Genomic DNA, 115,343 nt, shown 5'->3' with positions numbered 1-115,343 from the left:
TGTTCTCTTGAGAAAACCTTGTCTGGCGATTGAGCTAAATAATAGAGCAGCTCATATTCTTTTGGTGTTAAATTAATTTCTTGTTGGTTTACACTTACACGATGGGCATCGTTATCAATTGATAACGGACCAAAAACAAGCAAATCTTTTGTTTGCGTATCTGTTTGAACAAATTGAGTTGCAGAAGCTCGTCTTAGCATTGCTTTTACTCGCAACACAACTTCCCGTGGGCTAAACGGTTTAACGATATAATCATCTGCACCAACTTCAAATCCTTGTACCCGATTTGCTTCTTCTCCCTTTGCTGTTAGCATCATAACCGGAGTAGATTTTGATAGTCGTAGCTGTTGGCACATTTCGATTCCATCCATACCAGGCATCATTACATCAAGTAAAATTAAATCATAGTCCACTTCAAGTGCTTTAGCGAGAGCCTCTTCACCGTTTGTTGCTTCATCTATTTGATAGTCTTCTCTTTCTAGATACATTTTTAACAATCGTCGAATACGATCTTCATCATCTACAACTAAAATACTTGGTTGATAATCCATTATAGACCTCCTCTATACCTATCTTTATTCATTATGAACATGCTGGAGCTGTTTTAGTATACGATCCTCTTTAGTCTACCATGGTTGAAAAACAAATCGCCAATCTTGAAGCGCAATTTTCCACAAAAAAAAGAATTGCTACAAATCATTTGTAACAATTCCGTCATCATTCGTTTCCTTACGAAGCGTAGGAATGTAACCCAGCAATAACTAAGTTAACAAAAACGAGGTTGAACATAATAATAGCGAATCCAATAACGCATAGCCAAGCGGATTTTTCTCCGTGCCAGCCTTTGTTTAAGCGTAAGTGAAGATAGGCGGCATAGAACAAAAACGTAATTAATGCCCATACTTCTTTTGGATCCCAACCCCAAAAACGTGACCATGCAATTTGTGCCCAGATCATAGCAAAGATTAATCCTCCGAGAGCGAAGACAGGGAATCCAATTGCAATAGCGCGATAGCTAAATTCATCTAATGTTAAAGGATTTGTTACTTTTAATAGCGGTTGTATGGCTAAACTAATCCGTTTACGAATAAGAAGACGAATCACCCAGTACAGAACGGCACCAATGGCAAACGCCCAAATTAATGTGTTAAAATCACTTGCTTCAATATTGCCCGGTACAGCAAAGAATGGATCCATTCCATTTTCTGTCTGACTTTCCCATTGATTTGGTCCTACAATCGGTGGTACTTCATATACCATCGTTGCCTCTTGTTCATTTTCATCTATATAGCTAAACGTTACTTCATAATCTGCTGCCGCAAAGCCGTGGGCAACAAGAGAATGAGCAACTACACATAGTAGCCCGTACATCATAAGCTCAATAATACGTGGCTTCCAACTTTTTTGCTTTAAATCAAGGGTGCGAATTAAATAGGCTAATCCCGCTGCAAAACCAATTGCAAGCAAGCCTTGTCCAATTGCGGTTGTAATAATATGTAACTTTAACATGAGTGGCATTTGCAGTGATGGCACAAGTGGTGCAACAGCTGTTGAGAAGGTTGACGCATACACAATGAGAAGCATCACTGTTGGCATCGTAAACAACCCTACCACATCGGCACGAGCTGGATAAATAAAATAAATAATACAAAACGCAAGGGAAATGGCAATAGCTAGCGCTGTCATGTATTCGAACATATTGCTCACAGGTGCATGACCAGAAACCGACCATCTAGCAAAAAAGTAGCCAAGGGAAAGCGCTAAACCAAGTAAAGAAAACACCAAACCCCATTTGCTTGCTTTTGTTTGCTTCTGCTCTTGTTCTTTACGTTGTTTTGCTAATGATAAGGCAAATAAAACCGTTGCCGTTAAAAAAGCAAAAAAAGCAAATAGCAATAAATTAAAACTTAGATTAAGCATGTTTATCTCCTTTTTGCCCCGAAACGTCCGCTGAACCATCTGATTCCTTTTGTTCTTCTTGATCCATCGGAGTTAACAAGTTCGTATCTTCAAGACTTTCACTTAGTTCTTTTTGAAAAGAAAGCCAGTTACGATTCGTATGACCTGCAATCCATACTTTTCCATCTGTTTGCTGAATCCAAACACGTCGATGTGCCCAATAGGAGCCTTGAACAAGACCAATAATAAAAATGCTACCACCTGCAATTAATAGAGGTAATGTTTGATCTTTTCGTACCGTTAAAATACTAACATTCGCTAATTCCACATCAACAAATGTCATTTTGTACTCGTTTTCCTGCAATGGCTCTAAGTTTTGCTGAATTCCAACAACACTTGTCTCTCCTTCAGGCGTGTCTGGTGTTATCATTTCAAATATGAAATACGGATTATCCGGAATATTGTTACGGGTTGACGGCTCATTATTTGAGTTCATATAAAAATTAGGGAAATAGTTTACTAGCCGTACTTCATAGCCGTCGCCTAAATCATAGGTTCCTTCTGGATTAATAAGGTTAATCGTTAACTCGCCAAACGTTTCATTTGTTTCTTTTTGTTCCAATGTAAACGTCATTTCATGCAGTTCATTTTCACGATAGTCGGTTTGATAAAGAGAAAAGGAATCAAACTTTAGCGGATCGTTTACAAAGATGTTTTTTTCATCTACTTTTTCAATTGAATCATCCCCAAGAATTCCCGATCTCTTGTATAACACTGCGTCGGTCATAAATGATTCTGTGACAAGTCCATTACTGTTGGCGAATGCATCTTGGAAACGATCATCTTCAGGGTCATAATAGTCAATTGAAAAGCCACGGTTTTCCACGAGATACTCCGACGCCTCCGGAACAGGCGCACGCTCTCCTTCACGAATCCACATCGTCGTATCCACATACATACCTGGTAAATAGCGCATTAAGCAACCAGCTAAAAATAAAATTAAGCCTACATGATTGACATAAGGGCCCCAACGAGCGAACCGATTTTTCTCAGCTAATAAATTGCCATTTTCTTCGCGTATAGTATAACGCTTCTTCTTTAACGCTACAGTCACTTTTTCTAAATCGTCTGAGGTTGATGCTGACGCTTTTGTTGCAGCAAACAGACGTTGACGTGTCATAAAATGAGCGTGACGTGTTACTCGCTGAGCTTTTAATGCTTTGTATAACGGAATGCCCCGGTCAAAACTAGCCACAACAATGGAAACCGCTAAAGCAACGATTAAAGCTATGTACCACCAAGAACTGTAAAGTTCGTTTAATCCTAGATTATAATAAAGTAAACCAATCGATCCATATTCTCGCTCATAAAAGGTCGCAGCATCTTCTATACCAGGACGGAGATTTTCCTGAGGAAACAACGTCCCTACTGCTGAAGCTACAAGTAGAATGATAATAATCCATATACCGACTTTTACTGATGAAAAAAAAGCCCAAATCTGATCCAGTATCGTTCGTCTTTGTTTTTTAGAACGGATGGCTGCCCCTTCATAGCGCATGTTAACACCTTCGGATTTGGCCTCGTCTGTTAGAGGTTTTCCGCAAGCTGCACACATGTCTGTTCCTTCTTTATGAATATGACCGCATTCACACGTTTTAAGTTTGTCTTTCATTTTTTCACCCCCGTCTTACCCCTCGGGTACTACCTTTTCAAAAAACTCCCTTACCATTACCTCTGTCATTTCACCTTGATAATAGTGTTGAACTTCACCATGTTCATCAATGACCAGTGTTGCTGGCAAAGGTCGAATACCATAAGCTCTTGTAACCTCTTGTCTTCTGTCAATAGCAATGGGAAACGATAACTTATGGCGAGATACAAATGTATCGACTGTTAACTCAGACTCGTCCACATTGATGGCAATCATTTCAACGTCACCTTTATAGTCTTTATATACATTTTCAATATGAGGCATTTCTCGTTCACATGGTTCACAATAAGTGGCCCAAAAATTAACAAAGACCCCTTTTCCTTCTTGCTGTGCCATTTCAAAGCGATTATCGTCTAAATCCCGCAAAGCAAAGTTTTCAGCTTGATCTCCTGCGCGAACGACCCCATCGTTTGATTGAGAATTGGCATAAAACGTATAGCCAACTGCACCCGCAATGATTAGTAAAATCATTAGTCGAGTGATTGAACGCTTTTTTTTACTCAACGGATGCGCCCCCCTTTCCATTTGTGAACGTTTTCGTACAGTTCTATTATAACGTGGGACAGAAATGAATTAACATTTTTTTATGACGGTTTCGTGACAGCCATTTCTTTTAATTGTTTGACTTCCATTGGTTTAATGACGCGATAGTCACCTGAATTTAAGTTACCTAATGTTAAAAAACCAAACCGTTCTCGCTTTAACTTTTCTACTTGGTAACCGAGGGCTTCCATCATTCTACGAACTTGTCGATTCTTTCCTTCATGAATAATGATACGGATAATCGCGGTGTTTTTTTTGCGATCACTTGATAGCATTTTGACTTTTGCAGGAGCTGTTACCCCGTCTTCTAACTTTATGCCAGTTTCAAGCTGTTTTAACTCTTTTCGATCAGGTATGCCCTTAACTTTCACAACATATTCTTTTTCAATTTTAAATTTTGGGTGCATTAATAAATTGGCAAATTCGCCGTCATTTGTTAATAACAATAACCCTGATGTGTCATAATCCAAACGACCAACAGGGTAGATACGCTGGGATACATCAATTAAATCCGTTACCTTTTTTCGTCCTTTCTCATCGTTTGATGTGGAGATAACACCAGTGGGTTTATAAAGTAAATAATAAACAGGCTCTTCTTTGTCCAAGGGAACACCGTCTACTTCAACTCGATCTTTATTTGGATTTACTTTCACACCTAATTCTGTCACCTTTTTGCCGTTCACTTGTACACGACCAGCCGTAATATACTCTTCTGCTTTTCGTCTTGATGCCACGCCTGCTTGAGCGATAACTTTCTGTAATCGTTCCATCTTTCTCACCTCTTGCATCATCATAACGACTTTTCTTTACTGTTACAAGTAGCTCGTAAAAGAATACGCCTTCAAAAAACAAAAAACGCGTTAGATAGAAGCCTCCTTGCAAGCTTCCTTCAAACGCGTTTCATCTAAATATTACGATCCAAAAATAAGGCTGACAATAAAAATAGCGGCAATAATGCCTACTAAATCTGCAAGTAAACCTACTTTTAACGCATCACCCATCTTTTTAATCCCTACTGCTCCAAAATAGACCGTGAGAATATAAAAAGTCGTATCTGTACTTCCTTGTAAGGTCGCTGCTAGTCGCCCAATGTAAGAGTCAGGTCCATGTACAGCGGTTAAGTCCGTCATTAACCCAAGTGCACCTGTACCAGAAATGGGTCTTAACAACGCTAAAGGAACAATATCAGCAGGAACGCCAAACCAAGACAGGAATGGCGCCATCCCTGAAACGAGGGCTTCCATTGCGCCTGAAGCACGAAATACGTAAATAGCAACGAGCATACCCACTAGGTAAGGAATAATGGAAACAGACATTCCAAAGCCTTCTTTTGCACCTGAAACAAACGTCTCGTATGTAGGAACTCTTCGAAGTGTAGCAATAAGAATAACCGCACCGATAAGTACAGGGATCATCCAAACCGATAGCGCCGTTAACCATTCCATTTAAGAGGACCGCCCCTTTCGGCTACGTAAGTAATAGAAGAAACGATCGATACAAATTGCACCAATCATAGCGCACCCTGAAGCAAAGATGGTTGTACTAACGATATCCGTAGGCGCTTCAGATTCATACGACATCCGAATGGAGATGACGGTCGTAGGAACAAGAGTTAAACATGCCGTATTAAGAGCCAAGAGCGTAATCATTGAACGACTCGCTTCGTCCTTCCCTCCGTTCAATCGTTTCAATTCTTCCATCGCTTTTATCCCCATCGGTGTAGCTGCATTCCCTAATCCAAATACATTAGCAGTTAAATTGGACAAAATGTAGCCCATTGCTGGATGATCCTTTGGTACTTCTGGAAAGACTCTTCGGGCAAGCGGATGGACGAGTTTGGCTAATTGCTTTAAAATACCTGCTGTTTCGGCTACTTTCATTAATCCTAGCCAGAAAGTTAGGACGCTTATTAATCCGATACAAATCGCAACCGCTTCTTTTGCACCTGTAAAAACCCCTTCGGTTACTTCGCTCATCGTTCCATTTATCGCTGCATACACTAAGCCAATGAGTAACATTCCTGCCCAAATATAGTTAATCACGTAGAACCAGCTCCAATAACAACCGTAAACAGTTGTCGAATGGTTTGCCAAAACGAACGCTTTTCTTCTTTCTCCCCTTCTTCATAATAAAGAGGGGTACTTTCTAGTTCTTCTCCATTCGCCACAAACTTCATTTTCCCTACAGGATGTTGAAGTTCTTCATTTGTAAACCCTTCTTTAGGAGGAGCTTTTAGTTCAAGTTTAGGCTTTATCGTCGTTTTTTCATTTTCACTTAACGGGTAAACCAGTGGATGTTTTACAGTGAGATGATCTTCATAAAATGCATCTGCCCTTACATTAAGCGGCCCAGCTTCGATTAAAGTGTGTAGCTTAAATTGCGTAAAACCCCAGTTAAATAAGTTCATGTGATCGTCCCAATCGTTTGGATCGTTGAGAGTAACCGTAATTAAGTTCAGTCCGTCTTTACTGGCTGTAGAAACAAGAGTACGTTTTGCAAGCTTCGTATAACCTGTTTTTCCTCCTGTAGAATAATCATATTTCTCTGTTAACAATCGATTCTTATTATGAAATACACGTACATGTTCACCTTGAGAGCGGTATTTTTTTGTAGATGAAATCGTTTGAAACGTTTCATTTGTCATTGCATACTGGGTTAATATGGCCATATCATATGCGCTAGACAAATGGTCGTCGTGCGTATCTAATCCATGGGGATTACGAAATAACGTATTAGACATGCCAATTTCTTTTGCTTTTTCATTCATTAAATAAACAAATCCATCTACACTGCCACCAACGTGCTCAGCAATCGCAATTGCTGCATCATTTCCACTTCTCATCATTAACCCGTAAACTAAATCCTCTAGCTTCATTTTTTCTCCTGAAACTAAATAGAGAGAAGATCCTTCTGTCCCTTCTGCATGCTTTGAAACAAGAACAGTCTCATCTAATTTGCCTGATTCAATCGCCAAAATCGCCGTCATGATTTTTGTGATACTAGCTATTTTTAATGACTGGTGTTCATTTTTACCATAAAGGACACGTCCTGACTCTTGCTCCATTAAGATTGCAGCCTGTCCAGATATAGGAAATGACACTTGCTCTTTTCCATACATACTGTCTATCGGTAAGTAAAGTAAAAAGCACCAAATAAGTAAACATACCGTTCCTTTTTTTATCATGAGTCCGCTCAACTCCCGCACAGTTTATATAGAAATTTATGCGGCCAAGCCTTATTTATGACTAGCATCTTTCTACTTATGTTCACCACAATAAGTGTTGTAAGAACAAGCCACAATCTTACATATTTCAAACCGGACTTGCGTCCTCTAAGTCCTATATTATAGTCAAACGAAAAAAAGGCATGACCCTGCTACGAATCTGTTCAAAACTGGATTCAAATTTCAAGAAATAGCTTACTTTTCTGCGAGTACTGTATACATACTTTGAGGTCGTTGTCCGGTCAAAAATCATCCTAAACCACTAGGTCACTTTTAAATCGTTTATCAAATAAAGGAAGAAGTAACAAAAATGTACATTCAACCTGATTTAGCAAAGTTCTTTATGAAGATTTTTGTTCGTTGTATGAGTTTTGTAGTCGTTTTCGGTCTAGGTTTCGCTTTTTGTTTGTTAATCATCATCTAATCAGATAGACCGTGTAATTTTTTACACGGTTTATTCAATCAACCTTCGATGCGAAGGAGCAAAACCAGACGATGTTCGTTAAGCATCTCTTTATATTATTAAGCGCTTTAATAAGTTTAAACATTCTGAATGTCGAAATATATCTATTCCTATTTTTTACTCCCTTTGCTATTGTTAATAAGCCGAAATTTGGCAATAAAACTTAATATAGGGAGTTATTATCTTCAATAAAAAAGACGAAATTATTGCTTTCGGTTTTATCGCTTTCTCTCGTTTTTAGTTCCATTTCACCTCACCTTGCATCTGCACAAGAAAAAGCGGCTGTAAACAATGATTCAGAGGAACAACCTTTTGAATTGGAAGAAGAAGGCTTAGAAGAAGTGGAACTACAAGAACCGAAAGAAGATGGGGTTTATGACCCAGTTGTTTTTGAATCTGAAGGTACAACATACGAAATGATTACACAAGAAACAGATACACACGTTATTAATCGCATTCCCACAGATCAAGGTTATCAAGAATTTGTTTGAGAAAAAAATTCAACGCATATATCTGTAACAAGTGATCATTTAACCAAACAAGAAATTACTAAATTAGAGGGCAGTAAATGAACTCGGAAAACAAATTCATGATAATTTTGTAACCAGTGATGTATATGTCCCACCAGCCATATATAGTAAAAGTGGGGCGGCTCCTGAAGTAGGAATTCAAGCGCAGACGGGTAGATGGGTTTGGAGCGGTTGGCAAAATATAACCGTAACTGTTAACGGAAAAGTTACATTACAAGCAGTAGCTGTGGCAATAACTTCATTTATTCCAAAAGCAGGTCCATTAGCCGCAGGATTTGCTACTGTTTGGATTCAATATAATATAAAGGTAGGGTATTTTAAACGCTCAATCGGTACACGTGCCGACACAGACGCAAGATACCGATGGCAGCAAGCAAATGAAAATCAATTTTTATAAAGACTCTGCCCGTAAAAATCTTCTATCAGCAAGACAAACAAAAGCAGAGAGACTGTACAATCACTGGTATAAAGCTGAGGGAATCAATTGACAAAACAACAACATAGAAAAATGCACCTTATCGGTTACTTAATCTTTCTGGTCTTATTAGCTATCTGTTATTTCGCTGTAGAACCTGAAAACTTCTTCGTATTATCGTTAATTTTGATTGGCGGTCTTGCGATTGTTGTCATTTCGTGTATCGAGCAACGGCATGTTCACCACAACACACTCTCTTTTTTAGATTTCTAAATTTTTTTAAACAATATAGTTTTTAAAACTAAATTAAATAGATTATTGATTTTGTCTGCTATATAATGAAGGAAACTGTACTATAAAAAGTCATGTCAAGGAGGGCAATAGTATTGGAAGAAACTTTTTCAGTTTTGACTATTTTTCTTATGTTTATAAGTCCATTCATCTATATGTATTTAGGAAAAAAAATATTAGCTCTAATAAATGGTGCCGTACTTATTGGTTTTCTATTCTCATGGTACAGTGTGATGGGCAATATAGGAAGAAGTGCAACACTTAACTGGGAAACAATAGTATGGATGGCATTAATCTATATCCTAAGTATTTTTCTTATCATATCTATTTCCTTACTAGTAAACAGATGGTTCTCTCTTTCAAAAAGCTTTTCAGTCCCATCTATCACTGCAATATTATTAATTCTTGTCGTAATCTTTTCTTTTAACTTAGACATCTACGAGTTGATTTTCGCGACAGTCATTTATTTAGTACCGACATATGTTATCTTTAGTCTACTAGTGGGACTCTTTAAATACGAATATTCAAGCAGAGAAGACCTTTAATTAGGTCTTCTCTTTGTTTTTAATTCTTAACACCACTAACGGCATGTGTTAAATATGCCGTATCAACAATCTGCCATGGTGGAAGACTTACTTTAGTTAAAGGATGTCCTCCTAAATTTCTATTAGCTCCATAATAATAAGCTTGCCATACAGTTTTTGTACAGTATTGTTTTGTTCTCGCTCCATGTAGTCCTGTGGCTAAAGTATAAGTTGCCGAACTTACATAGTTATTGTACATAGTACGTGCTTGTTTACCTGCATCTAGTCCAAACAGTTAACCCATTTGAACTAGCCTATGTCTATTTTTTCATCCTTTTGGTTTAAAAATTAGAGCAGCAATAAAACCGAAAATGATGGCCGCCGAAATACCGGCACTCGTTATTTCAAAAATACCTGTGATAATACCAATTAAACCAACTTGATTCGCCTCTTCCATTGCACCTTGAACAAGGGAATTACCAAAACTTGTGATCGGCACAGTTGCTCCTGCTCCTGCAAAATCAACTAACGGTTCATATAGACCAAAACCTGCTAGAACAGCTCCACTAACAACTAAAGTGGACATAGTATGAGCTGGCGTTAATTTGACGACATCCATTAACAACTGACCAATGACACAAATAACTCCTCCAACAAGAAACGCCCACAAAAAAATCATAATGCGCCTCCTTTTGGTGATTCAATAACAACAGCATGAGCAATACATGGAATGGTTTCTTTTTGCTGGAACGATAGTGGTGATAAAAGTGCGCCGGTAGCAACGACGAGCAAGCGGCGGATCTCTCCTGACTTCACTTTATTTAGTAAATGTCCATACGTCACAACTGCAGAACAACCTGGCCCACTTGCCCCGGCTAATACAGGCTGATCCTCTTTGTAGAGCATTAACCCACAATCTTGAAAGCGATCGTGCCCTAATTCATAGCCTTTTTGTTTGAGCAAGTCCCGGCAAATCGGCAGTCCGATTTGACCTAAATCACCTGTGACAATAAGATCATAATCATCTGGACCCCGGTGGAACTCTTTGAAATGAGTCTCAATCGTGTCGGCTGCTGCGGGCGCCATTGCTCCACCCATATTAAATGGATCAGAGATACCCATATCAATCACTTTTCCCATCGTCGCCCCAGTCACTCGTGGACCATCACCTGTTTTAGCCACAAGCGCTGCACCTGCAGCCGTTGCTGTCCATTGAGCTGTTGGTGGTTTTTGACCCCCGTATTCAGTTGGGTAACGAAATTGTTTTTCCGTTGCTGCATTATGGCTCGATGCGACACTTACGACATGATGAGCACCACTTCCATTAATTAGAAATGAGCCTAGCGCAAGCCCTTCCATCGAGGTGGAACAAGCTCCAAACATACCTAAATAAGGAATGGCTAATGATCGACCTGCAAAGCTAGACGGGGTTAATTGATTCACTAAATCCCCGGCTAATAGAAAATTTACATCTTCTTTTTTAACAGATGCTTTCTTTAATGCTGTTGTAACAGCGCCTTCTACAAGAATCGTCTGCGCTTTTTCAAATGATTTTTCGCCAATCCACAGTTCATCATGTACCAAATCAAATGCCTCTGGAATAGCGCCGTTCCCCTCGAATGGACCACCAACCGTTCCAGTAGAAATAATGACAGGCTGGTTATCAAATCGCCAACTTTGTTTTCCAACTAACATTAGATCACCCCCGCATTAATAAGAAGGGTTTTTATTAATGAAATAACGAATGCAGCTACCGTTCCAAAAACAATAACGGAACCAGCTAACTTAAACATGTTGCCACCAACGCCGAGAACATAACCTTCTGTTCGATGCTCAATGGCTGCGGACGCAACCGAATTGGCAAACCCTGTAACAGGCACAGCGGTTCCAGCACCTGCAACTTGGGCAATACGATCGTAAAATCCAAGACCGGTAATCAAAGTCGCAATAAAAATTAATGTGGCAACAGTCGGATTACTAGCGCTTTTCTCTGTAAAATCAAAGAATGTGTAATAAAATACTTGTAAACACTGCCCAATGACACAAACGGCACCGCCAACGAAAAATGCGATGATACAGTTCTTTAATACGGGCCTTTTTTTCTCGTATTTTTTTGCTACCTTTTGATACTGTTCTTGCTCTGGTGATTGCTTTTTCTTAGCCACTCATTTCCCTCCTTACTCTTTTAAATGTTCTTCAATCCGTTTTAACTGTTTTTTTACTTCTGATTTCGCTAAATGATCGGTTTTAATCGCTTCCTCTGCTTTAGCTAATTCCTTATAAATTTTTTTATCTGTTGAAATATGGATAGTCGCATTCGGATAGAGTGCTTTAACAGAATCAAATGCTTTTTTACGTACTTTTTTCAAATGGAAACGATCCTTCTGTTTTATGTGAAGTGCCATAATCATATCTTCTTCGTGTTGAATGCCTCGCACACTTACAACTTCGTCCATTTTCAGCAATTCTTCCTTTACACGATCAGATTCTGCTTGTTCTTTACCAGCAGAAGACTGCAGCATAAATGCTTTCCCTTGCTCATCTTCATAAGCTGTACAAGCTGTAAGTAGCGTAATAAGTATAATGGCTAGTGTTTTTTTAAACATGTCATCACCTCCAAGTATTCAAGCTTTTCGCTTATTAGGGTGTATCAGTTGCATTTATTTACACATGAAATTATTGACAATTGTTTCATGGAATAGCAGCCAGACTAGGTAAGACACTAACAGTAGAAAGGATGTTACTAACATAGGGTGAGAGCATCATGCAAAGCTATATATCATTAACAACCGAACTGATTGTAGGTTTTTTCGCACTATTAGTGTTATCTAAAGTTCTCGGTAAAAATCAAATTACTCAGCTAACACCGTTTGATTTCATTTCCGCACTGGTCATTGGCGAGCTATTAGGAAACGCCATTTATGATGACGACATCCACCTTGTCTATGTGCTTTACGCGATTTTTATTTGGGGTTCCCTCATCTATTCCATTGAAATGATTACGCAAAAGTTTCGATTTACAAGAGGTCTGCTTGAGGGGTCTCCTTCCATTATTATCGCAAAGGGTCGTATTCAATTTGATGAGCTACGCAAAAACAAATTAGATTTAAATCAGCTTCAACACTTATTAAGAGAGAAGGGCGTTTTTTCAATTCGAGAAGTTCAATATGGGATCTTAGAAACAAATGGAACGGTCAATATCCAGCTTAAACATGCCTTCCGTTCACCATCTAACCAAGAGATGGCGATTAAGGGTGTTGATCAAAGCTTACCTATTCCTCTCATTATGGACGGTGAAATTATTTATGAAGGGCTTAAAAAAATCAAAAAAAACGAAAGCTGGCTACATGAGCAAATTCAAAAGAGAGGCTTTCCTTCTCATAAAACAATCTTTTATGCAGAGTGGCTAGACGATCACTCCATTTACATGCAGAACTATACACCATAAATTCAGCTGAAACTTTTGATTGAAAAAGTCGTATTAAGGGTAGTAACGAGAATATAATTGTGTTCATCTCCTTTCTTTGTATACAATAGAAATAAGATGACAGAAATAAGGAGGAAACAACGATGGCAATGAGAGATGTATTAAATAATGTTTATTCTTTAGGGGTTGGAGCGGCATCTGCTAGTAAAGAGCAAATCGAAAGAACGGTAAACGAACTTGTTCAACGAGGAGAGGTAAAACGTTCAGAATCGAATCAGCTTGTTGACGACTTAATGGAAAAAGGTAGAAAAGCGCAAAAAGAAGTGGAATCAATGATTACTGAGCGGGTAAAACAGTACCTAGTTTCCATGGATATTCCTACTCAAGCAGAGGTGGATGCACTGAAAGCGAGAGTCGCTATTCTTGAGAAGACCCTGGACAAACAAAATCAAGTGCACTCAAATGATGATTAAATAGCAAGAGAGGACCGTACCAATGCTAAAAAAAAGAATGCGGTATCTATCAAGGTATCAAGATATTATTACAGCTCTTTATCACTATGGCTTTGGTCAAATTGTCCGGGATATGGGTTTGCTTGAAAGACGTAAACCGAAACGTTCAAAGAAAAAGAAAGACACTGACCTCTCTGTAGCGAAGCGAATTCGTTTATTGTTAGAGGAGCTCGGTCCAACTTTTATCAAGCTTGGTCAACTCGCAAGTACACGTGCTGACCTTTTCCCTCAGCACGTGTTAAATGAATTAGAAGCATTACAAGATAATGTGCCGAGTTTTCCTTATGAAGACGCAAAAGAGATTCTTGAGCAAGAGTTGGACACTCCCATTGAACAATTATTTCGCTCTTTTAACAAAGAGCCTTTAGCAGCAGCGTCTATTGGGCAAGTACATGAAGCGGAGCTGCCAACAGGAGAAAGCGTCGTTGTCAAAATTCGTCGCCCTCATATACAACGTATTATTGAAACAGACTTGGCTATTTTAGAAGACTTGCTTCTACTAGCTGAGGAACGGGTTACGTGGGTAAAAAAATTCCGTCTCATTGACTTGTTTCACGAATTTGCTAATGCGTTAAAAGAGGAGATTAATTATAAAAACGAAGCGCAAAATGCTGAGCGTTTAAAACGTCAATCTAAAAATCAACCAACCATGTACTTTCCTGTCATTTATTCGGCTTATTCATCTATGAAAGTGCTCACTATGTCAAAGGTTGAAGGAACGAAAATTACTGAAGCTACATATGAAAAAGGCTATGACCAAGAACTTGTTGCTGAGCGATTTGCCACTGGTATGTTTGAACAAATTTTCGCTCATGGATTCTTTCACGGTGACCCTCATCCAGGTAATATCTTTGTCACTAAAAACAATGATATTATCTTAATTGATTTTGGTATGGTCGGTCGATTATCAGATGACATGCGTCATAGCCTTGCGCTACTCGTTCAAGGATTAAAGAGTAGACATACAGATCGAGTGATGAAAGCATTATTTGCAATGGATATTGTTCATGAAGGAGTCGATCAAGCGCGCCTCCATGACGACTTAGATTATCTTCGCTTAAAGTACTATGATGTACCGATGGCGGAGATCTCTATCGGAGAAGCTGTTCAAGATTTATTCGCCGTCGCTAACCAGCATGATTGTTTAATTCCTCCAGACTTGACGATGCTAGGAAAAGCGCTATTGGCAGTCGAATCAATTGTTTCCCATATTGCTCCCTCCATTGCGATTATCGATATTGTGGAACCTTTCGGGAGAATGTTAATTAAGGAGCGTTACGATCCGAGACGATTTGCACGTAAAATGCAAAAAGAGTCACAGGAGAGCTTTGAAACCATTCGCCTTCTTCCAAAAGACTTAAGTCAGACATTAAAAGAAATTCGAGACGGGAAGTTAAAAGTTTCCATCTCAATCGGGGAAATAAAAGATTTAATAAAAAAAGTTGACCGCATCAGCAACAAGCTTGCTTTTTCGGTTGTATTATTGTCTTTTAGTATTATTATGACCGGGGTTATTATTGGAGGATCATTAACAGCTGAACCAACTATATTGTTACAAATTCCTGCAATTGAAGTTGGTTTAACGATTACATCACTTATGTTCCTTTGGATTATTTGGGCCATCTTTCGATCTGGTCGTTTTTAGATACAAAGAGAAAGTAGAAGGTTGATACTATGGTTATTGAATTTGCAATGCCAACTTATTTATTTGCAGCACTGCTTGTTGTCAATATTTTATTTGCGGTCATTCTTATCTTTATTGAACGAAAAGATGCACAAGCAACGTGGGCTTGGCTACTTATTTTGTTTTTTATTCCTCTTGTTGGCTTCATCATTTATATTTTACTCGGTCAAACGTTGACAAGAAGAAAGATTTTTCAATGGGAAGGGATTAAAAAAGTCGGTCTCGATCACCTTATTGAACAACAAAAAAAAGACGTACTTGATGCCAATTTTCGTTTTAAAAGTAATACAGTGGATGAAAACCGTGACCTCATCTATATGCATTTAATGAACAATGATGCTATTTTAACAAAAGAAAATCACATCGACATTTTCACTGATGGAGAAAAAAAGTTCAATCAACTGCTTACGGATATACGTAACGCAAAAACGTTTATTCACATTCAATATTATATTTTTCGGTACGATGGCATCGGTAAAGAGATTATTGATGCCCTTACAGAGAAAGCGAAAGAAGGCGTAAGAGTAAGGCTTTTGTATGACGATCTAGGATCTCGATCCATGCGAAAAAAATACTTAAAAGCGTTTCGTGAAGCGGGTGGAGAAGTTGGGGTATTCTTTCCTTCAAGATTTACTATCGTAAACTTACGATTAAATTTTCGGAACCACCGCAAGCTTGTGAACATTGATGGTGTATGTGGTTATGTAGGTGGGTTTAATGTCGGTGACGAATATTTAGGGAAGAAGAAAAAATTTGGCTACTGGCGTGATACCCACTTAAGAATTGAAGGGCCTGCACTTGCAGCGATTCAAACAAGATTTATATTAGATTGGAATCAGGCAGCAAAGGAATATCATATTTCCTATCACAGTCGCTATTTTCCTGATATCCCTCCGAATGGTCAATCAGCGATGCAAATTGTATCAAGTGGACCTGATTCTGAGTTTGAACAAATTAAAAATGGTTACTTAAAAATGATTATGGATGCTAAGAAATCGATCATTATTCAAACACCATACTTTATTCCTGATAAGACGCTACTTGATGCCCTTCAAGTGGCAGCCCAAACTGGAATTGAAGTCAAAATTATGATCCCGAACAAACCGGATCATATGTTTGTTTATTGGGCAACAACATCACACATTGGTGAAATGTTAAAAGTCGGTGCTAAAATTTATATTTATGAAAATGGTTTTATTCATAACAAGGTGCTTGTTGTAGACGAACGGGTTAGTTCTGTTGGAACCGCGAATATTGATCAACGTAGTTTCAAACTAAATTTCGAAGTAAACGCCTTTATATATGATTCTTCTATCGCTAGACAGCTCATCCGTGATTTCGCTGAAGATGTAAATGTGTCCACACTTGTTACAACAGAACTCTATGAAGCTCGAGGGAAACGTGTGCGGTTTAAGGAATCGATCTCTCGTCTGCTTTCGCCCATTTTATAGGTAAAGCCCCTGTAAACTCGCTTGGATATGTTAACTAAAGCAAATCGGCTCTCCAACGTCACTATTGAGACGTTGGAGAGCTTCTTCTGAAGCTAACCTTATGCTTTTTTCCACTTCAGTTCCTTTGCTTTTCTAAACCTCTCCTCAACAGCTTTCCAATTAACGACCTTCCACCAATCACTTATATACGCTTCTCGTTTATTTTGGTGCTTTAAGTAGTAAGCATGTTCCCAAACGTCGAGCACAAGAAGTGGAATTTGATCTTGTTGAGATAATTGCTGGTGCTTTTCAGCCTGTAAAATCTCTAGCTGTTGGCCACGAGGTGCCCATACTAGCATGGCCCAGCCGCTCCCCTCGACTTTAGCCGCAGCAGCTGTAAAGTGTTTTTGCATCTTCTCAAATGATCCAAATGAAGCCTCTATCGCCTCTAATAGTGTTCCAGCTGGCTTTCCACCACCATTCGGTGCCATCACTTCCCAAAATAATGTATGCAAGTAATGCCCTGCACCATGAAAAGCAAGCTCTCTCTCCCAATGTTTAACTAACTCGTATTGATCGGTGTCTCTCGCTTTGACTAGTTCCAATTCAGCTTTATTTAAGCCATCTACATAGCTTTTATGATGAATTTGATGATGCAGACGCATTGTTTCCTCATCAATATAGGGCTCTAATCCATTATAAGGGTACGGCAATGGTGGTAATACATGATTTCCTGAGCGATGACGAAGCGTCACAGGGCGTTGTTCATTCATCTCTTGCCAGACTTCATATACAACAGCAGCCGCTTGATCGACAGATGGGTCATTTCCTACTATGGCTTCGTGTAGCTGTGCTCTCGCATGATAAAACTGCTCAAGCAATTCCCTATTCGTTCGATTCACTAACTCCTGCTGTTGCTCTCCCCAAAGATGGTCTAAATGGTCACACCACTGTCGGACAGCTTGTAAATGTGTATCCACACGTCTTCACCTACCTTTTCACTAAAACGATATGCGCAATAGCTCGTTCCTGTGATCATTGCCTATCCTTTTATAAAAAAAGATGAGTCCCTTCTAAAGAGACTCATCCTGACTATCGTTTATTCATCTTCTAAATGATGGAGCTGTTCAAAGAAGAGATCGGTATCTTCTTCTACACGATCACTTGTCAAATCTAGTTCTGCTAGACTAGGTAAATCTTCTAATGATTCTAAATTAAAATGATCAAGAAAATAACGTGTTGTCCCAAAAAGAATTGCTCGTCCTGTACCGGATACACGACCTTGTTCTTCGATTAATAATTTTGACAGAAGGGATTGAATCGCTTTATCCGATTTAACGCCTCGAATGTCATCGATCTCAATTCTCGTAATGGGTTGCTTGTATGCGATAATCGCCAACGTTTCGAGGGCAGCGCGTGATAATCCCCCTTGAATAGGTGAGGCTGCTAACTTTTTATACAAATCAGCATGCTCCACTTTTGTAGTCAAACGGTAACGATTTCCAAGTCTTGCCAAACGAATACCGCGGTTTGTTTGGTTCATATCTTGCTTAAGTTGCTCTAAACAAGCAAGAATATCTTCTTCTTCTGATTCTATAAGGCTTTTTAATTCTGCTAAAGAAATTCCTTCGTCTCCAACAACAAACAAAAGACCTTCGACTTTTGCCAATAATTCAGCGTTCATGCTTGTCTCCGTCCCGTAAAAAAATCGTAATTTCATCAAAGCTTTGATCTTGAACACAATAGATGGTAGATGTTTTAATTAACTCTAGTATAGCTAAAAACGACACAATTGTTGATGAGCGATCATCCTGTTCAACTAAATCTGAAAAACGTGTCGGACCAGACATCTCATCTAGTTTATCCAGTAACTCAACAATACGCTGTTCAACAGACTGCTCTTCTGTATGTACCACTTTCGTTTTAGGACGATTCCACGCATTTCGTTGAAGCATCTTTTGAAATGCTCCAAGCATATCAACAAGAGTAACATGCTGAATTTGCAGCTGTCTCTCTTCTTCGTCTGTTAGAAAGTGATCTAATTCTTCTGGTTTTCTCGTATGTAAAGAATGGCGTACTTCTTCTTGATCTTTTAAATGTTTCGCTGCTTCTTTATATGTCTTATATTCAATAAGCTGTTCAACAAGCTCGTCTCTAGGATCCTCTTCTACCCATTGCTCGCTTTCATCAAATAGCTCTTCTGGCTTTGGAAGTAGCATTTGACTTTTGATTTGTAACAACGTCGCCGCCATTACGAGATATTCACTAGCAATGTCTAACTCAAGCTCTTGCATCGTGTGAATAAACTCTAAATACTGATCTGTAATGGTTGCGACTGGGATATCGTAAATATCCACCTCAGCCTGTGAGATTAGATGCAACAATAGATCGAGGGGGCCTTCAAATAATGGCGTCTTTACGTTATAAATCGTCATGTCTATTCTCACCAATCATTTTATGTTAAGTATACCATAATCAATTTTTTGTACCTTTTCAAGAATAAACTCGAAAGGAGTCGAATGTTCGTGTATCCACCTCATTATATAGCATTTCTTACCTATTTTCATGTTGAACGTGACTATTTTGAATGTCATGAAGTCTTAGAGTTAGAATGGAAAAAACAAGCCGATCCAGATCGTTTATCTCCATGGGTGATCCTCATACAAATTGCAGTCGGCCTTTATCATGAAAGACGCGGAAACGAAAAAGGAGCAAGAATTCTCTATAGTCGAGTTGAAAACCGCTTAAGGGAGCGCTGTTTTCACCTTGAAGACTTAGGTATAAATGAGAAGCAAGTACAGCAAGACATGCACGAACGCTCTCATTCAGTTGGTCAAGCAACGTTTACTGATTATGACTTACCACTTTGTGATCCTTTCTTAATAGCCATCATCCAGCAAGCAAAACGTTCTAAACAAACCTCTGTCCTTACATACGAACAACTCGTTCATAAACACCGTTATCATCATAACAAAAAGGAAAAAAGGAAGAAACCAAACTAGGTTCTCTTCCTAACTTTTCATTTTATGTCACTAGTGGGCTCACTTTTTTTAGAAATATAAAAATAAACCATCCCTACAAAGACACTACCACCAACGATGTTTCCTAACGTCACAGGAATAAGATTAGCAACATAGCCTGATAGAGAAATCGCCTCAACACCAGGGTTGTGTAGGAGCGCTAAGTGAAATAAGCCCATGTTGGCGACACTATGTTCATAACCAGATGCAAAAAATGCAAAAATAATCATAAACACAACAAACAACTTCGCCATCTCGTTCTTTAAACGCATTGGTGTCCAAATCGCTAAACAAACGAGCCAGTTACAAAAAATGCCTCTAAAAAACAATTCAAGCGAATCGGTCGTCATTTTTTTCTCAGTTACATATAGTAAGTAATGCCCTTCTGTCATTCCCGAAAAAATACCGGTCATATAGACAAGCCAGGCTATAAACAATGCCCCAACAAGATTGCCGCCATACGTCCATAGCCAATTCCACAACGTATCTTTTAACGTTGTCTTCTTTTGAAGCGTTGATACGGTGTAATAAAGAATGCTGCCTGTGAATAAATCAGAGCCTGCGTAAATAACGAGCAACAGCGCAATTCCAAAAGCAAACCCCATTACAAGGGGTGTTAATGCAGGAAGAATTTGAACAATCGGGTCTCCAATAATATAGACTAAAACAACTGCTACTGTAACATAGCCTCCTGCCAGCATGGCCGATAAGAAAAAAGCTAGTTTACTATGTGCCAGCAACGCTTTTTTCTTTATAGCTAATGTGATAAGTTCATTTAATGTTTCTTTGTAAATCGTTCTCCCCTACTTTCTCTTAGTTGACCATTTTTTATTGTAGCGTAGGATTATCCTTAATGAGAACGAGAATATGACAATTTTCGCAATCCATTTAATGGAAAATACTCTTTCCAGATTACCTGCAAAGAGTATAGATGAAATCATTTATTTTGAAAATTGCTTTGCTAAATTTACCATCTCAATTGCCACAGTCGCTGCTTCCCAACCTTTGTTCCCTGCCTTCGTGCCTGCTCGTTCTACTGCTTGCTCAATGGAATCCGTAGTCAAAACGCCGAAAATAACCGGGATACCACTCGTCATATTTAACTGAGCGACCCCTTTTGACACTTCTCCACATACATAGTCAAAATGAGGGGTTGAGCCTCGAATAACCGTTCCGAGTGTGACAATTGCATCATACTTTCCTGAATCCGCCATTTGTTTCGCGGCAAATGGAATTTCGAATGCACCTGGAACCCAAGCAACATCAACGTCACTTTCTTGAGCGCCGTGTCGAATAAATGCATCTTGCGCACCACTTAATAATTTACTTGTAATAAATTCATTAAAACGTCCTACTACAATTCCAATCTTTAAATCTGTTGCCACTAAATGACCTTCAAATACTTTTCCCATTTGTTTACTCCTCCTATAAATGAAGCATATGCCCTAATTTGTCTTTTTTCGTCTTTAAATAGCGTTCATTTTCAGCAAAGCCTGCCAGTTGAAGTGGTACTCGCTCTACAATTGTTAGATCGTAGCCTTGCAAGCCTGCAATTTTCCGCGGATTATTCGTCAGTAACTTTAATTGTGTCACACCTAAATCCTTTAAGATTTGCGCTCCAACACCATAATCCCTTAAGTCTGCTGGGAATCCTAGTTTTTCATTTGCTTCAACGGTATCAAACCCTTTTTCTTGGAGTTCGTAAGCTTTGAGCTTGTTAATAAGTCCAATACCTCGCCCTTCTTGTCTCATGTACAAAAGAATGCCTTTCCCAGCCTCTTCGATTTGTTTAAGAGCTGCGTGAAGCTGTGGCCCACAGTCACAACGCTTTGAACCAAAGACATCCCCTGTTAAACATTCTGAATGGACACGTACTAACACAGGTTCTTCGTTCGTTATATCGCCTTTAACTAGCGCAATGCTTTCTTTGTTATCTAACGTGTTTGTATAAGCAACTGCTCGAAACGTTCCAAATTCAGTTGGTAAGGAAAGATCTGCTTCACGTTTAATAACAGACTCTTGTTTACGACGATACGCAATTAAATCTTTGATCGTTACAAGTGGAAGCTTGTGTTTTCGAGCAATCTCTTTAAGCTGGGGGACACGTGCCATCGTGCCATCATCATTCATAATTTCACAAATGACTCCAACTGGCTCAGCACCGCTAATTCTAGCAAAGTCAACTGCCGCTTCCGTGTGTCCTGCTCGTCTTAAAACACCTCCGTCTTTTGCAACAAGTGGAAAGATATGGCCAGGGCGTTTAAAATGAGCTGCAGTAGCCTCTCGATTGACAAGAGCTTGTACTGTATACGCACGCTCTTGTGCAGAAATGCCCGTTGTTGTTGCAACATGATCAACACTGACAGTAAAAGCAGTCCCATGAGAATCGGTATTTTGGCTGACCATCTGTTCTAGCTGCAGTCGCTGTGCTTTTTCTTGAGAGATTGGTGTGCAAATGAGCCCGCGCCCATAGGTTGCCATAAAATTAATGGTTTCTGAAGTGGTATGCTCCCCAAGAGCGACAAAATCACCTTCATTTTCACGATCCTCATCATCACAGACGATAATAATTCCGCCAGCTTTTAACGTCTCAATGGCTTCCTCTATTGTATGAAACATAAGCACTCTCCTCTTTACATATACCCATTCTGTTGTAGCAGTTCAGCCAAATTATGCTTAGGAGCAGATTCGTCAGATACCGTTACTAATCGCTCAACATATTTTCCAATCAAATCACATTCAATATTTACTTCATCGCCAATTGCTACTGTTCCCATAATGGTTTCATCCAGTGTGTGCGGAATAATCGAAATCGTAAAATGACTGTCTTTAAGACCAAATACCGTTAAGCTCGTGCCGTCAACCGCCACTGAACCTTTTTGAACGATATATTTTAAAATACGTTTAGGTGCTTGAATATCAAAGTAAACGGCGTTATCCACTTGCTTTCTACGAACAACGGTTCCTTTTCCATCAATATGACCAGAAACCATGTGCCCGCCAAATCGGGATAGCGGCGACATGGCTCGCTCTAGATTAACCGGTGTAGACGTACGTAATTGACTTAACGTAGTCCCTTGAAACGTCTCTGGCATAACATCAACAGAGAATTCCTGGTCGTTAAATGCAGTGACTGTCAGACATACACCATTAACAGCAATACTATCCCCTAACGACACATCTTCAAGAACCTTTACCCCTTTAATACTCAATTTCATTCCTTGATTTTGTTTTTTTATTTCTGTAATCGTTCCTTTTTCTTCAATAATACCAGTGAACATTAAACCCCTCCTCCATACAAAAAACCCCCAAAGCTTTTACTTCGGGGGTTCACTAAATAAAACGACACTCATTGCTTAGGATTACAAAAAATCCCATACACAAATAAACGTCCATTCGACTGTATTCTCGTTAAACTTCTCCCATCCAGACTTTCACTGTCGGCTCTGGAGTTTCACCAGATCCACCGTATAAAAAATACGGGTCACGGACTAAAAGGCTTAGCCTTATCACCGCCGGTAGGGAATTTCACCCTGCCCCGAAGTTAAGTATATTTAGTTGTCTTGTTATCATAGTTCATTGCAGTCTCTTAAATGCTTATATATCAGTAGTTTAAGCGGCTTTTCTATCTGTTTTTCGTTGCTTCTGTACACTGCGACCTATCACAATATACGGTAGTTTCCTGCCGAGAAGCCTACCAATTTTCCTACTACAGAGCTATCAGTTCATTGATCGCTAACTCGATTTGATCATAGCATCGGTCAAATAAAAATGCAAGGCATACGTTGTTAGAAGCTATACTTATTTGAAAAATATGGTTTATTCGTTCGATTTCGTTGCTTTTCTTATAAAGATAGGTCAAAATAAGAGAGTAAACGATTTCATTCTTGTGGGGTGAATAGATAAAAATGACTGAACAGATCATGTTTTCAAAAAAAGAAAATGGAGTTGGAATTGCGACACTTTCTAGAGAAAAAGCACTACATTCGTTAACATTTGACATGATTTCAGCGCTCTATACACAACTGAAGCGGTGGGAAACTGATGAGAACGTACGTGTCATTCTTTTAGAGAGCAGAGGAACTAAAGCATTCTGTGCTGGGGGTGATATTAAGGCCCTCTATCAAGCAAAGAACAATAAACAAGCATTTGATCAAGCAACAGCCTTTTTTACCCTTGAATATGAATTGGATCTCTACATAGCGAACTACCCTAAACCAATTGTAGTCCTTATGGATGGCATTGTAATGGGAGGCGGAGTAGGCTTATCATATGGAGCAAGTCACCGTATTGTTACAGAGCGTACAAAATGGGCAATGCCTGAAGTAAATATTAGCTTTTTTCCTGATGTTGGTGCCTGTTATTTTCTTAGCCAAACACCAGATTATACAGGACGATATGCTGCATTAACAGGGTCTGTCTTAACTGCCTCTGACGCGATTTCCATTGGTTGCGCAGACTATTATATAGAAAGTGACACACTAGAAACATGTAAACAAGAACTCGTAACCCACCATTGGGACGACTATGAAGAAGTCACTTCTCAAAGCGTGCATTTATTTTTGCAGTCGTTTATTCAAGAACCGACACAAAGTGAGCTTATGATGAACAAAGATGACATCCATAAACATTTTTCTTTTAAAACGATTGAAGACATTTTAACGTCGCTCCATAATGATTCAAGTCGATTCGCTCAAGATACGTACACATTATTGGAGAGTAAATCGCCGTTGTCTCTAAAAGTAACCCTTGCGCATTTGAAGCAATCAAAAGCGTCTTCACTTGAGGAAACGTTTGAAACCGATAAAACCTTGGCTAAGCATTTTCTTCAGTGTGACGATTTCTATGAAGGGGTGTATTCGATCTTAATTGATAAATCTCATAAACCAGTTTATTCGTATGAGACCGTCGCTGAAGTCCCTGATGAGCTTGCGCTTTCGTTTTTCCGCGAACATTAAAAAACCAGGATGGGCTATCTCCATCCTGGTTTTTTAGTGCTAGCCTTCAAAATACTCTTTATAGAAACCAGCCATTTTGCCAGTGTTATCAATGACAAAATAAAACTCGTCGGTTTCGTTCTTTAACTCATACTGCTTTCCTACTGTTAATACTTCATTTACAACATATTTCTTTGCATCTGTATGAACACAAGTTAACATCCGAAGTGTCGGTGTTTCAGTCCATTGCTGGTGTATCATGACTTCATTCCTCCTCTACCTCGTTTATTGTACAAGAAAGAAGGCTAGCATGCTAGCCTTCTTTCCATTACCCTTCTAATAACAATTGTTCTGGGTCTTCGATCATATCTTTAACTTTTACTAAGAAACTAACTGCTTCTTTTCCATCAACGATTCGATGGTCGTATGAAAGGGCAAGATACATCATCGGACGATTTTCAAAACGTTCATTATCGATGGCTACCGGTCTCATTTGGATTTTGTGCATACCTAAAATACCAACTTGAGGAGCATTTAAAATAGGCGTTGACCAAAGTGATCCAAAGACTCCACCGTTTGTAATCGTAAATGTACCACCCTGCATATCGTTTAGCTGCAGTTTATTATCACGCGCTTTCTTACCTAAATCACCAATGCCACGCTCAATTCCTGCAAAACCTAATCGATCTGCATCTCTTAATACAGGAACAACTAAACCAGTATCCGTTGAAACGGCAATACCGATATCATAGTATTTTTTAATGAGGAGCTCATCTCCTTGAATTTCCGCATTAAGCAATGGAAATTCTTTTAAAGCACCAACAACAGCTTTTGTGAAAAAGCTCATAAATCCTAGCTTCACACCGTTTTTGTCTAAAAACGCATCTTTACGACGTTTACGTAAATCCATAACGGCTGTCATATCGACTTCGTTAAATGTTGTTAACATTGCAGACGTTTGCTGTACTTCTACTAAACGTTTAGCAATCGTTTGACGACGACGAGACATTTTCTCACGCTCAGTCGGCTTCGTTGGATCGTCCGCTGATTGCGTTAGTGCCGGCTTCTGTGGAGATGCCGCTTTTGATTGCGCTGGTTTGTCTTGGTGCGCTTCTACATCCTGTCGACGAATTTTACCTGTAGGATCTGTTGGTGTAATGGCATCAAGGGAAATGCCTTTTTCACGTGCTAACTTACGCGCAGCAGGTGAAGCCAAAGGACGATTGGTTGTCGATTGTGCTTCTTCCTCTTGCTTAGCAGGCTCTTGTGACTTCGTGTCTGCCTGCTTTTCAGTAGCCGGTTGCTTTTCTTTTGTGTCTTCACTCGTTGACGAGCTGCCTCCAGCTTGGCCACCTTCATCAATAATAGCGATGACTTCACCAATTTCTACTGTGTCGCCTGGCTCCCGTTTAAATTCTTTTATAACGCCGGATGTTTCTACCGGGATTTCAGCATTTACTTTATCTGTTTCAAGTTCAGCAATAAACTCACCTTGTTCAACGTAATCGCCTACTTCTTTTAACCATTGTGAAATGGTTCCTTCTGTAATCGATTCACCTAGCTCTGGTACTTTAATTTCAGTCAATGTAAAATGCCTCCTTAGTTTTTGCGCGTCACCGATTCTGTGATGATTCGTTTTTGTTCCACTTTATGAGCGTTTGATACGCCTTCCGCTGGACTTGAGCGGAATGTACGTCCAATGTAACTTAACGGGACATCTTTCGGTAAAATTTCTAAGATTCGTGGCTCCATAAAGGACCACGCTCCCATGTTTTTCGGCTCCTCTTGCACCCATTTTACTTCTTCTAAATTAGGAAACTCTTTTAATAGTTCACGAATGGCTCGACGTGGGAACGGATACAGTTCCTCTACTCGAATGATATGGAGCCAGCTCCAATCCTCGTCGTGCTTTTTAATATGATCTTGCAGTTCAATCGCCAATTTTCCACTTGTTAAGATAATTCGCTTCACTGCTTGACGATCTTTTCCTAAAATCGGTTCTTCTAAAATAGGCTTAAACTCGCCATCCGCAAATTCGACTGTTGTGGAAGCAATGTTTTGATTTCGCAATAAACTTTTCGGCGTCATAATAATAAGAGGACGGACTGTATTTTTCTGCAAAATTTTTGCTTGTCGTCGCAAAATGTGGAAATATTGGGCTGCCGACGTACAATTAGCAATCGTCCAGTTATTTTCAGCTGCAGAATTCAAGAAACGTTCTACACGCCCACTTGAGTGCTCTGGTCCAGCTCCTTCATAGCCGTGCGGTAAAAGAACAACTAATCCAGATTTCTGGCCCCATTTTGCCCGTCCAGCAGATACCCACTGGTCAAACATTACTTGTGCACCGTTGACAAAATCACCGAACTGAGCTTCCCACAGAACTAACGTTTCTTTCGAAAAGACATTGTAACCGTATTCAAAGCCTACACATGCCTGCTCAGATAACGGACTATTGTAAACCGCAAAGGAAGCATTTGCGTCATCAAACGATTGGAGCGGTGTGTACGTTTCGTTCGTTTCACGATCATGTAAGACAAGATGACGGTGAGCGAACGTACCTCGCTCCGTGTCTTGACCGCTTAAACGAATTGGTGTACCGTCGTGAATGATAGACGCAAAAGCTAACACTTCCGCTAATCCCCAGTCAACACTACCGTCTCCATCAAACGCATTCGCACGTCTTTGCAGGATTTTCTTTAGTTTTTCGTTTGGATTAAAGCTTTCCGGCCAATCAAGTAGCTGTTCATTAAAAGATTGTAGTTTGTCTTTTTCTACATTCGTTTTTACTTTGGGTAAGCCGTCTACAATAAAATCAGGTGGACTTAATTCGTAGTTTCGCTCGGCTTTATCAGCATTGACCTTGTTGTATTCTTCAAGTAAATAATCATACATATCTGTATCGAGTTTCTTTACTTCGTCTTTCGTTAACACATTCTCTGCTTGTAGTTGTTCAGCATACAAGGCTCTTGCGGTAGGGTGTTTACGAATTATAGTATAAAGCTCCGGTTGTGTAACCGCTGGTTCGTCTCCCTCATTATGGCCGAAGCGACGATAACCAATTAAATCGACTAGGAAATCCTTCTTAAACTCTCTACGGTATTCAACAGCGAACTGGATTGCTTTCACACACGCTTCAGGATCATCTGCATTCACGTGGAGAATAGGGATTTCAAAACCTTTTGCAGGATCACTTGCGTATGTAGTAGAGCGAGAATCGTACGCTTCTGTTGTATAACCTATATTGTTGTTTGCAATAATATGAAGGGAACCACCAACTTGATACCCATTTAAACGACTTAAATTTAACGTTTCAGTGACAATTCCTTGTCCAGGAAAAGCTGCATCTCCGTGTATTAAGATGGAGTATGCACGACGTGTATCTTGTGTCGGTTCACCACGCTTACTACGATCCTCTTGAGCTGCGCGAGCATACCCTTCGACAATCGGTGAAACAAACTCTAAGTGACTTGGATTATTCGCTAGTGAAACGATTGTTTCAGAACGCTCATCATCGACTATTTGGCGATCAGCACCTAAATGGTATTTTACATCGCCTGTCCAGCCCGAATAAGTTTCACCAAGCCCTTCAGATGGCGCGATTAATTTGTTTGGCGCTTGCAAGAATTCAGCAAAAATGGCTTTAAACGGTTTTCCTAAAGTGTGTGCAAGCACATTTAAGCGACCACGGTGTGCCATACCAATCATGACATGGTCGGTTTTTTCTTTGCGGACTTCATTAATCGCCATATCTAACATTGGCACCAATGAGTCTACCCCTTCAATGGAAAAACGCTTTTGCCCTACAAACGTACGGTGAATAAATTTTTCGAAGCCTTCTACGGATGTTAATCGCTCTAGTAAGCTCCGTTTTTCCTCTGTAGACAAAGCATCTGCAAACGTTCCTGATTCCACCTTGTCTCTTAACCACTTTCGCTCTGTTTCGTCTTGTACATGACCAAACTCACATGCCATTGTTTTGGAATAAACATTACGTAAATGTTCGATAGCTTGCAAACCGTTTTTGACATGCGATGGAGCTTGTGGACAAATATAGTCCACTGGTACATTCTTAAGTTGTTCTTCAGTAACATTAAAGCGTTCATAACTAATAAGGTCATCATTTTTATGAGTTTTCCATATTGGTTGAATGTCCGATGCTAAGTGACCTTTGGCACGAATAAAATCTGCCAGCTTCACAGCACCGACAACGGCGTTTATCATGTCCGAGCCTATTTCTTGATTCACACGATCTTTAGTGAAACTAACAGATTCTTCTAAAGAAGGTGGTCCCCATTTTTCAAAATGTGCTCTTGTTTCTTCATCTACGGAATTTGGGTCTTCCGTATATTGCTCATACAGCTCTATTACAACTCCGAGGTTCGGACCATAAAATCCTTGCCAAGGTTTTTCCGGGCTGTTTTCCTTGCTGGACATGTGTGATAGACCTCCTAAAACAATAGTTTGCATCACAAAAGCGCAAACGTCTATTTTCAAGCGCTTACAGAAATATAGTACCATTTCCTACTGGTTTACTCAAAACATTCGCATTGGATTATTTTATTGCGCCAGTAAAAAACGGTCACCTAAATTTTAGCGCTTTTGCGCAATAAAATCTAGCCTTTTTAACGATGATTCTTGCAATTTCGCCAAAAAGCGCTTTCTTTTTTATTGAAAATGAAGAATTTCGAAGCAAAAGCATACTCACTCCTCAAAAACAGTCGGTGAAGCGGTCCCGAAAAAACATACTTTTTAGCGACTGCAGTAAAACAAGCCCTCCCTTTATTTTCAAGAAAAGAGCGTGTGTGTAATTCTAAAAAATTGAACATACTAACGACCTAGTTGTGGATACTACTTATCGAGGTGATCAGATGTACGAATTCGAGCTTCACTCTGTCCATAGCACTATTCCCTGTTATGTCATTAATGATAATGAATCAAACCGATATGCGATACGTACGTTCGACACAAGTGGAGCGGTGTTTGACTCAACACACGCTCTCCTACAATGGGTGAAGCAAGAGTGGAAGGCGGAGGACTTTATTGACAAACAGGCTTTTCAAACGATGTTGTCTGAACTTACTTCTTCTTTAACCGAATCAAATACCAACCACCTTCTTTAATTAATGCCCGTTCTTCGACGACTTTTACGTTCGCTTGTTTTGCCATATAGGCGACTTCTTTCCTTGTAGGCAAAGGGTGCATCTCATTATGAGCCGTCATAAAGCTATTAAACGCACTGGCAAAGCGTTTGCCATGCTTTCCATCTGCAAGTGGTGTGATGAGGATCATTTCTCCTTTTTTTCTCAACACATCCGTTGCTTTTTTAATAAGAGCAAGCCTTTCTACAACTGTGAAATAATACAAAATATTATTTAACATGACGGTGTGATAGCCTTTTCTAAAACGCATTTCTTTAAAATCTCCTTGATCGATGCTGACGTTTTCGAATGAATTCTCCTCATTCGCTCGTCGGCAAACATCTTGATCAATTTCAACACCGTGAAATTGAATCGTTGGAAACTGCTTTGCCAACGTCATCATATAGCCACCTAAGCCACATCCTACGTCCAGAACCGTCTTGCTTTTTTGCTTTTTTAAGAGGGATGCGACTTTTGGAAGTGTAACGGCTTCCAGAAGTTTTGACGTTTCTGCTACCATGCTTGCGACAGGTGTTGACATAGTTTCTTCTTGTCGAACAAGTTCTTTTTTATAGTTTAGTAACGTGGGAATGTGCAGTTCAAACATTTCCTCCAGTAAGATTCCGACTGATCGTTCACTTTCTTTTGTTAGATACGTGACCATTTCTCGTTTACTTTGTATCTTTTTTTTGCTCTTTTTCTTCAAATGACCAACGGCTATACCTACTTCAACCCATCGGCTAAGCAACACTTCATCTAAGTCGTACTTATTTGCTATGTTTTCAACTGTCTCTGGCTTTTTAAAGTATTGAAATAAGTTTAAGCTGTAGCCTAGGTGAGCATGCCAAGTCATAAGAAAGGGTTCGGTTTGCTTCATCCATTTTCGTGCATGCCACATTCTTCTTAAATGAATATTTTCCACTTCTCTCACCTCATCTGTTGTCTCCAAGGGTAATCGTCGTCTAGTCCGTATTGATACTGCTCCATTTGGTTTTCAACCCTTGTGGTTTTACTACGCTTTACTAATGTGACACTATCTTTAACTGAAAACGGCCAAAAACCGAGCCCTGATATGTTAAACAAATATTTTGCTAATAATGTTTCATTATTTAAAAGTTGTTTTAACGCAAAGGTTCGACTTCTTTGCCACGCTTTCCCTTCTTTTCCATACGCTAGTCCACCTAAATGAGAGAGGTTCATAATCGCCTTCACTCTTTTTCTATGAACAGATTCATAATGGGTTAAAAATTCATTGCCCTTTCGTTTTTCATATAAGTCAATTAATAATTCACCTAGACAATCAGCACCTTGAATCGCTAAGTTCATGCCTTCACCTGCCATTGGATGGACACTATGAGCTGCATCCCCAATTAACGCAATGTTGTCTTTTACATAGTGGTTGGCATGTTGACGAATTGGGACCATGAGTTGAATGGCTCTCCATTCTTTCACGGTTTGTACATGTCCATCTAATGCTGGAAATAGCGAGACATAATGATCATAGAACAATTGTAGTGGTTCCTCTCGCCACGCTTTATATTCCCCTTTTCGAATGAGGTAAACCGTTCGCACATACCCATTCGGTAATGGAAATAAGCCTAAGAAACGATCTTTCGTTGCTATTAAATGTCCATGCTTTACTACATCAGGAGCAGGAAAGGATACCGTTAAAAAATCATGCTCGTATACGTGCCTTTTCCGTTCGATTCGAGCTTGTTCTCGCACCCGTGAATTTACGCCTTCTGCTCCTATAATAAACTCAAATGCTACAGTCCTTTTTTGTTTCCCTTGTTTAATAAAGGCTCTATTCTCTTCCATTTTCTCAAATGTCGCAGGCTGAAGAAGAGTAAAAGTGTCATACTGTTTAACTTCTTTAAGCAATAACCGCTTAATGTCACTATGGGGCAGCATAGCAGCGTACTGGAAAGGTGCTGGTAACTGTTTATAATCCATTGAGGATCGCAACATCGGCTGTAAGTGCGCATTCAGTTCAGACGTTTCAATCGTAGAAAAAGTCGTCCAAGCAGTTGAGAATGATTCATAAATACCTGCACGCTCAAACAATTGGATTGTCTTTGGTTGAATAAGCTCGCCTTTATACGCATGACCAAGGTGAGGGCTTTTTTCCACCATGATGACGTCTATACCACGCTTTACTAACTTTAGTGCTACGGTAAGACCAGCAACACCCCCACCAACAATGAATACTTGGGTTTTCATCTTCTCACCTCATTTACTCCCATGCACATTCCCTTATTTTTATAAAACCAAACGATAGCCATTGTTACAACGCTTTTACTCGTGGTAAGATGGACAAGTACTTTTTCAGTGGAAGAGGTTAGACAATGAAAAAATGGCTCTATTCCATTCTCATTTTGATGGTTGTCTTTGTTGGTATAGCGATTCTTCTTTTTGAACAAAATGATCGTTTTCGACAAGGTCTTTACAAAGCAATCATTGCAGAAAATCAAATTCCAGAAGACTATATCCCTGTTTATCATGAAGCTGCAGACACGTATAGTATTCCTTGGGAGCTTCTTGCTGCTGTTCATCGAGTAGAGACGATTTTTTCTACAATGGAACCAATGGAAAGCCCTGTTGGTGCTCTAGGTCATTTTCAATTTATGCCTAGAACTTGGGTTGGTTGGACGTATCCCGGTGTAGATGACATTGGCAATGTAGCTGACGATGTAGACATTACAGACATTGAGTTAATTGAAGAGCACAACGGTTATGGTACAGATGCTACTGGTAACGGAGAAGCCGATCCTTTTAATTTGCACGATTCAGCTTATGCGGCAGCTCGTTTTCTCTCAGAGCATGGGGCAGTAGACGGCGACTATGAAGATGCGTTGTTTTCTTACAATCGAAGTGATGCATATGTAGAGGAAGTGATGCATTATTTTGAAACCTATAAAGAAAATTATGATCCTATACAACTCTATGGTAAATAAGAAGCAGATGAAGCGAAATAAACGAAAAAAAGCAGTCCAACCATCGTCATAAAAAGACTTGGGTGGACTGCTTTTTATTGAGCTATAACTGGTTCCTCTTTAACAAATTCAATAGGTGATGAGGGAATATAGCCGTCTGGCTTCTGCTTATAACCGATTAAATCGTTGTCCGAATCGCATGCGGTTACGATTAACATTGACAGAATTCCACTAACAAGGATACATTTTCTAATTCGACAGTTGTACAACTGGCTCCACCACCATGTTAACATTGCCAGCCAATGCTTTTGAAATCATACACGATTTCTCTGCCTGATGCGCGATCTTTTCTGCTCGCTCTTGATCACTCTGTTTCTTTAATGTGATAGTTGGTCGATGAATAATTTCTTTAAACGTAAAAACATTATTTGTCACATCCACTTTTGCTTCAGAGGAAAGTGTTAATGAAACTTTTTCGATATTGGCTCTTTCTAACATAGCTGCGTACGTAATAACGAAGCATGTCGCTGCTGCACCTAACAGCATCTCATCAGGGTTTGTTCCCTGCCCTGGCCCATTCATCTCGCTAGGAATAGAGATTGTAGACTCTAATGCACCGGTTTTTATTACCCCTGTACTATTCCTACCTCCATTCCAGCTACATTCAAGATAAAAATGATGCACCATATAGAATACAGTCCCTTCCTTTACTAGTCATCTCTTTCGGAATAGTTCTAGCATAGCACGCTCATTGGAAAGCGAGCAATCCCTCTAAAAAAGTGCCTCCTTCTTTTCAAAATAGCTAACACTAGTAGTGGACTTGTACGATAATAAAAAGGAGTAATTAAAACCCACGAAAGCAAGAACATTCTAATAAGGTCGTACATTTGCTAGGCTAAAAATAGTACTGTCAAATTGTTAAGCAGACTTTCAACTAAATTATTTTTCTGAAAAAGGTTTCAAATCAGACAGAGGGGGAAAGAGAACGTATACTGTAAAAATGTTTATGAGCGGGGGATTTGAAGTATGTTACAACAATTAAATGATCAATTATTAATCGAGGCCTGTGAGCTTGCTGAAGAACGAAATTTAAATCGTGATTTTGTAGACATTTTAAAAGAAGAGTTAGAAAGAAGAGGTCTTGGTGTCTCTAGCTAACGTTTATAAAATTTCTTTTTTTTACATGTTACATTTTGACTCAATTTCTCAGTACGTTCGTTTAATAGCATGTGAATTATGTTTAATAGAATAATTTGTTTCTTTCATGCGGACACATCCGTAATTGTAATCATCGACACTCCTAGACAATATTCCCGATATCTCTACATCTAAACCTTTATTAAGGACTTTTTTTTAAAAGTCCTTATTTTTATAGCCTGCCAATCTTTTGCTATAAGAAATCATCTTATCCTAAAGGTTCCATTTCTTTAGAAAGAAGAGGCTGGGACAAAAGTAGATAGACAGACCAAAATGACGAACATTCCTAAAATAGGAACGTTCGTCATTTGTTTTATATGAAAATGAGCGGAAGGAGAATCCAAGACTCCTGGGGGATCAGCACGTGTCTGAAGACTCTAGAGTGGCGGTCTTCCACTAAGGAGGCTGAGGCCGTGTCCCCGGAAAGCGAAGGATTCTCCTGTAGCGCTGCTACTCTTTTCAAATACTACTTTTCGTTATGTCCCAGCCTCTTTTTACTTATCGATTCGTAATTGTTTCTGGGTACAAATCATGATTCATTAAGCGATAGTTCGCCATTTCTTCAAATCTTGTTTCTTTTTTTCCGTAATTGCAATAAGGATCGATTGAAATACCGCCTCTTGGCGTAAATTTTCCCCATACTTCAATGTAACGAGGGTCCATCAGTTGGATTAAATCATTCATAATTGTGTTAACGGAGTCTTCATGGAAGTCACCATGGTTTCGAAAACTAAATAAATAAAGTTTAAGTGACTTACTTTCAACCATTTTCACATCAGGAATGTAGCTAATATAAATCGTTGCAAAATCTGGTTGATGGGTTTTTGGACATAACGTCGTAAACTCAGGGCAGTTAAATTTAACAAAATAATCACGATTTGGATGTTGATTGTCAAAGGTTTCTAGCACACTAGGATTATACGAAAACGCATATTCAGTTCCTTGGTTTCCTAGTAGCGTTACATTCGTTAAGGTTTCTTCTTTTCTTCCTGTCATGTCTACTCTCTTCCTCCTACACGCCTCTCTTGTTTCCCCACAGCAATGTATGTAGCTGCGGTAACACACGAACACGATTCATTTCTTTATCATTCATTGTCCAGTCAATTAACTGTTCATACTGTTGTAATAAATCCTGCATTAGCTTCTGCTGATCAGCCGTTGTTGGATCTTCATTTCCAACTTGTAAATAAAACTCATATGCCGGAAAACGATGATGAACTTCTTTAGCAAAACGATAGTCTGTTTTATTAAAGACGACTACTTTTAAACTTACTTGTCTTGTATCAAGTTGCGTTAAGCACTTGTTTAATGTTTCCCAGTTTGTTTTCATTCCAGAACTTGGAGGCTTAGGGCTGATTGTCACGGCATCAATTTGTTTGAGCCAATCTTGCCAGAACGTTCCTTGTGTTTCTACCGCCGTTTGAATACCTCTTGCTTGCAAAAGGTTCACTAATTGGCCGATTCCCTTATGCAACAATGGATTTCCACCAGAGATGGTGACATGACCGTAAGAGGCAGGGGCAAGTGTATCTAAACGCTCAATAATTTCTTCAGCTGTTAAGGCTTCACTTTTTCCTGTTCCGTCCCATGTAAAAGCTGAATCACACCAAGAGCAACGATAATCGCAACCACCTGTTCGAACAAACATGGTCTTTTGGCCAATGACCGCTCCCTCTCCTTGTATCGTAGGGCCAAATACTTCAAGTACGGGAATGACACTACTCATGATGCGCTCTTTTCGGACGATAAACCACATAGCTCGTTGGCGTCTCACGAACAAATACTTGTATACACGTTGGCGCATTTGCCATAGTTTTTAGTAAGTCTTCAATTATCATATAAACGATTTTAGCCACATTCTCTGTTGAAGGCAGCACATTATGAAATAAAGGGTCTTCATTTAAAAGCTGGTGATCAAATCGATCGTGAACGAGTTGTTTTAACTGCTTAAAATCCACAAGAAACCCAGTATCATTTAAATGATCCCCAGCAATGGTAATATTGATCGTATACGTATGACCATGAACCCGTTGGCATTTTCCAGCCCCTTCATGATCGATATAATGAGCCGTTGCCAGCTGCATATCCTTATTTAATTCAAATGCATATGAATGGGGGGTAGTTGGATAGATTTGTTGGATCATACAGATGCCTCCCCTTTTTGCAAATAAGCTTGAAGACCATTCATTCTTAATTTACAAGCTGGACATCTTCCACACCCATCTCCGATTACACCTTCATAGCACGTTAATGTCTTCTCACGAATAAAGCGAAGTTTTCCTAGCTGATCTGCCATCGCCCATGTCTCTTCTTTATTAAGCCACATCAAAGGTGTATGAATCACAAATTGTTCATTCATTGCTAAATTTAACGTGACGTTTAACGATTTAACGAACACGTCTCGGCAATCTGGATAACCGCTAAAATCCGTTTCACAAACTCCTGTGATGATGTGCTTTGCGCCAAGATCTTTCGCCACTACCGCTGCAAAAGATAGAAATAAATGATTCCTTCCTGGTACAAATGTGTTTGGTAATTCGCCTTCTTGTCCTTCTTCAATGGCAATCGTTGGGTTTGTTAGTGCATTGGCATTTAACTGCGAAAGTACTTGTAAATCAATTACTTTTGCTCTCACACCAGCCTCTGCTGCAATCGATTTTGCCACTTTGATTTCATTTTTGTGCCGTTGTCCGTAGTCAAAAATGAGTACCGATACATCCGTAAATTGTTCGAGAGCCCAAAAAAGACAAGTGGTGCTATCTTGTCCACCACTAAACACAACAATGGCTTTTTCTTTCTTCATGCTTCATTTCTCCTTTTCTTGAGAACGAGCATTCGATCACTCCTGTACTTGCATAGTTTTTTATAGAGGGAGTTCGCGAACCTCTTTCTTTTTTGCTGAACCTTTATTGTACCATTTCAGCCAGCTCATTTGTTTGCAAAACATCATTCTCTCCGTTATTCTACATATAGATCTTCACGAATTTGACAATGAGGTGAACTAATGAGCTTTAATGAAAAAATAGAGAAATATGCTGATCTAGCTGTTCGAGTCGGCATAAATATTCAAAAAGATCAAACGTTATATATTCGGACACCGATGCACGCTGCCGCATTTGTACGAGTTGTAGCAAAAAAGGCCTATGAGGCAGGCGCTAAGCACGTTCGCGTTGAGTGGAATGATGAGGAACTGACAAAAATTAAATACCAACATGCACCTCAAGAAGCATTCTCAGAATTTCCGCAGTGGCAAGCAGATGTCCTCGTAAAAGAAGCTGAGCATAATGCAGCATTTCTAAGCATTGCTGGGTCCGATCCTGACTTACTAAAAGGAATTGATCCTGAACGCATTGCAGCAGCAAACAAAGCATCCGGTCAAGCTAATAGTACGTTTAGACGATACATTCAATCTGATAAAGTGAGCTGGTCTATTGTTGCCGTACCATCTGAAAAGTGGGCTGAAAAAGTATTCCCTGATAAACAAGGAGAACAAGCGATTGATGCATTGTGGGAGGCTATTTTTGCGGCGACTCGTATTCATGAGCAAGATCCGATAGTAGCATGGCAAGATCATCTTGCTTTATTGGATGAAAAAATGGTTACTTTAAATGAAAAGCGTTTCCATGCTCTTCATTACACGGCTGATAAGACTGACCTCACCATTGAATTGCCACCAACACATATTTGGGCTTCAGGAGGATCAACAAGTAAAGCTGGCGTTGATTTTGTTGCCAATATGCCTACAGAGGAAGTTTTTACAGCGGCTCAAAAAGATGGCGTGAATGGGACGGTAGCAAGTACAAAGCCTCTCAATTACGGCGGAACGTTGATTACGAATTTCACCCTGACCTTTAAAAATGGCCAAGTCGTCGATTTTTCTGCAGAAGAAGGCGAAGAGACTCTTAAGCGCTTATTAGAGACAGACGAAGGATCTCGATCTATTGGTGAGGTAGCGCTTGTCCCCCATCGCTCTCCTATCTCGAATACGAACCTCATTTTTTACAATACGCTGTTTGATGAAAATGCATCTAATCACTTAGCTCTAGGTAGTGCCTATGCGTTTAATATCAAAGGTGGAAAAGATATGAACGAGGAAGAGTTAAACGATGCTGGTATTAATCAAAGTATCACTCATGTCGATTTTATGATGGGATCAGCAGAAATGAATATTGATGGCATTCATCAAGATGGTACAAAAGAAGCCGTATTCCGGAACGGTGAATGGGCTATTTAATGAAAAAGAGTAAAGTCACATATGTGTCTTTACTCTTTTTCATGTTCACACTAGGTAGAGCGAATGCCTTTAACAATAAGTTCGCTAATCGCTGATGCCCACTCCTCTTTTGTTTCTGTTTTTCGGGCTTTATTGAGTGAAATAGATTGGAAGATCAGCGTTTCTACAAGATGAGCAGGTACATCCTGACGTATTTCTCCAGATTCAATTCCTTCAGCCACTAACCTGCGAATGTAATCAAACACTTGGTGATGATGGGCCCATAGTTGTTTTAAGACCACTTTAACACGTTCATTTGCTTTCTTTTCAATATGTGGTGTTAAATCGATGGCAAGCAAGATTCGATCGTGCTTCATAAATAGGTAAATGAGTTTTTCTAATTGAACAAAAAACGTCTCTGCTTGAGAGATATGCTTTTGATCATGAACAAACGCTTCCATAATATGTGACATATAAGCCGCTAATAATTCTTCCTTATTTGGATAATATTCGTATATTGTACTTCTGCCTACATCTAATGACATAGCTAATGGTTTAAAATGAAACCCTTCATAGCCTGATTCCGTTAGCAAAGCGTCGGTTGCCGCAAAAATATCTTCTTTATTTAGCTTTCTTTTTGCCATCTACACGCTTTCCTCTCTTTAATAAACAATTCGAAAGCGACGTTCATCTTTTTTCACATCTAATTCTTCAGTTTGTATAGCTGTTATATGCGAAAAATGATTTCCTTGTTTTAAATCAGACATAAACATCGCAAATGCCTTTTTCTCACCTTGCACTTCAACCTGTACATTTCCGTTCGTCAAATTCCGCACTGTTCCAGTCATATTATGACGATGACCAATTTGCTCAACAAACGCGCGAAATCCAACACCTTGAACACGTCCCTCTACGATTAAACCATACCTATCCATACATACTCACCTCAAACGCTTTATTCCCGATTTTCATAAAAGGAAAACATACAAAATAAAATCTAAAGCGCTTCCAATTGTGACTATTTTGTGATACTATAATAAAAAGACACAAATCAGACACAAACTAACGATACGTTCCATACACTTATTTTATAGAAGGAGTGACATCAATGGATATGTTTTTTGCTTATATGTTTGTCGCAAGCGCCACTCCGTTATTTTTATGGCTAGAGCATAGAAAAATTGCGATCAGTAGCATTCCATTTATTTTAATCATGTGGTTGTTAGCCATTGCCTTTTTATTCGAAGGTTTCTTATTCCATATTACTGAATCGACCTTTGTCATTGCCGTGCTTATTAATGTAGTTATTGCTCATGTCGCTGCGCTTATTTTGTACACTTCACCTTTGCTTATGAATAAAGCAAAGCGGCTAACAGGTACATCTGAATAAATACAATAAAAACGGATCTCCCTATAAGGAGATCCGTTTTTTCTTTTACAAATGACCAGTCATTAAGACAAAGTACGAACCAATTACAATAATGACCGCAATGGCAATAGCAAACACCGTGTGACCAATTTGCCATTTTCCATCCTTTCCTTCTCCAATGTGCATGAACATGAAAAGCTGAACACCCATTTGAATAAAGGCAAAGGCAAAGATAATGATGACTCGCACGCTCCACGCAAGATTTGTTTGCGACATTACCCATACAGCCAGTAACGTTAAAACGATGGATAATGCAAAACCTACAACGTGTTGCCATGGAAACCCGTGATGATTGGAAGCTGATTCATTTTGATTCGCCAATTACATCCACTCCATTCCGAGCAAGTATACCCCAGTAAAGATAATAATCCAGATAACATCTAGAAAATGCCAGTACAAGCTTGCAATAAAGAATTTTGACGTTGTTCGTTTTGTTAGACCACGCATCTTAATTTGAATGGCAAGCACGGTCATCCAACCAACACCAACGGCAACGTGAAGTCCATGTGTTCCTAAAAGAACAAAGAACGTTGACCAATGAGCACTGGCAGATAAAGTCGCACCTTCATGGGCATAGTGTACAAACTCATAAATTTCAAATCCTAAGAATCCAAGTCCTAGTAATAGAGTTAAACCAATCCAGATAAGCATACGATTCACACGACCTGCTCGCATCTCATGAATCGCAATTCCTGCTGTAAAAGAGCTTGTTAAAAGCAGGAAGGTCATCGCTAATACAAGGTTTAAATCAAACAACTCAGCTGACGTAATGGCTGATGCATTCCGATCAACGAGTACGAAATAAGAAGCGAATAGCGTTGAAAATAAAGCAAATTCAGCGCCGATGAAAATCCAAAAACCGAGTATATTGTTTTTTCCTTCAGCCGATTGATATTCAAGGGGCTGATTCGGGTCAATTGATTCATTTGCTGCCATCGGTTACGCCTCCTTCGCTTTTCTTTCAGTTTCTTCAATTTCTTCTACACTTACATAGTAGCCATCGTTGTAGTCAAACGAACGAATAATCATACAAACAAAGATCGCTACACCACTTAGAATAGCAGGAATCCACCAGCTAAAGACTAAGGCAAATGAAGCAGTAAACATAAAGAATGCCATTACAGGACCAAGCCATGTATGATTCGGCATATGAATTTTTTGATAGTCTGTTGATGCGTTTAAATCAATACCCTTTTCTTTCATATCCCAAAATGCATCTCGCTCCACTACTTCTGGCTGATGCGCAAAGTTATAATGCGGCGGAATCGCAGATGATGTTGCCCACTCAAGTGTGCGCCCATCCCAAGGATCTCCTGTTGTATCACGCTTTTCATAGCGCCAGCTGTAGTAAATGTTGTACACGAATAGCGCGAAGGCTGCTGCCATCATAAACGCACCTAATGTCGAAATTAAGTTTAATGAGAACCAACCGTCTCCTTCTAAATACGTGTAAATTCGACGAGGCATCCCATCTAAACCTAAGAAATACTGCGGGAAGAAACAAACGTTAAACCCAATCATGAAAATCCAAAATACCCATTTCCCAATACGCTCGTTCATACGATGACCAAACATCTTAGGATACCAGTAAATTAACCCTGCGAAACAAGCAAAAACCGTTGCAGCAATTAATACATAGTGGAAATGTGATACTAGGAAGTACGTATTGTGATATTGGTAGTCAGCCGCTGCCATCGCAAGCATAACACCTGTCACACCACCAATAACAAAGTTTGGAATGAATCCTAATGACCAAAGCATTGGTGTCGTAAAACGAATTTTCCCTTTGTGCAGTGTGAAAAGCCAGTTAAAGATTTTTACCCCTGTTGGTACAGAAATTGCCATCGTTGTAATGGAGAAGAATGAGTTAACAGCCGCACTATTCCCCATGGTAAAGAAGTGGTGAACCCACACAAGGAAGCTCAAACCAGAGATGACAACAATGGATGCAACCATTGCATTGTAGCCAAACAGCTTTTTGCGGGCAAATGTTGAAATAATTTCTGAAAAAATACCGAATGCCGGTAACGCAACAATATAAACTTCAGGGTGACCCCAAATCCAGAATAAGTTCGCCCATAGCATATCTAACCCTTCACCTTGTAGGGTGAAGAAGTGAGTACCAAATAATAAATCAAATGTCATCATAGCTAAAGCAACTGTTAAAACAGGGAATGCTAGCACGATGATTAATGAGGTGATAAATACTGTCCACGTAAACATTGGCATTTTCATTAACGACATGCCTTTTGTACGCATACGCAGAATCGTAACAATAAAGTTAATTCCTGTTGCAAGGGTACCAATACCTGACAGCTGTATACCAAGTGCATAATAATTTTGTCCTACACCTGGACTAAAATCGTTTGATGCAAGTGGAAAGTAAGATGTCCACCCTGCTGACGGTGAACCACCGATAACAAAAGAAATATTGAAAAGTGCCATTCCGAAAAAGAATGTCCAGAAACTTAAGTTGTTTAAAAATGGAAAAGCTAAATCTCTAGCTCCAATTTGCAAAGGAACAACGACATTCATTAAACCAATTAAAAACGGCATTGCCATAAAGATGATCATAATTGTGCCGTGTGTCGTAAAAATCTCGTTATAGTGCTGAGAACTTAAGAAATCTAATTCTGGTGCTGCTAATTGGGTACGCATCATCATGGCATCAACGCCACCTCTGAAGAGCATGAGTAGCGCACAGGCAATGTACATAATCCCAATTTTTTTGTGGTCAACCGTTGTGATCCAATCTGTCCACAACATCTTCCATTTTTTAAAATATGTGAGGGCAATTACAGCGATTATACTAGTAAGCGCGATAGAGATTTGCGCAGCTAGGATAAACGGGTCGCCCGTTACAATAAATTCATCCCACCTCAACGGTATATCCCCTCTCTTGCGCTCGATTCATCTTATTCATCATCCAACTCCACTTCATACGTTTTATCTGTGTTAATTGGCTGAGATAAGACTGGCAAATCAAATGCTTTCCCCTCTCTAGAATGAGGGCTATGCGCTTCATAACCAAGCTCTGCTCGTTTTTCTAATGAATATGTCGCATCATAAGCATGATTGACAAACTCAAGGTGTGTTGAAGAGAAGGTCATTTCTTCTGCATGACCTGGAACCATCAAATGTACGTATTCATCTTCGGATAAAGAAGGTGCGTTTTCTTGAGTGTCTTCAACCCACTCATTAAAGGCATCATCTGTCTGTGCATTTACAGTGAAGCGCTGTTCCGCAAATCCTTCACCAGTAAAGTTTGCGTTTCGTCCTTCGTATTGACCAACTTCTGTTGCTGCCAAGAATAATTCGGTTTCCATTCCTGACATGCTATACTTCTGGCCTCCCAGTTGTGGAACCCAAAACGACGCCATTGAATCAGCAGACGTCAGTTTAAACAGAACGGGTCTGTCAACTGGAATATTAATATAATTGATGGTTTCAATTCCTTCTTCTGGATAGCTAAAAATCCACTTCCAGTTCGCACTTGTTGCATGAATGACAAGCGGTTCTTGCTGTGCATCGACCTCTTCTATTTCAGGAGCTTCCTCCAAGCTATAAATGGTAATGACAGTTGGAATCGATAAAATTGTAACAATAACAATTGGAATAATGGTCCAGACAAATTCAAGTTTGTGACTACCTTCAATTGAAGGATCATAGTTGTCGTTATTTCCACGATCACGGTATTTTACTAACATGATCGTTAATAGAACAAATACAACTAAAACAATAAAGATCATAAACCAAATTGATAGCCAGATTAAATTACTTTGTTGCTCTGCGACTGGCCCTTGTGGATCAAGTACCGTTAAACTTCCACAGCCACTTAGAAAGACAGCGACCATCGCAAGTGAAATCCATTTAAAAATAGAGGATGGCATACCCAATAAAATCACCTTTCTTTTGGCATAATAAAATCATTGCGCGCTAACTATGTGAAACAATGAACGTGCAACTTTGATGCTTCCATCCTACCACTTTCCAATCAAGAATGGGGGAAATAACTGCTTCTGTTCCGAAATTATCATAAATTAGACAAAAAAAAGTTACGAAGCAGACACATCTTTGCCAAGACTTTCTTGTTAGCGCAATCATGAAATACCCTTAATTGGTGAATAGTAAACACAAGGAGGTGCTTTTGATGACAGAAGCTTATTTATGTCCAAAGTGCAAAACAAATCGTACGCGGTTTCATCAAATTAGCCAAGACGCGATCCCCGTTAAACTCGACCCACGTAATGGTGAAATTATTGAAACCTATAATGAACAGCAGCTAACCCCTATCCATATGCATTATAACGGACCAACAATCCGTATACAGTGCGGGGCTTGTGGCTTAAATGAAGCAGAAGATACCTTTATTGCTTTCGCTAAAAATAGTCCCCTTTCATGATAAAAACAGACTTTGGCCTATGCCAAAGTCTGTTTTTACGTAAGTAGCTATTTAATCAATTGAACTATTTTTTGCCAAAGAAGATACACACTCATTCCATAGGCTTCCACCTCATCTTGAACAGTATCGCCTTCATCTAGTTCTTTTACATAAAATGGTTGTTTTTGACTCGTTTCATCTGTTTCAAATGAACGATTGAAAAAGTGTGCGACATAGGACAATGCATAATCCGCTCTCCCCATCACTTCATAAAACGAAAGAAAACCGTGCATCGTCCCGTTAAAACGCACCGCCTCAACATCATTTCCTGCATCATACAGCTTCTCTGCAAATGCTTCTCCTTCGTCTCTTAACGGGTCAAATTCTGCCGTTACAACTAAAGACGTTGGAAAGTCACGTAACGCATCACTTAATAGTGGTGAAACATATGGATTTATCCAGTCATCTTGATTGGGTGTGTAAGCAGCACGAGCTCGTTCCATAACTGACCGAGATAAAAAATAATAGCCACTGGAATAAGCGTCTCTTGAAGGAAAAGGAGTATCTTCAAATGTTGTTAACGGATATAAGAACGCACTACTCTTCAAAGAATAACCTGCTTCATTTGCTTTCATTACAACAGCAGCAGCAATATTTCCACCAGCGCTATCACCAGCAACTGCTATGTTCTCCGTATCTGCATCTAGTTCTTTTGCTTCATCATATACCCATTTAAGAGCATCAAAGCTATCATGAATGGCTGTAGGAAACGAATAGTTTGGTGCCAATCGATAGTTCGGTGCAACAATAATGGCGTTCGTACGATTTGCTAAAGCACGAAGAATATTATCATGGGTATCGACATTCCCATATCCTTCCATAAAGGCACCGCCGTGAAAGTATAGGATAACCGGATGAGGCCCTGATTGTGTTGGTGTATACAAGCGCATCGCAATCGGTTCTCCATCCCTTGTTTCCAATATAAGGTCGGCTCGTTTAATCGTTGGCGCAACAGGATTTACGAAAAAAGAAGGTGTCGACAATCCTTCTGGAAGAAGCTGTTCATTCACTGCATGTAAAATGACACCGGTTTTTAACGGAACCTTGCCTGCCTCTGTATAGCGCCAAGTCTGTGCAATAACCATTACTATAAGTAACAAGACAATGATCGCTAGTGATAACCATCCGATGCTAAAGACGACTTTTTGTTTTCGAGTCATGGTTTTAACAGTCTCCTCACCAGTAAATAAACGAAATCCTCTTTATCCCTGCTTCCAGTGAGATTGAATAAACGTGTCTCTCCCACTCTCTTTGCGATCTTGTTTATAATGATTCGGCTGTTTCTTGTAAAAGTCTTGGTGGTCGTCTTCAGCTACATAAAACGTCGATGCTGGTAAGACTTCTGTTACAATCGGTTTTTTAAAGCGATTACTTTCTTGAAGCTTCTTTTTTGTTTCTTCTGCTTTTATTCGTTGGTTCTCATTTTCATAGAAAATTGCCGTTCGATACTGACTACCTCGATCATGAAATTGACCACCATCATCAGTCGGATCAATTTGAGGCCAATATAAGTCTAATAATTGGTCATATGAAAACGTTTCGGAATCAAACGTAATTTGTACAACCTCAAAATGTCCTGTTTCTCCTGTTTTCACTTGCTCATAGGTTGGATGATCAACGGTTCCTCCCATATACCCTGATAAGATCGATTGTATCCCAGGTAATTCATCAAACGGTTGAACCATGCACCAAAAACAACCGCCTGCAAATGTCGCTTTCTCTCGTTTCATTCCTCTTTCCCCTCCATAATGCTTTCTCTTAACGAAAGTAGCGCTTTTTCTTTCGCTTTTGCTTCAATCATGACATCCGCATCCGTTCCGTCAAGTACACGGACAAGTAAGTCATAATCCTCTCTTCGAATATAATCGGTGTGTCTTGGGTCTGCCTCACCAGAGCGACCGGAGCTAATGTGAAGTTTAGGCTTCATTGACCACGTTTCACACACGTGCTTAAACAGCTTTTTAAGTTCAGTTTCTTTCGTATGGAAGCATCTCTCATGATGAATATCAAACACAACGGTGACACCACACTGTTCGTGAATGTCAAGTACGTCTCTTGTGTGAAACGTCTTATCATCGTTTTCCAATCGAATTTTCATTTTCACCGCATCAGGCAATTGTTTATAACTTTTCACAAATGTCGCTTTTGCTTTTTCCTTGTCCCCATATGCACCACCAGTATGGATAATAATATCGGTTCCTCCTACAAGGCTTAAGAAACGCTCATGGTAAAGTAAATCATTTACTGCATTTGTTACGACTTGCTCCTTTGGTGAGTTCAGGACGGTATACTGTCCTGGGTGCATGGAAAAACGCATACCGCCTTGCTTACCTATTTTTTTGATTCCCTCTAACCGCTGCAAAACGTCTTTATCTTTATCCCAAGCCCAGTCCATTTCAGGGTGTGTTGCAAACGGAATAATCTCACTAGATAAACGGAAAAAAGTAATGTGATTGGCTTCATTCCAGTTGACCATTTCTTGAACTAAATCCAAATTGTGCATCGTTAATTCTTTAATTTTAGCCATGCCTTCGTTTCTCATTGTTTGCAAACGACACGTTCGCATTTTAGTTTCAAGGGTTAGGTTCAAACACGCATAACCAAATCTCATTTAAGCTACTCCTTTAAAAGTTTGCTTTACGCCTCATCGTAAACAAACTCAATTTCATCATGTTTTCTGCTATATTTTATTTTTACCGAGTGATCATTAAAATACCATAGATCTTGCTCCTCAACAAAAAACAAAAAGCCATCAACTTCTTTTTGCAACATCGGTTCTACAGGTTCCGTTTGACTCATCCCAAGTGAAAAGCCACTTTGCAACGAACCACAGCCACCGTAGCGCCCGTACAAGCGAATGGGAATTAATGATGTATCTTCTCCAAATTCTTCCTTAAACCAATTGATTGCTGGTTTTGTTACTTCTACGTTCATCATCTCACTCACTCCTTATGTAGCTCCCATTTTACCAGTAAATATAGAGACCATACAAATATCTTGTTCATTTGTGTCTTTAAGCCATTTTTGTTTCCCTAACGCAACTTTAGTTGTTCTTGTGCATAGTATAGCAAAAAGGAGACAACAAGATGCTTAAACAAAATACAACCGCCTATGTTTATTTATTTTCAAAATTAAAACTACTAACAAAAAAACAAGTAGAAGACTACAAAAAACAGATGTCAAAAGATGACTAGTTCTAAGCCCACTCTTCCATCCCAATAAAAAGACTTATCGATCATACGAGCTACCGCATGATGATAAGTCTTTTTATTGATGAACTAAGTATGTATCCAGTGTGCGTAGCAATTGCTTAATATCTGGTTTTTGAACATGCTCATTAATTCCTACTTGCTTCCCTTTCTGCAACATTACATGTGCATGTAAAGAGGAGAACGAAATGATCGGTAAAGCTAAAGGCACGTTCCTCACTTTTTTTGTGAAATCAAATCCATTTAATAGCGGTACGTCAATATCAGTGATACATAAATCAACTGTTTCTTCCTGTTCCTCAACATACTGCCACGCTTCTTCCCCATTAGCAAAGATCGTGATTTGCTCATAGCCAGCATCTCGAAGTGCTTCAGAAATAATTAGCTGCATGGTTAGTGAATCTTCAATAAGTACTAACGAAAAACGTGATCGCTCGGACTGGTACTCTTCAATAAAATCTTCTTCAAAATGAGTAGGATGAATAACATGAATAACTTGCTCCACATCGAAGAGATACAAGATATGTTCTTCATTAAATGTTACAACACTTGATACAAATGCATCTTTCTCCTGGGATAATGCATCTGGAATATGCATGTCCTTTGATTGAATTCGTTCAATCTTTGATACATCTGTTGCTTTTAAAGCAAACGTTTTGTCTCCATGTTCAATGATAATAAAATACTTAGCTGACTCCTCTTCTATTTGAAGAAGCTGATACGTATTTAATACAGGAACAGCTTGATCCCGTAGACGGATAATTCCCTCAACCATCGTGTTTTGATTTGGCGACATATGGATAGTCATTGGTCGTATAATTTCTTTCACTTTTAACACATTTAACCCATACCACTGGTTATTTAAAAGGAAGACAAGAATTTCTTGATCATATCTATTTTCTTGGGTTGTAAAAATTGGTTGTGCCACGGTATTCAGCCTCCGTACTCATATAGTCATCTCTGTTTTATATCGGTTGCTAGGCTGAAAGTGTTTAGCACATGCTCACGCTTTCCGTTATTTTCGTGACCCAACTGCAAGAGGGTCAATTTTACAAACCATTTTTTGATAAAAATTCCGATAAAAAAAGCCCTTTAGCTCATGATCACTATAGTACCGGCTTAATTGTTCCAGCAATGCCGGAAACTTGCTTGCATTTTCAAGTCCTTTTACATGGGAATGAATGCCATCAAAATCCGAACCAAAACCAATATGAGCAATACCACCTAAACTACCAATGTGATCAATATGAGTTAGTAAATCTTTCATCGTTGCCCCCTTTTCATCCTTTACAAACTTCGGGAAGAAAACTAAACCAATGAAACAATCTTTCTTAATCAGTGCTGTGAGTTGCTCGTCCCGCAAATTACGATCATGTGGACAGCGTGCATAGCTATTCGAATGGCTTGCCATTGTTAAGCGAGAAAGATCCATAACATCCCAGAATGCTTGGATACTTAAATGCGAGACATCATTTAATACTTGATAACGATTGTTGAGTGCTATGACTTCTTCTCCATATCGTGTTAGTCCAGCCCCTCTCTTCTCCCCAATTCCATCGGCACATGCATTTACTCCGTTCCAAGTCAGCCCAATAGAAAGGACACCTTGTTCATAGAGCCAATGCAATTTGCCTAGGTCATGGCCAACTGCGTCCATTCCTTCAAGAGCGAGAACAGCCCCAATCTCTCCTTCTTTTAAATGCTCCATGTCTCTTAAAGAACGAAGATGAACCATCTGAGGTACCATTAAGACTCGTTCATAGAAATGATTAATTTGCTGTTGAACAACGGAAAATTTATTTTCTTCTGACACTTCTTCTGGCACCCATATGGCAAAAAATTGCACCTTCACTTGCCCAGCTTTCAATCGTGTAAAGCTTGTGTCCAGTTCGCCATTAAGAAATGAAAGAGAGGGACGCTTCCAAAGCTTTAACAGAGCATCACAGTGAGCATCAACTACATTCATCGTATCACCTTTCCCTTTCTTACACATATGATAAACCATCTGACTCGTTGTTAGCCTTTTAGGAGGGTTATCTATGAAAAACTTGTTTTCAAGAGATCGACAGCAACCAAATTTATTAGGCTCTATTGATCAATTCTTCCAACACACGTTAAGCCATTTACCACGATCTTTTACAGAAAAGATTATTCCCGTAAAAATAGAAGAATCAGCCGGCACTTTCACCATTATTGCTGATTTGCCTGGCATTGAAAAAAAGGCCATCCATCTGCGTAGCCATTATCAGTCGCTTATGATTACTATTGAAGAGAAAGAACAAATGGCGACTTTAGATGAAAAGGGGCAAACACTGTCTGAGCAACAATCCGTTTCCATTCGAGAGCGAAGTGTTCCAATACCTTTTTCCTTTAGCGAAACGGATATCCATGCTCACTATACTAACGGTCAACTGATCATCACGATAAAAAAGAATGAAAAACCTATTCTCATTGATTAAAGGAGGAAAAAGAATGTTCCAGCAAAGACGCCACTCACATGGCATGATGCAACCACCACGCGCCCAGGTAAGAAGAGGTAGACCACCTCAATATCAGCCGAGATACAATGATGTTCAGCAATTTCATCCTTCACAATGGCAAGGACAGCAACCGAAAAAAAGAAGTGCATGGTCAGCACCATTCACTAATTCAGAGGGACGATTTGATATTTCGAGAACTGCTTCTTCAGTTGACCAATTTGTTAAAACGTTTCAACAAGTGACACCCATTGTATCGAAAGTCGGTCGCTTTTTTAAACCATAGAGGTAGGGATCTCCCTACCTTTATGGTTATTGACGTTTAACCTTTTGAGCATAGGCAAGTGTACCTCTAGGTGCGAGTAACTTTAGTCCTTGAGCATGAACAAAATCAATTTTAATAGACTTCCCAATTTCCTCTTCAGCCTTTGCATCATATAGGAATGTTATTCCGTCTAGTTCTTTTTTTTGATCTCCCTCCTGTTCGGTGCCTTCTTGCAAATAAAACTCAATCATCGTACTGCATTCATACGTATCGCGAGCAACCACTCGAATTGTAGAGAATTGCTTCTCTTTTAAGTGGGCTACTGCTTCAGACGTTACGTTAATTTCCATTTTCTCACCTCATAATAAGTCATTCTGGTCAAATAAATATCGATACGGAATGTCAATAAAGATATACAGCGCGTCAGACAATGGATATGAATAGGTCCGAATCTGTTCATCTTTATCTATATCTGTATACAGATCCGATAAAATCCCTTTTTTTTCCACGTTCATTCGGACGATATTTTCAAGAAAATACGGGCGCCAGCTCCAGTTTTTCGCCTTACTTTCCATTCGTAAATACCAGTTGCCACATTCGTCTTTTTCACCGTTACTTGACTCTTGATACCCGTTTTCATTACAAATATAAACACGGAATGTGTAATTCGTTAGCGCTTTTGCGATGGTTAATACCATACCATCAAGAGACTCATTTTGAGGAATTCCTTTTAACACTTGTTTTAACGATAATGTAAGCTCATTGGATAAGGTCAACTGAGCTTCCACTTTCTTTCGCTCGAAAGCAATAAAGTGGTTCATGTCTTTCATTAGTTGAACTTGCTCTATTGGCTCGTTAGGATTAGTAGGGACCGCTTTCTGCAAATAACTGCCTTGATAGTAACGTCCTCCGTTTCGCCATGCATAGTTAAGTTGGGCGAAAGACGTAATTCCATTAAATAATAGCGTTGAGCCAATTTTTCGTGCCAATGATGAAAGCGAATGATGAATGTCACTATACATACTAGGCAAGGCATTTTCTTGTAAAAAACCACAGCTTACACGAATGACATTGGGACGAATCTGACTAATAAATTCTAGCTGTGATGTAGTGGTATCTTCAGCATCGAGGGCGATTTGGATACCTAAACTTTGAATATACATAATCGTATGCTTCACATCAAACAGTTCTTCTAATGAGCGGTCAAAGCCAATAATGACAACAATTTGTTGGAAAGGCATGCCGTTATCTTTCATTTTCGTTAATCGCCCTAGTAGCGTTTCTCCATTATCAACCTCTAGTAGTTTGCTATTGTAATGAAAGAACAACGTCACAGGCTGTTCTGTATTAAACTGTGTCTCAAATGTTTCAAACGCTCTAGCTTGCAAATGATCTTCCATTTCAATTCGATATTCTCGTGGAATGTCATGGTCATCGAAAAACCAAGTTACGTTCATCGGTTTATTGTTCTCAATCCAATAGGCCTCTACTTCGTAACCAATAACTTTCTGTGTGTCTGCACTAATGATAGGTAAGAAATAAGGAACCACACGGTCTTTATTCATCATAATATCAAGAGGGTCCACAAGATCGCCTCCTTTTTATGAAAGTAAGTGTCTTTATTAAACTATGGAAAGTAAAAAATGCTTAACTCTCTTCTGAACTTGCTTTGGCTTTTCTTCTAGAAGTAAATGCCCGCACTGCTTAATAACATGTATACGGCTATTGGGCAGATCTCGATGAAGGGCATAGCTTGTTTCAATCGAGATAAGGGGATCTTCTACACCTGAAAGAATGAGCACTGGTTGGTGTATCTGTTGAAGCTGAGCTTGCGACAAATCCCCTTCACGCTGTCGAGTTAATTGAATTAATCCATTTATAAATAATGGATCTGAGAGCGGCCCCTCGTAATTGGCAATCATATCCGCGGTTAAGCACCGTTTATTGTAAACAGCGTCTTGTAAGAAGAGTCGTACTTGCGGTTTTCGATGGTGCATGACCCAGTTTAAACTTCTTTCGATTAAAGGAAAATATGTAGCAACTTGAAATGGTTTCTTTACCGACTTTAAATAACCAGAACTTGCGAGTAATGAGATACTTATCACTCTGTCCGGCTGGCGGTAAGCGAGGTAAAGGGCAATCTGTCCCCCCATTGAATGTCCGATTACGTGAAAGGAGTCCACATGTAATTGGCTCATTAATTCCCCAAGCTGATCCGCATAAGCAGAAAAGGAATAGACAGATCCATTTCCTTTCGAACTACGACCGAAGCCTGGCAAATCACAGCAAATAATATCATACTCTTCACGTAACGATGGAATAACACGGTAAAAACTTGTGACTGAAGCAAAAATACCATGAATCAGTAACAACGTTCCTTTTTTAGGCTTTGTGCTTTTAAACCATTCATAATAGATGCTTGCTTCATGAATATGCAAATAAGACGCTCGATCTGGTACCCGTTTTGGCATGTTGATTCACTCCCGTACACTTAGGATGTACGAGAAACGGCAAATCAAAACCTTACGATTTGTCTAAATGATAAGGGGTTTCTTGGTACACATAATAATTTAACCAATTTGAGAACAACAAGTTCGAGTGAGCTCTCCACTGAAGTGGTGGCAACGCTTCCGGATTTTCATCTGGAAAATAGTTTATGGGCATCTGGCATGCCCCACCTTGCTTGATGTCTCGTTCGTATTCTTTCTTTAACGTATGTGCATCATATTCAGCATGTCCCATAACGAAAATACGTTTTCCGTCTTTTGAAGAAGCAATGTAGACACCTGCTTCATCTGATGAGCTAAGTACTTCTAAATCTGATATTTCTTCTATGTCTTGGCGGTGAATCGTTGTATGACGAGAATGAGGAGCAAGAAAATAGTCGTCAAAACCACGAAGTAAATTCACATTCGAAACGTTTACCGTATGATTATAAATTCCAAACAGTTTTGTATTCAATGGCCGTTTACGAATCTGGTAGTGATGGTAAAGTGCAGCTTGCGCCCCCCAGCAAATGTGAAGGGTTGATGTCACATTTGTTGTGGTCCAATCTAAGATGGATTTCATTTCGTCCCAGTAGTGGACATCATCAAAAGGTAAGGTCTCCACAGGCGCCCCTGTAATAATCATGCCATCAAATTTCAACGACTTAATTTCACTAATCGTTTTATAAAATTGTTGTAAATGTTCTTTTGATGTATTTTTTGGCTCGTGACTACTCGGATGTAAAAGGGAAACATCTATTTGTAGTGGCGTATTACCAAGAAGACGAATCAATTGTGTCTCTGTCTCTTGCTTCGTCGGCATTAAGTTTAAAATACAAATTTTCAGAGGTCGAATATCTTGTTGATAGGCACGTGATTCATCCATCACAAAGATATTTTCTTTTAACAGCTTCTCCTTTGCTGGTAAGTGATCAGGAATTTTAATTGGCATAAAACGTCTCTCCTAAACGAACCCATTATTTCGATTTTTCATTAATCTTACCGTAAGAATTTTCTAATTTCAACAAAAGCGCTTCATGAACTAAGAAAAAACAAGCAAAAAAGCGCAAAAGCGCTTCTTTGTCTTGCCTTCTATTTCAGTATCACGCTAGTCGTACTTTTTCAGTCAACTTCGAGTGGAAACATCAGTTGCCCGCCACGAAAGTGATCACTGTAAACAAGCTCAAGCGCTGTATCTTTTGGAACGATAAATGCAATTTCCCCAGATACAGAGCGCCCGCTTTCTAATTGTCCACCAATAATCCCTTTTGTTTCAATCCGCTCAGCATGACTGTATGCATAGTGCTCCTCATCGACTAACGTAAGATTGACCGGCAGAAAGCTAATACTTGATTCTCGCGTATTTTCTGCTGTTAAATCAACTTTCACTAGTTGTTCTGTATCACTATGTTCTGTGACACTAACACCGTTAAGCGTAACGTACACACCGTTGAGTTCCTGGGTTTCCGATTCATCCTGATTATCGGAAGCCGTTGGTTCTGTTGAATCGTTCGTCACTCCTACCGTTACGACCAAAATGATGAGTAAGCATGCAAGTAAGCTTAATAATATAAGGATTTTGCCTTTCATTACGTTCCCTCTCCTTAACATATGTACAAATTTCTTTCTCTACCCTATGCTCGGAACTGGTTAATCATACATATGTTTAGTAAAAGAGTAAATAAGACTTATTACTCCCACCAATGATCATAGATTGTAACTGGTGTTTGCCGTTTGTGTTCTGTCATAGCGTAGCGTGACTCGATTTGTTGAGCAACTTCTTGATCCACTTGCTTTCCTTCTAAGTAATCATCAATTTGCTCATAAGAAATGCCCAGTGCTTCTTCATCTGGTAAACCAGGCTTGTCATCTTCTAAGTCCGCTGTTGGAACTTTCATATAAAGAGATTTTGGTGCCGCTAACGCTTCGAGTAACTGTTTTCCTTGACGCTTCGTTAAACCAAACAAAGGTGCAACATCACATGCACCATCACCGAATTTAGTAAAGAAGCCTGTTACAGCTTCTGCTGCGTGGTCGGTTCCAATAACAAGAGAATGGTAGTGAGCCGCCAAGTCAAATTGAACTTTCATTCGTTCTCGGGCTTTCGTATTTCCTTTTAAAAAAGTTGACAATTGAGACTGTGTTGCTTCTTGAAATGCTTGAACCGATGCGTCAACAGCATTCTTTATATTCACTGTTAACACATGATCTGCTTCAATATAAGAAAGAGCAAGCTGAGCATCCTCTTCATCATGCTGTTCTCCGTAAGGCAAGCGAACTGCATAAAATTGATAGCTTTCGTCTTGTTTCTCTTCTCGTAGTTCCGTTACTGCTATTTGCGCAAGTTTTGCTGCAAGAGTTGAGTCTTGACCTCCAGATATACCAAGCACATAGCCTTTGGTTCCGGTTTTAATTGCATATGATTTAAGAAATTCAACACGGTTACGAATCTCTTCTCTTGGGTCAATGGTTTCCTTTGAAAATAAGTCTTTTCGAATACGATCTTGGTTAACGTCCATCTGTGCACACTCCATCCGTCTATTGAATTGAGAAAGCTGTGTTAATAACCCTTCGCTCTGCAAAATGGCTTCTTGTGTCTTTCCTAATAAATCAAAGTGGGAAAGTTCATCCCGTTGATGAATCCACTCTCTTTTTAAACCATATTGCTTACCCCAATGTATTAATTTCTCTCGATCTTCACAGGCCACTTTTGTTACAGTTGTCGCATTTGGAAAGCGCGCATCATACCAGTAGTGCGTGATAAAAGCAATTTTACCATTTCTAGCTTCCTGTTTCCACTTTGTCAATTCACGTCGGTTAATTCCAAACGCCATTAATGCTCCTCCATTAAACGGTTATAGGTTTCATACCATTCAGGGAAAGCTCGCTTAAACGGAACTGGTTTAAAGGTATCCTTTTTCACAATCACGTGGGTTGTATAACCTGTTACACAGACATCATCATGCTGATTTTTTATTTCATATTGGTAAATTGTTTTCACACCATCATTTAGGGATAACCATGTTGTGATGATAGCCTCATCTCCATAAACAAGAGGCTTTTTATATGTTGCATAGACGTCATACACAGGTGCATAATAGCCAGCTTGCTCCATTTCAACATAACTATAGCCTGCTTCTTGTATATACGCCGTTCTTCCTAATTCAAAAAACTTAATGTAGTTTGCGTGATAAACAACACCCATCATATCGGTATCTGCGTATTGGGGCGTAATGAACTTCTTAACCTGATATGGCAATGCCTATCCTCACCTTTCTCACTCTATCGCTTTTATACCTTGTCCTAATACTTGGTATACACTCTTAGTATAGCACAACGACCTCTTAAAAAAGAAGCACGGTGCTTTTAAGAAGGTGACTTTTCAGGACCATCGTTTCCTTTCGTTGAATTGAATACCTGAATTACGTCTTTTGCTTCAATGGTAAGGGCTATATCCGATTCCTCTGTTGTTCGCAAGGCATGAGCTTGAATAATTTCCTCAAAAAACCAGTCAATGTAACGTCCATTTCCCGCAATGGTTTCTTTTGAAAAATGATCTTCGATTGCGTTAAACGCTTCGTCTGACCATGTATAGCCATACACAGTGAACTTTTGCTTTAACATTTCTGCCAATTGATTTGATGTATATGGCTGAAACTCAATTTCTTTTCGAATACGTGAACGCAAACCAGGATTACTGTTTAGCAACGTCTGAATCTCATTATGGTAGCCAGCAAATATAACGACAAGATGTTCTTCATGTTCGGTCATTGCTTGAGTTATCATCGTAATCGCTTCCTTGCCAAAATCATTCTCTCCACCTTGTGCAAGTGCATAAGCTTCATCGATAAAGAGAACGCCACCTAGCGCATCTTGAATGACTTGATTTGTTTTAATGGCGGTTTGACCGACATAGCCCCCTACTAAATCACTTCTAGAAACCGTGACGAGATGACCTCGCTTTAATAAGCCAATCTCATTTAACGCCTCTGCATAAAGTGTGGCAACCGTTGTTTTCCCTGTGCCTGGTGGTCCGCTAAATACAGTATGAAGCGGCATCGGTGGAACAGGTAAATCCATGCGTCTACGCGATTCTTTTACTTTTGCAAAAGAAGTTAATTTATTCAATTCTGCTTTTACCTGTTCAAGCCCGACAAGTTCGTTAAGCTTTTGTAGGGCTTGTCCTGATTTAGCAGATTGCTTTGTTTGCACATGTTGCTCCTCTATTAAAACAAAGTCTCGCTCGGTTGTATGGTAACCTTGAGATCCTTTTTCAAAAATGGCTTTTTTTACAATGTCTTCAACGACACGTGCATTTCCAAACGACTGATCAATTTCCAAACGCTCTATTTCTGCTTTTACTTTTTGCAGTGCAGCATTTGTGAACACAAAATCAACATCAAGTGCTTTTTTCTCAGCAATTTGTAAGAGTTCGGATTCTGTATAATTTGGTAAATCAAAATGGTTTTGTTCAGGGAATCGACTTGCTAAACCAGGATTTGCACGAATGAACCCACGCATTTCTTGCGGATAGCCTGCTAAAATAACAGCAAACTTTCCTGCATACGTCTCACTCGTCATCGCTGATACAAGGGTATCGATAACCGCTTGACCGTAATCATTTCCTGACTGTCCTTCACGCTTTAAGCTGTAAGCCTCATCAATAAACAACACCCCCCCTACCGCTCGCTCAATAGCTGCCATCGTTTGCTCTTCAGTTTGACCAACATAGCCAGCAACAAGAGAAGCACGATCTACTTCATACACAGTTGGTTTTGCAAGCATTCCTAATTCGTAGTAGATGGAAGCGAGTAAACGAGCAATGGATGTTTTACCTGTACCAGGGTTCCCTGTTACGACCATATTGAGGTTTAACAGATTGTTTGAAGAAAGACCAACTTCTTCACGACTCTTTTGATACTTTAAAAACGCATAGAGCTTTTTAACTCGATCTTTTACATCAGTTAAACCAATCATTTCTTCTAGCTGAGCGAGTGCGGATGTCTGCTTCTCTCCAAGAGCTTCATCCATTTCTTTGTTTACTCTTTCTTGCAGTTCATTCACACTATCAAGCTGCTTCTTCAATTGGGTGAACTGACTTTTTGAATAATAGTTTCCTTGAAAGCTGGTTAAAAACTGCTGACTGCGATCATTTAACTCTTTTATATTAGTTAAGAGCATGCTACCATGCTTTTTCGCAAGGGAGGTTTCTTTTCCTTCTACTTGAGTGATCCAGTCTTGACTACGTGTAATGATCTGCTCTACTTTTTGCTTTTTTACTCGGGCTTGGTCTGTTTCTCTAAGCTGTGGCCACGAACGACGAATCCATTCATCTTGAGCCCAAGAAACGAGTAGCTGTTTTTCGGTTAGCTCGTCTAAAAAGTCGTTAAAAGAGCCATCTTCCTCTAATTCTTGTTTCCATTTCTCAGTAAATAAATCCATCTTCTGCTTACGTTCAAACCGCAACGAAACAAGTGTAGCAAGTTCATTTCGGTTGTTTTCACCCTCGTCGTTCTCTAAACGTTTTCGCCAAAGTTGTGCCTCTTCTACTAATTTCTCATTTGATGTCCCCATAGCTTTCCTCCTAATGAACATGACCTTCATGAACAAACTGGCGTTTTTCTATAACCCGAACCTTTTGTCCATCTTCATCGAGTAATTCGTATTGATGGGGCTCTTCTAATGTCCCATTCATGCTCTGAATATAGAAGAATACGTGATCATCAACAGGTACTTCAACAGATCCATTTGAAAATTGGATACGTACTTGTTCAATATCTTCTGTGACATAGCCGAGGGTCACGTACGTACTTATCGTTTCAACATCTACCCAATCATTTTCTATAAACATGAAGGTATCCATAAATTGTTCACCACCTGTTAGAAAGCCATTCTCTATCTCTACTTCAGCATCTAAATATTTCCGATACCCGTCAGGCTCCTTTTTTAATCGTTCCGCAATAAGATGGCGTTCATTTTCCTGATAAACAACGGCAAAAGATTCTTCGTCGATTGACCATGTTGCCAAAATATCAAGCTCGTTCGTTTCTCTGTTGACAGCGATAGCCTCTTCTACACTGTCGTGGACAGTTAAATTAACAGGAATTTCACCAGGAGCTGTGCTAGTCATTAAACCTAGATAAAATGTGGCCACAAATAAAATGGCTGCCCCTACACTATATATCGTTCGTCTCCATCTCCAGGCAACAAATAGACCGAGGAAAAAGACGAAAACGGAAAGCCCCAGCAATAAGCCAGACCAAAGAGAAGGAGAAAATGCAATTAATTGATTTTCAATCAGTGGTTCATTCAAGAAAAACTGCATTACAGGATTAAATGGCTCGTTTTGCAAAGTGCGCAGCACATTATGAGGTGGTTCTGTTTCCGTTAACCACGCTGTTACAATAAAAACAGCTAAAACAAAAAGAGATTCGGCACGAAACGAGCGTTGGCGTTCCTGTGCAGATAATGACACGCCTTTTCCACTAAGGGTAACCAGATGCCGAAACCCGAAAAGCAACAAAGGAAAAATAAGGATGTTTTTAATAAGTAATAGCTGGCCGTATGTCAGCATCCAACTATTCACATATTCAGGTGCAATTTCTCCCATCATGACAAATCCACTCGTTGAAACAAGAAGCAAACTAAACACAGCAAGTGCAGAAAACCATTGATGGAATTTCTGTCCGTCTTCTAATCGCGTCCCATAAAGACTGACGATAAATAATGGACCCACCCAGAGTGACATCGCCAATAAATGAATGCCGTTTGATAGTGCACCTGTTGCATAGCCTTCTGTTAAAGACGCACTATGGCTGGACAAACTTACTGCTCCAATAATGCCTATAAAGAAAAGTAGCTGCAAACTTGAAACCACGTACCGATTCCATTTTTTAGTTAAAACCACTAGTACAAGCTGTACGCTTGAAAACAGAAGAACGAGTAAAAAGCTCGTTCCTAAAATATGTTCTCCCATTGCTGTCAGCGTTCCGTCTAAAAGCGACGTATCAAAAAACGTCGCATACGTTGACCCAAGTACGATGACGTTTCCAAATTGAAGCAGTGGAACAGTAAGTATAACGCTAAGTAAAAACAATGGGTGAAGCGTTCCTTCAATGCCTCTTCCATTTGGCACCATTTGAATAACGAGTAAGCCTGCCAACAATGCTAAGCTTGTATACATAAGAGCATTTAAGATCATTTCCGTCATATTGTTCTCCCCTACTAAACGATTCCACTTTATTTTAACAGGCAGAGAGCTGTTCTAGTTACTTTTTACTAAATCGACAAAAAACCGTCGAGATCTCGACGGTTTATCCTTTAGGAGGAATATAGTCTGGCTGGCGATTTGATTTCGTCGCGACTTTCTTTCCATTATTTCGGTTCGATTTTCGCGGCTGTGTTCCTAAATGGTCTGGAGTAAATTGGGCAAATCGGTTTTTTTCACTCACAAAACATCCCTCCTTATGAATAGTGTTTCACAAATGAGGGGTTTTTACGTTAGTTTATTTTGGCAATGCATGCTTTTGTTCAAATCGCTCTTCTAAACGATTAATTTCAGCCTGATCTTGAATTAATCGCTCTTTGTTCTGCTTTACTAATTGATCAAACGGTAATCTTCCAACTCTTCTCATCCTCAGTCACCTCGTTTTTATATACAGTATTGCACCTTTACAACTGTTTTAAACCTTCTTTCGATGTAAAAAGATGAATATTCAACAAATTTTGCACATAGCCTTTAGTGAGAGGGGTGAATACAGTGATTCACTTAGAACAACTGTCTTTGGAAATAGAAAACAAATTACAGCGTCCACTAATGAATGGGGAGAAACAGTTGCTTGAATGGGTTTGTACTCAAACAGCCAATCAACAATCATAGCATCTATCTGCACATAAAAAGACTCCCCGTCAGCAGTGACCATGTCTTCTTTGTTCACTGCACGGGAAGTCGATTTCGTACACGTTATTTTTTATCGTCGTCTTTTTTTGTTCTTGCAACAATGGAATCAAGTAACTCGACGATATCGTCTCGACTTAATTCATTTTTAAATTCCGCATTATGTTGTTCCCGTTCGCTTTCATTCAGGTCAACACGTTCGGATGTTTCCTGTGAGCCATTTTGCCCTTCACCTTCAGGTAATGCTTTCACAACTCGATTGTTTTCATCGACTTCGTAATACTCTCCATCGATTGTTACCATTCGTGGTGTACGGTTTTTAGAACGGGTTTCTTTGTCAAACAAACTGTAAAGAACCGGAATAAAGATTAACGTTAGCGCCGTACTACTTATTAAACCACCAATAACTGCTATAGCCATCGGCTGTTGTAATTCTGCCCCTTCGCCATAGCCAAACGCAATTGGCACCATTCCTAAAATAGCGGTCAAAGAGGTCATTACAATTGGTCGTGTTCGTAGCTGGACAGATTCAACTAGAGCGTTATACGTTGACATCCCTTTTTGCTTCTGCTGATTTACAAAATCAAGCATGACAATTCCATTGTTCGTTACAACACCCACTAAAATGATGATCCCAATAAACGTTGTTACACCGATCGCTGTTTGCGTAAGTGTTAAAGCAAGGGTAACACCGATTAGTACAAGTGGAACGGTCATTAACATGATAAACGGTAGTTTAAACGACTCAAATTGCGCAGCCATAATCAAGTAAATGAAAATAATCGCAAGAACAAGCGCTAAAATCATACTGCCTATGGCATCTTCAAGAATTTCTTGCTCGCCTCCAAAGGAGTAGCTAGCACCTTCAGGAAATTCAATTTCAGCAATTGAATCTTCAATTAATGTTGAAACGTCACTTAGCGTTGCTTCTGTTGTATAACCAACCGTTACCTCAACTGCTTCTGATTGATCTGCTCGTTGGATAGAGGCTGGCGATTCGCCTTCTGTTACGTCTGCTACTTCATTTAACGAAATGGTTGTTCCTTCTTGAGAGACTATTTGTAAATTCTCAAGCTCATTTATCGTTTCCGTGTATTCTGACGCAAGACCAACATGCACTTCATACGTTTGGGATGTATCATCACTGGTCAGTTGAATAAGCATCGCCGTTTCTCCGCGTGTAGCACTATTAACTTGGCTCGCGATTTCAGCTGGTGTTAGCCCTTCTGCTCGAGCATCTTCTGCATTCACATCAACGACAATTTCTGGTACTTGATCTTCAATACTCAGCTGTACTTCCCGAACGAGAGACGAGTCCAACAACTCTTCTTCAAGTTCGTAGACTGTATCGTATAATGCGTTACGATCAGAATGAGTTACAGTAAATGGAACCGTATTTGCTTCTCCACTTAACGCTGCTGTCTGTGTAAAGGCACGAACATCTGCATCGTCATCAGCACGCTCAAGATCTCGTTCAATTGTTTCAATAAATTCTGCTGTAGAGACAGAGCGATCTTCTAATGGAATCATCGCCACCGTAATTTGTGCAGTATGTGATCCTCCAGATTGACCAGGCTGATCACTTGAACCGATTACACTTACATAATCATTTACTTCTTGATAATCGGCAAGAACATTTTCAATTTCCTCAACTGCTTCTGTTGTTCGGGTTAAACTTGTTCCTGTTTCCATTTCAACGTCGACGGTAAAAGAGCCTTGATCGCTTTCTGGAATTAATTCTAGTCCAACCGTACTTAGACCAACTCCACCGATAAGAAGCAATCCAAACGTACTAGCAATAACCGTTTTTCGGTGGCCTAAAGACCAGTGGGTCATTTTTTCTAATCCACGCATCGTTCTAGATTCGCGTCTTTTCGCCTCATCGTTTGCCTGAGACGGTTTTAGCACTCGGCTTGCAATCATGGGTACAACGGTAATCGCTACAATAAAGGAAGACAATAAACTAAATGAAACGGTTAACGCCAATTCTCTAAACAAGTTTCCAACAATCCCACTAATAAAGACAATTGGAAGGAAAACAGAAATAGTCGTTAACGTAGATGCAAAGATCGCAGCCATTACTTCTTTTGTCCCATCAGAAGCTGCTTGCTTCGGATCTTTTCCTTTTGCTAAATGACGATAAATGTTTTCAATAACAACAATCGCATTATCGACAACTAAGCCAATACCAAGAGCTAAACCACCTAATGTCATAATGTTTAACCCAATATCTAAGAAATACATAAAGGCAAATGTAACAATAACTGAGAATGGTATCGCTAACCCAATAATAAGAGGTGTTTTAAGGTTACGTAAGAAGAAAAACAACACAACCATGGCGAGTACGCCACCAATAATTAATGCAGTCGCAACACTTTGGATCGCTGAGTTAATAAAGTCACCTTCATCATAAAGCACCACAACATCTAAGTCTTCGTAATCAGCATCGTCTTGTAATTCATTTAAACGCTCATTTACATCATTTGATGTTTGCGTCGTATTCGCACTTGATTCTTGCATAATCGATAAGCTGATAGCCGGTTCTTGATTTGCTCGGGTTAATGTTTCTAATTCTTCTGAACTAATTTCAACACTTGCAATACTCGTTAACGTAATCTCCTCACCGGTTTCTGGATTAACGCCAACAACCAATTCTTCAATATCTTCTATGCTCGTTAGTTCATGGATGATTCTTGTTGTTAAGCTAAAATCATCTTGTTCAACAGTGCCACCTGGCATCGTAATTTGGTTTGCTTGCAAAGCATTCACAACTGTATCTTGCGTAACACCTGCATCAATCATGTCTTCCTGATCGAGTTCAATCGAAACGATTTCACTAATGGTCCCTGATTCATTCACACTAGCAACCCCAGGGACTTGAAGAATTTCTTGTTCTAAATCCATAACATCATCTTGAAATGCTTCAATCTCATCATTGGACGTGACTGCGAGCTGCATCATTGGAAACATAGATGGATCAAACTTTAAAAAGCTTGGTTCCCCAGCGCCATCAGGCAAATCAATTTGCCTTAGTGCATTGATAATGTCTAGTTCTACATCTTCAATGGACGAGCTCCAATCAAATTCAAGTAGGATAATAGAAGATCCTTCTTGAGAATTTGACGTCATGTTTTGTAAACCTGAAATACTTGCCATGCGATTTTCAATTGGGATGGTTACTTGATCCTGAACTTCTTGAGGGTTTACATTCGGATAGCTTGTAGCAATTGCTGCAACTGGAGGATTAATCTCTGGTAGCAGCTGCAGTGGCAACCGTGTAAGTGAAACAATCCCCATTATAATAAAGAAAATCATTCCGACAATGGTAAACACGGGCCTGCGAATTGAAAAATTTGTCACGTTGGTTCCTCCATCATGTCATGTCTTTTTATCTATACACACCTTACACAATAAAAAGGTTAAAAATCAAGCAAAAACAATTTAGACCCCTAAACTATTTGCCCAAAAGAAAAAACTTGCTTGACCTTTCAAGCAAGTTTCTCTATCTTATTTAAGCTGGCTGCAGCTTATCACGAAGAACCATTTGAAGTATTCCACCGTGGCGATAGTAATCAACATCAACATCACTATCAAAACGAACAAGCGCTTCAAATTCGGTTTTTGTTCCATCTTCAGCTACAGCTGTAACGGTGACATAATCACGCGGTTTCACTGTATCATCAATTGCAACTGAAATGCTTTCTCTACCTGTTAGACCAAGAGATTCAGCATTTTCACCCGCTTTGAATTGAAGAGGTAGAACACCCATTAATACTAGGTTAGAGCGGTGAATACGCTCGTAACTTTCAGCAATAACTGTTTTAATCCCTAGTAAGTTTGTACCCTTTGCAGCCCAGTCACGAGAAGATCCCATCCCATAATCTTGACCAGCGAGAACAACAAGACCTGTATCATTCTCTTTGTACTTCATCGCCGCATCATAAATGGACATTACTTCGTCTGTTGGCCAGTATGTTGTAAATCCACCTTCTGTACCTGGTGCAATTTGGTTACGAATACGGATATTCGCAAACGTTCCTCTCATCATAACATCGTGATTACCACGACGTGAACCGTATGAGTTGAAATCTCTTGGCTCTACACCTTTTTCCATTAAGAACTTACCAGCTGGCGTGTTCTTACCAATGGCTCCAGCAGGAGAGATGTGATCTGTCGTAACAGAATCGCCGAATTTACCAATTACACGTAAATCAGAAAGCGGCTTTACAGCTTCAGGATCTTTTGCTAATCCTTCAAAGAATGGTGGATTTGCAATGTATGTTGACTCATCATCCCATTTGTATAGGGCGTCATCCGTCGTATTAATTTGATTCCAACGATCGTTACTTGTAAAGACATCTTGGTATTCACGACGGAATAACTCTGGCGTTACCGTTTGATCAACAATTGTACGTACTTCTTCTGTTGATGGCCAAATATCTTTAAAGTAAACAGGTTTACCGTCTTTATCTGTAGAGATTGGATCGTTCAATAAATCAACGTTCACTGTTCCTGCTAGTGCATAGGCTACTACAAGTGGTGGTGATGCTAAGTAGTTTGCTTTCACAAGCGGATGAATACGTCCTTCAAAGTTACGGTTACCAGATAATACAGACGTAACAGTTAAGTCGTTACTCGAAATTGCTTCTTCAATTTCATCCTCTAGTGGCCCAGAGTTTCCGATACATGTTGTACAGCCATATCCAACAAGATGGAAGCCAAGATCCTCTAAATAAGGCATTAAACCAGAATCATTTAAATAGCCAGTAACGACTTTTGAACCTGGTGCAAGTGATGTTTTCACATATTCAGGTACTTGGAGCCCTAATTCACTTGCTTTTTTCGCAACAAGACCTGCTGCTACAAGCACATATGGATTCGATGTATTTGTACAGCTTGTGATAGCAGCGATAGCTACAGCCCCTGTTTTCATCGTTGTTGTACGACCATCTTTGTACGTTACATCAACCGTTTTATTGAATTCTGACTGGTCAAGACCAAGACCCTGGTTTCCTTGAGGCGCAACAACCGCATCTTGGAATGATTTTTGCATTTTTGGTAATTCAATTAAATCTTGTGGGCGTTTTGGTCCAGAAAGATTTGCATGAATTTGAGACAAGTCGACTTCAACCACATCTGTATACGTTGGATCTGGTGTTTCACCAGGAATATACCATAGTCCGTTTGCTTGACAATAAGCACGAACCAATTCAATTTGTTCTTCAGAACGCCCTGTTAAGCGCATGTAGTTCATTGCTTCTTCATCCACTGGGAAGAATCCACATGTTGCACCATACTCAGGAGCCATATTGGAAATTGTTGCACGGTCAGCAAGTGGCATATCTGCTAAACCTGGACCGAAATACTCAACGAATTTTCCAACAACGTTCTTTTGGCGAAGGACTTGAGTTACTTTTAACGCTACGTCTGTCGCTGTTGTGCCACTTGGTAAAGAACCAGTGAATTTTAAACCAATAACTTCTGGTACTGGGAAGTAAGATGGTTGTCCAAGCATGCCCGCTTCCGCTTCAATACCACCAACGCCCCAGCCTAAAACACCTAAGCCGTTGATCATCGTTGTATGAGAATCTGTTCCTACAAGTGAATCAGGGAACGTTAACCATTCGCCATCTTTCTCAACTGCATGAACGACGTTTGCTATGTACTCCAAGTTTACTTGGTGTACGATACCAGTTGCTGGAGGAACCGCATTGTAATTATCAAACGCTTTCTTTGCCCAGCTTAAAAATTCATAACGCTCGCCATTCCGTTCAAACTCGCGATTCATATTATAAAGCAATGAATCATCTGTACCGAATTTATCTACTTGTACAGAGTGGTCAATGACAAGATCTACAGGGATTTCAGGGTTAATCTGATCTGGGTCCCCACCAAGGTCCGCCATCGCTTTTCTTAGCGCTGCTAAATCAACCACAGCTGGCACTCCAGTGAAATCTTGTAGAATAACACGAGAAGGTTTGAAAGGAACATCAATTTCTTTTTGTTCAGGTGTTCCCCACTTCGCTAAATTTTCAACATGCTCTTTTTTAATGACATAATCATCATACTGACGTAACACTGATTCTAATAATACTTTCACAGAATATGGTAGCCTATTAACGTTCCCATAACCTGCTTTCTCTAACGCATCTAATGCATAGTAATGATACGTTTTTCCGTTTGACTCAAAAGAAGACCGCGCTTTAAACACATCTAAGTTTTTTGACATCTAAGACCCTCCTTATCAACTTCATCATATCGCATTGTTCCTTTCTTGTCTAAGGAACGCACTTGAGTAAGCGCTTTTAATGTAAGCGATACAATTGCCCTTCATTAGAATAGCAAAAGTTGACGAAAGTTTAAATCTTTTTTCGACATTTTTTAAAAAGGATAAGAAAAAAAACGTTTCACATACTAAAAAAAGAAAAGCGAGGTGAAGAAAATGAAAGGAAATTCAAAAGCTAGACGCAACCAACCACAGCATCCAGATAGTAACCAACCACAAAAACAAAGCGGCTCTCATAAAACAAAAAAAGCCAACCATGTTAGCCAAACGAACGGAGAAGGCTAACTCGCCCAAACCTTTTTAGAACCCCTGCATAGACTGTAATCATACCTTGATAAAAAGGAGGTTACACAATGAGCGGTGGATTTGGAACAGGCGGTGGTTTCGCTTTAATTGTTGTTCTTTTTATTCTTTTAGTAATTGTCGGAGCAAGCTGGTTCTAAAAAAAGGACTGCATCGCAGTCCTTTTTTTCTTTACATAAGATAACGGCTATATTTCAACAAAAACATTGCTCCAATGCTAAAAGCTAAAAGAAGACTCGCCTTTCGAAATGGCTTTTCATACTCTTGCTCACCACTGGCCATTAAACGCAGGCTCTTACTAGTTATTCCTAAACTAGCCCCAATTACAAGAGTTAGCAGAACGACGCCCCATGTCCACCACGATCGCCACTCGACTAACAGAGGAATTCCTGTAGCAATTAAAAGGAGTAACCCTATATGGGCAATCATAAGAATGACACGGTAAACCTTTATCAGCCTCATCTTAAAGCGTTCCCCGTCATCAAGCCTCGCTGCATAATACAAAAATGGCAACGGAATACATAAAAATAACACGATTGATGTAAACATATGCGTCGCAAAAAGAACAATTTGAGACACGTTTTTCTCCCCCTCCATAGCAACACACCTCATTTTATGCTAAAGTAACAGCAAAGAACAAGCAAAAAGGAGGGGTGTTGATGAGTGACTGGTTTATGAATATGATTGTGCTATGGACCTTTATCTTGCTTGGCCTAATGTTTATCGGTGGGTTCTTCATGTTTAGAAAATTCCTTAAGCGAATGCCAAAAGAAGACGGGAAATCCATCTTAGACTGGCAAGAATACTACATAAACAAGGCTTTACCTCTATGGAAAGATGAACAGAGGCAATTGTTAAATGAACTTGTAGAACCAGTACCAGAACTCTTTCGTGACGTGGCTAAAGAGAAAATCGCCGGTAAAATTAGTGAGATTGCCTTAAATGAACAGGCAACTACCCTTACATTAGATACGATTATTCGCGGATATATTTTAGCAACACCTAAAAAAGATCACCGTTTTTTAATTAAGAAATTAAAACAAAAAGATATTGATTTAACACCCTATGAACATCTACTTGACCGCCAATCAAAAGCCAGAAGCAAAAGAGAGCTCCAAGAGGCAGTTGAACGAAAACAATCCAGCTAAAAAAGGCGCATTTGCGCCTTTTTTTATGCTGTCACGTTTTCTCTTGCCTGTAATAAATACATTTTATGATACAAGCCTTGGCGTTTTAATAGTTGTTCATGATTGCCTCGTTCAACAATCTCTCCTTGATGCAGCACAAGAATTTGATCGGCGTGTTTAATCGTTGATAGGCGGTGCGCGATGGCAATCGTCGTTCGATTTTGCTGCATTTTTTCTAACGCTTGCTGAATCGATTCCTCTGTTTCTGTATCAACACTTGCTGTTGCTTCATCAAGCACTAAAATAGCCGGGTCAGCCAGCATCGTTCGCGCAAAAGAAAGCAGCTGTTTTTCTCCACTAGAAAACGTTGCGCCACGCTCCGTTACTTTTGCCTCGTAACCGTGTTCAAGATTCTGAATAAACGTATCTGCGCCAACAAAAGCACATGCCGCCTCTATTTCTCCTCGCTCGTATCCGTCTCTACCTAATGTGATATTGCTAGCGACTGTTCCGCTATACAAAAAGGAATCTTGCAGCACAAGGCCCACTTTAGACCGAAACTCTTCTTCACTAAAAGCTTGTAAAGGTTTACCATCGATGGTTATCGTACCTTTCGTAAGTGGATAAAACCGTAGTAAAAGGTTAATGATGGAGCTTTTTCCACTTCCAGTATGACCGACTAATGCTACGGTCTGCCCTTTTTCCGCTTTGAACGAAATATTAGTTAACACTTGGGTAGAACCATCATAAGAAAAGGTAACATTGTTAAACTCAATCGTTCCTTTTTCAATTGTTGGCGTTTCTGTTCCCGTTTTTGTCGGAGCGTACTCACGCTGATCCATTAAGCGAAAAACACGACCTGCTGACACAATGGCTTGTTGAAAAATGGATAAGCGTTGCATAATTTGATTAACTGGTTCGAAAAAGCGATCAAGATAATTAATAAACGCATACAGCACACCAAGCTCAACCGGACCAATAAATGATTGAAAACCAAAATAAATAAGTACAATTGAAATAGCAATTAAACTAAGAATATCGACAATTGGACGCAGCAAAAGGGCATCTGCTTTCATCGCCTTCATTCCCGCTTGATAATGCTCATCATTCGTTCGTCCAAACTCTTTGCGCATTCGCTTTTCTTGGCGGAACACTTGAATAATCGCCATACCTTGAACAGACTCACTCATTTTCGCATTAATTTCACTCACTTTTGCGCTAACATGCTCATAAAAGCGAGAACTAATAGACCGATATAAACGAATGACAACTAAAAGCAAAGGTAAAAAGATTAAACAATAAAGAGCCAAGGTTGCATTTAAGTAAAACATAGCAACAAATGTCCCAATCATAAACATTCCGTTTTGAACAAATACCGCTAACACGCTAACGTAAAGCTCTTTTATGGACTCGGTGTCGTTCGTAATCCTCGAAACAAGGCCACCTCCAGGCATTCGATCAAAGAACGATAACCCGAGCTTTTGAACATTTTTAAATACATCAACACGTAACGCTTGCACAATTCGCAAAGCAATCTTTTGAAATAAAATACTTTGGACATATTGGCAAATAACCGCAAGAACAAGTAAGCCAATATAAAATGACGCAAGCATCACAAGAACGTCTGTCGGAAATGCTTGAGGGGTTAAATAGTCATCAATAAAGCGTGCAATCAAAATAGGTTGCAACAATTCCGCTCCTGCAGCTAGAAGCATTATAAAGAAAGCAAGCAGTAGTTTCTTAAAATGAACCTTGGCATAACCGAGCAAGCGTATAAAAATCGCGCGTTGCTCTTTTCCAGTTAATATCTCATCGGTATGTTTCATGATGATCCTCCCTGCTCCACGATCGTCTCAAGCTGCTGACGCTCATACATCTCTTTGTACCATCCGCCTTGGGCCATTAATTCTACATGAGTCCCTGCCTGAGCGATCGTCCCCTCTTCCATCACTAAAATGAGTGAAGCATGGCTAACAGCGCTTAATCGGTGAGCACTCATAATAAGAGTTTGCTCGGTTTTTGTTTCTCGAAGGGCTCCTAAAATTTGCTCTTCTGTTTTCGCATCTACAGCAGATAAGGAGTCATCTAAAATGAGTATGGCGGGATTGCTCAGTATCGCACGAGCAATCGAAATTCGCTGCTTTTGACCACCTGAGAGCGTTACACCTCGTTCTCCAACAACTGTGTCGTACCCATTTGGGAAACGACGTATGTCATCGTGAATACTTGCAAGTTGGCAGGCTCGAATAATGTCTTGTATCGAGGCATCAGGCTTTGCAAATGCAACATTCTCCCCTATTGTCGCCGAAAAAAGAAAGTGTTCTTGTGGTACTATACCAAATGCCGCTTTCACACGTTCTCGTTTAAACTGGTCAATGGGTATGGAATCTAAACGTATAGTCCCCTTCGTAACATCCATCTCGCGCTGTAAAAGGGAAAGTAAGGTTGTTTTACCACTGCCGGTTTTCCCAACAATGCCAAGTGTTTCACCTTTCTTCAAGGAGAAGTGTACATTTCTTAACACGGACGGGCCATCTTCAGAATAACAAAACGTATCAATAGCAACATCTAAATCGCCTACAATCGGTGCTTCAACTGCATGATCGACTTCTTTAAGCTCTGACTCTTCTTGCAATACTTCACGAATTCGATCATAAGACGCTCTTCCTCGTTCAATGACGTTAAAAAACATTCCTAACGCAAGCATCGGCCAAATCAACAAGCCAAGATAAACGACAAATGACGTTAATTCTCCAATAGTCATCTCACCTGATACGACAAACCCTGCTCCAAAACCTATCGCTAGCAAATAACAGGTTCCAATAACTGCGCTAATGGTCGGATCAAACAATGCATCTATTTTCGCTACCTTTACATTCTCGTCTACAACTAGCGCCGATTGCTGGCGAAAGCGGCGATTTTCTTCTTCTTCTTGTCCGAATGCTTTTGTTACTTTCATTCCACTAATATTTTCTTGTACCGTATCATTTAATACACTAAATGCGGCTTGTGCACTGCCAAAGCGTTTATGTAAGAGCGATCCATAATAGCTCGTTAAAATCGCCATTAACGGAAGTGGTAATAATGTTATGACTGTTAGCTGCCAATTAAGGGTCAACGCCATCGTCGCAACAACCATTCCTCCAAGTAGGAGGGCGTCAACAATTGTGAGCACGCCTTCCCCGGCAGTTGCTTGAACAGCCCGTACATCATTTGTGGAAATTGCCATTAGATTCCCAGTAGTGCGCTTTTGATAAAATGATTTCGGCATGTTTGTGAAATGATGATACAGATCATTTCGGATTTGTCTTGCCAACTTAAAAGCCGCACCAAAGATGAGCACTCGCCACAAAAAACGGAGAATGTATAACAGCACACCAATCCCCATAATAAGTCCAATGTATCGAAATAATGCCGACTGCGTAAGTGTATCAGTATCAATAAAATCGACAACTTCCCCAATTACTCGTGGAGGAATTAACGACAAAAATGAAACAAGTGCTAAAACCAGCGTCCCAAATACATACGCTTTCCAATGTTTCTTGAAAAACCAGCTTAAATCTAAAAAAACACGCATAGCCTTCCCCCATTACTCTTGTTGTCTAACTCTTTTTCAAAAAAATGAATAAATAATTGTCAGTTGCTCGTCTCAAAAAGATACCACATTTCTATTCAATAGTGTACAGCCGTTTAGAGCAGATTTAAACAATCTACAATCCTATTACGAACCTGTTTACATACAACAAAAATCACTTTATCCACGACGCTACGGTCCCTACGATAAAGTGATTTCTTCCGTTTCATGATTATCAGAGGATTTCTTACTTCCCCTGTTGCTTTTGCATAGCCTTCATCATTTGAGTGATTTTCTTTTGTGATGGATTTTGTCCCATTTGTTGCATCATCACCCGTAACATTTGCTCATTAATCGGTGGGTTCTTTTTCAAGTAAGACATCATGGTTTTACGAGCAATAAAAAAGCCAATTGCTATACCTGCTAGAACCGCTACAGTATACCCTATAATATGCCAGATCAATGTTAAACCTCCTTCTCACACGTTCTACTTCTATTGAACCTTATCTATTATACACGAGCAGGCATCGATTTTAAAGCACTTAAAAAAGCATGCTTAGAGCACGCTTTGTTTTTCATATGGTTTCAGCCAGCCAAACCGTCGATCGTTTACATTTACTGCAAAAAAGAAGCCATTTACTTCCCTTAACAGATCAAACACATCGGTCTCCGCCTGTAAATCTCCCTCTGCTTGCAGACAAATTTTCTTTGCATCTAGCATAAGCGCGCACTGATTTTTTGGATTTCCATCAGAAGCTGCAACAAAGCGATTTGCATCTTCTTCTTTATAACGAGATAAAAAGATTTGTTTAATTTCTTCTTCCGGCATCGATGTTGTTATATAGTTGATTTGGCGATCATAAATCGGCTGGGTATGCTTACGCGCTTGTTCTCGTTCTTCAAATAACTGAAATAATTTCATTTCTTTACCAAGATAAGAGGATGCTACATCTTCTGTGACATTGAATAATTCATAGTATCTCATCTCTTCTCTCCTTCAGCAGAATGAAAATTTCGAATCTATCTTCATTATACTTATTTTTCAAAAAGATGCTGTCTATTTGTCGTGAAGAACCTCACTAGTTTTGTCGAATACCGTATGAAAAACACCTATTGTGCTCGTCTCTATTGTTCTTTTTAAAAAAGCCTATGATTCACTAATCTAGTCAATCATAGGCTGCGTTTTTTATGAAAGCAATGCTTTTACTTTGCTTACTACATTTTCAACAGTAAAACCGTACTCGGCAATGATTTCATCGCCAGCACCAGAAGCACCAAAAGTATCAATGGTGAGAGTATCTCCTTCATCACCGATGTACTTTGCCCATCCTAGGGATGCCCCCATCTCAATAGCGAGACGTGCTTTAACGTGTTTTGGAATCACTGCATCTTTATATTCTTTCGGCTGAGCTTCAAAACGATCCCAGCTAGGCATACTTACAACAGAAACATCAATGTTTTCTTGTGCAAGTGCTGCTTTCGCTTTCATCGCAAGTTGTACTTCAGACCCTGTTGCCAATAAAATGGCATCTGGTTCACCGTTAGTTTCTGAAAGTACGTATCCACCTTTTTTCACACCTTCATATGCCTTCGTTGTTGTTTCTTCTTGTGTATCAACATTTTGACGGCTTAATACGAGTACAGTTGGCTCTTTCTGAGACTCTAGCGCAAGTTTCCATGCTGCTGCAGTTTCATTTCCATCTCCAGGACGAACAACAGATAAACCTGGCATTGCTCGTAAAGCAGCTAACTGTTCAACAGGCTCGTGGGTTGGACCATCTTCACCAACAGCGATGCTATCGTGCGTTAATACGTACGTTACCGGAACACCCATGAGAGCGGATAGACGAATGGCGGGACGAACATAATCAGAGAAAACAAAGAATGTACCACCGAATACTTTTAGACCACCGTGGAGCGCCATTCCATTCAATGCACACCCCATTGCAAACTCACGAACACCGAACCAAATGTTGCGTCCTGCATAATTGTCTCTACCAAAATTACTTTCGTTCGTTAAGGTTGTCTTATTTGAACCAGCTAAATCAGCCGATCCACCAAATAGTTCAGGCACATGAGCCGCTAACGCATTTAACGCTTCTCCAGAAGAAGCACGTGTAGCCAAGCTTTTTCCTGCTTCATAAGTCGGCAACGCTTGATCAAATCCCTCTGGTAAATCTCCTGCAAAGGCACGCTCATATTGTGCTGCGAGCTCCGGATTTTCTGCTTTATAGGCAGCGAATAATTCATTCCACTCATCTTCATGCTTTTGTCCTTGCTCTTTAACAGACGTAAAGTATTCACTTACTTCTTCAGGAATATGAAAATCTTCCTCATATGTCCATTTGTACGCTTCTTTTGTAAGAGCCACTTCATCTGACCCTAATGGAGAACCATGAGAAGCTGATTTCGCTGATTTGTTAGGTGAACCAAACCCAATGACTGTTTTCACTTCAATTAATGTTGGACGATCAGATGTTTTTGCTTCTTTAATCGCTTTATTAATTTCTACTAAATCCATGCCATCCTTTACGTAAATCACATTCCAGCCATAAGCCTTGAATCGATCTTCCACACTTTCAGAAAATGATTCATGAAGATCTCCATCAAGTGAGATATCATTTGAATCGTACAGTACAACAAGACGATTTAACTTTAAGTGACCAGCTAATGACGCCGCTTCTGCTGATACCCCTTCCATTAAATCCCCATCGCCACAAATAGCGTACGTATAATGATCCACAATCTCATGATTTGCCGTATTATATGTTGCTGCTAAATGACGCTCTGCCATTGCCATCCCAACAGCCATGGCAATGCCTTGACCGAGGGGTCCCGTCGTAGCTTCTACACCTGGTGTATGACCGTATTCAGGGTGTCCTGGTGTACGGCTTCCTAACTGACGAAACGATTTTAAATCATCAAGTGTTACATCATAACCTGTTAAATGTAATAGGCTATATAAAAGCATGGAACCGTGTCCAGCTGACAAAACAAAACGATCGCGGTTTGTCCAGTTTGGATTCGCTGGATTGTGATTCATGTGGTTCGCCCACAAATCCAACGCCATAGGAGCTGCGCCCATAGGCATACCTGGGTGACCAGAATTGGCTTTCTCAATACTATCAATGGAAAGTGTTCGAATCGTATTTACCGCTAATTCTTCAATATTTTTATTCATATGTAACACCCTTTCATTCTTCTTACGTCTCCATCATAAACAAAATAAAAAAAATGTACAAGCCTGACAGAAGCTTGTACATTAATGAAGTCGAGTTTGCTTTTGTGCTTTACTGTCTTTTAGCTTTTGTGGCGTTACGTCGCTACCCTTTTCGTCTACGACTTTTACAGAATGAAGCTGATTTTTAAACGCTGAACGAAATGTACTTAAATACTCTTTACGTAAAGCTTGTTGTTCTTCTTTTTGGGCTTTCGTTAAGCCGGTTGTTTTCGCCAAGTGAGAAAGCTCATTTATACGGTTTAGCTTCGTTTTTGGTAACAATGACAATCACCTATCCTTTTGTTGCCATCATAGCATCTTCAATGCTTTAGTTCAAATGATCGGTTTCTGCTTGTATATGCTGTTGAAACCGCCGGTGTACAGTCGCTTTTGAGCAATCATACCCTAGCCCTTTTAAAGTTAATGCAATTTCATGGAACGTTAATTTTTTATCTCGCAGACGAATAATTTCATCTATTGGAAGGTCTTTTTTGCTTCGGCCCCCAAGACTACCACCACTCAAGTTCCGTTCTGGTCGATAGCCATTTTTAACAGCCACCTTCATGCCTCGCTTAATTTTCAAATTATGTAGTCTTCGCTGATACTCTTCAACAATAGCTACAATTTCGAACACCATCTCATCTGCTTCAGACAAATGGATAGTACCTTGATCATGGCACGTATATACAGTAATACCATACTTTTTTAATTGATATAAAATAGCTGTTTTTGCTCTTCCTCTACCAATTCTCGTATCATCGGTTACGACTAAATGGGTAAAAGATCCTTTTTTTGCTTGATCTAAAATAAGAAGTAGTTGGTCTCGATCTAAGTCGTAGCCGCTCGCTACATCATGGTAACACTCGTTTACCTCTAATTGATGTTGCCGAGCCATTTCATAAAGTTCCTCTTCCTGTCGCGCTAAAGAAGACTGCTGTTGATCTTTTTCTGTACTTACACGACAATATAAAATGGCTTTCTTTCCTTTCATGCTACTGCTCCCCTTTACTCAAACGAATACCCCTCATAATCATATAAAACTTCTGGACTCTCTAGTTGATCATGATGGTCTTCACCTTGTTCTCTATTATCTCGATCTATATCAAAAGATAGCAAACTACTGAACATAAATAAAATAGTCATAACCCCTGCAATAATAATACCTTTTTCTTGATTATTCTTCACTATAAGATCACCCGTTCGTAAGAATATTTGTTCTTACATGAGAATAACTCGAACTATTGTTCGTGTCAACCCTTTTTAGAACTTATGTTTGCGTTCGTATGTTCGATGTGCTACAGTAAGGATACGAATACATAGAAAAAGCGGGTGATGAGGAGTGTCTAAATTATCTACTAGACAAGAAGAAATACTATTATTTATTAAAGACGAAGTGAAAAAGAAAGGCTATCCACCTTCCGTTCGTGAAATTGGAGAAGCAGTTGGATTAGCATCAAGCTCTACTGTACATGGCCACCTTGCACGACTTGAAAAGAAAGGCTACATTCGCCGTGATCCAACAAAGCCAAGAGCAATCGAAGTTCTTTCCCTTGAAGCAGCAGCAGATGAAGCGGTAATTATTCGTGAGAAAACCCGCTACATTCCTGTTATGGGGAAAGTCACCGCCGGTAGTCCAATTACGGCAATTGAGAATGTGGAGGACTATATTCCACTTCCAGATCATATGGCTGGTCATGAACAAGTGTATGCCCTTGTTATTCAAGGGGAAAGTATGATTGAAGCTGGCATTCTGGATGGGGACCAAGTATATGTGAAACAAACGCAAACAGCAGATAATGGTGATATTATAGTAGCCATGACTGACGAACATGAAGCGACTGTTAAACGATTTTTCCGTGAGAAAAACTACATTCGCTTACAACCAGAAAATTCAACAATGGACCCAATCATCTTGGACAACTGTACGATTCTTGGAAAAGTCATTGGTGTATTTCGCACCATCCAATAAGAAAAGCACTGGGAGGTCCCAGTGCTTTTTTACTGTTCATTTACCGACTCTTTTCCTTGCTCTTCTTTCTTCTTTTCCTGTGCTAACAACCATTTCAGTACCGCAGCTGTTAGCAAAAATAACACGCCTGCGCTAATAAAGACATAGGATATACCAAAACTAGCTGCGAGTAATCCTCCTGATACTGGACCTAACACATTCCCTAAAAAACGAAAGCTTTGATTATAACCGAGCACTTCCCCTTGCATGGAGATTGGACACGCTTGACGAATAAATGCGGTTGTACAAGGAATTAAGCCACCCACTGCTAATCCGAAAATAAAGCGTAATACAATTAACTGCCACAAAGAATCCACAAAGCCTTGAGGGATAAAAAAGAGGCCTGACAAAATTAAAAGTAAAAGCATGACTTTTTCATGGCCAATACGATCTCCTAGTTGTCCCCACTTTCTTGTCGATAGTAAATTACCGAGCCCAGTAATCGAAAAAGCCACTCCTGCTAAAAAGGCCATATTTTCTGTTGAACTGGTCAAATCATTTACAAATAAAGCGAGTAATGGTTGAATGCTAAACAACGCCATCTGGATAATGAGCGCAACGACCATTACCATGAGAAGGATCGGGGACCCCACGATAAACTGGATCACTTCTCTCGCAGAATACCGCTTTTTCTTTTCTCCTTTTTCTTCATAAATCACTTCTTTGACACCGAAAACGACTAAAAACGAAGCTAAAGTCAAGATTGAAGCCGTCAAAATAAAGGTTAGCTCCATTCCAACAGTGTCTGCAATTAGCCCGCCAAATAGTGGTCCTAGTAAACCTCCTGATACAGTTCCGGTTTGCAACGTTCCAAGAGTCTCTCCAGCTGTACGTTTACTACTTTGAGCGGCAATTAACGCCATAGAAGCAGGAATAAACCCTGTTGCTAAGCCCATAAAGGCGCGCAAAACAAACAACGCTTCAACAGAATTCACATAGCCCATTAAAAAGACAGAAATGGCAATGCCGAATCCTGTTCCAATTAATACTTTCTTTCGTCCATATCGATCGCCAATTCTACCCCATATCGGTGCAACAAGAAACGCTACTAAAAAAGAAACACCGAACACGAAACCCGACCATCTTTGTACATCTTCACCTGAATATTGTCCGAACGATTCAATGTACAAGGATAAAAAAGGGATGACCATCGTCATGCTTGCACCAACAAACAGGTTGGCAAACCACATAATAAGTAAGTTACGCTTTTCTGCTTTTATACCGATCACCTTCGTTACATAAGGATCTTCCTTATTATTTCGCAACTCTAAATATATGCGAAAAAAAAACAGCCGTCAAACCTCTTTTACGGGCTAAATCCGTAAAAAAAGGATTAAAACAGCTACTTTCCTTCCTCTTGATTCTTTTTTCACACATCTTGAAAAAAGACATAACTTATTAGTAACCACTACATAGGAGGCGAATGGAATGGATCTCTCAGATGAAATGGTGTTACTCATTACCATTCTTGTGCTGTTTATCTTATTAATTATTGTTGGCATTATTTTGTTTTACCTATAGTTAGCGTTCAACTACTTTAACGGCGTCATTGAATAAGTCATTTTAAAACAAGGATAAGGTTTGATACCGAATTTCAACAAGGTTTGTGACACTTAAGCCAAGCAGTCGCACTTGACGATCCACCGTTCCATAAGAAAGCCATAGTTCTTGTGCATACCTGTATAGATCATCCCATTTATGAACGTAATCAGGCAAGCTAATACGTCGTGTAATCGTATCAAATGAACGATAGCGAATTTTAATAACGATGGTTTTTCCTTGTTTCTTTACGCGCTCAAGAGAGGATTGCACTTCTTCAGCAAGCACACGTAACTTTAACAAGACGTCTTCATCTGTCATTAAAGGTTGAGAATACGTATGTTCCTTCCCTACTGATTTACGATCCCGGTGTACTTTTAACCGATTATGATCAATTCCCCTTGCACGCTTATAATATGAAAGACCTGCTTTACCAAAGTGATGAACAAGATCAAGTTGGGATAACTGATACAAGTCATTTCCTGTATAAATGTGCAAACCATGCATTTTTGCAGCTGTTTTCGGACCAATTCCAGGAAATTTTTCAACTGGCAATTCTTTTATAAACGCTTGTGCTCGATCAGGTGGGATAACCGTTAACCCAGCCGGTTTCTTTATATCGGAAGCGATCTTAGCAAGAAATTTATTATAAGAAACACCAGCAGAACTTGTCAGACCGGTCTTTTCCCAAATCTCACGTTGAATATGCCGAGCTAACTTGCTCGCGCTTACTTCTCCTAAACGATTTGTTGTTACATCTAAATACGCTTCATCAATTGACATCGGCTCTACTAAATCGGTGTATGCAAGCATAACCTCACGAACGCGCAAAGACGCCTCTTGATATGCTTTATAATTGCCCGATATAAAAATCCCCTCTGGACAGCGCTTGTACGCTTCGTAAGCGCTCATGGCTGAATGAATGCCGTACTTCCTAGCTTCATAATTTGCTGTGGAAACGATGCCTTTTCCTCCTGTTTTTCTTGGGTGCTTTGCAATGATAACAGGTTTTCCTTTTAAAGACGGGTTATCCCGTTCCTCTACAGATGAAAAAAAAGCATCCATATCAATGTGAATGATTTTTCGTGACGTATCCCGATATGGCTCAGGTAACTTAAAATTTTCATTTGCCATAACAAACCCGCCTCTTTCATTTGTTCTCGTACCTACTATTATAGGCGAACGTATGATCGAAGTCAATGAAGCGCCTTCTTCCATATATAGTAAAAAACCCTCAACACAAGATGTGTCAAGGGCTTCCTCTTTTAGTAGTTCTGCATGAATTGTTCTCTTTCCCACGGATGGACTTGGGTACGGAACATATCCCACTCAATTTCTTTCGCTTCAATAAAGTGTTCAACTGCATGCTCACCTAGTGCTTGAACGAGGGTCTCGTCTTTTACTAAGCTCTCAAGCGCTTCGCCTAGTGAAGCCGGCAATGCTTTAATGCCTTCTTCTACACGCTCTTCCTTGCTCATTACATAAATGTTTCGATCCGTCGCTTCTGGAGGCGTCATTTTACGCTTGATACCATCTAAACCAGACGCTAACATAACAGCCATCGCTAAATACGGGTTAGCAGATGGGTCTGGACTACGTACTTCAATACGTGTTGATACACCGCGTGAAGACGGAATTCGAATAAGTGGCGAACGATTACGCATTGACCAAGCAATATAAACGGGTGCTTCGTAGCCTGGTACTAGACGCTTATACGAGTTAACGATTGGATTCGTAATGGCTGTAAACCCTTCAGCATGTTCCAAAATCCCACTTAAAAACTGCATAGCTGTTTTGCTTAACTGACTTTCAGTTTTCTCGTCATAGAACGCGTTGCCCTCTTTCGTAAAGAGCGACATGTTTAAATGCATTCCAGAGCCGTTAACACCAAACAACGGTTTCGGCATAAATGTTGCGTGAAGACCATGCTTACGAGCAATGGTTTTAACGACAAGCTTAAACGTCTGAATGTTGTCGCATGCTGTAATCGCATCGGCGTATTTAAAATCGATTTCGTGCTGACCAGGTGCAACCTCATGGTGAGAGGCTTCAATATCAAAGCCCATGTCTTCTAGTTCTAGTACGATGTCACGACGACAGTTTTCACCAAGATCAGTTGGTGCTAAGTCAAAGTAGCCACCTTTATCATTTAACTCAAGGGTCGGCTCGCCTTTTTCGTCATTTTTAAATAAGAAGAACTCCGGCTCTGGGCCAATGTTAAAACCTGTGAAGCCTAATTCTTCAGCTTGTTTTAACACCCGCTTAAGAATTCCACGTGGATCTCCATCAAATGGTGTTGGCTCTTCTCCTGGTTTACCTGGTTGATAAATATCGCAAATTAATCGTGCTACTTTCCCTTTTTCCGGTGTCCATGGGAAGATGACCCACGTATCTAAATCCGGGTAAAGGTACATATCTGATTCTTCAATTCTTACAAATCCCTCGATAGAAGATCCATCAAACATCATCTTGTTATCCAGCGCTTTTGAAAGCTGGTCCACTGGAATTTCTACGTTTTTAATCGTTCCTAGTAAGTCTGTAAATTGTAGACGAATAAAGCGTACATTTTCGTCTTGTGCAATGCGAACAATGTCTTCTCTTGAATAATTTGGCAACGCATTTGCTCCTCTCACTCTGTTTTTATATGTAGAAAAGGACATAAACTCCTTTTTACATGACTTTTAAACGATAAGCTATGTACGTATCGTACTAAAGGCTTTTTTGTTCGTCAAGAAAAGTCCTTATTTCCTGTCTTCCTTTTCCCAATGGTTGCTAAACGTCTTTTCTACTGCTTTCGTAACAGCAAGCTTTACATGTTCATAGGTTAAGCCACCTTGAACATAAGCAGTAAATGGCGGTCGCAGTGGACCATCAGCGGTTAATTCGATACTTGCACCTTGAACAAATGTACCTGCCGCCATAATCACATCATCTTCATAACCTGGCATATAGCTCGGTGTTGGTGTGACGTGGGCATTCACAGGAGATGTGTGCTGAATGGACTGACAAAAGGCAACCATTTGCTCAGCTGTATCAAAATAGACCGCTTGAATTAAATCTGTGCGTGTTTGACTCCAACGAGGTGATGTCTTCATCCCTACGTCCTCTAATAAAGCAGCTGTAAAATGAGCACCTTTCACGCTTTGGGCGACCACGTGTGGGGCTAAAAAGAAGCCTTGATACATGTCTGTAAGTGTCCCAAGTGTTGCCCCTCCTTCAGCACCGATGCCCGGTGCAGCTAAACGATAGGAGGCTAACTCTACAAAATTCTGCTTCCCAACAATGTACCCACCAGATTTAGCGATGCCGCCACCTGGATTTTTAATTAACGAACCTGCCATTAGATCAGCACCAACGTGACAAGGCTCTTTTGTTTCAACAAACTCTCCATAACAATTATCTACAAACACGATCACATCTTCTTTTATTGACTTTACGTAAGCGATAATATCTGCTAGTTCAGCAATCGTAAAGGAGGGACGATCTCCATACCCTCGTGAACGCTGAATTCCTATTACTTTCGTCTGTGCATGAATCGCGTTTCGAATACCTTGCTTGTCCATTTTACCGTTCATAAGATCAACTTTGTTGTAGCCAATTGAATAATCACGCAGCGAGCCCTTACCATTTCCTCGAATACCGACAATTTCCTCGAGGGTATCATAAGGCGTTCCGCTAATGTATAGCAATTCATCTCCAGGACGTAATAGACCAAAAAGCGCTACAGCTATGGCGTGTGTACCAGAAACAAGCTGATGGCGGACTAAACTCGCTTCTCCTCCAAACACATCTGCATAAATTGCTTCTAACGTCTCTCGCCCTGCATCATCATATCCATAACCTGTTGAAGGAGTGAAATGAAAATCGGCGACTTGATGGGTCGCAAAACTTTCCATCACTCGGTTCTGATTAACTAGAGCAACGTCATCCACCTGTTCATGAATCGACTTTATTTTGTCTTCTGCTCGTTTGACAAGCGCACTAACTTCTTTTGAAAATAATGATTCCATACGTTGTGTCTCTCCTAATTAAATTCAATCCTCTTAAGCTTATCACGTCCTAAAAAAGAAAGAAATAAAATGGCGCAATGACACGCATCTTATTTCCTAAATGTGAAATCTTCTTTTCGTAATGTCTCAAGTTCTGCTTTTGTAAACTTATCTTCTTTTAACACCCGAACCGCTTGAAGACGAATGGCTTCTTCCACCAGATTCCTTATATAACGTCCGTTACTAAACGCATACGTTTCCTCTACTAGCACCGTTTTAATATGCTCACGACAGCGGTTCAATGCCTCTTTTTCAATCGTATAGTCTCGTTCTTTCGCCATTCCAATGAGCATTTCAATCAGTTCTTCTACCGAATAGTTAGGGAACGTAATTGAGATTGGAAAACGAGACGGCAAGCCTGGGTTTAGGGACAGAAAGAAATCCATTTCTTTAGAATAACCAGCTAATATAAGCACAAATTCATTTGCATGATTTTCCATTCCTCGAACGAGTGTATCAATCGCTTCTTTGCCAAAGTCTTTTTCCCCGCCTCTAGAAAGAGAGTACGCTTCATCAATGAAAAGAACACCTCCTTGAGCTTGCTTTAAGACATCCCTTGTTTTCTGCGCAGTGTGCCCAATATACTCACCAACAAGGTCAGCTCGCTCCATTTCAATAAAGTGCCCTTTTGAAAGAACATTCATTTCATGTAAAAAAGAAGCAATAAGCCGAGCAACCGTTGTCTTGCCAGTGCCGGGATTGCCTTTAAAAATCATGTGCAACACTTGTTTCGGTGATTTTAAGCCAACTTCCTTTCGTCGTTCACTAATGTAAATCCATGCGTACAGTTCTTTCACAAGCGCTTTTATCTCTTTTAAGCCGATATAGTTTGCAAGTTTCTGTTCAAATCGAACGAGAACTTCATGCTTTTCTTTTTCTTCAACTGACACAAACCAATCTGTGCTCGCACGCTTTTCAGGAGATTTATTTAACACGACGTTAATCCGCGCATTATTCTTCATTTGATGATTTGACATGGCTAGTAAGACCTCCCTTGAAACCTTATCACTCCTACTACTATACGTGTAAGAAGACAATGCGTGATAAACACCCAAACGATGCATCCTCTTCTTTATCTTATGGCTACAGCAGAAAAACCATGCCTCTAATCCTTCCCATAGACATTTACACGATCTTTGTTAAAATTTAAAGAAAAGGGGGAGTTGGATGGATCTATTGTCGTGGAAAAACGTGTTTTTAGATCAACTTGCTCTAAAAGGGAGAAAACAGGCTACGATTCGTCGCTATGACTATGATTTGCTTGATTTCTTTCAATGGTTAGAAGAAAAGCCCTTTCATACGTTAACAACAGAAGAAGTGGAAGCGTTCTATCATCACTTGCTGATGTCACGTCAATATAAAGTACGCACAATCCGCCGAATCTCTTCTGTACTTCGTCGCTTTGCGCTGTTTTTACTTGAAGAAGGCTTCTTACAAGATCACCCGTTACTTCATCACGAACCACCATTATTAAACCTTGAACCATTAAATAGGAATGAGTGGATTAGTCAAAAGGAAACATCCATTCTGCTTAAAACAAGCCATTCAGAACGAGGGTTAACAGAGAACCAACGGATAGCTCGACCACAATTAACAGAACGAAATTATACCATTTTGCTGCTTTTAACGAATTATGGCATCACATTAAGTGAAGCATGTGCACTAACAATGAAGGATACATCTTTTATTCAACAGACCATTATTGTGGGTTTAGATGCATCCAAACGAACACTAACGTTAGAGGATGACCACGCTAAACAACTTTATGTTTATTGGAGTAGCATCCCAGAACCTGTTCGCCCTCGAATGCATACAGATGACTCATTCTTTGTTGCGTTTGATTTTACAAGGCGAACCTATCACTGGTCTTATGAAAACGATCGCCCTAAAGCGTTAACTGCCATTGCCCTTCAAAAAATGATTCGCACAGAAGTTGCACGTGCCCATTTACGGAAAGGCATTTCTGCACAGCATTTTCGTAATTCGTATTTACTGCGATCATTGCTCCACTCTGGGCATGATCATCAGCTACAGCGTAAACTCGGATTAAAAAGCCCGTTGTCTCTTCGCCGTTATGTACTGACAGTTTCCCGATTAACGACAAAAGAAAAGGCGCTTTTACTTCCAAATCAATAAAAAAGATCTCTTGAACCATGGTTCAGAGATCTTTTTTATTCTTTTATACGTCCGTTTCACTTTTTAATTGGACATTTTTTTGCGGTGCAAATGTTGAAATGGCATGCTTATATACAAGCTGCTGCTTTCCTTCTGTTTCAATAATGACTGTAAAGTTGTCAAATCCCTTTATTGTGCCACGAAGCTGAAACCCATTTAATAAAAACATCGTGACTGGAATCGATTCCTTTCTTAATTGATTTAAAAATTGATCTTGAATATTCACCGTTGACTTCATAACGATAGCCCCTCTCTCTCTATATGTTTCTATCTTAGTTATTCGAGTCCATTCTTGAATTTCCTGCAAGAAAAATCGACGACTTTCGGTAAAATTTCTTCAATTGTTTGGGACGTAACATCAAACCATTCTGCCTGACTTTTATTTTTAAACCAAGTGAGTTGTCTTTTTGCATATTGACGCGATCGAGTTTTAATTTGCTCAATCGCTTGTGACAATGATTGTTCTTGATTAAAGTAAGCATACAATTCTTTGTACCCAATTGCTTGAATGGCTTGACCTTTAATGCCTGCTTTATACAAAGCCTCTACTTCTTCAACAAGCCCTAGCTCCATCATACGATCTACACGCTGATTTATACGACTATAAAGAAGCTCTCTATCCATTGTTAGACCAATTAACGCACTATGAAAACGAGGCACCGATTGTTCTTCCTCCCTTTCAGAAAAACGACAACCTGTAGTGTGAAGGACTTCTAAAGCACGGATGACACGTCGTTCATTGTGAGGATGAATGGATTCAGCTGCTTTTGGGTCCTTCTCTACAAGTAGCTGAAATAGAGCAGTCCCTCCCTGTTTTTTAGCGAATGTTTCAAGCTCTTGTCTATATGCTGGATCACTTTCGGCTTTAGAGAACGATAAGTGATGGGTAATAGCTTGGACGTACAAACCTGTACCGCCAACCATGATTGGCATTTTGCCTTTGGCCTTTACATTCGAGATTGCTGCTAGTGCACGGTCTTGAAAGCTCGAAACTGTCCATGGCTCCGTTGGGTGCAGCATATCAATTAAATGGTGAGGTACACGTGCTCTCTCTGCATCAGTTGGCTTCGCCGTTCCAATCGTCATATCCTGATACACTTGCATAGAATCAGCATTAATGATTTCACCTTGTAACGTCTCGGCTAAACGAATACTTAATTCGGTTTTTCCGACTGCGGTTGGCCCAACAACTGCAATTAATGGCTCTTTATTCAATAAAATACTTCCTTCCACTCTCTCATTCATCGATTAATAATCCCATATTGAAACGATGCATTTACTCGTTTTTCTACTGAAAAACCGAACGTTGCAAACAAATCACTTTTCGTGTGGTTTTTTAAAACGACTTTTTTTCGCGCAACTCGTTTTGCTTCTTCAACCATAGTGGCTGTTAACGATTGGTAGGATGCAAATTGTTTTAGCCCTGCTATACCAGGAGAGTGTAAACGAACATCAAACATCGGATCAAAGTAAACAACATCCACACTTTTAGACTCGCTATTTTGCAAATAAGAGAGATTATCTGTATTCGTGACGTTTATCTGCCTTAGAGCATCGTTAAAACGATCATCGCCTCCACGCCAATTTGCAAGACCATGACCGACGACAAATGCTACATAAGGATTGGCTTCTAATCCAACAACCTTTCCGTTGTGACCGACTGCCAATTGTGCCATTGTAGCATCTGCTCCCATACCGAGTGTAGCATCAATAAAGGTGTCTCCTGGATGTAACTCTGTTGCGGCTAGAAAAGGATCATTGCCTGAGTTTCGCCATTGTTTGTAGCGTAGAAAAGCACCATTCGGGTGATAATAAAACGGCTCGGCCCCTTGTTGTTTATGCAAAATTAGTTTGTCTTTCGCAACAATTAACAAGGGCTGTTCACCAAATTCTAAATAAAAATCTTCGATGGCGCGATCATCTCGATCAATAAACGTACCGTTAAGTGATGGTAAATAAGACATCGCTTCCTCTTTTAAACGATCCACTTGCTTTCTTGCTGTTGTTACAATCACGTTTGTTTGCCCCTTACATTACACGTTTAAACATTTTTTCTAGTTCATAGGTGGAGAAATGAACCAAAATCGGACGACCATGTGGACATGTATAAGGCTCTTCACATCGTCTTAACGTTTCCAACAGTTCAAATATCTCATCATGCCGCAAATGCCGATTCGCTTTAATTGCCGCTTTGCAGCTCATTAAAATAGCTGCTTCTTCACGTAACCGGTACAAGTCAATTCGTTTAGTCCCAAGCAACTGGTCTATAATTTCCCGAATAGACGACTCTTCTTCTCCCTTTGGAAACCAGGTTGGGTGGGACCGCACAACATACGTATGATGACCAAATGGCTCAAGGGATAACCCTACCGCTTCTAATTTCTCTTGTGATTCTTGAATCATAGCTGCTTCTCTGGCGGTAAATTCAAGTGTCAGTGGTACGAGTAAATCTTGTAACGTTGGCGATGGCTCACTTAGTTTTTTACGAAAATATTCATATTTAATCCGTTCCTGTGCGGCATGTTGATCTATTAAGTACATCCCGTTATCGTTTTGTGCAACGATGTAGGTTCCATGCATTTGTCCAACTGGGTACAAAGGCGGAATGGTTGACGCATTGATTGTTTCTTCAGGTTCATCTTGTTTGACTTCAGATTGAACCACTGGCGTTGCTTCAAGCAATTGCTCCTTTTCAGCTTGACCTTCCTTTTGTTGATGGAAGTGCTGTTCTGGCATCGCAACTGGTTCCTCAGTCTTAGCAGTCGTTCTCAGCGAAGCAACATGACTCGACGGTTTCTCTTTATACGAATCAGTTTCTTCATGAACCGCTGCATGTGTTTCCTGTGGCACTTCTGCTCGGTCTTGGTAGCGTAAGGAAAATGCCAGTTGTTGTGACGTTTGCTTCTCGACTACTGGCTTTGGTGATTGTGGAATTAATGTTTCCTGTGAAAATACTTCTTTAATTGCAGTCGTCATTACGTCGCCAAGTGCCTCTTCTTTACTGAGCCGCACTTCAAGCTTCGATGGGTGTACGTTCACATCAATTAATGTTGGGTCCATTTCAATTTTCACTATTGCTAATGGATAACGACCAATCGGCAACAACGTATGATATCCTTGTTGGATGGCTTGCGCCAACTTATAGTTACGAATATAGCGCCCATTAATAAAGATGGACATGTATTGTCGACTCGCTCGAGTTAGTTCTGGCTTAGCCACATAACCAGACACCGTATAATCAAGGGACTTCCCTTCAATCGGCACCATCATTGAAGCAGTTTGACGACCATACACTTCAGCCACAACTTGTAAGAGTCGGTCGTTTCCAGTTGTGTTTAAAATCGTTTTACCATCACTTGTGTAGTGAAAAGAAATAGCAGGGTAGGCCAACGCCATTCGATTGACAACATCACTTACATGACCAGATTCAGTCAATTTTGTTTTTAAATACTTTAATCGTGCCGGTGTATTATAAAATAAATCTTTAATAACGATGCTTGTCCCTTTTTTCGCACTCGATGGCTGTCGTTGAATCACTTCACCCCCGTGTAAGGTTAACTCTACTCCTTGTGTTCCCGTACTCGTTTGCACGGTTAGAGTCGATACCGACGCAATACTTGGCAAAGCCTCTCCTCGAAAGCCTAGCGTACGAATGGAAAACAAGTCGCGATCGTTTTGTATTTTTGAAGTGGCATGGCGTAAAAATGCCGTCTCCACTTGATCTGAAGGAATGCCATGTCCATTATCAACAATACGAATCGATTCCATACCGCCCTCTACAATTTCAATCAAAATGTCCGTTGCACCCGCATCAATAGCATTTTCTATTAGTTCTTTCACAATAGAGGCAGGACGTTCAACCACTTCCCCAGCGGCTATTTTATTTGATAAAGAATCATGTAACTGGCGAATGACTTTCACTGCACACACCTCATTTCTTTCTTAACTGCATTTGCCATTCGTTCACCTTTTTGATGACGTCAAATGGTGTGACGTGCAACAAATCTAATTCCTGTAACGCCTTTAAAACGCTTTGTTCTTTTTTTGTTTTGCCATCCTTTTTCTCTTCTTTTATTTGAAACAAACTTAATTGCTCGGCCTCTTCGTAAGTGGCAGCCAATTCTTCGTGAGTGACTGTATGCTGTTGTGTAGCATTTGTTGGTTTTGCTTCAAACGTCAGCAACAATTCATTTGCTCGTTTTGTTACAGAATCAGGTAAGCCAGCCAGTTCTGCAACGTATACGCCATAACTACGATCGGCTGCACCTTCAATAATTTGATGTAAAAACACGACTGTACCGTCTTCTTCAGCAGCAGAAACATGGACGTTTCGTAATGTTGGAATGGATTTTGCCAGGTCCGTCAACTCGTGATAATGAGTGGAGAACAACGTCTTTGCACCAATAGATTCATGGATGTATTCGATAATAGCCTGTGCTAAAGCCATCCCGTCATACGTTGATGTTCCACGACCAATTTCATCTAGTATAATCAGGCTATTTGGTGTCGCCTTTGTTAAGGCATCCTTTGTTTCCATCATTTCGACCATAAACGTACTTTGTCCACTCGCTAAGTCATCTGCGGCACCAATTCTCGTAAAGATCCGATCAAAAATTGGCATCGTTGCTTTCTTCGCAGGTACAAAACTTCCAATTTGAGTTAGGATAGCGCTAAGTGCAAGCTGACGCATATAAGTAGATTTACCACCCATATTCGGTCCAGTGATAAGCAACATATCTCGCTCATCTGTTAAATCAATATCATTTTCAACATATGTTCCCCGCTGAATCACGGTTTCAACCACTGGGTGCCGACCTTGAATGATATCAATTTGACGTGTTTCCGTTACATTTGGTTTTACGTATTGTTGTTTTTCGGCTACCATCGCAAAGCTTGCAAGTACATCCATTTCACTAATTTCTGTAGCCAGTTTTTGCAAAGATGGTACATACTCTTGCACAATTGTACGAATATCGATAAACAATTGATATTCTAGTTCTGTAAGCGATTCTTCTGCCTCTAGTATTAATGCTTCTTTCTCTTTAAGTTCAGGCGTAATATAGCGTTCTGCGTTTGTTAACGTTTGCTTACGCTCATACCTTCCTTCTGGTAATAGGTGGGTATTCGCTCGTGATACTTCAATATAGTAGCCAAAGACTTTGTTATAACCGACTTTTAATGAGCGAATTCCAGTAAATTCTCGTTCTTGTTGTTCCAGTTGTGCAATCCACTGTTTTCCATTTTTACTCGCATCACGGTAGCGATCAAGCTCTTCATTATAGCCATCAATAAGAATGCCGCCATCGGTTAGCGAAATTGGCGGGTCTTCCACTATACTGTTCGTTAATAAATGAACAAGAGTTTCATATGTTTCAATAGATTGTAGCCAATTTTTATTAATCGCTAAACTGTCTAATTGGGCTTTTATATCAGGTAGCTTTTTCAAAGATCGCTTAAGCTGTACAAGTTCTCTCGCGTTTACACTTCCATAGGCAATACGAGCAGCTAAACGCTCTATATCATACACTTCTTTTAATAAGTCCCTTAGCGCTTCCCGTTCAAAAAAAGCATGATAAAATTGCTCAACAATCTCTTGGCGCTCTCGGATTGCTCTAGGTCGCACAAGTGGTCGGTCCATCCATTGTCGCATTAAGCGCCCCCCCATGGACGTAACCGTTTGATCAATAACAGACAAGAGCGATCCTTGCTTTTTCTTTTCTCTCAAAGTTTCCACTAGTTCTAAATTTCGTTTTGCGTGAATATCCAATTTCAAATAATCATCTGTTGATAGGAATGTAGCTTGTTGAAGATGGTGCAAAGATTGCTTCTGGGTTTCTACTAAATAATGAAGTAACCGAAAGTATGCTTTCTGTAAAACAGGATGGTCAATGTTCGTAAGCAGATGTTGATATTCATCTAGTGGCTCTTCATACTGCCGATAAGAAATGAGCATAGAACGATTATGGGCGAAAGAAGCATTCAACAGTTCTTCCACTTCAAAAGGCGCAACAACTTCCTTAGAGCGACTTGTAGCAATCTCATCTAATAAATCATCCAACGTACCATTAATAAGCGTGACATCACTTTCTCCAGTCGATAAATCACATCGAGCTACTCCAAACGTATCGTCTGCAACTGCAATCGCAACTAAAAAATTATTTTCTCTTTCTGATAATAGCTTGCTGTTCATGAGTGTTCCAGGGGTTAATAATTTTGTCACTTCGCGTTTAACGACGCCTTTAACCATTTTAGGGTCTTCTACTTGCTCACAAATGGCAACTTTGTAGCCTTTATCAATTAATTGGGTCATATAATTATCAGCTGAATGATGCGGGACACCGCACATCGGGATACGATCTTCTCCTTGACCTCTACCTGTTAGGGTAATTTCTAATTCTTTCGCTGCTGTCTGAGCATCTTCATAGAACATTTCATAGAAGTCACCTAATCTAAAAAAGAGAATCGCATCTTGGTAGTGTTCTTTTATCTCTAAGTATTGCTTCATCATTGGCGTCATTCTATACGTGCCTCCGTTAATCCTAAAATCTTACGTCATTATATCATAGTAAAGGGTCTCCCTTCATTCAAGAAAAAAAAGCCAGCTGTATCATGCAGCTCGGCTTAGGATTTATCAACTTCTTCTTGTAAAAAATTCGGATCAATTTGTTCATAATCATCATCAGATAAGTCACTGCCTAAAGCATCTAGTGGATACTCTTCAATCACTCCCTCTGGATTCACTGCAACAGCTACTTTTGTCTCTCCAATACACTCTACTACAAACTCTCGCTCTACTTGAACATCTACGGAATGACCATTTTCACTAATGACTGCTTCTAATGTGTTTGGTTGTTGGACAGCTTTTGCAACAACATCAAGCTCCTCAGAAATGACATTCTCATCTTTCATCGATAAAGGAACAATATCCGTGTAAGATACGGTTTGAGTCGCTACCTCTGTTTTTGTATTGTTTCCATATGAATACCAGACGTTAATATCGTACGTTCCGCTTACTTCAATGTTGTCTCCACGTTTCTTTGCACTATACGTATGATTAATGATCCAGCACCCTAAAATACTTGAAGGACGCTCTGTCGGTCGAATATGATGAGTAGCTTCAGAGAATTTCCGTCCTTTTCCACAGACCGCTTTCGTAATAATTTCACGATAACTTGATGAACTTCTTGGATCTGCCATCTTGTTCCCTCCATTCACAATTCACCTAAAGCCTATGCAGTCAGCACTCTTTATCCGTTCTGCGTGGCTTTAGATACACGCTTCTCTATTAAGCTATGTGCACCATGACTTGTTTAGACCAGCAAAAAACACCCTAATAAAAATTATTAGGGTGTTCCTAGGTTAGCACTGATGAAAGGGGCTTTTCGTCGTTGTGCCACGCATAACATCTCCGTCCATTGAACGAACAATCTCATCTGTCACACGTTTGGAAACGGTGTTGGTTATCACTTGTAGTAGTTCATTTACTTCAATTTGGCTACGTTTAAATTCTTGAACGAGCGGAATTTCATCAATTTGATTGTGAAGCTCATCAATTTTTGCTTCTACTTCTTTCATTGCTTCTAATTTACCGTAATGACGTAAATTAACAGCTTCCTTTTGGTGCTTTTTAATCTCAGCGATCATTTCTTGCACACGCAAATGCTCATTGATTTTCTTTTCTGCTCGTTTAAAGAAATCAACCTCTTCTGTTTGTGCAAGCATCGTTGCCAGTTCTTTTGCTTTTTCCCGAATGTCTTTTCGTGTATACAGTGTGCTCATTACACACGCACCTCCGCTGTTTCAATCATTTTTCCATTAAGAGACCATGTTTTAGCCTCTGTTACTTGAATATAGACAATCTCACCAATAACAGATTTAGGACCAACAAAGTTTACTAATCGATTTGTTCGCGTTCTTCCAGCTAATACATCAGGGTTTTTCTTACTTTCGCCCTCTACAAGAACTTCAACTACTTGATCTTGATAATCTAAGTTTCGTTTCTCAGATATGCTGTTTACAAGGGCATTTAAACGCGCGAGACGTTTCTTTTTCGTTTCCATCGGTACATTATCTTCCATTCGTGCAGCAGGCGTACCTTCACGAGGAGAATAAATATACGTAAAGGCTGCATCAAACTGCATCTCTTCGACTAATGTCAGCATGTCCTCAAATTGTTCGTCTGTTTCATTTGGGAACCCAACAATTAAATCTGTTGTGAACGAAGCATTCGGAATGGCTTTTTTAATTTTGCTTGCCAGGGTCACATATTGCTCTCGTGAGTACTTCCTTCCCATTAGTTTTAAAATCTCTGTATTGCCGTGTTGAACTGGTAGGTGAATGTGTTCAACTAAGTTTCCACCTTGAGCTAAAACCTCAATTAAATGATCGTCAAAGTCTCTTGGATGGCTTGTCGTAAACCGAACCCGAGGTATATCGATTTTATGGATCGCATCCATTAGTTCTCCAAGACCACCGTAGTCACCAGGAAGATCTTTGCCGTAAGCGTTCACGTTTTGTCCTAGTAATGTTACTTCTTTGTATCCTTGGCGAGCTAAGTCACGTACTTCGTTTATAATATCCTCTGGCAAACGACTTCGTTCTTTTCCTCGTGTATAAGGCACAATACAGTACGTACAAAATTTATCGCACCCGTACATAATGTTTACCCAAGCTTGCGTTTTATTTTGCCGTTTTCGCGGCATATTTTCCACAACGTCGCCTTCTTTTGACCATACTTCAACGACCATTTCTTTTCCAAAAATGGCTCCTTGTAGAAGAGTAGGCAAGCGGTGAATGTTATGCGTACCAAAAATCAAATCAATGTGCTGATGTTTCTGAAGAATGCGACTGACAACCGATTCTTCTTGTGACATACAACCACAAACACCAATTATAAGCTCAGGTTTCTCTAATTTTAACGGCTTTAAATGACCAATCTCTCCAAACACTTTATTTTCAGCGTTCTCACGAATGGCACATGTGTTAAGAAGAATAACATCCGCTTCACTCGTTTCAGTTGTCTCTTCAAAGCCCATTTCCAACAGCATTCCTGACATATTCTCTGAATCGTGTACATTCATTTGGCAACCGTATGTACGAATCAGAAATTTCTTCCCTTTTCCGAGATTCGCCAACTCAGATGGCACAATGTGATCCGGTCGAATCACTTGAACCTCTTCACGCTTTCGTTTACGACCAGAGCGATAGTTCGGTTGATCATAAATTGTAATGTCTCTACCTTTTATTTTAACTACCTTTTTTTCATCATCTTCTGATATAATCCGTGCATCACTAAAATCAAAGTAATGGCTGTAATCTTTCGCCTTCTTTTGATCAGACATTTCTATTGCTCTCCTTTCGTGCCAACAATCCATTCCCTCCATATTATACGTGGCAAAGCGGTAGAACACAATGACAACCGTTCTTTTCCTTTTCAATCGCGCTTCATGCGCATAATTTCGTTTAATGAATCATTGATTAATAGTAATCGTGCACACATCATTGGAGGGATCTACGATGATAACCATTCAAGAGAAACCGTTAAATACATCTTCTTTACCAGCTTTATCCCAAATCGAAACGGCTATTATTCAAAGTTTGGCTAGTCAAAGCGTCTCCTACAATTATGCATCTTTACAAGAATTAAGTTTCGAAGTTGCGTTACGAAAACATACGATTCAAGCTTCTATTGGCTTATTGCAAAGTGGAGCCCGTTTTGAATCATTTATGCGCTCAACTTGTAATCCTCGCTTTTGGAGACGAATGCCGAATGGGGCTTTTCAATTGAATCCTTATGTCCGCCCGTCTGACGCAATAGAGGATATCTTTCAAAATGGGCAGCTATATGGCTTTGAGTGTGCAACCGCCATAATTATTATTTTTTATAAAGCAGTAAAAGACTCCATTGATCAACGATCCTTTGATCAATTGTTTCAGCAACTCTACCTATATTCATGGGAGCATGATGAAGATTTGCAGTTAGAAACACGAGCAGGAACAGACTATGTAATCGGAGATTGTCTTTATTTTGATAACCCTGATTTTGCACCTCAGCACTCAGTGTGGCGTGGAGAAAATGTTATAAAGCTCAATGAAAATCTCTATTACGGTCACGGCATTGCTATTCGTTCATCTGAAGAAATCATCTATCATTTAAATCGTATGCGACGTCCTGGTGCGACTACCGAGGCTCATTTACTTCCTCAAGTAACACGGTTAAACTTTACTTTTGTGCGTACCTTTTCAAGCAGTGGCTATACACCACGAACGTCTCTTGATTCTGCCATTACGATCCAAACAAACCATCAAACAAGATTATCTTAAAAAAAGAGAGGAGATGTCATGGACACCTCCTCTCTTTTTAACGCGGTTCAATAATAAGCTTAATAGCTGTTCGCTCTTCCCCTTCAATCTCTATATCCGTGAATGCCGGAATACAAACGAGATCAATCCCACTCGGGGCAACAAATCCTCTTGCAATGGCAACTGCTTTTATAGACTGATTGAGTGCGCCTGCACCAATCGCTTGAATCTCTGCGGCACCTCGCTCACGAATAACGCCTGCCAAAGCTCCTGCTACTGAATTTGGTGTCGATTTTGCTGATACTTTTAACACTTCCATTTCTACCCCTCCTTAAGCAAATAACAGTTCGATCAATTCAAAATCGAATGGATGATGTCTAACAGGCTGTCTGCCTTATTACATCTATATTTGCTTAGAGGGACAGATATGCCTTAATAAATGGTTTGTTCGTCTGTTCGTGTAATTCTCTTAATGCTCGTTGCATTCATCGTCTTATCGTTAATAGTAATGATGCATGCATTTAACTGTCTTTTACCTTCTGCGACCTCAAAGCGAACCGGCATACTCGTTAGAAATTTATGCAGGACAGCGTGACGATCCATCCCTAAAATTCCATCAAGAGGGCCTGTCATACCAACATCTGATAAATAGGCCGTCCCTTGAGGAAGAATCCGTTCATCAGCCGTTTGGACATGCGTATGTGTCCCGATTACAGCACTTACACGACCATCTAAATACCAACCCATCGCTTGTTTTTCACTCGTTGTTTCAGCATGAAAATCAACAAAAATAACATCAGCTTCACCATTGATTTCAGCTAAAATGTCATCCACTTTCTTAAATGGACAATCAACCGGGTTCATAAACGTTCGTCCAAGTAAATTAATTACAGCCAGCTTAACTTGATTAATTTGAATGATTCGATAGCCAACACCTGGTGTTCCTTCAGGATAGTTTGCTGGACGAACGAGAGCCGTTGCATCATCTATAAACGAAAAGATCTCTTTCTTATCCCAAGAATGATTTCCGAGTGTCACAACCTGGGCTCCTTCAGCTAAAAACCCTTTGTAAATTTTCTCTGTAATCCCTTTTCCATGGGCTGCATTTTCGCCATTTATAATTGTCACTGTCGGTCGATGCTCTTGCTTTAACCCTTTTATATGTTTAGTGATCATCTCTCTACCAGGAGAACCAACAACATCACCAATAAATAAAATCTTCAAAAAACCCCTACTTTCCTTTTGATTTCCAAAAAAATAAAGTGGCTTTCGCCACTTTATTTAGCATATTCAACTGCGCGAGTTTCACGAATGACAGTCACACGAATGTGTCCTGGATAATCTAGCTCTTGCTCAATCTTCTTCGTAATGTCCCTAGCAAGACTGTGAGCTAGCGCGTCATCCACCACATCAGGTCTTACCATAATGCGTACCTCTCGACCGGCTTGGATGGCAAACGTCTTCTCAACACCATCGAATGATTCAGAGATCTCTTCTAGCTTCTCTAATCTTCGAATATATGTTTCAAGGGTTTCGCGTCTAGCGCCAGGTCGAGCAGCTGACAATGCATCTGCTGCTGCAACAAGCGTAGAAATAATGGATGTCGCTTCTACATCGCCGTGGTGGGAAGCAATCGCGTTGATCACAACTGGATGCTCCTTGTACTTCGTTCCAAGCTCAACACCAATTTCAACATGGCTTCCTTCCACTTCATGATCAATAGCTTTCCCAATGTCGTGCAATAAACCAGCACGCTTCGCTAATTTAACATCCTCACCAAGTTCAGCGGCCATTAAGCCGGTTAAATGAGCGACTTCCATTGAATGTTTTAAGACATTTTGACCATAGCTTGTGCGGAAACGAAGTCGACCTAAAATCTTTATTAAATCAGGATGAAGACCATGAACGCCTACTTCAAATGTTGTTTGTTCCCCATATTCGCGAATCGTTTCATCGACTTCTCTTCTTGATTTATCGACCATTTCTTCAATTCGAGCTGGATGAATTCGACCGTCTTGCACAAGCTTCTCTAACGCAGATCGTGCAATTTCACGACGAATTGGATCAAAGCCAGAAAGAATAACCGCTTCCGGTGTATCATCAATAATTAAATCAATACCCGTTAACGTCTCAAGAGCTCGAATGTTACGACCTTCGCGTCCGATAATGCGGCCTTTCATTTCGTCGTTCGGCAAATTCACTACTGAAACTGTTGTTTCGGCAACATGATCTGCTGAGCAACGTTGAATAGCGAGAGAAAGAATTTCTTTCGATCGCTTGTCCGCCGTTTCTTTTGCTTCAGCTAACTTCTCTTTAATGAGAAGTGCTGATTCTTGAGCTACTTCTTGCTCAACTTCTTGGCGTATGATCATTCGTGCTTCTTCTCGGCTTAAGCCAGACACCCGCTCTAATTCTTGTTTTTGGTCCAGCAGCAGCTGGCTCATTTTACTTTCCATCTCTTCAACTTGTCGTTGTTTTTTGGCGAGAGATTCCTCCCGTTTTTCTAATGACTCTTCTTTCTTATCGAGAGTTTCACTTTTCCGATCTAGAATCTCTTCTTTTTGAACCAAACGATGCTCTTGTTTCTGAATCTCATTTCTTCGCTCACGTACGTCGCGTTCTGCATCACTTCTTAGCTTGTGAACCTCGTCTTTCACTTCGAGAATCGCTTCTTTTTTGTTCGTTTCTGCTTCACGCGTCGCATCATCAATAATTTGCTTTGCTGCTTGCTCCGCACTTGAAATTTTCCGTTCAGCGATTGATTTTCGAACAAGATATCCAACAACTGCAAAAACTACAGAGAAAGCAAGTACAATGAGGCTTAGAACCAAGAGATTTAATTCAATGCTTGGCATCGTTACACCTCCCTTGCTATCCAATTGTTGGTTTAAATGTTTCACATTTGTTAATCAATAATGAATATATTCATAAAAATTCAACCTTGATACATTGTGTATCATCCATTATTTTACGCTTCACATCTTTTAATGTCAAGGGCTCGTCGCTTCTTCTACTTGGCTGATTCCATCCCGAATGGTAACGATAAATGCTTTATCTCCTGATTCCATTAAATGATGGTTGTGTGTAATCATAAGTATCTGTCGATCAAACATTGTCGCAAGGGACTTTAAAAACTCATATAAATAATGTGTATATTCACCTGACACATGTTTCCCCGGTTCATCTAAGAGTATCGGACCTGATTGCTTTGGTTGAGTTGTTTCCATTAGTGCGACACGTAAAGCAAGAGTGACAATGTCTACAACCCCACCCCCTCTAGCGTCTTGAGGTTTCGTTTTTATTTTCATACCATCGAAATTAGAGACAACAAACATTTCTGCCACCGCTCGATTACCGTGTTCTTCAAGTTCAATTTCAAAAGCAATCATTGGCCCAAATACATATTGAAGTGCGTTCGTTACTAATGTTTCCATTTGTTGTTTTGCTTGCTTTCGTGCATACTCTGCTGATTGCTGTAAGAGAACTCTTGCCTTTTCATATGTGTCGAGGGTTTCTTCATAGTCGTTTAAAGCCGCTTTAGCTTGCTGAATGGTCTCAAGAATAACGTTTCTCTTTTCATCTAAGCGCGTCCATTGATCGTTTTTCTCTCTTAATGCACGCTCAAGTGCAACAATGGATTCATGGTTAGTCACGTGCCATCAATTCTTTCGGAATAAGCGACCATGCCCGTTCCATTGATTGCTCAATCTCTGTCTCTAACTTTACAATTTCATCGTCTAAGTCTTCTGGCTTCACACCTAACTCTTCTAGCTCTTCAAGCAAACGTGTTTTTTGATTCTCTAATTCTTCTAGTTTCGCTTCTGCTCGATAACGCAGATCTTTTGCTTTATCAATGGCTTGCTTCATTTTATCTAAGTCTTGCTCCACTTGTTTCATGATAACTCCTCCTTCTGCTGTATTGGTTGTCCACATGTGGGACAAAGATGGAACGTGTTTAATGCTTCTGTATAACGAGCAACTTGTTCTTCTTCTTGTTGTTTGGAATGTGCTACGAACGCCGCCCCTTCTTCTAAACGCTTCTTTAAAAGAACAATTTTTTCTTGGTAGCGTGAAAGCAATTGAGTGCGTTCAAATGCTTGGGCAACACTTTCCGTTAACGGGTACGCTTGTAGAACCTTATGTGCACGTTGCTTTTTCTTCAATAACGCATTCTCTTCGTCAGTCATTTTTTGCAGCCGTTCAAAACGTTCTCGTAACTGTCGGGTTTTAAGTACTTTGTTGCGTACATCCGTTACATGTTCTTCATTAAACGATTGTAAAAAATGCGTACGCTCTAAGCGGGCGTTTAATGCTGTTATACTCTCTTTTACATATTCTTCACTCTTCTTAAACTGTTGCAATTTAAGAGTTTGAGATACATGATTTGCTAAAGCTCTCGCTAGCAGCTCAGCCTCCTCAATGGACTCTGTTTTTGTAAGCCACTTTTGACAGGTTGAAAGGTCTTTAGCGATACGTTGCCACTCTCTTTGGACAGAAGAAAGCTGGTAGCGCTTCGCTGTTAGTTGCTGTAAGTTTAAAAAAAGCACTTCCCATGTATCGAGATCTTTTATCTTGTGAATCGTTTGTTCTAGTTGACTCTTTTGACCTTTCAATTGCTTAAACTGTTCACTCAGACGCTTTAGTTCTTGAACCTTTTTTGCTTGATCCTTTACTCGTTCAAGCAAACGAAACCCTTCGTCTAACTGCTGCTTCGCTTGATCGAGAGGCTTAAATGGTTCCAACTCTTTCTCCGCTGCTTCTAATTCTTGTTCTTTCCACTTCACTCTTTGAGTTAACTGAGAAACGTCTTTAGATGTGTCACGAATAGCCATATCTAAATAATGAGCGCCACTCATTCGACCAATGGTTTTTGCTCGTATTGAACCAGTTTGTTCTAGTAGAAACGGTCCTTCTAATTGTTGGGCAATTTGCAACTGCCACTCATGATCCGCATCGATTCGAAACGGTCTCATTTGATGAGCATTTAAGACTTCTTCAGGCACAGATGAACCGAATCCTTCTAACACTAAATCCTCTTCACCCTTTTTTTTAATGATGTAGCGATTTTTTGATGATGTTCGTTCACGTACAAGTGTATGACCGTTTTCAAATTCGATTGTTACCCGTACAAAGTCCGCTCCAACTTTCAAAAAATCTGTCCCTCGTGGTTGATTAAAAAGAGCCCAGCGAATCCCTCTCAACACTGCTGTTTTCCCACTATCTGATTGTCCAACAACAACGTTTAACCCTTTTGATAAAGACAGTACTGTATCTAAATGAGATTGAAAATTTTCAAGCCGGACGGAAACCATTTTACTCAGTTTCATCACGCTCCCATCGCTCTTCTATAAGCGTCATACGTCTTAATGCTTCTTCTCTTACTTTTTCTTCCACATTAGACATAGCTGCAATTTCCCGAATAATGTCACCCATTTGTAGCGTTTCAAAATTTGCTTTTTCTTTCACTTGTTGAACAAAGGCATGGAGCTTTTCCTCTTGGTGACTCGCTTTTTCGACGTAGGATCGGTCTAAAACAGCTTCACCCTTTTGTGCTTTCAGCTGAATCTCTTTTAGTCTAATTCCAGCTTTGTCTACTTCACCAAGAATGACAGTTGGCATCCGCTCAATTTCTGTCCAATGGTTGTTTATTCGCGCAAGTGCCCCTGGGTTGCAAATAAATGTACCGTCTTTTTCCTTAATCCCAAATCCACTATGAAAATGTCCAGTGAAAATGACATCTGCAGTTGTTCCCCAAATATGATCAATTAAGGTATGAGACACTCCTTCTGGTAACGCTCTTTCAACGAGCATACTATGAACGAGGTGAATCAAATAGGTAGCATTCGTTTCATTAACAGGGTAATAATCCAGCTTTGGGTCTCGTTGATCAAGATCATAGTGGTAAGGCTGTCCAGATAGCTGAAGTCGAACACCCTCTTTTTCTACTACTACTGGTTGATCTGGGTGAATAAGAGTCATTATACCAAAAGCATCAAGTAGCCCCAGCATCGTTCGTGTTACGGTTAGAGGATTATGCCCGAATGTATCATGATTACCCGCTATTGCATAAATAGGCGCTTTAGCCTTCCTAAATAACTGCGCAAACTGACCAACTGTGCTCGGAGACAAATCAGGTCGGTCAAACACATCTCCACCATGGAGTAAAAAATCAACCTGATGCTCATTAGCTAAAGCCATTACTTGATCAATTTTATCTTTAATAGTATCAGGAAACGAATCTAAACGATTTTTCGGAGTTGTTCCACGTATATGGGTATCAGTAAAGTAGAGGAATGATATCATATTATATCCTTCGTTCCTTTCATTGCTAAACTATTTCTTTGTTTAAAGACTATCATTATGATAAAAGACTTTCCTTAACAAGCAGGAAAGTCTTTTATCTATCATTATTTTAAATCAAGAGGAACATCTTCAAAAGATTCTTTATCGGCTTCTTCTACTTTTGCTTCTCCATCAAGATTGTGCTCATCACGGATTTTCCGTTCGATTTCAGTTGTAATTTCTACGTTTTCTTTTAAGAATTGTTTCGAGTTCTCACGACCTTGACCTAAACGATCACCGTTGTAAGAATACCAGGCACCACTCTTATCAACAATTTCTAAATCCGTAGCAATATCAAGAATAGATCCCTCTCTTGAAATTCCTTCTCCATACATAATATCCACTTCAGCAAGACGGAATGGAGGCGCCACTTTGTTTTTCACAACTTTAATTTTAGTACGGTTTCCGACTATATCGTTTCCTTGTTTCAGTGCCTCAGCTCGTCGAACTTCTAAACGAACAGAAGAATAGAACTTAAGCGCACGACCACCTGGTGTTGTTTCAGGATTACCGAACATCACGCCGACCTTTTCACGAATCTGATTAATAAAGACCGCTACGGTTTTCGATTTATTAATCGCACCAGATAATTTTCTTAACGCTTGAGACATTAAACGAGCTTGCAAACCGACGTGAGAATCTCCCATTTCGCCTTCAATCTCCGCTTTTGGAACAAGAGCAGCCACACTATCAATAACGATCATATCCAGAGCACCACTACGTACAAGCGCTTCAGCAATTTCTAATGCTTGCTCCCCTGTGTCAGGTTGAGAAAGAAGCAATTCGTCTACATTTACACCAAGCTTACCAGCATAAACGGGGTCTAACGCGTGCTCTGCATCAATAAATGCAGCTTGACCACCTTGACGCTGTACTTCAGCAATAGCGTGAAGAGCAACTGTCGTTTTACCAGAAGACTCTGGTCCGTAGACTTCAATGATTCTACCTTTTGGATAGCCGCCAACACCTAAAGCAATATCTAAAGCTAGCGCACCACTTGAAACAGTTGAGATTCGTTGCTCCGCTCTCTCTCCTAATTTCATGACAGAACCTTTACCAAACTGCTTTTCGATCTGGCGCAAAGCCATATCTAACGCTTGTTTCCGATCACTCATTCTTCCATCTCCTTTAAATCATCTTCATGTATTGTTGAGACATAGAACGTTCTATATCTTGTTTCATCGTTAGCTATCGTTCTTGTTCTATCATACCTCTTTTTTCATCGTTTGCCAATAGGTTTTACGAACATTTATTCGGTTTTTTTCAACAGAAAAAGATCGGGGCATAACCCGATCTTTCTTTTTAAGAGCGGCGACCTGCAGCATGAGGACGACGCTCGCGCTTAGGACGCGGCTTTGCCGGCTCTAAGTTTACTCTAGCACCATTAATTCTCGAATAGCGCAACCCTTCATATGCAAATGGGGCGCTCTCTTCCGGTACGTCGACAAACGAGAAATTATCAAAAATATCAATTCGGCCAATTGTTTTCACTGGAATACCAATTAAGCGACTAATTTCATCACCTAGAATCTTCGGCGTTAAATTAACGTTGCGACCAACATTAATAAAGAAACGAACCATTCCTTTTGCTCCACCTGTTTCACCAAAGCTATAGCCTGCATCCTCACTTCCTGTTTCAGTTGAGAACTTCAGTTTCAATAATGCAGAGATGATTTCTTTTGCATCGACTTCCTCTTCTAGCATTTGATCAGCCAGTGGACGGAATAATTCCATCTCTTTTCCACCAGTTTCAATCGTTTCTTTAATCAAATTCTTCCATGACGTTTGTTGTTTTTCGACTACATCTTCAATTGTTGGTACTTCTTGAGATGGGATGTACATTTTAATTTCTTTTTCGATTGAACGCAAGTGCTTCATTTCCCTAGGCGTAACAAGCGTAATTGCGGCACCTGTGCGACCTGCACGACCTGTTCGACCAATGCGGTGAACATAACTCTCTGGATCTTGTGGAATATCGAAGTTAATAACGTGACTTACGTTTTCAACATCGATTCCACGAGCTGCTACATCTGTTGCAATTAAAAATTCAATGGAAGAATCACGGAATTTTTTCATCACGACATCACGCTGAGACTGTGTAAGATCTCCATGTAAACCGTCTGCTAAATATCCTCTTGCCTGTAGGGCTTCTGTTAATTCAGCAACTCCTTTTTTCGTACGGCAGAATAAAATGCCAAGATCAACATCATCGCTATCAATGATCCGACATAGGGAGTCGATTTTGTTACGTTCTAGTACTTTATAATACACTTGATTGATTGAAGGAGCCGTTACTTCTCCTTTATTAATCGTTACAGTCGAAGGGTTGTTCATATAATTTCGTGACAACTTACGGATGGCTGGTGGCATTGTCGCTGAAAACAGAAGCGTTTGTCTTACATCATTTACTTCTTTTAAAATTGCTTCAATATCTTCAACAAAACCCATATCAAGCATTTCATCGGCTTCATCAAGTACAACTGTATGAACAGATTGAAGCTTTAGAGTCCCCCGACGCAAATGGTCAAGCATTCGACCTGGTGTTCCGATAACAATTTGAACACCTTGTTTTAGTGCTTTAATTTGATGACCGATTGACTGCCCACCATATATCGGTAGCGTGCGAATTGCTTTGTGCATAGACAATTTTTGTAGTTCGCCTGCCACTTGAATAGCAAGCTCACGCGTCGGCGTTAAAATAAGCGCTTGAATGGCCCGATCACTTGTTACTTTATCCACAACAGGAATACCAAAAGCCGCTGTTTTCCCAGTTCCTGTTTGAGCCTGGCCAATAACGTCGCCTCCAGTAAGAATAGCCGGGATGGCTTTTTCCTGAATCGGAGAAGGTTCTTCAAATCCCATCTCCTTAATTGCTTGTTTTACTTGGTCTGAAATCTCGAAGTCTGAAAAAAATGTCATTTACTACCATTTCTCCTTTTTAATTCGTCCAACAAATAGAAAAATCCATATTTAACCGCACGCATTCGCACAGCATTTCTCCCACCAGATAATGAGAGTGGAATGGTTCGTACAGGTTGTTGTGGAAAGGCAATGCCAATGACAACCGTACCTGGCTCTAAATCACCTTGCTTTTCAGGTCCTGCTACCCCGGTAAACGAGATGGCTACATCGGTTTGTAACCTTTCTTGAATTCCTTGAGCCATTTCAGCTGCACATGCTTCACTTACTACCCCATGATCTTGGAGGGTTTTTCGAGATACACCGAGCAAAGCAGTCTTAGCTTCCTCTGTATAAGCTGTAATACTCCCTGTCAAGATCGATGATGCACCTGGCAAAGATACGAGTTCACTGGCAAATAATCCACCTGTAAAGCTTTCTGCACAGGCAACAGTAAGCCCTTGCTCATCTAAGTAACGAGACACTTCTTTAACAAGCGTTGTTTCATCATAGCCGTAAAGATAATCCCCTACACGATCCATAATGACTGACTCTGTTTCATCAAGCAATCGCTTAATTTCATTTTTATCTGTATGTTTCACCGTCAGCCTTAACTTCACTTCACCGTCACTTGCAAGCGGTGCAATTGTCGGGTTTTGTTGGTTTTCAATAATATCCTCCAGATCGGTTTCAAGTTGGGATTCACCAATACCGAAAAAATGAAGTACCCGCGACGTAATTGACGCTTGATCGTTTGCTCCTAACAAAAAAGGTAAAAGCTCTTTTTCAAACATAGGCTTCATTTCACTTGGCGGCCCAGGCAATAGAACAATTCGCTTTTCGTTAGCTAGCTGAACAACCATTCCAGGTGCCATTCCGTGGCGATTGGCGAGAACATGAGCACCTTCTATAACATATGCTTGCTTTTTATTATTTGGCGTCATCGTCCGATTGTGTCGTTTAAAGTATGCTTCAATATGATCAAGGGCCTCTCGGTCATACACAAGCTTTCGCTCACAAAACTTTGCCACCGTATCTTTTGTTAAATCATCTTTAGTCGGGCCTAACCCGCCTGTTAAAATAAGCAAATCTGCACGAGCAAATCCCTCACTGATCGTTTTAAATAGCCGGTCTTCATTATCACCAACCACTGTATGTGAATAAACGTCAACACCAACACTTGCAAGTTGCTTTGAAATGTATTGGCCGTTTGTGTTGGCAATTTGGCCAAGCAACAACTCTGAACCAACTGCAATGATTTCCGCATTCATAGGACCAACCCCTATACTGACTTTAGAATAATATGTTTGTTTTTAACAAAATAATCAACGCCAGACCAGATCGTCAAGATGGCTGCAACATAGAGCATTAAATCAGCGAAAGGAAACGAAATCGCCGAGAAAGGAATGTTATGTAGGAGTGTCGCGATAATGGCAACCATTTGCGTTAATGTCTTCCATTTCCCTAAATTACTCGCCGCGATGACATCACCCTCAGCCGCTGCCACCAACCGAATGCCCGTCACAATAAATTCTCTACTAATAATAACAATGGCAATCCAAGCTGGAATAAGTTGAATTTCCACTAACCCAATTAAAGCTGCCGTTACAAGCAATTTATCTGCCAGTGGATCAATAAACTTTCCAAAGCTCGTTATAAGATTTAATTTACGGGCGTAATACCCATCTAGCCAATCCGTTCCAGCGGCAATAACAAATATAAGCGCTGCAATTAGTAGCGACACAGCAATGGTATCATTGAACATTTCGAGCTCACCAAAAGGTAGATCAACAAGCAAGAACAGCATGAATAGGGGAATTAAGCAAATCCGTGCGATTGTTATTTTGTTAGGTAAATTCAATTTCTTCCCTTCTTTCCAACTACGATAAGCGAATCCTTTTTTATTGTACCACAGTCACGTCTGTACTGAAAAAGAACGAACTCAAAAAAAATGATTTCCGCCTTTAGACGGAAATCACCTTTATTCATTTTCAGATTCAAGCAACACTTCAATCACTTGGACGCTTGATGTATCTAAAAGATCAATTTCGAATCCATTCACAGTAAACGTATCCACTTCCGCACCGAAGCCAATTCGAACGTAAAGCGATTCTAAATCGGAGACGTCGGGTTCAAAGTCTTCATTGAACGGTGGGTAATTTTGTTCGATCGTGCCTGAGCCTTCATTTTCACGCAATTCAACATACGTACCTTCATTGTTCATTTCAATTAATAGCGAATCAAAAGAATCCGCATTCGTTAAGGTATACGTTTTTGTCGTCGCCTCTTCATTCTCTAAAACGAGTTCTGATTCAGCCTCATTATCTTCCGTTTCATTATTCGCTTCTTCATCTTGAGACTCATCTTCACCTGTTGCTTCTTCTTCATCACCATCGTCTTCATCATCGTCAGCAGTTGGACCATCATAAGAAGAGCCTTCTTGCGGTTCTTCCGCTGTATTATCTGTATTCGGACTATCTCCTGCACTCCAAACAAAATAAAGAATTAGCGCAATAACGATAACAAGTAAGATTGGAATAAGAATCGTTCCAATGGATCGATTTCCGCTTTTAGCTGGTGCTTTTTGTTTTGGTGGCTTTACTCGCTCCGCTCGAGAGGGCAAATCAACGTTTTCGCTTTGTGGGCTGGGAAGTTCATTCTTATACGTTGTTAATACTTCCTCTGCATTTAAGCCGACTGCTTCCGCATACGTCTTCACAAATGCTCTTGCATAAAAAATACCTGGAAGCGTATCAAAATTCCCTTCTTCAATTGCTACTAAATAGCGCTTTTGAATCTTTGTTCGTTGCTGAAGATCATCGAGTGAAAGTTGTTTTTCTTCACGATTTTCTTTTAAATAATTCCCTAGTTCTGACATCTTTACACCTACCTAGTAACGTTAGCTAATATCGAATGAAGAAAAACCCGATTCAACCACATCGTACGTAATCTCTTCATTATCATCGTTACGTAGTTCAATAATACAGTCAAAGTCTTCTAACTCATACTCTGTCTCTCGAATAAAAATATCCGGATGCTCTACAACTTTTACAGCTGGTAGACGCATAATATCATCAACTAGTATACGATGTTTTTCTGTTGCCCGCATAGTTGAAACAATGCCATCAATAATAAAAATGTTATCTCCATCCATTTCATCTTCAGCGAGCTGGCTGCGGACAGTTTGCCTAAGCAATGTGGAAGAGATAAATGACCATCGTTTATTCGCACAAACGCTTGCTGCTACAACGGACTCCGTCTTTCCTACTCGGGGCATACCGCGAATACCAATTAAATAGTGTTCATCCCTTTTCATCATTTCCGCCATAAAATCAACGAGTAAGCCTAATTCACGGCGAATGAATCGAAACGTCTTTTTTTCTGTTACATTTCGCTCAATGTAGCGACCATGTCGAATTGCTAACCGGTCTCGTACCCTTGGTTCACGAAATTTTGTTACAGTCACACTGCCAATGGTATGTAAGATTGCTTTAAATCGCTTGACATTGTCATCGTCCGTACTTCGAAGTAACATGCCTCGACGCGTATCGTCAATCCCATTAATCGTCACAATGTTTATAGAAAGCATACCAAGAAGAGAAGATATATCTCCAAGTATCCCTGGCCGGTTTTCGTGTAGCTGGTACTCAAAATACCATTCTTTCACCGTGCCACTCCCTTTCTCTAATAAATTGACAAATAAAGCTAATCTTCTTGGCTCTATGATATAGGATTCACTTTTAAAAGAAAAGCATTTTCCTTTAGAAACCACAAAACTACAAAAAGAAAAACCGCTTGTTCGTGTATACGAACAAGCAGTTTTTCCTATTTATGACCGACTAATTTCACCATCATATTGGCAATAGCATGTTGTTCTTTTTCATCAGCCACTTTCCAAAGTTCAGCAAGAACGCGCTCTTGCTCGTTTTTAGGTTCTACTTGTTCAGCTAAATACTCACCAACTTGGTAAGCAACGTCACTCACGATATTTTCGTTCATTCCTTCGTGTTGTGCTTGATCAAGTCGATCACCTAAAAATTCTTTCCAATGATCCCAGCTATCTAATACAGACATGTGAATCCCTCCTCTAAGTTTTAAAAAAGATTCACACCTAGTATGCCTTCGTCAAACGGAAATATACATGCTAACAATGCCACGCACCATTCACTGAAAGTATTTGTCCATTAATATACGATGACCGCTCCTGGCTAAGAAACCAAACCGCGTCTGCAACCTCTTCTGGACGTCCTAGTCGACCAGCTGGAATATCATCAGCCAGTTCGGCTCGTTCTTGTTCGCTATAAATGGATAACATTTCACTGTTAATAGCTCCCGGAGCCACCGCGTTCATACGCACCTTACTGCGGCCCACTTCCTTAGCGATGCTCTTCATAAAGCCATGAACACCGCTTTTTGCAGCTGCATAAACGCTTTCCATACTGGCGCCCTCCAGCCCCCAAATGGAGGTGATGAGTGTAATAACCCCTTTTTGATGGTGTATCATTTGTGGCAGCACCGCTTGTGTCAGTTTCATTACACTTGTTAAATGCAATGCTATGGTTTCTTCTAATTGTGAAGCACTAACATCCTGAATGAGCTGCGGCTCGGATGTGCCAGCGCAGTATACCACAATATCCGGAATATTTGGAAGCTGGTCCATAAGTGTGGAAACACCGTCGTTTTTCCTCAAATCAGCATAGACTGGAATGGCATCACATTTCAAGGACATACACAAGTCCTTTGCTTTCTGTTCGTTACGAAAATAATGAACGTAGATGTTGCTTGCCTCTAATTGAAAAGAGCGACAGACGGCTTGCCCAATTGCCCCTGTCGCCCCAGTTACTAAGACATTTGTCATGACCCGGATTCGTCGTCCTTAACAATAAGCGTTGTTTTTGCTTGATCAGTAAAATGTGCATGTAAGACTGTTTCAAGGTCGTTCACTGTAAGCTCTTCTAAAGTTGGCAATACAGCGAACAAATCCATATCGTTAAAACGGTAGCGAGTAAACTCATTCGCAATGTATTCTGGCGAGTTTAACGCCTTAAGAAATCCACCAATTTTCTTTTTTATCACACGAGCTGTATCCTCTTCGTTCAGGGAACCTGCTTTAAAAGCTGCAATCGTCTGTTCTACTATTGTAATAAGTTGCTCCGGTTGCTGACTTTCACCACCAATTATTGAGAAACCGAACCCTTTTTCAGCAGTAAAATCAAACGAAAACGAGTCATCTGCAACGCCCAATTTGTACATATTCTCGTATGCTTCTGAACTTGGTCCGAACATTAAGTCTAAGAGTACATTGAGTGACAGTTCGTAGCGAAGCAAATCTTGCCCTTGACGGCTAGCATTCGCTTCTTTATAGCCAACGAACACTTTGGGCGTTTGCACAGGCATATGGATAATATTTGTCCGCTTATCCACTTCCATCGGCTCGTCTGGAAACGTACGTTCAATGCTTTCTGGTTCTGGAAACGATTTACGTGCTTGGTTTTCGCGGATAAGTGCCATGATCTCTTCCGGTTCCACGGAACCAACAATGAACAATAACATATTATTCGGATGGTAAAAAGTATGGTAGCACGTATATAAATCTTCTTTTGTTATTTTATTAATGGAAGGAACAGTACCCGCAATGTCGATCTTAACAGGGTGATGTTTATACATGTTCTCGATGGTTCCGAAATAAGCACGCCAGTCAGGATTGTCATCATACATCGTAATTTCTTGTTCAATAATGCCTTTTTCTTTTTCCACAGTCTGATCTGTAAAGTAAGGATGTTGTACAAAATCCATTAACGTTGTTAAATTATCCTTTACATTGTTTGTACTTGAAAACAAGTAAGCGGTACGAGTAAAGCTCGTAAAAGCATTGGCAGAAGCTCCTTGTTTGCCAAACGTATGAAAGACATCTCCTTCTTCGCTTTCAAACATTTTATGCTCAAGAAAGTGGGCAATACCGTCAGGGACGCGAACCTGTTTGTCTTCTCCAATTGGCTTAAAATGATTGTCAATGGAGCCGTACTTTGTCGTGAACGTTGCAAACGTCTTGTGGAACCCTTTTTTCGGCAAGATATACACATCTAATCCGTTGTCTAATTGTTCATGGTATAAGGTTTCCTCCAACTGTTTGTATTCAATCGGCTTCATACTTTACCCCCCTGTCCTGTTAAAAAGTAAATCGTATCGAGCTCCCATTTGGAAACAGCTCGAACGACATCCTCTTTCGTAACGGTTTTTATCTTCTCTATTCGCTCTTGAATGGACTTACGATGATTTGCTACAATTTCATGGTAGGATAACTCTGCAATTCCTCTCGGCGCATCCAACGCTTCTAACGCTTGATTTAAAAGCATGCCTTTTGCTTGCTCTACTTCAGCTTCTGAGAATTCACCGTTTTTCATAGCTTTTTCTTGTTCCTGAATGATTTCAACAGCACGGTCATATTTGTCAAATTCAATACCTGACATGACCATTAAAACCCCTTTATGGCTCTCAATTTGCGAAGCTGCATAATAGGCCAAACTCTCTTTTTCACGTACATTTATAAACAATTTCGAAGAAGGAAATCCTCCAAATAATGCATTTCCAACTCGAGCTGCTTCATAGTCATCATCTGAAAAAGTAGAATGGGTTCTATAACCTAAATGAAGCTTCCCTTGCTTCACTTGCTGTTCATCATGAACAATGTGAATCTGTTCAATCCTTTTATTCGCTTTTGTAGGCTCAACTGTTTTTCCAGTTTGATGCTGTTCAGTAAACACTCGGCTTACAATTTGTTTAACGTCTTCTTCTTGAAATGAACCGATAACATACAAGTCAAATCGATCTTGTTTAAGCATTGACTGATAAGCCTCATACAAGGTTTGCGAATGTATTTGATCCAAATCTTTTTCTCTTCCATATGGAGGCAATCGATAGGCTTCCTGTTGGAACATTTCTTCTGTAATACGGACATTGGCATAGCGCATCTTGTCATCATAAATAGAAGCAATTCGCTGCTTTAACGAACGTTTTTCTTGTTCCACTGTTTCGGAAACGAACACCCCATTCTCCAGAACAGGCTGGTAAAGGAGTTGGTGTAAAAGTGTTAAAGCCTCTTCCACTAACGAAACGGAATCTTTGAGGTACTGCTCTGAGGCAACATCCATCCGAAATGTAATCACTTGAGCTTCGCCTTTTTTTTGCACATCTGCTGTTAACGTAGCACCATACATTTCTTCTAGCTTTTGTTTTAATTGCTTACGATTTGGATAATCCGTTGTCCCACCTTGAAGAACATGAGGGATTAACGCTCTTGCTGTTACGGTATCCTCTCGAAGTGGTGCATTCACCATTAACATAATGCTGATCGTTTTAAACTTATCTGTTGCACCTAAATGGAGATGTAACCCATTCTGTTCCGTCGACTTCACTTGTAAATCCGTCAATTTTCATCTTCCTTCCGTCAATCGTTCTACTTTTAGGATGTCGCCTCTTCATCAGATCTATTCCCTATAAGCACTTCACGCGGCTTACTACCTTCATAGGGACCAACAACGCCTCTTGCTTCCATTTCATCAACTATTCGAGCAGCCCTCGTGTACCCAATACGGAAACGACGCTGTAGCATGGACACCGATGCTGTACCGACTTCTATCACAAGATCTACTGCATCATTGTAAAGATCATCCTCTGGTGCCTTTTCTTTCGATTCGACGACTGTCGGCTCCATTTCTTCTACATACTGGGCTTTTTGTTGAGAGACAACATAGGAAACAATTTTCTCTACTTCTTCATCAGAAAGAAAAGCTCCTTGTATTCTTGTTGGCTTGGTTGCTCCCATCGGCAAGTACAACATATCCCCTCGTCCAAGAAGTTTTTCTGCTCCTCCACCATCTAAAATCGTTCGAGAATCGGTTTGAGATGAAACGCCGAAAGCAATTCTTGAAGGAATATTTGCTTTTATGACCCCTGTAATGACATCAACAGACGGGCGTTGCGTAGCAATAATCATGTGAATACCTGCTGCCCTAGCCATCTGAGCAAGTCTTGCTATTGAGTCTTCAACGTCTCCAGACGCAACCATCATGAGGTCGGCAAGTTCATCAACAATGACGACAATGTACGGCAACGTCGGTTGCTTCGCATCCTGTAGTTCATTTTGACGCTTAATGTAGTCATTATAGCCTTCCATATTACGCGTTCCTGAATGTGAAAACAAATCATATCGTCGCTCCATTTCTGCAACGACTTTTTTTAGTGCTTGAGATGCCTTTTTTGGTTCAGTAACAACGGGTGTTAACAAATGAGGAATGCCATTGTATACATTCAGTTCAACCATTTTAGGGTCGATCATCATCATCTTGACTTCGTGAGGTTTCGCCTTCATTAATATACTAGTAATAATGCCGTTAATGCATACACTTTTTCCACTTCCAGTTGCACCTGCAACAAGAAGGTGCGGCATCTTATTTAACGGTGCCAAAACTGGTTCACCAGAAATATCTCGACCTAAGCCAACAGAAAGAACTTCATGTTGACGATCAGTTGATCCACTTAATACTTCTTTCAGTGATACAATGGCTACTTCTTGATTTGGCACTTCAATTCCAACAGCAGATTTCCCTGGAATTGGGGCTTCAATACGAATATCTTTCGCTGCTAATGCTAATGCTAAATCATCTGCTAAATTAACAATTTTACTTACTTTTACACCAACGCTTGGATTCACTTCGTATTTCGTAACAGCTGGCCCTAAGTGTACTTTTGTCACTCGAACGTTCACTCCGAAACTTTCTAACGTTTTTTCAAGCTTCCGTGCATTCGATGTTAATTGTTGCTTTTCTGTAAGCTGATCAGGCTTAATTGGCGTATGTAATAGATCAAGATCCGGTAATAAATAAGACTCATTTGTTTCTTCATTTACCAGTTCTGTTGGAATTAACTCCACTTCTTTAGCGTCTTTTTCATTGTCGTTTGAGACTTCTTGAGCAGGCTGTTGACGTTGATCAGCTATTGTCTCTTCTTTAGTCTGCTCTCTTTGTGAGAAATCAACAATTTCAGGCTCTTGCTTACTGTCCCAACGATCTTTTTCTCGTGTTTCTTCCTCAGGTCCAATCTCTTCTTTTTTCTTTGTTCGCGCTTGTTTACTACGTCTTTCGTCATCCATCTTTTCTTTCGCTTCATTTCGCCACTGAGTAAAGTCAGACCAAGTTGATTTCACAAAATCTGTTACAAATAAATAGCTGCGTCGATACCATTTACCTAGCATATCGCTTAATGAACGCCCAGAGATTAAAATGGCCCCGACAACAATCAGCATAAGACATAACAGATAAGTTCCAGCATTATCAAACAAAAAGTGGCTTACTGCATAGCCAATCGCTCCTAGCATACCGCCACCTAAATCTTCTGTTTGTCCGGTTGTTAGCTCTTGCCAAAACAATGCCCACGTGCTTTGAATGACTGAGCCATTTTCAAGTGTGCCTTCAATAGTAAGCTGTCGAAATAAACTAACATGCGCAATAATAGCGAGTGCTAGTACAACTGTATACATGCCACTCAATTGACGATTCCAAATGGTTGGCCTTTTCCTCTTAATCATAATGTAAAGGGCTGTAATAAAAAAACCTAAAGCCAGTAAAATAAACCACTCACCAAGAAACAGGCGAAACAATCGTACAAATGCTTCTCCTACACTTCCTAAACGAGCGAGTGTTACAAGTGCGATGACGAGCAGACCTAACCCAATTAGTTCAAACGTTAATTGAGACTTCCATTGTGTTTTTTTTCGTTTCTTTCGTTTTGCCATCCTGTCACCTTCTACGTCATACTCGAACAAGCAGTCTATAAGTTAGACTGCTTGTTTCATCCTTACCAGTATAACATATCTGTATTTTAATAGCGTAACGTACTGGATAAAATTGTACCAGGCTCATAGGCAGGGTTTAAGTAAGCATGGGGATCGCTCGAGAGCAAACGAATGATCCGATAGTCACCATCTCCTTGTTGCTCCACCATTAACGAGCCTGCTTCACACGGTATGGTTATTTGTTTCTGATAATCACTTTGATCTGTTGGGTACAGTTGTTCTAAAGGAACGGTCGTGTATAAAATCATTGCACAACCTCCGAAGATTTTTGTTTATCGATGAGCTCATTTAACTTCTTAATTGCTTGCCCAATCCCACCAACTTCATTAATTAATCCATATTCGACTGCATCGGTTCCAATGACATTCGTCCCAATATCTCTCGTTAAATTTCCTTTGGAGAACATTAACTCTTTAAATTTTTCCTCCGTTATGGAAGAATGGTTTGTCACAAAATTAATCACACGGTCTTGCATCTTATCTAAATATTCAAATGTTTGCGGAACACCTATTACAAGACCAGTTAAGCGAACTGGATGGATCGTCATTGTCGCTGTTTCAGCAATATACGAATAGTTAGCAGCTGTTGCAATTGGCACACCTATTGAATGACCACCGCCTAAAACAAGCGTGACTGTTGGCTTTGAAAGAGATGCAATCATCTCAGAGAGGGCAAGCCCTGCCTCTACGTCACCACCAACCGTATTTAAAATAATGAGCAACCCTTCAATTTTCGGGTTTTGTTCAACAGCTACTAATTGAGGAATCATATGTTCATACTTTGTCGTTTTATTTTGTGGTGGTAGCTGCATATGACCTTCAATTTGACCAACGACCGTCATGCAATGAATATTTGTCGGTCCCATATCTGGTACACTAGTCTGACCTAACGCTTGTATTTTCTCCACCAACGAACCTTTTTCCTCTTTTGGTTTTGCCGTATCTGGTGCTGGTTGCTGTTCGTCTGACATGGTTCCACACTCCTTTTAGTCTTAAGAGTAGTATGGTCTGCTTTTAATGGAATATGTCACAGACAACTGAAAAACATACTAAGATTAGTGGGTAAGATCATCGACGGATGAATCTTACCCACTATTTTTCGTTTAGGCGTATAGTGAGAGGTGAAAGAAAGCTCGACCTAAGCCTCAAGGATCTAGAATCCGTATTAAAAACCGAGCTTCTTCACTTTCATTACTGAATCAGGTTTAAGTATGTTGGGGCCATTGAGCTCGTGTAGAGGAAATTAGAATCGGAATGATTAAGTGAAGACCTTTCAATGCTAAATGAAAAGAGGAACAATGATGGAGTTTGTAGTCGCTTTAGATGTATCAATGGGGAAAAGTTACTCGGTCATTTATCAAGACCAAAGAT

Annotated in this window: 118 protein-coding genes and 2 riboswitches (1 of these 120 running past the window's edge); of the genes, 21 read left to right on the top strand and 97 right to left on the bottom strand. The window is 40.0% G+C overall.

The features are described 5' to 3' along the window. From BK583_RS09815 to BK583_RS09780, 8 genes are all read right to left on the bottom strand, one after another. Positions 1-551 carry the 5' portion of a response regulator transcription factor gene (locus BK583_RS09815; RefSeq protein WP_038480367.1) on the bottom strand. The gene continues 166 nt to the left of window position 1, outside the view, so 551 of the gene's 717 nt are visible here — the first part of the coding sequence; its start codon is at positions 549-551; the stop codon falls past the left edge of the window. Positions 552-729: 178 nt separating this feature from the next. Continuing rightward, positions 730-1,920, bottom strand: a complete 1,191-nt coding sequence (gene ccsB, locus BK583_RS09810) for a c-type cytochrome biogenesis protein CcsB (protein ID WP_038480370.1) — start codon at positions 1,918-1,920, stop codon at positions 730-732. Next, complete coding sequence (gene resB / locus BK583_RS09805; RefSeq protein ID WP_055737628.1) at positions 1,913-3,571, bottom strand: cytochrome c biogenesis protein ResB; 1,659 nt, start codon at positions 3,569-3,571, stop codon at positions 1,913-1,915. The genes ccsB and resB overlap by 8 nt, the downstream gene beginning before the upstream one ends. Positions 3,572-3,586: 15 nt before the next feature. Next, complete coding sequence (resA, locus tag BK583_RS09800; protein WP_236702484.1) at positions 3,587-4,114, bottom strand: thiol-disulfide oxidoreductase ResA; 528 nt, start codon at positions 4,112-4,114, stop codon at positions 3,587-3,589. Between the two features lie 80 nt (positions 4,115-4,194). After that, positions 4,195-4,923, bottom strand: coding sequence for a pseudouridine synthase (locus BK583_RS09795; RefSeq protein WP_055737626.1), 729 nt, complete (start codon positions 4,921-4,923; stop codon positions 4,195-4,197). Positions 4,924-5,064: 141 nt separating this feature from the next. Beyond that, positions 5,065-5,598, bottom strand: a complete 534-nt coding sequence (locus BK583_RS09790; RefSeq protein WP_055737625.1) for a spore maturation protein — start codon at positions 5,596-5,598, stop codon at positions 5,065-5,067. Beyond that, complete coding sequence (locus BK583_RS09785) at positions 5,599-6,171, bottom strand: nucleoside recognition domain-containing protein (protein WP_371836671.1); 573 nt, start codon at positions 6,169-6,171, stop codon at positions 5,599-5,601. It abuts the gene before it with no gap. A 20-nt stretch (positions 6,172-6,191) separates the two neighbouring features. Beyond that, positions 6,192-7,337, bottom strand: coding sequence for a D-alanyl-D-alanine carboxypeptidase family protein (locus tag BK583_RS09780; RefSeq protein ID WP_055737623.1), 1,146 nt, complete (start codon positions 7,335-7,337; stop codon positions 6,192-6,194). Between the two features lie 708 nt (positions 7,338-8,045). Here BK583_RS09780 and BK583_RS09775 point away from each other — a divergent pair. After that, a complete protein-coding gene (locus tag BK583_RS09775) occupies positions 8,046-8,330 on the top strand; it encodes a hypothetical protein (protein WP_055737622.1) in 285 nt (94 codons plus the stop codon). 265 nt (positions 8,331-8,595) lie between these two features. Beyond that, positions 8,596-8,766, top strand: a complete 171-nt coding sequence (locus BK583_RS20695) for a hypothetical protein (protein WP_160319326.1) — start codon at positions 8,596-8,598, stop codon at positions 8,764-8,766. 1,161 nt (positions 8,767-9,927) lie between these two features. On the opposite strand, the gene spoVAE is transcribed toward BK583_RS20695, so the two are convergent. The 4 genes from spoVAE to BK583_RS09750 are packed head-to-tail and all read right to left on the bottom strand — an operon-like array spanning position 9,928 to position 12,205. Then, positions 9,928-10,278, bottom strand: a complete 351-nt coding sequence (gene spoVAE, locus BK583_RS09765; protein WP_038480388.1) for a stage V sporulation protein AE — start codon at positions 10,276-10,278, stop codon at positions 9,928-9,930. Next, positions 10,275-11,294 carry a stage V sporulation protein AD gene (spoVAD, locus tag BK583_RS09760; RefSeq protein WP_038480391.1) on the bottom strand — a complete coding sequence of 340 codons (1,020 nt, stop codon included), beginning with the start codon at positions 11,292-11,294 and terminating at the stop codon, positions 10,275-10,277. The genes spoVAE and spoVAD overlap by 4 nt, the downstream gene beginning before the upstream one ends. Continuing rightward, positions 11,294-11,764: a stage V sporulation protein AC gene (gene spoVAC / locus BK583_RS09755; protein ID WP_038480393.1), complete on the bottom strand. Its 471-nt coding sequence runs from the start codon at positions 11,762-11,764 to the stop codon at positions 11,294-11,296. The genes spoVAD and spoVAC overlap by 1 nt, the downstream gene beginning before the upstream one ends. Before the next feature lie 12 nt (positions 11,765-11,776). Then, positions 11,777-12,205, bottom strand: coding sequence for a YhcN/YlaJ family sporulation lipoprotein (locus BK583_RS09750; protein WP_051667529.1), 429 nt, complete (start codon positions 12,203-12,205; stop codon positions 11,777-11,779). 158 nt (positions 12,206-12,363) lie between these two features. On the opposite strand from BK583_RS09750, the gene BK583_RS09745 reads away from it, so the two are divergent. The 4 genes from BK583_RS09745 to cls all read left to right on the top strand — a co-directional run bounded on the left by BK583_RS09745 (position 12,364) and on the right by cls (position 16,673). Then, positions 12,364-13,047, top strand: coding sequence for a DUF421 domain-containing protein (locus BK583_RS09745; RefSeq protein WP_038480395.1), 684 nt, complete (start codon positions 12,364-12,366; stop codon positions 13,045-13,047). A 122-nt stretch (positions 13,048-13,169) separates the two neighbouring features. Next, the gene (locus BK583_RS09740) at positions 13,170-13,499 is read left to right on the top strand and encodes a phasin family protein (RefSeq protein ID WP_236702483.1); all 330 of its coding nucleotides are present in this window, start codon (positions 13,170-13,172) and stop codon (positions 13,497-13,499) included. A 22-nt stretch (positions 13,500-13,521) separates the two neighbouring features. Continuing rightward, positions 13,522-15,183, top strand: a complete 1,662-nt coding sequence (locus tag BK583_RS09735; protein ID WP_055737620.1) for an ABC1 kinase family protein — start codon at positions 13,522-13,524, stop codon at positions 15,181-15,183. A gap of 29 nt (positions 15,184-15,212) precedes the next feature. Further along, positions 15,213-16,673 (top strand): cardiolipin synthase, encoded by a 1,461-nt coding sequence (gene cls, locus BK583_RS09730; RefSeq protein ID WP_095150343.1) that lies wholly within the window; start codon positions 15,213-15,215, stop codon positions 16,671-16,673. 98 nt (positions 16,674-16,771) lie between these two features. Here the strand turns inward: cls and BK583_RS09725 are convergent, their stop codons facing one another. From BK583_RS09725 to BK583_RS09715, 3 genes are all read right to left on the bottom strand, one after another. Beyond that, complete coding sequence (locus tag BK583_RS09725; RefSeq protein ID WP_055737619.1) at positions 16,772-17,632, bottom strand: superoxide dismutase; 861 nt, start codon at positions 17,630-17,632, stop codon at positions 16,772-16,774. Between the two features lie 119 nt (positions 17,633-17,751). Continuing rightward, on the bottom strand, positions 17,752-18,336 hold the full coding sequence (gene scpB / locus BK583_RS09720; protein ID WP_055737618.1) for an SMC-Scp complex subunit ScpB: 585 nt from the start codon (positions 18,334-18,336) through the stop codon (positions 17,752-17,754). Further along, positions 18,326-19,087 carry a segregation/condensation protein A gene (locus tag BK583_RS09715; RefSeq protein WP_038480407.1) on the bottom strand — a complete coding sequence of 254 codons (762 nt, stop codon included), beginning with the start codon at positions 19,085-19,087 and terminating at the stop codon, positions 18,326-18,328. Before BK583_RS09715 ends, scpB begins: the two co-directional genes overlap by 11 nt. A gap of 90 nt (positions 19,088-19,177) precedes the next feature. Here BK583_RS09715 and BK583_RS09710 point away from each other — a divergent pair, with 90 nt between their 5' ends. Further along, on the top strand, positions 19,178-19,654 hold the full coding sequence (locus BK583_RS09710; protein ID WP_051667530.1) for a DUF309 domain-containing protein: 477 nt from the start codon (positions 19,178-19,180) through the stop codon (positions 19,652-19,654). 17 nt (positions 19,655-19,671) lie between these two features. Here the strand turns inward: BK583_RS09710 and BK583_RS09705 are convergent, their stop codons facing one another. The 4 genes from BK583_RS09705 to ribE all read right to left on the bottom strand — a co-directional run bounded on the left by BK583_RS09705 (position 19,672) and on the right by ribE (position 22,953). Continuing rightward, positions 19,672-20,466, bottom strand: a complete 795-nt coding sequence (locus tag BK583_RS09705) for a formate/nitrite transporter family protein (protein WP_055737617.1) — start codon at positions 20,464-20,466, stop codon at positions 19,672-19,674. A gap of 147 nt (positions 20,467-20,613) precedes the next feature. Continuing rightward, complete coding sequence (gene ribH, locus BK583_RS09700) at positions 20,614-21,084, bottom strand: 6,7-dimethyl-8-ribityllumazine synthase (protein ID WP_055737616.1); 471 nt, start codon at positions 21,082-21,084, stop codon at positions 20,614-20,616. Between the two features lie 13 nt (positions 21,085-21,097). Then, positions 21,098-22,291, bottom strand: a complete 1,194-nt coding sequence (locus BK583_RS09695) for a bifunctional 3,4-dihydroxy-2-butanone-4-phosphate synthase/GTP cyclohydrolase II (protein ID WP_038480415.1) — start codon at positions 22,289-22,291, stop codon at positions 21,098-21,100. Positions 22,292-22,305: 14 nt separating this feature from the next. Then, positions 22,306-22,953, bottom strand: coding sequence for a riboflavin synthase (ribE, locus tag BK583_RS09690; protein WP_055737615.1), 648 nt, complete (start codon positions 22,951-22,953; stop codon positions 22,306-22,308). Between the two features lie 129 nt (positions 22,954-23,082). Next, positions 23,083-23,222, bottom strand: a riboswitch (FMN riboswitch). 358 nt (positions 23,223-23,580) lie between these two features. Here ribE and BK583_RS09685 point away from each other — a divergent pair. Continuing rightward, entirely contained in the window at positions 23,581-24,630 is a 1,050-nt protein-coding gene (locus BK583_RS09685; RefSeq protein WP_055737614.1) for an enoyl-CoA hydratase/isomerase family protein, read from the top strand. Positions 24,631-24,669: 39 nt separating this feature from the next. On the opposite strand, the gene BK583_RS09680 is transcribed toward BK583_RS09685, so the two are convergent. The 5 genes from BK583_RS09680 to BK583_RS09660 form a co-directional block, all read right to left on the bottom strand. Further along, on the bottom strand, positions 24,670-24,870 hold the full coding sequence (locus BK583_RS09680; RefSeq protein WP_035397001.1) for a DUF6501 family protein: 201 nt from the start codon (positions 24,868-24,870) through the stop codon (positions 24,670-24,672). Between the two features lie 67 nt (positions 24,871-24,937). Beyond that, positions 24,938-26,194: a 2-oxoglutarate dehydrogenase complex dihydrolipoyllysine-residue succinyltransferase gene (odhB, locus tag BK583_RS09675; RefSeq protein WP_055737613.1), complete on the bottom strand. Its 1,257-nt coding sequence runs from the start codon at positions 26,192-26,194 to the stop codon at positions 24,938-24,940. Positions 26,195-26,208: 14 nt separating this feature from the next. Then, positions 26,209-29,046, bottom strand: a complete 2,838-nt coding sequence (locus tag BK583_RS09670) for a 2-oxoglutarate dehydrogenase E1 component (protein WP_055737612.1) — start codon at positions 29,044-29,046, stop codon at positions 26,209-26,211. A gap of 642 nt (positions 29,047-29,688) precedes the next feature. After that, positions 29,689-30,672: a class I SAM-dependent methyltransferase gene (locus BK583_RS09665; protein WP_139366179.1), complete on the bottom strand. Its 984-nt coding sequence runs from the start codon at positions 30,670-30,672 to the stop codon at positions 29,689-29,691. A gap of 5 nt (positions 30,673-30,677) precedes the next feature. After that, complete coding sequence (locus BK583_RS09660; protein WP_055737611.1) at positions 30,678-31,970, bottom strand: FAD-dependent oxidoreductase; 1,293 nt, start codon at positions 31,968-31,970, stop codon at positions 30,678-30,680. A 125-nt stretch (positions 31,971-32,095) separates the two neighbouring features. Here BK583_RS09660 and BK583_RS09655 point away from each other — a divergent pair, with 125 nt between their 5' ends. After that, positions 32,096-32,704, top strand: coding sequence for a lytic transglycosylase domain-containing protein (locus BK583_RS09655; RefSeq protein ID WP_055737610.1), 609 nt, complete (start codon positions 32,096-32,098; stop codon positions 32,702-32,704). A gap of 74 nt (positions 32,705-32,778) precedes the next feature. On the opposite strand, the gene BK583_RS21280 is transcribed toward BK583_RS09655, so the two are convergent. Continuing rightward, on the bottom strand, positions 32,779-32,901 hold the full coding sequence (locus BK583_RS21280) for a hypothetical protein (RefSeq protein ID WP_269083184.1): 123 nt from the start codon (positions 32,899-32,901) through the stop codon (positions 32,779-32,781). Positions 32,902-32,932: 31 nt separating this feature from the next. After that, positions 32,933-33,370, bottom strand: coding sequence for an OsmC family protein (locus BK583_RS09650; protein ID WP_055737609.1), 438 nt, complete (start codon positions 33,368-33,370; stop codon positions 32,933-32,935). A 339-nt stretch (positions 33,371-33,709) separates the two neighbouring features. On the opposite strand from BK583_RS09650, the gene sda reads away from it, so the two are divergent. Then, the gene (gene sda, locus BK583_RS09645; RefSeq protein ID WP_078440106.1) at positions 33,710-33,841 is read left to right on the top strand and encodes a sporulation histidine kinase inhibitor Sda; all 132 of its coding nucleotides are present in this window, start codon (positions 33,710-33,712) and stop codon (positions 33,839-33,841) included. Between the two features lie 537 nt (positions 33,842-34,378). On the opposite strand, the gene queF is transcribed toward sda, so the two are convergent. From queF to queC, 4 genes are read right to left on the bottom strand one after another with little or no spacing between them, the layout of a single operon-like run. Next, complete coding sequence (gene queF, locus BK583_RS09640) at positions 34,379-34,876, bottom strand: preQ(1) synthase (protein ID WP_055737608.1); 498 nt, start codon at positions 34,874-34,876, stop codon at positions 34,379-34,381. 16 nt (positions 34,877-34,892) lie between these two features. Next, positions 34,893-35,606: a 7-carboxy-7-deazaguanine synthase QueE gene (queE, locus tag BK583_RS09635; protein WP_038480445.1), complete on the bottom strand. Its 714-nt coding sequence runs from the start codon at positions 35,604-35,606 to the stop codon at positions 34,893-34,895. Continuing rightward, positions 35,599-36,024: a 6-carboxytetrahydropterin synthase QueD gene (gene queD / locus BK583_RS09630; protein WP_055737607.1), complete on the bottom strand. Its 426-nt coding sequence runs from the start codon at positions 36,022-36,024 to the stop codon at positions 35,599-35,601. The genes queE and queD overlap by 8 nt, the downstream gene beginning before the upstream one ends. Then, positions 36,021-36,683, bottom strand: coding sequence for a 7-cyano-7-deazaguanine synthase QueC (gene queC / locus BK583_RS09625; protein WP_055737606.1), 663 nt, complete (start codon positions 36,681-36,683; stop codon positions 36,021-36,023). The genes queD and queC overlap by 4 nt, the downstream gene beginning before the upstream one ends. A 46-nt stretch (positions 36,684-36,729) precedes the next feature. Then, a riboswitch (PreQ1 riboswitch) is annotated at positions 36,730-36,773 on the bottom strand. Positions 36,774-36,884: 111 nt separating this feature from the next. Between queC and BK583_RS09620 the strand changes: the two genes are divergently transcribed. Next, the gene (locus tag BK583_RS09620; protein WP_038480454.1) at positions 36,885-38,114 is read left to right on the top strand and encodes an aminopeptidase; all 1,230 of its coding nucleotides are present in this window, start codon (positions 36,885-36,887) and stop codon (positions 38,112-38,114) included. A 50-nt stretch (positions 38,115-38,164) separates the two neighbouring features. On the opposite strand, the gene BK583_RS09615 is transcribed toward BK583_RS09620, so the two are convergent. After that, positions 38,165-38,737 carry a TetR/AcrR family transcriptional regulator gene (locus tag BK583_RS09615; RefSeq protein WP_038480457.1) on the bottom strand — a complete coding sequence of 191 codons (573 nt, stop codon included), beginning with the start codon at positions 38,735-38,737 and terminating at the stop codon, positions 38,165-38,167. An 18-nt stretch (positions 38,738-38,755) separates the two neighbouring features. After that, on the bottom strand, positions 38,756-39,028 hold the full coding sequence (locus BK583_RS09610) for an acylphosphatase (protein ID WP_055737605.1): 273 nt from the start codon (positions 39,026-39,028) through the stop codon (positions 38,756-38,758). Between the two features lie 173 nt (positions 39,029-39,201). Here BK583_RS09610 and BK583_RS09605 point away from each other — a divergent pair, with 173 nt between their 5' ends. Beyond that, positions 39,202-39,483, top strand: coding sequence for a spore morphogenesis/germination protein YwcE (locus BK583_RS09605; protein ID WP_055737604.1), 282 nt, complete (start codon positions 39,202-39,204; stop codon positions 39,481-39,483). Positions 39,484-39,528: 45 nt separating this feature from the next. Here the strand turns inward: BK583_RS09605 and qoxD are convergent, their stop codons facing one another. Genes qoxD through qoxA form a run of 4 tightly spaced genes read right to left on the bottom strand, consistent with a single transcriptional unit; the run spans position 39,529 to position 43,412 of the window. Continuing rightward, positions 39,529-39,843 carry a cytochrome aa3 quinol oxidase subunit IV gene (gene qoxD, locus BK583_RS09600; protein WP_038480466.1) on the bottom strand — a complete coding sequence of 105 codons (315 nt, stop codon included), beginning with the start codon at positions 39,841-39,843 and terminating at the stop codon, positions 39,529-39,531. After that, entirely contained in the window at positions 39,844-40,458 is a 615-nt protein-coding gene (gene qoxC, locus BK583_RS09595; RefSeq protein WP_055737603.1) for a cytochrome aa3 quinol oxidase subunit III, read from the bottom strand. It abuts the gene before it with no gap. Positions 40,459-40,461: 3 nt separating this feature from the next. After that, positions 40,462-42,411, bottom strand: a complete 1,950-nt coding sequence (gene qoxB / locus BK583_RS09590) for a cytochrome aa3 quinol oxidase subunit I (RefSeq protein WP_095150352.1) — start codon at positions 42,409-42,411, stop codon at positions 40,462-40,464. 26 nt (positions 42,412-42,437) lie between these two features. Beyond that, on the bottom strand, positions 42,438-43,412 hold the full coding sequence (gene qoxA, locus BK583_RS09585) for a cytochrome aa3 quinol oxidase subunit II (protein ID WP_038480473.1): 975 nt from the start codon (positions 43,410-43,412) through the stop codon (positions 42,438-42,440). 260 nt (positions 43,413-43,672) lie between these two features. Here qoxA and BK583_RS09580 point away from each other — a divergent pair, with 260 nt between their 5' ends. Then, positions 43,673-43,924: a hypothetical protein gene (locus tag BK583_RS09580; RefSeq protein WP_038480476.1), complete on the top strand. Its 252-nt coding sequence runs from the start codon at positions 43,673-43,675 to the stop codon at positions 43,922-43,924. 47 nt (positions 43,925-43,971) lie between these two features. Here the strand turns inward: BK583_RS09580 and BK583_RS09575 are convergent, their stop codons facing one another. The 6 genes from BK583_RS09575 to BK583_RS09550 form a co-directional block, all read right to left on the bottom strand. Then, a complete protein-coding gene (locus BK583_RS09575) occupies positions 43,972-45,123 on the bottom strand; it encodes an alpha/beta hydrolase (protein WP_055737602.1) in 1,152 nt (383 codons plus the stop codon). Positions 45,124-45,165: 42 nt separating this feature from the next. Next, a complete protein-coding gene (msrA, locus tag BK583_RS09570; protein ID WP_055737601.1) occupies positions 45,166-45,693 on the bottom strand; it encodes a peptide-methionine (S)-S-oxide reductase MsrA in 528 nt (175 codons plus the stop codon). After that, positions 45,690-46,574, bottom strand: a complete 885-nt coding sequence (uvsE, locus tag BK583_RS09565) for a UV DNA damage repair endonuclease UvsE (RefSeq protein ID WP_055737600.1) — start codon at positions 46,572-46,574, stop codon at positions 45,690-45,692. The genes msrA and uvsE overlap by 4 nt, the downstream gene beginning before the upstream one ends. Positions 46,575-46,600: 26 nt before the next feature. Next, complete coding sequence (locus BK583_RS09560; RefSeq protein WP_236702480.1) at positions 46,601-46,900, bottom strand: HesB/YadR/YfhF family protein; 300 nt, start codon at positions 46,898-46,900, stop codon at positions 46,601-46,603. Between the two features lie 330 nt (positions 46,901-47,230). Next, positions 47,231-48,100 (bottom strand): chemotaxis protein CheV, encoded by an 870-nt coding sequence (locus BK583_RS09555; RefSeq protein ID WP_055737599.1) that lies wholly within the window; start codon positions 48,098-48,100, stop codon positions 47,231-47,233. Positions 48,101-48,187: 87 nt separating this feature from the next. Continuing rightward, a complete protein-coding gene (locus BK583_RS09550; protein WP_055737710.1) occupies positions 48,188-49,138 on the bottom strand; it encodes a dipeptidase in 951 nt (316 codons plus the stop codon). Between the two features lie 73 nt (positions 49,139-49,211). Between BK583_RS09550 and BK583_RS09545 the strand changes: the two genes are divergently transcribed. Together BK583_RS09545 and BK583_RS09540 are read left to right on the top strand one after the other, a co-directional pair. Then, positions 49,212-49,631, top strand: coding sequence for an Hsp20/alpha crystallin family protein (locus tag BK583_RS09545; protein ID WP_038480491.1), 420 nt, complete (start codon positions 49,212-49,214; stop codon positions 49,629-49,631). A 13-nt stretch (positions 49,632-49,644) separates the two neighbouring features. Then, entirely contained in the window at positions 49,645-49,935 is a 291-nt protein-coding gene (locus BK583_RS09540) for a YppG family protein (protein WP_055737598.1), read from the top strand. A 26-nt stretch (positions 49,936-49,961) separates the two neighbouring features. On the opposite strand, the gene BK583_RS09535 is transcribed toward BK583_RS09540, so the two are convergent. The 13 genes from BK583_RS09535 to acnA form a co-directional block, all read right to left on the bottom strand. Continuing rightward, the gene (locus tag BK583_RS09535; RefSeq protein WP_134258462.1) at positions 49,962-50,264 is read right to left on the bottom strand and encodes an iron-sulfur cluster biosynthesis family protein; all 303 of its coding nucleotides are present in this window, start codon (positions 50,262-50,264) and stop codon (positions 49,962-49,964) included. A gap of 9 nt (positions 50,265-50,273) precedes the next feature. Beyond that, a complete protein-coding gene (locus tag BK583_RS09530) occupies positions 50,274-51,500 on the bottom strand; it encodes an EAL-associated domain-containing protein (RefSeq protein ID WP_038480497.1) in 1,227 nt (408 codons plus the stop codon). Positions 51,501-51,536: 36 nt separating this feature from the next. After that, positions 51,537-52,385, bottom strand: a complete 849-nt coding sequence (locus BK583_RS09525; RefSeq protein ID WP_038480500.1) for an alpha/beta fold hydrolase — start codon at positions 52,383-52,385, stop codon at positions 51,537-51,539. A 52-nt stretch (positions 52,386-52,437) separates the two neighbouring features. Then, complete coding sequence (metA, locus tag BK583_RS09520; protein ID WP_038480502.1) at positions 52,438-53,352, bottom strand: homoserine O-acetyltransferase MetA; 915 nt, start codon at positions 53,350-53,352, stop codon at positions 52,438-52,440. A gap of 170 nt (positions 53,353-53,522) precedes the next feature. After that, complete coding sequence (locus BK583_RS09515) at positions 53,523-53,990, bottom strand: DUF4352 domain-containing protein (RefSeq protein ID WP_055737597.1); 468 nt, start codon at positions 53,988-53,990, stop codon at positions 53,523-53,525. 101 nt (positions 53,991-54,091) lie between these two features. Further along, positions 54,092-54,919, bottom strand: a complete 828-nt coding sequence (gene nadE, locus BK583_RS09510; RefSeq protein WP_051667742.1) for an NAD(+) synthase — start codon at positions 54,917-54,919, stop codon at positions 54,092-54,094. A 314-nt stretch (positions 54,920-55,233) separates the two neighbouring features. After that, positions 55,234-55,659, bottom strand: coding sequence for an acyl-CoA thioesterase (locus BK583_RS09505; protein ID WP_038480508.1), 426 nt, complete (start codon positions 55,657-55,659; stop codon positions 55,234-55,236). Positions 55,660-55,766: 107 nt separating this feature from the next. After that, positions 55,767-57,974, bottom strand: coding sequence for an AAA family ATPase (locus BK583_RS09500; RefSeq protein WP_055737596.1), 2,208 nt, complete (start codon positions 57,972-57,974; stop codon positions 55,767-55,769). Between the two features lie 10 nt (positions 57,975-57,984). Then, positions 57,985-59,610, bottom strand: a complete 1,626-nt coding sequence (locus tag BK583_RS09495; RefSeq protein ID WP_055737595.1) for a CopD family protein — start codon at positions 59,608-59,610, stop codon at positions 57,985-57,987. A 103-nt stretch (positions 59,611-59,713) separates the two neighbouring features. Next, positions 59,714-59,851 (bottom strand): acid-soluble spore protein N, encoded by a 138-nt coding sequence (locus BK583_RS09490; RefSeq protein ID WP_035397213.1) that lies wholly within the window; start codon positions 59,849-59,851, stop codon positions 59,714-59,716. Positions 59,852-59,905: 54 nt separating this feature from the next. After that, positions 59,906-60,034, bottom strand: a complete 129-nt coding sequence (locus tag BK583_RS09485; RefSeq protein WP_078440102.1) for an FbpB family small basic protein — start codon at positions 60,032-60,034, stop codon at positions 59,906-59,908. Positions 60,035-60,363: 329 nt separating this feature from the next. Next, a complete protein-coding gene (locus tag BK583_RS09480; protein ID WP_055737594.1) occupies positions 60,364-63,657 on the bottom strand; it encodes an efflux RND transporter permease subunit in 3,294 nt (1,097 codons plus the stop codon). 151 nt (positions 63,658-63,808) lie between these two features. Further along, complete coding sequence (gene acnA, locus BK583_RS09475; protein WP_038480519.1) at positions 63,809-66,526, bottom strand: aconitate hydratase AcnA; 2,718 nt, start codon at positions 66,524-66,526, stop codon at positions 63,809-63,811. Between the two features lie 213 nt (positions 66,527-66,739). On the opposite strand from acnA, the gene BK583_RS09470 reads away from it, so the two are divergent. Both BK583_RS09470 and BK583_RS09465 read left to right on the top strand, forming a co-directional pair. Beyond that, positions 66,740-66,868 (top strand): small acid-soluble spore protein P, encoded by a 129-nt coding sequence (locus BK583_RS09470; protein WP_078440101.1) that lies wholly within the window; start codon positions 66,740-66,742, stop codon positions 66,866-66,868. A 68-nt stretch (positions 66,869-66,936) separates the two neighbouring features. Beyond that, on the top strand, positions 66,937-67,026 hold the full coding sequence (locus BK583_RS09465; RefSeq protein WP_035397209.1) for a YjcZ family sporulation protein: 90 nt from the start codon (positions 66,937-66,939) through the stop codon (positions 67,024-67,026). 31 nt (positions 67,027-67,057) lie between these two features. Here the strand turns inward: BK583_RS09465 and BK583_RS09460 are convergent, their stop codons facing one another. Beyond that, positions 67,058-67,465, bottom strand: a complete 408-nt coding sequence (locus BK583_RS09460; RefSeq protein ID WP_139366178.1) for a hypothetical protein — start codon at positions 67,463-67,465, stop codon at positions 67,058-67,060. A gap of 80 nt (positions 67,466-67,545) precedes the next feature. Here BK583_RS09460 and BK583_RS09455 point away from each other — a divergent pair, with 80 nt between their 5' ends. Then, on the top strand, positions 67,546-68,034 hold the full coding sequence (locus BK583_RS09455) for a DUF2621 domain-containing protein (protein ID WP_180316745.1): 489 nt from the start codon (positions 67,546-67,548) through the stop codon (positions 68,032-68,034). Between the two features lie 23 nt (positions 68,035-68,057). Here the strand turns inward: BK583_RS09455 and BK583_RS09450 are convergent, their stop codons facing one another. From BK583_RS09450 to BK583_RS09415, 8 genes are all read right to left on the bottom strand, one after another. Next, the gene (locus BK583_RS09450) at positions 68,058-69,839 is read right to left on the bottom strand and encodes an ABC transporter ATP-binding protein (protein ID WP_055737592.1); all 1,782 of its coding nucleotides are present in this window, start codon (positions 69,837-69,839) and stop codon (positions 68,058-68,060) included. Beyond that, a complete protein-coding gene (locus BK583_RS09445) occupies positions 69,836-71,590 on the bottom strand; it encodes an ABC transporter transmembrane domain-containing protein (protein ID WP_055737591.1) in 1,755 nt (584 codons plus the stop codon). Before BK583_RS09445 ends, BK583_RS09450 begins: the two co-directional genes overlap by 4 nt. Positions 71,591-71,834: 244 nt before the next feature. Beyond that, the gene (locus tag BK583_RS09440; RefSeq protein WP_035397205.1) at positions 71,835-72,050 is read right to left on the bottom strand and encodes a YneF family protein; all 216 of its coding nucleotides are present in this window, start codon (positions 72,048-72,050) and stop codon (positions 71,835-71,837) included. Positions 72,051-72,143: 93 nt separating this feature from the next. Next, a complete protein-coding gene (gene sirA, locus BK583_RS09435) occupies positions 72,144-72,572 on the bottom strand; it encodes a sporulation inhibitor of replication protein SirA (protein WP_038480534.1) in 429 nt (142 codons plus the stop codon). 201 nt (positions 72,573-72,773) lie between these two features. Then, positions 72,774-74,768 carry a transketolase gene (gene tkt, locus BK583_RS09430; protein ID WP_055737590.1) on the bottom strand — a complete coding sequence of 665 codons (1,995 nt, stop codon included), beginning with the start codon at positions 74,766-74,768 and terminating at the stop codon, positions 72,774-72,776. Positions 74,769-74,849: 81 nt separating this feature from the next. Next, positions 74,850-75,089, bottom strand: a complete 240-nt coding sequence (locus BK583_RS09425) for a DUF896 domain-containing protein (RefSeq protein WP_038480540.1) — start codon at positions 75,087-75,089, stop codon at positions 74,850-74,852. Positions 75,090-75,135: 46 nt separating this feature from the next. Continuing rightward, on the bottom strand, positions 75,136-75,798 hold the full coding sequence (locus BK583_RS09420) for a YneB family resolvase-like protein (protein WP_055737589.1): 663 nt from the start codon (positions 75,796-75,798) through the stop codon (positions 75,136-75,138). Between the two features lie 14 nt (positions 75,799-75,812). Beyond that, entirely contained in the window at positions 75,813-75,992 is a 180-nt protein-coding gene (locus tag BK583_RS09415; RefSeq protein ID WP_055737588.1) for a hypothetical protein, read from the bottom strand. A 154-nt stretch (positions 75,993-76,146) separates the two neighbouring features. Here BK583_RS09415 and lexA point away from each other — a divergent pair, with 154 nt between their 5' ends. Beyond that, positions 76,147-76,776 carry a transcriptional repressor LexA gene (lexA, locus tag BK583_RS09410; protein ID WP_038480548.1) on the top strand — a complete coding sequence of 210 codons (630 nt, stop codon included), beginning with the start codon at positions 76,147-76,149 and terminating at the stop codon, positions 76,774-76,776. Positions 76,777-76,805: 29 nt separating this feature from the next. On the opposite strand, the gene BK583_RS09405 is transcribed toward lexA, so the two are convergent. The 5 genes from BK583_RS09405 to spoVK all read right to left on the bottom strand — a co-directional run bounded on the left by BK583_RS09405 (position 76,806) and on the right by spoVK (position 83,380). Beyond that, positions 76,806-78,005 carry an MFS transporter gene (locus BK583_RS09405; protein WP_055737709.1) on the bottom strand — a complete coding sequence of 400 codons (1,200 nt, stop codon included), beginning with the start codon at positions 78,003-78,005 and terminating at the stop codon, positions 76,806-76,808. Between the two features lie 373 nt (positions 78,006-78,378). Beyond that, positions 78,379-79,488, bottom strand: coding sequence for a DNA polymerase IV (gene dinB, locus BK583_RS09400; protein ID WP_038480551.1), 1,110 nt, complete (start codon positions 79,486-79,488; stop codon positions 78,379-78,381). Positions 79,489-79,619: 131 nt separating this feature from the next. Continuing rightward, the gene (gene glnA / locus BK583_RS09395) at positions 79,620-80,969 is read right to left on the bottom strand and encodes a type I glutamate--ammonia ligase (protein ID WP_038480554.1); all 1,350 of its coding nucleotides are present in this window, start codon (positions 80,967-80,969) and stop codon (positions 79,620-79,622) included. 126 nt (positions 80,970-81,095) lie between these two features. After that, entirely contained in the window at positions 81,096-82,364 is a 1,269-nt protein-coding gene (locus BK583_RS09390; RefSeq protein WP_038480557.1) for a methionine gamma-lyase family protein, read from the bottom strand. 89 nt (positions 82,365-82,453) lie between these two features. Then, on the bottom strand, positions 82,454-83,380 hold the full coding sequence (spoVK, locus tag BK583_RS09385; RefSeq protein WP_055737587.1) for a stage V sporulation protein K: 927 nt from the start codon (positions 83,378-83,380) through the stop codon (positions 82,454-82,456). Positions 83,381-83,570: 190 nt separating this feature from the next. Here spoVK and BK583_RS09380 point away from each other — a divergent pair, with 190 nt between their 5' ends. Then, positions 83,571-84,539, top strand: a complete 969-nt coding sequence (locus BK583_RS09380; protein ID WP_055737586.1) for a tyrosine-type recombinase/integrase — start codon at positions 83,571-83,573, stop codon at positions 84,537-84,539. 43 nt (positions 84,540-84,582) lie between these two features. Here the strand turns inward: BK583_RS09380 and hfq are convergent, their stop codons facing one another. From hfq to miaB, 8 genes are all read right to left on the bottom strand, one after another. After that, a complete protein-coding gene (gene hfq / locus BK583_RS09375; protein ID WP_035397294.1) occupies positions 84,583-84,816 on the bottom strand; it encodes an RNA chaperone Hfq in 234 nt (77 codons plus the stop codon). A 38-nt stretch (positions 84,817-84,854) separates the two neighbouring features. Continuing rightward, positions 84,855-85,823 (bottom strand): tRNA (adenosine(37)-N6)-dimethylallyltransferase MiaA, encoded by a 969-nt coding sequence (miaA, locus tag BK583_RS09370; protein ID WP_055737585.1) that lies wholly within the window; start codon positions 85,821-85,823, stop codon positions 84,855-84,857. After that, the gene (locus tag BK583_RS09365; protein ID WP_055737584.1) at positions 85,820-86,593 is read right to left on the bottom strand and encodes a class I SAM-dependent methyltransferase; all 774 of its coding nucleotides are present in this window, start codon (positions 86,591-86,593) and stop codon (positions 85,820-85,822) included. Before BK583_RS09365 ends, miaA begins: the two co-directional genes overlap by 4 nt. 13 nt (positions 86,594-86,606) lie before the next feature. Then, a complete protein-coding gene (gene mutL, locus BK583_RS09360; RefSeq protein ID WP_055737583.1) occupies positions 86,607-88,499 on the bottom strand; it encodes a DNA mismatch repair endonuclease MutL in 1,893 nt (630 codons plus the stop codon). A gap of 10 nt (positions 88,500-88,509) precedes the next feature. Continuing rightward, on the bottom strand, positions 88,510-91,095 hold the full coding sequence (mutS, locus tag BK583_RS09355) for a DNA mismatch repair protein MutS (RefSeq protein ID WP_055737582.1): 2,586 nt from the start codon (positions 91,093-91,095) through the stop codon (positions 88,510-88,512). Between the two features lie 104 nt (positions 91,096-91,199). Beyond that, positions 91,200-91,775 (bottom strand): outer spore coat protein CotE, encoded by a 576-nt coding sequence (locus BK583_RS09350; protein ID WP_038480571.1) that lies wholly within the window; start codon positions 91,773-91,775, stop codon positions 91,200-91,202. Positions 91,776-91,937: 162 nt separating this feature from the next. After that, entirely contained in the window at positions 91,938-92,357 is a 420-nt protein-coding gene (locus tag BK583_RS09345) for a YlbF/YmcA family competence regulator (RefSeq protein WP_038480574.1), read from the bottom strand. Further along, positions 92,357-93,919, bottom strand: a complete 1,563-nt coding sequence (gene miaB, locus BK583_RS09340) for a tRNA (N6-isopentenyl adenosine(37)-C2)-methylthiotransferase MiaB (protein WP_078440100.1) — start codon at positions 93,917-93,919, stop codon at positions 92,357-92,359. The genes BK583_RS09345 and miaB overlap by 1 nt, the downstream gene beginning before the upstream one ends. Before the next feature lie 175 nt (positions 93,920-94,094). Here miaB and BK583_RS09335 point away from each other — a divergent pair, with 175 nt between their 5' ends. Beyond that, positions 94,095-94,901 carry a protein-glutamine gamma-glutamyltransferase gene (locus tag BK583_RS09335; protein WP_055737580.1) on the top strand — a complete coding sequence of 269 codons (807 nt, stop codon included), beginning with the start codon at positions 94,095-94,097 and terminating at the stop codon, positions 94,899-94,901. Between the two features lie 37 nt (positions 94,902-94,938). Here the strand turns inward: BK583_RS09335 and BK583_RS09330 are convergent, their stop codons facing one another. The 20 genes from BK583_RS09330 to BK583_RS09235 all read right to left on the bottom strand — a co-directional run bounded on the left by BK583_RS09330 (position 94,939) and on the right by BK583_RS09235 (position 114,943). Then, complete coding sequence (locus tag BK583_RS09330) at positions 94,939-95,199, bottom strand: stage V sporulation protein S (protein WP_035397283.1); 261 nt, start codon at positions 95,197-95,199, stop codon at positions 94,939-94,941. Between the two features lie 113 nt (positions 95,200-95,312). Next, positions 95,313-96,104: a TIGR00282 family metallophosphoesterase gene (locus BK583_RS09325; protein WP_055737579.1), complete on the bottom strand. Its 792-nt coding sequence runs from the start codon at positions 96,102-96,104 to the stop codon at positions 95,313-95,315. A gap of 53 nt (positions 96,105-96,157) precedes the next feature. Then, positions 96,158-97,735, bottom strand: a complete 1,578-nt coding sequence (gene rny, locus BK583_RS09320; protein ID WP_038480582.1) for a ribonuclease Y — start codon at positions 97,733-97,735, stop codon at positions 96,158-96,160. 135 nt (positions 97,736-97,870) lie between these two features. Then, positions 97,871-98,533 carry an AAA family ATPase gene (locus BK583_RS09315; RefSeq protein ID WP_055737578.1) on the bottom strand — a complete coding sequence of 221 codons (663 nt, stop codon included), beginning with the start codon at positions 98,531-98,533 and terminating at the stop codon, positions 97,871-97,873. Next, complete coding sequence (locus BK583_RS09310) at positions 98,526-98,777, bottom strand: hypothetical protein (protein WP_038480588.1); 252 nt, start codon at positions 98,775-98,777, stop codon at positions 98,526-98,528. Before BK583_RS09310 ends, BK583_RS09315 begins: the two co-directional genes overlap by 8 nt. Then, on the bottom strand, positions 98,774-100,207 hold the full coding sequence (locus tag BK583_RS09305) for an AAA family ATPase (RefSeq protein WP_055737577.1): 1,434 nt from the start codon (positions 100,205-100,207) through the stop codon (positions 98,774-98,776). Before BK583_RS09305 ends, BK583_RS09310 begins: the two co-directional genes overlap by 4 nt. Next, the gene (locus BK583_RS09300) at positions 100,194-101,183 is read right to left on the bottom strand and encodes a metallophosphoesterase family protein (protein WP_055737576.1); all 990 of its coding nucleotides are present in this window, start codon (positions 101,181-101,183) and stop codon (positions 100,194-100,196) included. Before BK583_RS09300 ends, BK583_RS09305 begins: the two co-directional genes overlap by 14 nt. A gap of 104 nt (positions 101,184-101,287) precedes the next feature. Continuing rightward, complete coding sequence (recA, locus tag BK583_RS09295; RefSeq protein ID WP_038480594.1) at positions 101,288-102,337, bottom strand: recombinase RecA; 1,050 nt, start codon at positions 102,335-102,337, stop codon at positions 101,288-101,290. 187 nt (positions 102,338-102,524) lie between these two features. Continuing rightward, positions 102,525-104,141, bottom strand: coding sequence for a DEAD/DEAH box helicase (locus BK583_RS09290; RefSeq protein ID WP_055737575.1), 1,617 nt, complete (start codon positions 104,139-104,141; stop codon positions 102,525-102,527). Beyond that, complete coding sequence (locus BK583_RS09285; protein ID WP_055737574.1) at positions 104,138-105,391, bottom strand: competence/damage-inducible protein A; 1,254 nt, start codon at positions 105,389-105,391, stop codon at positions 104,138-104,140. The genes BK583_RS09290 and BK583_RS09285 overlap by 4 nt, the downstream gene beginning before the upstream one ends. An 11-nt stretch (positions 105,392-105,402) precedes the next feature. Next, complete coding sequence (gene pgsA / locus BK583_RS09280) at positions 105,403-105,981, bottom strand: CDP-diacylglycerol--glycerol-3-phosphate 3-phosphatidyltransferase (RefSeq protein ID WP_035397270.1); 579 nt, start codon at positions 105,979-105,981, stop codon at positions 105,403-105,405. Between the two features lie 120 nt (positions 105,982-106,101). Beyond that, positions 106,102-106,998 carry a helix-turn-helix domain-containing protein gene (locus BK583_RS09275; RefSeq protein ID WP_055737573.1) on the bottom strand — a complete coding sequence of 299 codons (897 nt, stop codon included), beginning with the start codon at positions 106,996-106,998 and terminating at the stop codon, positions 106,102-106,104. A 21-nt stretch (positions 106,999-107,019) separates the two neighbouring features. Further along, the gene (locus BK583_RS09270) at positions 107,020-107,787 is read right to left on the bottom strand and encodes a YmfK family protein (RefSeq protein ID WP_038480602.1); all 768 of its coding nucleotides are present in this window, start codon (positions 107,785-107,787) and stop codon (positions 107,020-107,022) included. 158 nt (positions 107,788-107,945) lie between these two features. Further along, positions 107,946-108,194, bottom strand: a complete 249-nt coding sequence (locus tag BK583_RS09265; protein ID WP_038480605.1) for a DUF3243 domain-containing protein — start codon at positions 108,192-108,194, stop codon at positions 107,946-107,948. A 70-nt stretch (positions 108,195-108,264) separates the two neighbouring features. Continuing rightward, positions 108,265-108,978 carry an elongation factor P 5-aminopentanone reductase gene (gene ymfI, locus BK583_RS09260; RefSeq protein ID WP_055737572.1) on the bottom strand — a complete coding sequence of 238 codons (714 nt, stop codon included), beginning with the start codon at positions 108,976-108,978 and terminating at the stop codon, positions 108,265-108,267. Beyond that, positions 108,975-110,270 (bottom strand): EF-P 5-aminopentanol modification-associated protein YfmH, encoded by a 1,296-nt coding sequence (gene yfmH, locus BK583_RS09255; RefSeq protein WP_055737571.1) that lies wholly within the window; start codon positions 110,268-110,270, stop codon positions 108,975-108,977. The genes ymfI and yfmH overlap by 4 nt, the downstream gene beginning before the upstream one ends. Next, a complete protein-coding gene (gene yfmF / locus BK583_RS09250; RefSeq protein ID WP_055737570.1) occupies positions 110,267-111,550 on the bottom strand; it encodes an EF-P 5-aminopentanol modification-associated protein YfmF in 1,284 nt (427 codons plus the stop codon). The genes yfmH and yfmF overlap by 4 nt, the downstream gene beginning before the upstream one ends. 32 nt (positions 111,551-111,582) lie before the next feature. Then, positions 111,583-113,913: an FtsK/SpoIIIE family DNA translocase gene (locus BK583_RS09245; RefSeq protein WP_038480616.1), complete on the bottom strand. Its 2,331-nt coding sequence runs from the start codon at positions 113,911-113,913 to the stop codon at positions 111,583-111,585. An 86-nt stretch (positions 113,914-113,999) separates the two neighbouring features. Continuing rightward, on the bottom strand, positions 114,000-114,221 hold the full coding sequence (locus BK583_RS09240) for a YlzJ-like family protein (protein ID WP_055737569.1): 222 nt from the start codon (positions 114,219-114,221) through the stop codon (positions 114,000-114,002). Further along, entirely contained in the window at positions 114,218-114,943 is a 726-nt protein-coding gene (locus BK583_RS09235) for a ClpP family protease (RefSeq protein WP_038480622.1), read from the bottom strand. The genes BK583_RS09240 and BK583_RS09235 overlap by 4 nt, the downstream gene beginning before the upstream one ends. Positions 114,944-115,343: the final 400 nt, after the last annotated feature.

Source organism: Shouchella oshimensis (assembly GCF_002019765.1).
GTDB lineage: Bacteria > Bacillota > Bacilli > Bacillales > Bacillaceae_D > Shouchella > Shouchella oshimensis.
Note: the sequence above shows the minus strand (reverse complement) of the source record. Positions and strands in the feature narration are given on the sequence as shown.

What these genes read in the sequence shown, in the direction of transcription:
- BK583_RS09335 (WP_055737580.1), top strand. Translation starts at nt 94,095, where the DNA reads ATGATAACCATTCAAGAGAAACCGTTAAATACATCTTCTTTACCAGCT.
- BK583_RS09740 (WP_236702483.1), top strand. Translation starts at nt 13,170, where the DNA reads ATGGCAATGAGAGATGTATTAAATAATGTTTATTCTTTAGGGGTTGGA.
- BK583_RS09525 (WP_038480500.1), bottom strand. Translation starts at nt 52,385, where the DNA reads ATGCCAAAACGGGTACCAGATCGAGCGTCTTATTTGCATATTCATGAA.
- BK583_RS09350 (WP_038480571.1), bottom strand. Translation starts at nt 91,775, where the DNA reads ATGGCAGATCCAAGAAGTTCATCAAGTTATCGTGAAATTATTACGAAA.
- spoVAE (WP_038480388.1), bottom strand. Translation starts at nt 10,278, where the DNA reads ATGATTTTTTTGTGGGCGTTTCTTGTTGGAGGAGTTATTTGTGTCATT.
- BK583_RS09750 (WP_051667529.1), bottom strand. Translation starts at nt 12,205, where the DNA reads ATGTTTAAAAAAACACTAGCCATTATACTTATTACGCTACTTACAGCT.
- BK583_RS09685 (WP_055737614.1), top strand. Translation starts at nt 23,581, where the DNA reads ATGACTGAACAGATCATGTTTTCAAAAAAAGAAAATGGAGTTGGAATT.
- BK583_RS09580 (WP_038480476.1), top strand. Translation starts at nt 43,673, where the DNA reads ATGACAGAAGCTTATTTATGTCCAAAGTGCAAAACAAATCGTACGCGG.
- queC (WP_055737606.1), bottom strand. Translation starts at nt 36,683, where the DNA reads ATGAAGAAAGAAAAAGCCATTGTTGTGTTTAGTGGTGGACAAGATAGC.
- queF (WP_055737608.1), bottom strand. Translation starts at nt 34,876, where the DNA reads ATGACAGGAAGAAAAGAAGAAACCTTAACGAATGTAACGCTACTAGGA.
- BK583_RS09620 (WP_038480454.1), top strand. Translation starts at nt 36,885, where the DNA reads ATGAGCTTTAATGAAAAAATAGAGAAATATGCTGATCTAGCTGTTCGA.
- BK583_RS09275 (WP_055737573.1), bottom strand. Translation starts at nt 106,998, where the DNA reads ATGTCAGAACTAGGGAATTATTTAAAAGAAAATCGTGAAGAAAAACAA.
- BK583_RS09560 (WP_236702480.1), bottom strand. Translation starts at nt 46,900, where the DNA reads ATGATGAACGTAGAAGTAACAAAACCAGCAATCAATTGGTTTAAGGAA.
- qoxA (WP_038480473.1), bottom strand. Translation starts at nt 43,412, where the DNA reads ATGCCATCCTCTATTTTTAAATGGATTTCACTTGCGATGGTCGCTGTC.
- BK583_RS09380 (WP_055737586.1), top strand. Translation starts at nt 83,571, where the DNA reads ATGGATCTATTGTCGTGGAAAAACGTGTTTTTAGATCAACTTGCTCTA.
- ccsB (WP_038480370.1), bottom strand. Translation starts at nt 1,920, where the DNA reads ATGCTTAATCTAAGTTTTAATTTATTGCTATTTGCTTTTTTTGCTTTT.
- BK583_RS09500 (WP_055737596.1), bottom strand. Translation starts at nt 57,974, where the DNA reads ATGGGGACATCAAATGAGAAATTAGTAGAAGAGGCACAACTTTGGCGA.
- spoVAD (WP_038480391.1), bottom strand. Translation starts at nt 11,294, where the DNA reads ATGTTAGTTGGAAAACAAAGTTGGCGATTTGATAACCAGCCTGTCATT.
- BK583_RS09455 (WP_180316745.1), top strand. Translation starts at nt 67,546, where the DNA reads ATGAGTGACTGGTTTATGAATATGATTGTGCTATGGACCTTTATCTTG.
- BK583_RS09495 (WP_055737595.1), bottom strand. Translation starts at nt 59,610, where the DNA reads ATGACGGAAATGATCTTAAATGCTCTTATGTATACAAGCTTAGCATTG.
- qoxC (WP_055737603.1), bottom strand. Translation starts at nt 40,458, where the DNA reads ATGGCAGCAAATGAATCAATTGACCCGAATCAGCCCCTTGAATATCAA.
- BK583_RS09405 (WP_055737709.1), bottom strand. Translation starts at nt 78,005, where the DNA reads ATGTGGTTTGCCAACCTGTTTGTTGGTGCAAGCATGACGATGGTCATC.
- BK583_RS09245 (WP_038480616.1), bottom strand. Translation starts at nt 113,913, where the DNA reads ATGGCAAAACGAAAGAAACGAAAAAAAACACAATGGAAGTCTCAATTA.
- BK583_RS09610 (WP_055737605.1), bottom strand. Translation starts at nt 39,028, where the DNA reads ATGGATAGGTATGGTTTAATCGTAGAGGGACGTGTTCAAGGTGTTGGA.
- BK583_RS09785 (WP_371836671.1), bottom strand. Translation starts at nt 6,171, where the DNA reads ATGTTACTCATTGGCTTAGTGTATGCAGCGATAAATGGAACGATGAGC.
- sirA (WP_038480534.1), bottom strand. Translation starts at nt 72,572, where the DNA reads ATGAGATACTATGAATTATTCAATGTCACAGAAGATGTAGCATCCTCT.
- metA (WP_038480502.1), bottom strand. Translation starts at nt 53,352, where the DNA reads ATGCCAATTAAAATTCCTGATCACTTACCAGCAAAGGAGAAGCTGTTA.
- tkt (WP_055737590.1), bottom strand. Translation starts at nt 74,768, where the DNA reads ATGAATAAAAATATTGAAGAATTAGCGGTAAATACGATTCGAACACTT.
- nadE (WP_051667742.1), bottom strand. Translation starts at nt 54,919, where the DNA reads ATGGACGTTAACCAAGATCGTATTCGAAAAGACTTATTTTCAAAGGAA.
- BK583_RS09470 (WP_078440101.1), top strand. Translation starts at nt 66,740, where the DNA reads ATGAAAGGAAATTCAAAAGCTAGACGCAACCAACCACAGCATCCAGAT.
- BK583_RS09615 (WP_038480457.1), bottom strand. Translation starts at nt 38,737, where the DNA reads ATGGCAAAAAGAAAGCTAAATAAAGAAGATATTTTTGCGGCAACCGAC.
- BK583_RS09550 (WP_055737710.1), bottom strand. Translation starts at nt 49,138, where the DNA reads ATGAATGTAGTTGATGCTCACTGTGATGCTCTGTTAAAGCTTTGGAAG.
- BK583_RS09345 (WP_038480574.1), bottom strand. Translation starts at nt 92,357, where the DNA reads ATGAGCACACTGTATACACGAAAAGACATTCGGGAAAAAGCAAAAGAA.
- resB (WP_055737628.1), bottom strand. Translation starts at nt 3,571, where the DNA reads ATGAAAGACAAACTTAAAACGTGTGAATGCGGTCATATTCATAAAGAA.
- BK583_RS09795 (WP_055737626.1), bottom strand. Translation starts at nt 4,923, where the DNA reads ATGGAACGATTACAGAAAGTTATCGCTCAAGCAGGCGTGGCATCAAGA.
- queE (WP_038480445.1), bottom strand. Translation starts at nt 35,606, where the DNA reads ATGAGTAGTGTCATTCCCGTACTTGAAGTATTTGGCCCTACGATACAA.
- msrA (WP_055737601.1), bottom strand. Translation starts at nt 45,693, where the DNA reads ATGAAACGAGAGAAAGCGACATTTGCAGGCGGTTGTTTTTGGTGCATG.
- BK583_RS09450 (WP_055737592.1), bottom strand. Translation starts at nt 69,839, where the DNA reads ATGAAACATACCGATGAGATATTAACTGGAAAAGAGCAACGCGCGATT.
- BK583_RS09605 (WP_055737604.1), top strand. Translation starts at nt 39,202, where the DNA reads ATGGATATGTTTTTTGCTTATATGTTTGTCGCAAGCGCCACTCCGTTA.
- BK583_RS09670 (WP_055737612.1), bottom strand. Translation starts at nt 29,046, where the DNA reads ATGTCCAGCAAGGAAAACAGCCCGGAAAAACCTTGGCAAGGATTTTAT.
- ribH (WP_055737616.1), bottom strand. Translation starts at nt 21,084, where the DNA reads ATGGGAAAAGTATTTGAAGGTCATTTAGTGGCAACAGATTTAAAGATT.
- BK583_RS09465 (WP_035397209.1), top strand. Translation starts at nt 66,937, where the DNA reads ATGAGCGGTGGATTTGGAACAGGCGGTGGTTTCGCTTTAATTGTTGTT.
- mutS (WP_055737582.1), bottom strand. Translation starts at nt 91,095, where the DNA reads ATGACGCCAATGATGAAGCAATACTTAGAGATAAAAGAACACTACCAA.
- cls (WP_095150343.1), top strand. Translation starts at nt 15,213, where the DNA reads ATGGTTATTGAATTTGCAATGCCAACTTATTTATTTGCAGCACTGCTT.
- BK583_RS09390 (WP_038480557.1), bottom strand. Translation starts at nt 82,364, where the DNA reads ATGGAATCATTATTTTCAAAAGAAGTTAGTGCGCTTGTCAAACGAGCA.
- BK583_RS09780 (WP_055737623.1), bottom strand. Translation starts at nt 7,337, where the DNA reads ATGATAAAAAAAGGAACGGTATGTTTACTTATTTGGTGCTTTTTACTT.
- BK583_RS09420 (WP_055737589.1), bottom strand. Translation starts at nt 75,798, where the DNA reads ATGAAAGGAAAGAAAGCCATTTTATATTGTCGTGTAAGTACAGAAAAA.
- BK583_RS09300 (WP_055737576.1), bottom strand. Translation starts at nt 101,183, where the DNA reads ATGATATCATTCCTCTACTTTACTGATACCCATATACGTGGAACAACT.
- sda (WP_078440106.1), top strand. Translation starts at nt 33,710, where the DNA reads ATGTTACAACAATTAAATGATCAATTATTAATCGAGGCCTGTGAGCTT.
- dinB (WP_038480551.1), bottom strand. Translation starts at nt 79,488, where the DNA reads ATGGCAAATGAAAATTTTAAGTTACCTGAGCCATATCGGGATACGTCA.
- BK583_RS09655 (WP_055737610.1), top strand. Translation starts at nt 32,096, where the DNA reads ATGAAAAAATGGCTCTATTCCATTCTCATTTTGATGGTTGTCTTTGTT.
- BK583_RS09715 (WP_038480407.1), bottom strand. Translation starts at nt 19,087, where the DNA reads ATGACGATTTATAACGTAAAGACGCCATTATTTGAAGGCCCCCTCGAT.
- recA (WP_038480594.1), bottom strand. Translation starts at nt 102,337, where the DNA reads ATGAGTGATCGGAAACAAGCGTTAGATATGGCTTTGCGCCAGATCGAA.
- BK583_RS09290 (WP_055737575.1), bottom strand. Translation starts at nt 104,141, where the DNA reads ATGACATTTTTTTCAGACTTCGAGATTTCAGACCAAGTAAAACAAGCA.
- BK583_RS09540 (WP_055737598.1), top strand. Translation starts at nt 49,645, where the DNA reads ATGTTCCAGCAAAGACGCCACTCACATGGCATGATGCAACCACCACGC.
- BK583_RS09790 (WP_055737625.1), bottom strand. Translation starts at nt 5,598, where the DNA reads ATGGAATGGTTAACGGCGCTATCGGTTTGGATGATCCCTGTACTTATC.
- queD (WP_055737607.1), bottom strand. Translation starts at nt 36,024, where the DNA reads ATGATCCAACAAATCTATCCAACTACCCCCCATTCATATGCATTTGAA.
- BK583_RS09575 (WP_055737602.1), bottom strand. Translation starts at nt 45,123, where the DNA reads ATGACTCGAAAACAAAAAGTCGTCTTTAGCATCGGATGGTTATCACTA.
- BK583_RS09240 (WP_055737569.1), bottom strand. Translation starts at nt 114,221, where the DNA reads ATGATTTTATACACGACCGTTCCTTTAGAACAACTGTACCCAACAGAT.
- BK583_RS09735 (WP_055737620.1), top strand. Translation starts at nt 13,522, where the DNA reads ATGCTAAAAAAAAGAATGCGGTATCTATCAAGGTATCAAGATATTATT.
- uvsE (WP_055737600.1), bottom strand. Translation starts at nt 46,574, where the DNA reads ATGAGATTTGGTTATGCGTGTTTGAACCTAACCCTTGAAACTAAAATG.
- miaA (WP_055737585.1), bottom strand. Translation starts at nt 85,823, where the DNA reads ATGAATGAGAGAGTGGAAGGAAGTATTTTATTGAATAAAGAGCCATTA.
- ribE (WP_055737615.1), bottom strand. Translation starts at nt 22,953, where the DNA reads ATGTTCACTGGTATTATTGAAGAAAAAGGAACGATTACAGAAATAAAA.
- BK583_RS09545 (WP_038480491.1), top strand. Translation starts at nt 49,212, where the DNA reads ATGAAAAACTTGTTTTCAAGAGATCGACAGCAACCAAATTTATTAGGC.
- BK583_RS09745 (WP_038480395.1), top strand. Translation starts at nt 12,364, where the DNA reads ATGCAAAGCTATATATCATTAACAACCGAACTGATTGTAGGTTTTTTC.
- BK583_RS09445 (WP_055737591.1), bottom strand. Translation starts at nt 71,590, where the DNA reads ATGCGTGTTTTTTTAGATTTAAGCTGGTTTTTCAAGAAACATTGGAAA.
- BK583_RS09235 (WP_038480622.1), bottom strand. Translation starts at nt 114,943, where the DNA reads ATGTCAGACGAACAGCAACCAGCACCAGATACGGCAAAACCAAAAGAG.
- BK583_RS09265 (WP_038480605.1), bottom strand. Translation starts at nt 108,194, where the DNA reads ATGTCTGTATTAGATAGCTGGGATCATTGGAAAGAATTTTTAGGTGAT.
- scpB (WP_055737618.1), bottom strand. Translation starts at nt 18,336, where the DNA reads ATGAACGCTGAATTATTGGCAAAAGTCGAAGGTCTTTTGTTTGTTGTT.
- BK583_RS09515 (WP_055737597.1), bottom strand. Translation starts at nt 53,990, where the DNA reads ATGAAAGGCAAAATCCTTATATTATTAAGCTTACTTGCATGCTTACTC.
- acnA (WP_038480519.1), bottom strand. Translation starts at nt 66,526, where the DNA reads ATGTCAAAAAACTTAGATGTGTTTAAAGCGCGGTCTTCTTTTGAGTCA.
- BK583_RS09535 (WP_134258462.1), bottom strand. Translation starts at nt 50,264, where the DNA reads ATGGAAATTAACGTAACGTCTGAAGCAGTAGCCCACTTAAAAGAGAAG.
- BK583_RS09330 (WP_035397283.1), bottom strand. Translation starts at nt 95,199, where the DNA reads ATGGAAGTGTTAAAAGTATCAGCAAAATCGACACCAAATTCAGTAGCA.
- BK583_RS09305 (WP_055737577.1), bottom strand. Translation starts at nt 100,207, where the DNA reads ATGAAACTGAGTAAAATGGTTTCCGTCCGGCTTGAAAATTTTCAATCT.
- BK583_RS09485 (WP_078440102.1), bottom strand. Translation starts at nt 60,034, where the DNA reads ATGAGAAGAGTTGGAAGATTACCGTTTGATCAATTAGTAAAGCAGAAC.
- BK583_RS09695 (WP_038480415.1), bottom strand. Translation starts at nt 22,291, where the DNA reads ATGTTTCATACAATAGAGGAAGCCATTGAGACGTTAAAAGCTGGCGGA.
- BK583_RS09680 (WP_035397001.1), bottom strand. Translation starts at nt 24,870, where the DNA reads ATGATACACCAGCAATGGACTGAAACACCGACACTTCGGATGTTAACT.
- rny (WP_038480582.1), bottom strand. Translation starts at nt 97,735, where the DNA reads ATGCCAAGCATTGAATTAAATCTCTTGGTTCTAAGCCTCATTGTACTT.
- BK583_RS09310 (WP_038480588.1), bottom strand. Translation starts at nt 98,777, where the DNA reads ATGAAACAAGTGGAGCAAGACTTAGATAAAATGAAGCAAGCCATTGAT.
- yfmH (WP_055737571.1), bottom strand. Translation starts at nt 110,270, where the DNA reads ATGAAGCCGATTGAATACAAACAGTTGGAGGAAACCTTATACCATGAA.
- BK583_RS21280 (WP_269083184.1), bottom strand. Translation starts at nt 32,901, where the DNA reads ATGTTAATCGTAACCGCATGCGATTCGGACAACGATTTAATCGGTTAT.
- spoVK (WP_055737587.1), bottom strand. Translation starts at nt 83,380, where the DNA reads ATGTCAAATCATCAAATGAAGAATAATGCGCGGATTAACGTCGTGTTA.
- BK583_RS09285 (WP_055737574.1), bottom strand. Translation starts at nt 105,391, where the DNA reads ATGAATGCGGAAATCATTGCAGTTGGTTCAGAGTTGTTGCTTGGCCAA.
- hfq (WP_035397294.1), bottom strand. Translation starts at nt 84,816, where the DNA reads ATGAAGTCAACGGTGAATATTCAAGATCAATTTTTAAATCAATTAAGA.
- BK583_RS09650 (WP_055737609.1), bottom strand. Translation starts at nt 33,370, where the DNA reads ATGGTGCATCATTTTTATCTTGAATGTAGCTGGAATGGAGGTAGGAAT.
- BK583_RS09660 (WP_055737611.1), bottom strand. Translation starts at nt 31,970, where the DNA reads ATGAAAACCCAAGTATTCATTGTTGGTGGGGGTGTTGCTGGTCTTACC.
- ymfI (WP_055737572.1), bottom strand. Translation starts at nt 108,978, where the DNA reads ATGACAAATGTCTTAGTAACTGGGGCGACAGGGGCAATTGGGCAAGCC.
- miaB (WP_078440100.1), bottom strand. Translation starts at nt 93,919, where the DNA reads ATGTCTGATCAAAAGAAGGCGAAAGATTACAGCCATTACTTTGATTTT.